The following is a 110,656-nucleotide window of genomic DNA, read 5'->3' as shown; positions in this document are numbered from 1 at the left end:
AAAGCTCTACTCCGTGGGCCGTATCCCCGGCAGCTTCAACCGCCGGGAGGGCCGCCCCGGGGAAAAGGGCGTCCTCACCAGCCGGGTCATTGACCGGCCCATCCGCCCCCTGTTCCCCCACGACTTCCGCAATGACGTTTCCATCATGGCCACGGTCATGAGCGTGGACCACGACTGCTCCCCGGAGATCTGCGGCCTCATCGGCGCTTCCGCCGCCCTGGCCATTTCCGACATCCCCTGGCACGGCCCCGTGGGCGCGGTGAAGGTGGGCCTGGTGGACGGCAAGCTCATCTTCAACCCCACCAGCGAGGAGCGGAAGGTCTCCGACCTGGACGTGACCGTGGTGTCCACCGGGAAAAAGGTGGTCATGATTGAAGCCGGGGCCAACGAGGTGGACAACGACACCATGTTCCGGGCCATCCAAATGGCCCACGAGGAAAACCAGAAGCAGGTGGAGCTCATCAACCGGATGGTTTCCGAGATCGGCAAGGAGAAGTTCGACTATCCCCACGCCGACTTCGACGAGGAGCTGTTTGAGAAAATTGTCTCCGCCACCATGGACGAGGCCAAGGCCGCCATGGACACCGACGACAAAAACGTCCGGGAGACCCGGTGGAACGCCCTCATTGAGAAGTGGCACGAGCGCTTCCTGGACGAGTACCCGGAGATGGACAAATACCTGGACGAGATCACCTACAAGTTCCAGAAGAAGATTGTCAAAGCCTGGCTCTTGGAGGGCCACCGGGTGGACGGACGGCAGAAAAACGAGATCCGGCCCCTGGCCTCCGAGGTGGGGATTCTGCCCCGGGCCCACGGCTCCGGCCTCTTCACCCGGGGACAGACCCAGGTCCTGTCGGTGGTCACCCTGGACACCCTTTCCGCCAACCAGAAGCTGGACACCATCTGGGAGGAGACGGAAAAGCGCTATATGCACCACTACAACTTCCCCGGCTACAGCGTCGGCGAGGCCAAGCCCGCCCGCTCTCCCGGGCGGCGTGAAATCGGCCACGGCGCTTTGGCCGAGCGGGCCCTGCTCCCCGTCATTCCCGACGTGGAGAAGTTCCCCTACGCCATCCGGGTGGTCAGCGAGGTGGTGAGCTCCAACGGCTCCACCTCCCAGGGCTCTATCTGCGGCTCCACCCTGGCGCTGATGGACGCGGGCGTGCCCATCAAGGCCCCCGTGGCGGGCATCTCCTGCGGCCTGATTCAAGACGACGAGGGCGGCTTCACCACCTTCATCGACATCCAGGGCGTGGAGGACTTCCACGGCGAAATGGACTTCAAGGTGGCGGGCACCAAGAAGGGCATCACGGCCATTCAGATGGACCTGAAAAACGACGGCCTCACCATGGAGATCATCAAAAACGCCCTGGACATCACCTATGACGGGCGCTGCCAGATTCTGGACCAGATCATGCTCCCCGCCATCGCCGAGCCCAGGTCCGACGTGAGCCGCTATGCCCCCAAGATGCTGACCATGCACATTGACCCCTCCAAGATCCGGGAGGTCATCGGCTCCGGCGGCAAGGTGATTCAGAAAATCGTGGCGGACACCGGGGCGAAAATCGACATCAACGACGACGGGTCCATCTTTATCGCGGGGGTGGACGCGGCCTCCTGCGACGCGGCGAAAAAATGCATTGACGACATCGTGTTTGTGCCGGAGATCGGCGCGCTGTACTATGGCCGGGTGGTGCGCCTCATGACCTTCGGCGCGTTTGTGGAGCTGGCCCCGGGCAAGGACGGGCTGGTCCACATCTCCAAGCTGGCGGAGCACCGGATTGAGAAGGTGGAGGACGCCTGCAAAATCGGGGACATGATGTGGGTCAAGGTGACGGACATCGACGAAAAGGGCCGGGTGAACCTCTCCCACAAGGACGCCGTCCGGGAGATCAAGGCCAAGGAGGCCAAGGGCGAGCGGGTGAAATAAGGCGGAAGCTGTCTATGGGACGGGCCGGGAGGCCCGTCCCGTTTTTTCCCGGGATTTTTTTGGGGGACCCATTGAAAGGGCGGCTATTTTGTGCTATGCTGTAAAAGTGAAATTGGCGCGTAAGGCGCGGGCATGACAGGAGGAGCGGAAGATGAGGCGTTGGGTTTGGAGAGTGCTTTTGATAGCGGCGGCGGTGCTGGCCCTGACGGGGACCGCTTTGGCGGCGGACCCGGCGGCGGACACGGTGACGCTGGACAACGGCGTCGTGCTGACGCAGGAGGGCGGCGGCTGGAAGATTACCGGCTATACCGGAAGCGGCGGACGGGTGGTGCTGCCGTCCGCCTATGATCAAAAGGCAATTACTGCTATCGGCGACGCGGCGTTTAAGAACACAAACGGCAGAAAAATCAGCGAGGTGGTCTTTCCAAGTACGATTACCTCGGTCGGAAACAACGCGTTTGAGAATTGCGTGGGGCTGAAAACCGTTCTGTTTCTGCCGGACAGCGCGGGTGATGTTACCATTGGCAAAAGCGCCTTTTCGGGCACAGGGGTGAGCACGCTGGTGCTGCCCGACAAGCTGGTAACCATCGGAGAGTCGGCCTTTGCCAACAATACATCCCTGACAAAGGTGACCATTCCGGACAGCGTGAAAACCATTGCGGCCAAAGCCTTTGCCAATGATATGAAGCTAAAGACGGTTTATATCCCTGCGGCGCTGAAGCCCGCGGCGTCAGGCGGCACGAAGCCGGTCTCCGCCGATGCCTTTGCCAACACCACGCTGGAGTCTATCCACTATGGCGGAATCAACAAGGCGGATATCCTGTATGAAATTTTTGCCGCGATGCCTCCCGGACTGTGGAGAGATCAGGTCCACCTGGCGACAGACAGCACACATGTCAACCCGCCGACCTGTGAAGATAACGGGCAGGTGATGGGCGGCGGATTCTGCCGGGAGGCCGGCGAGAATCAAACGGCGGCCTGTAAGGACCTCTCCGGGGGTGAGATTACGATCAGCGCCCTGGGCCATGACTATCAGGAGCCCGAAGTGGACAAAACGGGCCACCATGACTGCGAAACCTGGACCTGGAAGTACACCGTGACCTGCTCGAGGTGCGGCACCAAGGTGGACCGCCAAAAGGTAATCGCAGCGACGGCGGAGCACAATTGGCAGGATAACGGTACGCCAACCATCACAAAGCCCGCCACCTGCAAGGAGGAGGGCGAACAGACCACCCCCCAGAAATGCAGCGTGTGCGGCCAGGAGGGAGAGCCGAAAAAAGAGAGCATTCCCAAGCTCACCACCCACACGTACACGAAGGGCGCTACCGAAACGTATGTGATCCGGCCCGGAAGCTGCTCTGCGAGGCCGGAGAACCAGGGCTTTTCCGCGGTGTACAAGGTCTGTGACGTCTGCGGAAAGACCAACGCCTGCGAGCCGGACTGCGTAAGCTTGAAAACCGTGCTGGAGGAAGCGCGGAAAGGCGATGACCAGGCCGCGATTACAGCCGCCGAAGAAGCGTTGAAAACCCACCTGGAAACGAGCCATCCGGATGTGACGATTAAACTGGCGGACCAGCTGCCCCATACAAAGCCGGAGGAAACCGAGCCCGCCCCCGCTCTGTCCAAGCCCGCCACCTGTGAGGAGGACGGCAAAAACGTCTACAACTATACCTGTGCCGCCTGCGGCGAGGATATCACGGGTGAAGAAGAGGTTCTTACCAAACTTGGGCATGAAATGAGCAAGGGGGAGGACGTGATTATCCGCGAGGCGACCTGCACGACGCCGGGGGAAAAGAAGACCGGAATAACGGTCTGCAAGCGGCCCGGCTGCGGCCACACGGAAGGCGGGGAAATTGTGACCGACCCCGCCAAGGGCCACGATTGGGGCGAGTTCGAAACGGACCAGGACATGACGCCCAACGAAACCTGCGTGGAAAAAATGGTCACCGGAACCATTTCCTGCAAGAGATGCTCGGAGAAGGAGGAGCGCACGCTGACCATCGAGGGCCTGAGCAGCCACAACTACAAGGGCAGTGAGTGGAAGATCGTCAAGGAGCCCACCGCCACGGAAGAAGGCTTGCGGCAGCGGCCCTGCATGAACCCGGGCTGCACGCACATGGACGAGGAAATCCTTCCCGCCACCGGCGAACCGGAGGACCCTGACGATCCCGACGATCCCGAGGACCCCGACGATCCGGACGAGCCCGACGAACCCTCGAAGCCCGAGGAGCCCAAGTCCTATCAGGTTACCACCGTCCAGGGGGCGGGCGGAACCGCCTCCGCCAACCGGACCACCGCCCAGGCGGGGGATCGGATCACCATTACCGTCTCCCCCAGCTCCGGCTATGAGCTGGACATGGTCCGGGTCATCGCCTCCAACGGCAAGGTCCCCCAGCTGGAGAGCCTGGGCGGCGGGCAGTACCGCTTTACCATGCCCGAGGCCAATGTGGAAATCCGGGCCACCTTCCAGCGGAAAAACTCCGGCCCCAGCTGGGCCGCCGCTCCCGAAGACGGCTCCACCGGCAACCCCCGGCGGACCAAGGACGTGATGCCCACCCAGAACCCCACCCTGGACGCGCCCCAGACCGACGCGTCCCAGCAGCTCTTCCGGGACGTTCCCATGAGCCACTGGGCGGCGGGGGAGATCAACTGGGCCAACCAGATGGGCTACATGAACGGCACGGGAGGCCGCTTCAATCCCGACGGCGTTATCAGCCATCAGCAGATGTGGATCGTCCTGGCCCGGCTCACCGGCTCCAACCCCGCCAACATGGCGGAGGCCCGCCACTGGGCCGTGCAGGGCGGCTTTGCCGACGGCTCCGCCCCCACCGGGGCGGTGAAGCGCCACCAGCTGGTGACGGCCCTGTACCGCTGCGCCCGCCTCTCGGGCAGCCTGAACCAAAACACCACCAGCCTGGCGGGCTACACCGACAGCCGCACCGTGCCCGCCGTGGCCCGGGACGCCTTTTCCTGGGCCCTGGCCAACGGCATCGTCAGCGGCGGCGCCGACAAGACGCTGAATCCCAACGGAACCCTCACCCGGGCCCAGTTCGCGGTGATTTTGTACCGCTACAGCCAGCGAATCTGATACTTTCTTGAAAGAAAGTATCCAAAGAACTTTAGCGCGCTCTGGCTGCCCGGCGGTCAACCGGACCGGAGCGACGGCAACCGAGTGACAGCTTACAGGGGGCGGGCGGACAGCCCGCCCCTTGCTTTTGAAAGGAGATACTTCATGGACACCATCGCCGCCATCGCCGCCGGAGGAGGCGCGCCCTCCGCCATTGGGGTCGTCCGAATTTCCGGGCCGGACTGCTTTGCCGCCTGCGGGCGGGTCTTCCGCTCCGCCCGGCCCTTCGGGGAGCTGGAGGCCCGGCGGATGGTCCTGGGGGAGTTTTTGGACCGGGAGGGCCGTGTGCTGGACCGGGGGCTGGCGGTGCGCTTCCCCGGGCCCCGCAGCTACACCGGGGAGGACTCGGCGGAGTTCCACTGCCACGGGTCCCCGGTGGTCCTGCGGGAGGTGCTGGCGGCCCTGTTCGCCGCCGGGGCAAGGCAGGCGGGGCCGGGGGAGTTTACGAAGCGGGCCTTTTTGAACGGGCGGCTGGACCTGACCCAGGCGGAGGCCGTCATTGACCTCATCGACGCGGAGACCGCCGCCGCCGCCCGGAACGCCGCCGCCCAGCTGGACGGGGGCCTCCGCCGGGCGCTGGAGCCCATTCAGGAGGCCCTGCTGGATATCACCTCCCGGTTTTACGCCGTGGTGGACTACCCGGACGAGGACATCCAGGACGCGGGGCCGGAGGAGATCGCCGCCGCCCTCCGGCAGGCCGAGGGCGCGCTGACGGCGCTGCTTTCCACCTGCAAACGGGGTGAGGTCCTCAAGCGGGGGGTGCGGACGGCCATTGTGGGCCTGCCCAACGCGGGAAAATCCTCCCTTTTGAACGCCCTGGCGGGGTATGAGCGGGCCATCGTCACCGACATTCCGGGGACCACCCGGGACACGGTGGAGGAGTCCGTCCTCTGCGGCGGGGTGCTGCTGCGGCTCATCGACACGGCGGGCCTCCGGGAGACGGAGGACCAAGTGGAGAAATTGGGCGTGGAGCGATCCCGGCGGGCCATGGAGGAGGCGGAGCTGATTCTGCTGGTCCGGGACGGCGCGGCGGAGGCCTGCCCGGAGAACCGGGCGCACTGGGAGGCGGAGGCCCTCCTCTTGAACCAGGTGGCCCGGACCGGGAAGCCCTGGCTCTGCGTCGAGTCCAAGTGCGACCTCACCGGTCCCCACGCCTTTTCCGTGGGGCTTATCCAAAAGGACGCCAACAACCCCGCCGCCTGCCTTTGTGTCTCCTCCGTCACGGGGTACGGCCTGGACAAGCTGGAGAACGCCGTAGCGGCCCTCTTCCCCGCCGGGGACCCGGGGGAGGCCGGAAGCCTCCTGACGGACCAGCGGCAGGAGGACGCCGCCCGGCGGGCCCTGGACGCCGTTCGCCGGGGCCGGGCAGCCCTGGAGGGCGGACTGACCCCCGACGCGGTGCTCACCGACGCGGAGGAGGCCCTGGACGCCATCGGGGAGCTGACGGGGAGGACCGCCAAGGAGGAGATTGTGGGGCGGATCTTCTCCCGGTTCTGTGTGGGGAAGTAGGAGGCCTTGAAAAATGCGTTTTCCAATCCCCCAAAATATGGTTTACAAAACCGCGTCCTGGTGTTACAATAACCATTGCGAGCCGCCCGGCCCCGCCGGGCGGCTTTTTAACTGTGAAGAAAACGGAGCTTCAAGAAAGGACGACTCATGAACGATTTGACCGACCTTCTCTCCCGCCTCCGGGACCAGCGCCCTGTGGACTGGGACCAGCTGCCGGACTTCTCCTTGTACATGGACCAGGTCCTCTCCTACATGGACCGGCAGGTTATCCGCTTCGACGGAGACGACGGCCTCACCGCCGCCATGGTGAACAACTACACGAAAAGCGGGCTGGCCCCCCGGGCCGAGGGGAAGAAGTACGGCCGGGAGCACCTGGCCTACTTCACCGCCATCTGCGTCTTAAAGCGGGTCATGTCCACCCGGGACATGGATCTTCTGATCCGGGAGGAGCTTCAGGACCGGCCGGTGCGGGAGGGGTACGGCGCCTTTTGCCAAAGCCTGGACAAGGCGCTGAACATCACCGCCGGTGAGCTGGCCGCCCGGCTGGGGGACCAGGAGCTGGACGACGCCGCCCTGGCGGACGCCGCCATCCACTTCTCCCTTTTGAGCTACGCCGCCGGCGTGGCGGGGAGCCGCTGCGTGGCCCTCCTCCGGGAGCGGAAGGGCCCCCCCAAGGGCAAAAAAGAAAAGGAGCGTGAGTGAACATGTCCGACTACGTCATTATGACCGACAGCTGCTGCGACCTCTCCGCGGAGCTGGCGGCGGAGCTGGAGCTGGAGGTGCTGCCCCTGCGGCTGGAACTGGAGGGTAAGAGCTACCGGAACCTGCTGGACGGCAGCGAGATCGGTTTCCAGGAGTTTTACAGCAAGGTCCGCTCCGGGGCCATGCCGGTGACCTCCGCCGTCAACGTGGGGGAGTTCGACGCCGCCATGCGGCCCATTCTGGAGGCGGGGAAGGACATTTTGTGCCTGTGCTTCTCCTCCGCCCTCTCCACCACCTACCAGTCCGCCGTCATTGCGGGAAGGGAGCTGGAGGAGGCCTTCCCGGAGCGGAAGGTCCGGGTGGTGGACAGCCTCTGCGCCTCTATGGGACAGGGCCTTTTGGTCTGGCTCTGCGCTCAGGAGAAAAAGAAGGGGAGAACCCTGGAGGAGGTTTTGGACTTTGCCGAGGGGGCCAAGGGGAACATCTGCCACTGGTTCACCGTGGACGATTTGAACCACCTGAAGCGGGGCGGCCGGGTCAGCGCGGCGGCGGCGCTGTTCGGGACCATGCTCTCCGTCAAGCCCGTGCTCCATGTGGACAGCCAGGGGCGGCTGATCCCCATGGAGAAATGCCGGGGGCGGAAGGCCTCCCTGCTGGCCCTGGTGGACCACATGGAGAAAACCGCCGTGGAGCCGGAGCGCTACCCGGTGTTCATCAGCCACGGGGACTGCCGGGAGGACGCCGAGTTTGTGGCGGAGGAGGTCCGCCGCCGCTTGGGCGTGCGGGAGGTCTATATCCATTACGTGGGCCCCGTCATCGGCAGCCATACCGGGGCGGGGGTTATGACGCTGTTCTTCGTTGGAAGAGAACGGTGAGAACCGGTAGAAAGGCGGTTTGACATGCGCTGGCTGGAGGTACACATCGACACGAACCACGCCGGGCTGGACACAGTCCAGGCGATGCTGTCCGGACTGGACGTGGACGGCGTGATGATTGAGGACGAGGAGGAGTTCCAGGACTTCCTGGAAAACAACCACGACTACTGGGACTATGTGGACGAGGACCTGGAGCGCCATATGGCGGGCCGGTCCCGGATCACCTTCTACCTGGAGGCCCAGGAGGCGGGCTTTGCCAAGCTGGGGGAGGTCCGCGTTGCCTTGGAGGGCTTGAAGCAAGAGCGCCGGGACCTGGGGACGCTGCTGATGACCCTGGAGGACGTGGAGGACGCGGACTGGGAGAACAACTGGAAGCAGTACTACAAGCCCATGGAGATCGGGGAGCGGCTGCTGGTCATCCCCCAGTGGGAGGAGGCGGACCCGGGGGACCGGGTGCCCCTCTACCTGGACCCGGGGCTGACCTTTGGCACCGGGGCCCACGCCACGACGCGGCTGTGCCTGACGGCCCTGGAAACCCTGGTCCGGGGCGGGGAGCGGGTGTTGGACCTGGGCTGCGGCAGCGGCATTTTGTCCGTGGCGGCCCTGCGGCTGGGGGCCGGGTCCGCCCTGGCGGTGGACATCGACGACAAGTGCCGCACCGCCGCCCGTGAGAACGCCGGGCTCAACGGCATCGGCCCGGACCGGCTGGACATCCTGGTGGGAAACCTCCTGACGGACGGGGCCGCGGCGGAAAAAATCGGCGGGGGCTATGACCTGGTGCTGGCCAACATTGTGGCGGACGTGATCATCGCCCTGGCCCCCCGGGTCCGGGGACTGCTGAGCCCCGGCGGGACCTTCCTCTGCTCCGGCATCATCGAGGGCCGGGCGGACGAGGCGGCGGCCGCGCTGAACGCCGCCGGGCTGGAAATCCGGACGCGGCGGGAGGACAACGGCTGGTACGCCTTTACCTGTCAATAAGCAAGCCGAAGGGCGAACCCGGAAGGGTTCGCCCTTGTTCGCGCCTATTCGCCGGGCATCTGGTCCGTGACCATGACGAGGCCCAGCTTGTCCAGCTCCAGCGTCCGGGGCGTGCCCCGGTAGAGGTCGATGACGGAGTGGATTTCCGCCATCCGCTCCTCCGGGACGCAAAAGAGGGACCCGCCGCCGGAAGCCAGGAGGTAGCGCACCCGGGCCTCGCCGCTGTCCTGGTCCACGCCGCTGACCTGGTGGAAGGTATGGTCCCCCAGCTCCAGCGGCTCCCGGTCCTGGAGGACGTAGGTTCCCTCTCCCAGGTGCCGGTCCGCCAGGCCGCTCTGCTCCAAAATCCAGCGGCAGAGGGCGGGGCCCGCCTGGGCGTAGAGGGAGCGGGCCTCCTCCGTGTCAAAGCCCTCGTCCGACGGGGCCTCGTAGAAGGCCAGGCCCCTGTGGCACAGGAATACCGTGTACTTCACCGGCTCCCGGACCCGGTATTCCGCCTCGTCTTTCGGGTTGTTTGGGGGAACCTGATGCCAGTCCTGCCGGGACAGCTCTTCCAGCAAGGCCCCCAGGGCGGCTACGTCCTCCTCCGCCCCCAGAAGGGGCAGGTTGAAAAGATAGGCCCCCGGTGCGTCGCCGGTTTCACGGGAGTAGGCGGCAAGCTCCAAATCCAGCTCCCGCTCTTCGGCGAAGTTCTCCAGGGCCCGCTTCACCAGAATGCCGGGATAGTTGGTCTGGTAGCCGGGCCAATCCTCCGACCGCTCCCCATAGGGGGAGGCGCGGAAATACAGGTCCGGGTCCGCCGCCGGGGCGAAAATATCCTGGGACGCGGCGTGGATGAAGGGCTCTCCGAAGTCCTCCTCCAGCCACTGGGGGGCCGTCTGCGTCCAGCGTTCCGCCTCCCGCCGGGCGGCGCGCTCGGCCTGGGCGCTTCGCAGATTGACGCCGAGGCCGATGGAGAAAAACAGCGCCAGGATGGTGAAGCAGACCACAAGGACGGTCTTCCGCCAGAGGGGATAGCCCCGCCAGGCGTTCCGCCAGGAGCTCTTTGCCCTGGCCGCCCGGCGGGTGTCCGCCCGCTTCACCCCCAGGAGGCGGTAGAGGGGCCTGTAGGCCGGGTACTTGGAGGCGTTTTGAAGCTCGTAGGCGTCGAAGACGGCCCGGCGGATCTCCGGGGAGAGATCCGGGCGCTGGGACAAAAAGTCCTCCAGGAGAAAGACAAAATCCATGTCGGCCCGGACGCTCAAAAAGACGGGGCTGTCCAAAAACCGCCGCCATTGGGCCGGGGGCGCGTCGCAGCGCTCCAAAAGCTCCAGGGTCCGGACCGCCGCCAGGACGGCGGGCCAGGCGTCCTCCCCGTCCAGCTCCCGCCGCTGGCGGGCCTGGGGGGCGTAGCGGGCCCAATTTTTGTGGCGCAGGTCCTCCAGCCTCCGGCGGCGGGCTTCCTGGGCCTCCTCCTCCCCCTCGGCGAAGAGGCGCTCGAAGTCCCACTCCGGGGCCGCTTCCTCCTCCTGCGGGGGCGCGTCCTCCCCCTTCAAAAGCTCGTCATAGTTCCACTCCGGCTCCTGGGGCTCCGGCTTTTGCGGGGGGCGGTTCGGGGCCTCCCGGCCCTCAAGAAGCTCGTCATAGTTCCAGCCGGGGGCCTCCTGCCGCCGCTCTGGCGGAGCGGGGCGATCGGCGGGCGGGTCCTCCGGCCCGGCTTGGGCGTAGCGGGCCCGCCGGGCCCGGCGGCTGGCCTCCTGATAGGCGGCGTGAAGCCGCTGGAAGCCCTCCGGGTCCTCCTCGGGGTGGGCGGTTTTCAGCTTTTGGGCGTAAGCGCTCCGGATGTCCGGCAGCCCCGCCGGGCCGGGAAGGCCCAGCTCGTTCCAGGGCCAGCTCACAGGTCTTCCTCCTCATCGCCGTCGAAGGGCTCGTCGAAGGGCTCCGGCGGGGACAGGGCCGCGTCGCCCAGATAGGCCTCCGCCTGGTCGAAGAAGCGGTCCAGCCGCTTGGTGGCCTTGGCGATTTTCAGGGCCTCCTGGGTGGAGAGGACCCTTTGATACCAGTCCAGCAGATCCCCCACCTGCTCCCGGAGGCTCCCCACGGTGACGGCGTAGAGCCGCTCGCCCCGGGCCGCCATGGCCCGGTACTCCTCCTGCTCCCGGGGATGGAGCTTCAGCCGGGACAGCTCTTTCAGGCGGCGCTCCGCCTCCTGGGCCGTCATGTCCTTGTTCTGAAGGACCAGCCGCTCCGCCTGGCCCGCCTCGTTGACCACCTCCACCTCCAAAAGGCCGTTGATGTCATAGGTGAAGCGGATGCGCACAGACTGCCGGCCCCGCGGGGCCGGGGGCACCGGGACCTGGAGCTCTCCCAGCAGGGTGTTGTCCGCGCAATAGCGGTTTTCCCCTTGGTAGATCCGCACGTCCACCTTGTCCTGGCCGTCCCGGACCGTGTAGTAAATCCCCATTTTGCTGGTGGGGAGGACGCTGTTGCGCTCGATGATGGGGCTCATCAGGTCCCGTTCCCGCTCGCTTTCGTTGTACCGGGCCACCCCCAGGGTGAAGGGGCACACGTCGGTGAGGACCAGCTCTTTAAGGTCCCCCGCCCGGGCCTTCATCCCGGCGCAGACGCCCGCCCCCAGGGCGATGGCGGTGTCGGGGCGGCTGTCCCGGACGGGCTCTTTATGAAGGGCCCGGGCGATGTAGCGCCGGACGGCGGGCATGTGGCTGGAGCCCCCCACCATCACCAGGTCGTCCAGCTCCTGGAGGGAGACGCCGCCGTCCAGGAAGACCCGCTGGATGGGGGCGGTCATCCGCCGGAAGAGGGCCCCGCATTTGCGGATCAGCCACTCGTTGGAGAGGGTCAGGGCGGCGGAAATGCTCCCGTCGTCCACGGACATGATCACCATCTCCTGGCGGGTCAGGGCCATCTTGCAGGTCTCCCCCTGGCGGATCAGCAGCTCCTTCTGCCGGGGGGTGAGGCCGTCGAAGTCCAGCCCGCAGTCCTCGCAAAAGCCCCTGGCAATGGCCAGATCAAAATCGGAGCCCCCCAGGCGGTTGTCCCCGCTGACGGCGGTGACGCTGACCACGTTCCCGAACCGCTCCACCAGGGAAACGTCCAGGGTGCCGCCCCCCAGGTCGAAGACCAGGCAGACCTTGTCCGCCTCCCCCTGGCCGATGCGGCCCGCCACCGCGGCGGCGGAGGGCTCGTTTACCAGCCGCTCCGCCTTCAGCCCCGCAAGGGCCGCGGCCCGTTTCGTGGCGGAGCGCTGGGCCTCGGCAAAGTAGGCGGGGACGCTGACCACCGCCTCCTCCACCACTTCTCCCAGGTAGGCCTCCGCGTCCTCCCGCAAGGAGCGGAGCACCAGGGCGGAAAGCTCCTCCGGCGTGAAGGTCCGGCCGCCCAGGCGAAAGGTCTTTTCCGTGCCCATAAAGCGCTTGAACCGGGCGGCGGTCCGCTCCGGGTGGGAGATGAGCCGGTCCCGGGCCGCCCGGCCCACCAGGACGGAGCCGTCCTCGTCCACGCTGACCGCGCTGGGGGTCAGGAACTCCCCGGCGGCGTTGGGGATAAGCTCGCTGCGCCCGTTCCGCCACACGGCGGCCAGGGAGTTGGTGGTGCCCAAGTCGATGCCGATGATTGCCATGTTCTGTCACCGCTTTCGTTATTTGCTGAGCCTATCATAGCACCCGGAAAGGGGGTTTGCAAGGGCGAACGCCGCCGCCGGGGCCCTGAAAAGAATGGCGGGCCTGGAATTTATGGAAGGGGGGTATTGAAAAAACGGCGGGTTTTGATATAATGAAACGGACAAAGTCCATGGAAAAGGAGGCGGAGCGCATGGCGGAGAATCAATTGGCGGCGCCGGTGGTGAAGTGGGTCGGCGGAAAGCGCCAGCTGTTAAGCGAGATTATCCCCCTGTTTCCAAAGCAAATCTCCTCCTACTGCGAGCCCTTCCTGGGCGGAGGGGCCGTGCTCTTTTCCATTCAGCCCGCCAAGGCGGTTGTCAACGATTTGAACGGGGATTTGATCGCGGTTTACGAGGTGATCCGCGACGACGTGGAGGCCCTGATCGACGATCTCAAAAGACACGAAAACACCTCGGAGTACTTTTATAGAATCAGGGACCTGGACCGGGACCAGACGGTCTATCAGGCCATGTCCAAGGTGGAGCGGGCCTCCAGGCTGATCTACCTGAACAAGACCTGCTTCAACGGGCTGTTCCGGGTGAACTCCGCCGGGGCCTTCAACACGCCCTTTGGGCGCTATAAAAACCCCAATATTGTAAACGAGCCGGTTTTGCGGGCGGTGAACCGCTATTTCGCCGCCGGCGGCGTCACCTTTTTCCATGAGGATTTCGCCAGGACCCTGGCCCGCGTCGAACCGGGCGCGCTGGCGTACCTGGACCCCCCCTACGACCCCGTTTCCGATACGGCGAGCTTCACGGGCTACAGCAAGGGGGGCTTTGACAAAAACGAGCAGCGCAGGCTGAAGCGGTGCTGCGACGATCTGACGCGGCGGGGTGTAAAATTCGTCCTTTCCAACTCCGCCACGGACTTTATCAAGGACCTGTATCAGGACTATGAGATCCTCGTGGTGAAGGCGAAGCGGGCCATCAACGCCGACGCCAGCAGGCGCGGGGCGGTGGAGGAGGTGCTGATCCGAAACTATGGGAGTGAATGACGCCGCCTGGGAGAAGCTGTTTGACAAGTACCGCATCCTGGAGGAGATCGGGCAAAAGGGCTGCTTTCCCATATCGGCGGCCCAGATCAAGGAGTTCCGGGAGCCCAGGCTGATGACCAAGTTCGACCACAGGGTGAACCTCCCCGTCGTCTTCGCGGAAAACGGCCTGGCGATTCTGCCGGTCAGCCGGGGGGACTACGTGATCTCCTCCTTTTCGGCCTATCATGACTTTGAGGAGCCCGTCGGAAACGCGCAGCGGGTTTTCATTCCCCCGCTGTTTCAAAGCCTCATGCCCCAGTTTCTTGTCAGCGAGGCCATCGCCCTGAACTGCGCGTATGACTGCGGAATCCTGCACGATTTTCTGGAGGAGGACGGCGCCCTTGCCCCCACGGTCAGCGGGCGCATGAGCTCCGGCGGCTTTGCATTCCGCATCGACACGGCCCGGCGCCCCATGGCCGTGGAGGTGCGCAACTCCCAGATTGAGATTGACGCCGCATATGAGGGGGCCCGCTTTCTCTCCCTTTTTGAGGCGAAGCGGGACCTGGCCGGAGACTTTCTCATCCGGCAGCTCTATTATCCCTTCCGCGTTTGGAGCGGGCGGGTGACAAAGCCGGTGAAGACCGTGTTTCTGGTTTTCTCAAACGGCACGTTTTACCTGTACCAGTATCAATTCCGGGACCCTGGAAATTACAACTCCCTGGAGCTGGTCAAGCAGAAAAACTACGCCATCGCCACGGAGATCCGGCGGTCCGACATCGAGGATCTTTTGAGAACCGTGCCCCCGGCGGAGGAGCCCCGCATCCCCTTTCCCCAGGCGGACCGGATGCCCCGAATCGTAAACCTGATGGAGCTGCTGAGCGAGCGGCCCATGACAAAGCAGGACATCACGTCGGAATACGCGTTCGACGGGCGGCAGACGAACTACTACACGGACGCGGGGCGCTATCTGGGATTCATCGAAAAGGGGATAGACCCGGAGGGCAATATCCTGTTTTGGCTCTCCGGCTCCGGGCGGCGGGTCATGGGGCTGGGCTACAGGGAGCGCCAGCTGGCGATTGCGGGGGAGATCCTGAGGCACAGGGCATTCCGTGACACCCTGGAGCTTTGCCTGCACTGGGGGGAAATGCCGGATAAGCGGACCGTCGTCCGGATCATGGAGGGGGCGAACCTCTGCGGCATAGGGGCCAGGGAGACCTATCTGCGGCGGGCCTCCACCGTCACCAGCTGGGTAAACTGGATTCTGGGAACCATTCAAGAGCCAGCCATATAAGATCGCAAGAGGCGCTTATCGGAACGATAAGCGCCTCTTTTTCCTTGCGAAAGCTGCTCCCGCCGTCACCTCCAGCGGCGGAACACCGTGGTGAAGTCCCCGGCGTCCACCAGGCCGGAGAGAGGGCCCCACTGGTCCCAGTCCACCTTGCCGTTTTTCTCCAGCTCACAGGCGGTATAGGTCCCCTCCTCCCGGTCCACGCCGGTGAGGATCAGCACCCGCTCCACATTGTCAAAGCGGATGTAGACGACATCCCCCACGGCCAGGTCGGGAAGCCGGCGGTGCTGGGTGACGGGGGCCTCCTCGCCAAAGACGAAATCGCTGACCGCCAGGCCGAAGGCAAGGCAGCCGTGGGTGGGGCTGAACTGGGGGGCGAGGTAGTTAAAGCGCACGGTGTCGCTCCAGACCGTGCCGTCGGGACAGCCCTGCTTCACCAGCTCCAAAAGCCCGGCGATGTTCTCCTCGCTCCGGGTTTTGCCGTTGGGGAGGCGGCCCTCCTTACACAGGGGGGTCTCCCGGTTCACCCGGTTCATCATCTCCTGGACCGTCTCGTCCCCCTGGAGGCCGAAGGCGGGCATCTCCCGAACCTCCACGCCCGCGTCCGGGTCCTCCGGGGGCGCGTAGGGGCCGTTGAACAGCTCGTCCAGCCGGGACCAGAGGACCGCGGCCTGGGCCCGGTTCAGGGAATCCTCCCCGGCGAAGCGGCCGTCGGCCTGTCCCTTTAGAAGTCCCATGCCCCAGCAGGTGAAGACGGCGGTGTGACAGCCGTCGGGGATTTCCGTCCAGTCGGCGATGTCCGTGGTGGAAAGCTGGATGGTCTCCTGGAGGGCGTCCTTTTCCAGAACCAGGTTGTAAATGATCTGAGCCATGTCATAGCGGCTCAGGGGCTGGTCCACATAGCGGTCCCAGCGTTTCCCCAGGGACCGGTAGGTTTCTTTCAGCGACGTGCCCTCCAGAACCGGGAGGCACGCCTCCATGGCCTGGTACTTCCCCTCCTTCGCAGCGGCATACTCCTCGGCGAGGAAGGAGCGGGAGAGCATGGCGCAGAACTGGGCGGCGGTCACGTCCCGTGTGGGCTGGAAGGAGCCGTCACCGTAACCGTTCACCACTCCGGCGTCCACCGCCCGCCGGATCTCCTCCTGGGCCCAGTGGTCTGCCGGGAGGTCGTAAAAGCCCGCCGCCCGGGCCGGGAGAACCAGGCAGAGGAGGGCCAGCAGGGGCAGGAAAAATTTTTTCATGAGGGGGTGCTCCTTTTCAGATGAGTTGTTCCCATCTTACCACGCTCCGGGGAAAACCGCAAGGCTCGCCCCCCAGAGTTCAAAATATGGTTACAGTTTCAGCTGCCCCAGCAGATTCTCCGCGAACCGCTCCAGCCGCCCCTCAATGCCCGGCAGGCGCAGGGCCGCCCCGGCGTCGTTGGCGGTTTCCATGAGGATGGCCCCCGGAGGGAGGCGGAAGCCCTTGTTGACGCACAGGGCCGAGACCACCTGGCTGGCCACAAGGTCCCCGCCGGAGTAGCCGGAGACCACGATGGCGAAGACGGCCTTGTCCTCGAAGGAGGCGGCGCGGTAGAGGGCCGTCAGCCGGTTCACGGCGGCGGTGAGGTTGGCGGAAAGGGCGTCGTTGTAGTTGGGGCAGAGGAGGACCACCGCGTCCGCCTCCCGGAGGGCGGGAAACACCTCCTGGACCATGACGCCGCCATAGAAGCAGCCCCCCCGCTCCCCGAAATGGAGGCAGGTGGTGTAGGGACACCCGGCGCAGTCCTCCAGGGTCCCGTTCCGCAGGCCGATCTCCCGGACCTCACAGGCCCCCTCGATCCGCGCCCGCACCCGGCCCCAGAGGTCCAGGGTGTTGGAGGTGGAGCGGCTGGAGGCGTGGAGGGCCAGGACCTTGGGCCTTCTCCGCCGGAGGGGCGTGAAGCCCAGCACCCGGTCCGCCAGGTCCGAGACGGCCCGGCGGTAGGCCGTTTCCAGATCGCAGTTTCCGTTCCGGGCCTGGACGGCGAAGTTTTGAAGGCCCCCCGTGGCCTCCGCCAGGGGCCGCCCCGGAAAGGCGCAGCCCGCCAGGTGGGCGGCTAAAATGAGGTCCCGGCCCGCCGCCTTGGTGTACAGCTCCCCGGCCCCGTCGATGACCACGCCCCCCGCGCTGCCCCGGAGACAGCCGGGACAGTCTCGCAAATGGGACAAAAGGCCGCACAGGCCCATATCGACCCCATTTTCCGGCAGGGAGAAGGCGAAGAGGACCCGGCGGCCCGCCAGGGACTCCCCCGCCCCGGCGAGGCGGACCGCCCGCCCCGCCAGGGCGGCGCGCAGCGTCTCCCCCAGCCGCCCGGCCAAGGGGCCGGAGACGATGGTCAATTCCCGTTCCATAGCACCCTCCTGCCGTCATGAAATTTCATGAAGGGCCCGCTCCGTCTCCCTGAGGCGGTCAAACAGGGCGTCCGGCAGCTCCAGGGTTTCCAGCTCCAGGCCGTAAGGCGTGAAGCGGTTCCGGCACCCGAACCACACGCCCCCCAGGGGCACCGAGGAGCAATGCCACTCCCCCCGCAGAGCCAGGAGAAGCTGCATGGCCCCGGAGGACACGGCGGGGGCCACATAGGGCTTGAAGCCCAGGTCACGGACGCGGAGATTGGCCTCCAGCGTCAGCTGGGTCAGCTCCCGGGATAATGCGTCGTCGTAGCGCTCCACAGAATTGGCGACGACGAGGCCCTGCCCGTGGGGGCCGAAGGTCCGGCCCTGGGTGAGGAAGGAGGCGAAGCGGGGGTCCCGCCTGGCAAAGTACGCCGCCCGGGCGTTCATCACCCCCAGGCCGAAGCCCTGGATCTGCTCGGGAAGGAGGCCCAGGTGGTCCAATTCTCCGCCGGGGCCGGTGTTGGAGGCCCGCCACACCGCCCGGCACAGGGGGTCCACCGGGTCGCTGAGGACGATGAAGAGGCCCCGGAAGCCCGCCTCCCGGGCCTGCCGGGCGAAGGACTCCGCCAGGGGGCGGTTGGCCGCCAGCTGGGCCATGCGCACATCCTCCACGGCGCTGCCCACAGGGGGGATGGCCTTGGCCGCGGCAAAGAGGAACACGTCGCAGCCGAAGAGCCCCTCCGGCCCCACGGCTTCCACCTCCGGCAGGGCTTCATAGTCCCAGGGCCAGGAGATTTGCCCCATTTCCGTTACCCAGCGAGCCACGGTGTTTTCGTTCAGGTCGCAGATGCCAACGGCGGAAATCACGTCCCCGCCCAGCAGCTTCAGGGCCAGGAGCAGGGCGGACCCCACATCCCCCACGGCCAGGAGGTGGACCCGCTTCTTCCCGGGCCTGGGGGTCACGAAGTCCAGGGCCGCCTCGTGCCGGGGATGGAGCGCGTTGACGGCGGTGAGCCGCCCCGCCGCCAGGGCGGCGCGCTGCTTTTCCGTCAGGGCCGGGGCCTCCCCCAGCCGCCGGGGGTCCAGACGGGCGGTGCCCGCCGCTTCCCCGCTGAGCTGCCGGGGGTCCGTCACCCTCCAGGCGGCGGGCTCCAGGGCGGGATTACGTTCCGTTTTGTATAAAATACGTTCTGTTATACCCATAGTATCTCCCGTCATTTCAGAAGCTCCCGCATCCGGTCCAGTTGCCTCAGGTCGCTTTCCAGGCACACGGAGGCGGAGAGGTTGGGGTCATAGCGCAGGGCGGCCCCCTTGTCGGGGCTCAGGGGCAGGATCACCGCCTCGCTGAGCCGGGAGAGGGTCAGGTTCCGGGAGAAGCGCTCCCGATAGGCCCGTTCCAGGGCCAGCAGGATCTCCCGGCTGTTTTCGATGCAGGTCCGGGAGAAGCGGAATACCGCCTCCCGGCCGCAGCTGCGGTAGAACCGGGGGAAGGCGTAGGGCAGAATCAGGTTCACCGCCGGGGTCAGCCCGGGGACGGAAACCATGCCCTTGTCCACGGCGTCCCCGCCGATGAAGGGATACATGGTGGACTCCACAAACCAGGCCCGGAGGTCCGGGACGAAGTAGACGCTGTCCACCTTCCGCCCACGGGCGGCCATCAAATCCCGGCCCCGGCCGGAGAGGAGGCCCACCACGCACCGGTCAATGTCCAGCTCCTCCCGCCGGAAGAGGGGGTCCAGGACGTTCATGCGGTTGCCGGTGTGGAGCAGATCGTCCACCAGCATGACGGGGCGGCGGAAGGAATGGATGGTCCGAATCTGGCTTTCCAGGGGGGCGTAGCCCGGGAAGGGGGCAATGGAGAAGGAATGGAGATCCGGGGCGAAGACCTTGTCGGTGTGGATGGTTTTCGTCACGGTGTTTGGCACGGCGTTGCCCCGGAGAATCTTGCCGAAGGGCACGCACATCTTAGGCCCCAGCACCCGGGGGGTCTGGGGATCGGCGGGGACGCCGTTCTCCTCCGTCAGCTTTCGGACCAGGCGGTGGTAGATGACCTCGGCGTTGAGGGACAGCACCAGCGTTCCGGGGTAGAGGCCGCACACCGCCTCCTGGAGACGGAGGTGGGCCGCCCCCATGGCCGAGAGCACCTGCCGGTCCGAGGCGAAGGGCTCTTTCAGCGTCGTGGAGATGTTCTGCACCAGCACCGCCGGGGACCGCATGTCCACCAGCAGCAGCGGCTCCGGCGTTTCCAGGTCCGCCGGGACGAAGCCCTGGCGGCAAAGCATCTCCCGGCCCGCCGGGTCTAACCGGCCCCACCAGACGGCGTAGCCGCAGTCGTCCTCCGCCGCGCGGGTCAGCACCTCCGTCAAAAGGAGCTGGCCCGCGTCGTAGTTCCCCCCGGGGGCCTTGACGGTCCAAAGGCCCGTCAGAAGCTGAAGCCGCCCTGCCGTCCGGGTGCGGACAACGTTGGCCAGCTCCTCGCTGCCAAAGGCGTTGTACAGCTCCCCGGAGTTGAGGATGCGGGTGGTGAGAACGCCCAGAATCCGGGGCCGGGGCCCGGAGGCCCGGAGGAGGAAGACGCTGTCCCGGGGGTCCGGGGGCGGCAGGGGGCCCAGGGCCTCCTCCAGCTCCGCCCACAGCGCCGGGCCCGGGGAGGCGATGCGGTCGAAGTCCAGAAGGCTTGCCCGGACCAGCTGCTTGTACTGGGGCTCCCGGAGGTAGAGGCCGTTCCGGTAGATGAGGTCCTGCACCGTGGGGTCCACCAGGTTGGACACGTCCCGGCCCAGGTCGATGTTCTCCCGGATGCGGGTGGAGCTGATGTCCTCCAGGTGGGTGGGCAGCTGGAGCTGGACCACCCGGCCGCGGATAGCGGAGAGGTCCGCCTCGATCTCCCGGCCCTCCGCGTCGCTGGAGCGGCGGAAGACAATGTGGTTCAGGGAGTGGACGGAACCCTCGCTGGGGGGGGCCTTATAGGAAGAGGCGTTGGCCACCACGTCGGAGCCCACCACCAGATAGAGCTCCCGGCCCGCGAAGACCTGCCGCAGGCGGAGGAGGTCCTCCGGCGTGGCCAGATTCACGGGAATGTCGTGGGGGAAGAGGTACACATCGAACTCGTCCGCCACGGACATGCTGACAATCTGCCGCCGGATAAGGGAGGGCTGGGCCTTTTTGGACCAGGAAAACTCGTCCACGGCCAGGTAGACCTCCATCCCCAGGTCCCGGATGGCGGTGACGATGCCCTTGTGGGAGAGGGAGAAGGGGTCGAAGGTGCCGGGGAAGAAGGCGGCGGCCTTGTCCCGCCACTCGAAGCGGAAGGGCCCGCTCTCAATGCGGTGCCTCACGGCGAAGCGGTAAATGTGGGACAGGGCGGCGGCGGTGTGGAAGAAGGTCAGCTCGCCCCCCGGCTGCTCGCCGATGAGGAAGAGGAGCTTTTTCGCAACCAAGGTGAAAAGGCCGGTCTTGTCCTGATAGCACAGGAAGGGAGAGGCGAACAGCCCCTCGCCCAAAACCCGCAGGGCCTCCTGCCGCACCGGCTCCATGCAGGAGGCCAGGCCCTTGAGAAGCAGGCCCGCCAGCGTCCGGCGGCGGCGCTCCAGGGCCTCCTCCGGCTCGTGGAAGCGCTTTGCGTAAACCCGGTAGTGCTCCAGCAGGGACCCTACGGTCCCCAGGGCCCCGGCGGCCACGCTGGCGCTGGAGGAGGAGAGGAAGCGGAGAAGCTCGCCCAAAATCTCGTCCAGCTCCCGGGGGGTGAGCCACAGGAGGAACTGACCCAGGTACGGGGGAATGTACTGGGAGATCTCCGACTGGCCGGTTTCCAGGGCCTCGCACAGCTCCACGGCCACCTCGTTGCGCCGTGGGGGCGTCAGCATGGGGGCCACGTCCAGCAGGGCGCTGCCCGCAAGGCGCCGGACCACCACGTTTTCGCTGACCTTCATGAGGTTGGAGAAGTGGGCGGCGATATGGAGGGCGGCTTCCCCCTCCCCCCGCCGGGCCTGGTCCAGCAGGTACTCCACGCCCACGGCCTTCAAAACCCAGGGCGTGGCGGTTTTCAGGTTGTCCAGGAACACGCCGCCCGCGGCCTCCCCCTGGTCCAGCAGGGCCAGAAGGCCGGATACGTCCAGCCCCAGCAGCTTCCCCAGCCGGGACTGGAGGTAGAGCAGGGGGACGGAGGCGGAGCAGTCCGCCGCCTCCACCGCCCGGGCCACGGCCTTTCGCTGGGGGGAATCCTCCTCCAGCACCGGCAGAAGCCGGCGGCTCAGGCGCATGGCGGCGGCCTTCTGGGGGGCCTCCCCGGTTTCCAGCCACCAGGCGGCGTAGTCCGCCAAATGGGCGGCGTCCCGGGGGGAAATCCGCTCCATGGGAAGATTCAGCGCCGTGTTCATCAAGGCGAAGGCCCCTTCCGCGTCTTCGGCGGCGGGGTTTTGGTAGTGGCGGAAAAGAAGCTCGGAAAAGCGGGGGAAGTCCCGGTCCGAGCAGCCGCCCAGCAAGGCGTCCGCCGCCGTCTTGGCCTGGTAGCGGATCATGCTGATCTGCCGGGGGGTCAGGCGGCGGTCCGGGTGAATGAGCTTTTCCAGGTACTCCGCCCAAAGCTCAAAGGGCCGGTCCTCCTGGGGGCTGGGGGCCGCGCCCTGGGGCAGCTCCTTGCGGTAGCCGGAGAGGAACTTGGAGAGAATCCGCCCCATCAGCCCCGCCGCCTGGCGTCGGATGTCCCCGTCGGGCTGGAGCAGCAGCTCATAGAGGAATTCCAGGGTCTGCTCCTTCTGCTCCACGGTCCAGTAGGTGAAGTACTCCCGGAAGACGGACACATAGGCCCGGATGCGTCCCGGGTCCTTCTCGCCCCGCGCCGCCTCCAGGGTGCCCACGAACAGCCGCTCCCGGCTCAGCCGGTGCATGAGGCGGATGTTGTGGTCCACCGCCGTTTGCCGCAGGCCCAGGACCACCTCGTCCTCGTCCATCAGGGAGGGGTCCTTCCGGGGCAGGAGCGGGCCCCCGGCGGTTTCCAGGGTCACGTCCGCGCCGAAGCTTTGGAGATAGCTCTCGAAATCCCGGAGCTTCACGTATACATACTCATACCGCCGCCGTTTGGCGGCGTCCACGTTGTCCAGCTTGGAGAGGATCACGTCAAAGGCGTCCGCCAGGGAGAAGAGCTTTGCCGTCTCCCCGCCGCCGGGGAGGCGCTCCTGCTTCACCCGGAAGTCGGCGTAGACCAAAACCAGCGACTCGGAAGACAGATTTTCCAGCTCCAGGTCCCAGACGGAGTGGTTTGCGGCAATGCGCCCCAGGGCCCCCAGGCCCCGCCAGGAAAACCACTGGTCCGTGTAGTAGTAGTGGAGGTAGGGCACCCGCTCCCCGGGCCTGCAGCCAAACTTTCCGATGTCGTGGCCTGCGGCGGCGGCGGAGATGAGCCCCAGGTCGATTTTCCCGCCCCCGGCCTTGAAGGCCCGGGAGACCGTCATGGACACATGGTGGACCCCGGCGATGTGCTCGCAGGTGCGGAAGGGGGTCACCTCCCGGCCCAGGCGGAGGAGCTCGTAGACATACTCCTCCCGCCAGCGGCGGAGGAATTGGCGGTAGTCCGCCGCCACGGCACTGGATTTCAATTCCTCTTCTGTGCAGAAGGCGAAGTCCAGCCAGAAGTCAAAGGGCAGGGCCTCCCGCTCCGCGTCGAAGAGGGTCCGCAGGAATTGAAGGAAGCACAGGGCCCCGTCCCGCTGGGCGGGGGTTTGGTCCGGGTCCGCCTGGGGATAGAGAAGGGAGACCGCCGTCCGGTAGGCGCAAAGGGCCCAGCCCTCCCCCGGCCCCGGGGCCAGGCCGTCCAGAACGGGGCGGAAGGCCCCCAGGGCCTTTTCACAGGAAATCCGCTCCCGGATGGGCGCCAGGGGGGCCAGCAGGGCGGGCCAGTCCAGGTCCTCAAACAGGGCCTCCGCCCGGGGGCGGGCCAGCTTTTGCAAAAACGCCTCCTCTTGAAAGGCGCGGGTCAGGTTCAGGCAGAGCTGTTCCATGGGTTCCTCCGTTCCGCCCGGAGAGGGCCGGTGGTTTTTGATAGGGACAGTATACCGCAGTTGGCCGCCGGGGGGAAGGGGGAAAGCAAAAAAAGCCGCCTCCCGGCCAGGAGGCGGAACGGAAACTGCCGGAGGGACTATTGTTCCGGGGACCCGGCGTCCTCTCCCTGGGAGATATAGACTTCCTCCGCATGGTACAGGGCTTCTCTGAGACGCTCTTTTGCCGTGCCGGCGTTCAGCTTGTCCAGCTCATCCAGGGCGTCCGCTATAGCGCCGGCCGCGATGAGATACATTTTCTGAAAGTCGGGCATAATGACACCTCCTGATTTTCCAAATATCGGTTACCCTGATATAAGGATATACTTTAATAAGGGAAATGTCAAGGGCGGGTATCCCTGTTAAACTATATTCGAGGTGAGGGGCCATGGAAGATCTGAAGAGTATCATCCGCTATCAGACGCAGGAATATGGCCGGATCGTGGTGAAGCTGGACAAGGTGCTGGATGAGCGAAAAATCAGTCGAAATAAGCTTAAGACATTGACAGGCGTTAAATATGATGTGATTACCCGCTATTATCGGGGAGAGCAGATTGAATTGGTGGACTTAAATTTTCTGGCGAAGGTCTGCTACGCCTTGGATTGCAGGATTGAGGATTTGCTGGAATACCAGAAACCGGAATAAAAATCCCCGGAGTATCATACTCCGGGGATTTTCCTATAGGTTCGCGCCTTCCGCCCCCCTGACAGCCGTGGAAGAGAACCAGGGCTGCCCGCAGGCCGCGGGTCAGAAGCCTCTTTTTATTCGTAGCGGTTGCGAATCACGTCCCGGTGGCTCCCGTCCGCCAAATCCACGAACCGGACGAAGAGGGACACCTTATTCTCCGGGTTCAAAGCCTCCCACACCTGCTCCGCCAGGGCCTCCGGCGTCTTGGCGTCCAGAACGACCCGCTCCGGGTCCCCCTCGAAGGAGGGCAGGGGATTCCCGTCCCCCAGGTAGGTGTGGAGGAAGCGGCCCTCCCCGGCAAGGGGCGCGTCGTAGTGGTAGAAGTACCGGCAGCAGCAGTCCGGGTTCCCCTCAGCGCTTTTCAAAATGGAGAGCTGAAAGCTGCCGTCGGGGCTTAAAAGGCCGGAGATGCGGGGGGTGTAGTTGGGCGCGTCCGGCTCGAAGGCGCGGCTTTTCAGCGCCCCGGCAAAGGTGCGGCCCTCCAGGAGATAATCCCGCACCGTGTCCGTCTGGTCCCCGTTGGTGACAATCAGCTCGCCGCCTGCCTTTCGGACCGGGTGGTAGATGATGAGGCTGGGGTCCGTCATCTTGGACGGGTCGCGGGCCTCCGTGCGGATGCCGTCCTCCGTGGGGACAAACACCCGGTTCCGGGAGTTTTCGCTGCGGCCCATGATGAAGTACACGGCCACGGCCTGTTTTCCGTCCCCGCTCTTCCCCAGGACGATGCCCCGCCCGGGGTAGGGATTTCCTTTCAGCAGGTCCAAGAGATTTCGCTTTTCCATATCCATCCTCCATATCTCGAATTTCAGTTCATCGAGAGCAGCTTCTTCCGCTCCCGCCAGTCCGGGAGATACCGCTCCAGCAGGGCGTAAAACCCCGGCCCGTGGTTCTTCTCCCGGATGTGGCAGAGCTCGTGGACCACCACCAGCTCCACGGCCTCCTCCGGGCAGTTCATCAAAAAGCAGGAAAAGCACAGGCTGTTTTTCGCCGAGCAGCTTCCATAGCGCTTCCGGGCCGCGGTCACTTTAAAGCCGGTGGGGGCCACGCCCATTTTTTCGCTCCAACGGGCGATTTTTCCCGGCAGCTCCGCCCGGGCCCGGGCTTTCAAGACCTCGATTTCCGCCGCCGTGGGGGCGGGCGGGCGGTGGGCGGCTTTTTCCCGCTGGAGCTTTAGGTGCCGCTCAATCCAGGCGGCGTGGGCCGTTACAAAGGCGTCAATCCGTCCCTGGGCGCAGCGCAGGGGCGCCCGGACCAGCAGCCGCCCGTCCGCCGTGACCTCCAGGGCCAGGGTCTTGCGCCGGGAGCGGATCAGTTCATAGGCTTCCATGTTCTTCTCTCGCGCCCTCCGGTCAAACGCCCTTTTTCTTCCCCTTGGCGGTGTCGCAGTAGGCGCAGCGGTAGACGTGCCTCTCCGGGTCGCTGAGGAGGAAAATGGCGTCCAGCTGGGGCTCCGCCACGGTGATGCACCGGGGGTTCTTGCACCGGATGATGTTCACCAGCTTCTTGGGGGGCTGGAGGCGGCGCTTCTCCGTCCGGACGCCGTCCCGGATGATGTTGACGGTGATTTTGTCGTCGATATAGCCCAGCACGTCCACGTCCACGTCCATGGGGGAGTCGATTTTGATGATGTCCTTTTTCCCCATCCGGCCGCTGCGGACGTTTTTGATGATGGCCACGGAGCAGTCCAGCTGGTCCAGGTGGAGGTATTTGTAGATGTCCATGCTTTTGCCCGCCTGGATGTGGTCTAGGACCACGCCGTTTTGGATGCTGTCAATGTTCATAGAGTCCTCCCCTTTCCGTTAGACATGGATGTCCAGCAGCTTCAAAATCAGGGCCATGCGGATGAACTTCCCGTTTTTCACCTGCTTCCAGTAGGCGGCCCGGGGGTCCTTGTCCACCGCCACGGAAATCTCGTTCACCCGGGGCAGGGGGTGGAGGATGGAGAGGTCCGCCTTGGCGGTTTCCAGCTTTTCCGGGGTGAGGATATAGCTGTCCTTCAGACGGAGGTAGTCCTCCTCGTTGAAAAAGCGCTCCCGCTGGACCCGGGTCATGTAGAGAATGTCCAGGTCCGGCATGACGGCCTCCAGGCTTTCGGTCTGCTTATAGGGGATGCCCCGCTTTTTCAGGGCCTCCTCCTTCACATAGCGGGGCAGCTTCAGCTCCGCCGGGGAGATGAGGACGAATTTGACGTTCTCATAGCGGCTCAGGGCGTTCACCAGGGAGTGGACCGTCCGGCCGAATTTCAAGTCCCCGCAAAAGCCGATGGTAAAGCCGTCCAGCCGCCCCTTCTCCCGGTGGATGGTCAGAAGGTCCGTCAGGGTCTGGGTGGGGTGGTTGTGCCCGCCGTCCCCGGCGTTGATAATGGGGACCTCGCTGAACTGGGCGGCGGCGAAGGGCGCGCCCTCCTTCGGGTGGCGCATGGCGATGATATCGGCGTAGCAGCTCACCGTGTGGACGGTGTCCCCCACAGTCTCCCCCTTGGACGTGGAGCTGGAGGAGGCCTCGGAGAAGCCCAGCACGCCGCCCCCCAGGGCCAGCATGGCGGACTCAAAGGAGAGCCGGGTCCGGGTGGAGGGCTCGAAGAAGAGGGTGGCCAGCTGCTTGTGGGCGCAGGCGTCCTGGTACTTGGCGGGGTTTGCGAGGATGTCCTCCGCCGTGGAAATCAACTGGTCGATTTCCTCCACGGTGAGGTCGGTGACGTCAATGATGTTTCTGGGCATACAGGCTCCTTTCCCCGGTTCAGTCAGTCTCTCCAGCTCTCGTCGGAAGGGTTCGCCCGGAACTTTTTCAGACGCTTGATGTCCTCGGGCCGGATTTTCCCCTCCGCCGCGGCGATGTCGCACACCGCGTCGAAGTTGGAGAGGCTGTAGTTGGTCACGTTCGCCGCCGCCAGGCGGTCCAGGCCCTTCTGAAGGCCGTAGGTGAAGATGGACGCGACGCCCAGCACCTCGGCCCCGGCTTCCCGGAGGGCCTCCACCACGTCGATGCAGCTTCCGGCGGTGGAGATCAGGTCCTCCACCACGACTGCCCGCGCTCCGGGCTCCAGCTTCCCCTCAATGCGGTTCTGCCGCCCGTGGTCTTTGCCGCTGGAACGGACATAGCCCATGGGCAGGCCCATGAGATGGCCCACGATGGCGGCGTGGGCGATGCCCGCCGTAGAAGTGCCCATGAGAACCTCCACACCGGGATAGTGCTTGCAGATAAGGTCCACCAGCCCCTCCTCCACATGGGTGCGGACCTCGGGGGCGGTGAGGGTCAGGCGGTTGTCGCAGTAGATGGGGCTTTTGATGCCGCTGGCCCAGGTAAAGGGCTCGCCGGGGCGGAGGAACACCGCGCCGATGGATAAAAGGTCGTGGGCAATGGTCTGTTCACGGGTCATGTGCAGGACTCCTTTCTCATATTCCGGCGGGAACGCCGCGCCGGCGTTTGGCGAACTTTTCCCTTGCGTATTCATAGCTTTCTTGAATCAGCGGCTTCATGGCCTCAAAGGTCTCCGGCGACGGGTTCAGCACGGCGGCCCAGCCCATCCAGGCGTATACCGGGTGGGGGATAAGGCGGTCCGGGGCGGAGAAATCCGCGTCCACGGACGCCACGCCCCCCTTGGGAGGACGGGCGGGCAGGGCGCCGAAAAGACGGGCATACGTCCCCTTCCGGAGGCCCAGGTTTACCCGGTAGACCCCGGGGCGGTCCAGCCGGGAGGCGGCATCGTTGGCCCCGTCCTTCTCCTTGACGGTGAGCACATAGACGCCCCGCTTCAAAACGCCGCCGGGGTTGTAGAATATGCCGCTCTCGCCCCAGCTTTCTGTCCGGACCGTGCCCTCCAGATTTGCCAGGCAGTATTGAAGAATGTCCTCCGGCTTCATCCCAGGAACTCCTTTACCGCCCGGCGGTACGCCGCCACCGGGTCCGCCGCTTGGGTGATGGGGCGGCCCATGACGATATAGTCACAGCCGTTTTTCGCCGTCTGTTCCGGGGTCATCACCCGCTTCTGGTCCCCCGCGTCCCCTCCGGCGAAGCGCACGCCGGGGGTGACGGTGCAGAAGTTCTCCCCGCAGCGCTCCTTGACCAAAGCCGCCTCCAGGGGTGAGCAGACCACGCCGTCCAGGCCGCTGGCGGCGGCGTTTTTGGCGTAGGCCAGAACGGTTTCCGCCATGGGGGCTTCAATCAGCAGCTCCCCTTTCAAGGCGGCGGCGTCCGTAGAGGTGAGCTGGGTGACGGCGATGAGCAGGGGCCGTGTGCCGTCGGGCCGGGTCAGTCCCTCCAGGGCGGCCTTCATCATGGCGGAGGTCCCGGCGGCGTGGAGGTTCACCATGTCCGCGTCCAGCCCGGAGAGGACCGCCATGGCCCGCTTGACCGTGTTGGGGATGTCGTGGAGCTTCAGGTCCAGGAAAATTCTGTGTCCCCGGGCCTTGATTTCCCGCACGATGGACGGCCCCTCGGCGTAGTACAGCTCCATGCCGATTTTCACAAAGGGCTTGTCCTCCCCGGCGGGGAAGCGGTCTAAGAATGCCAGGGTCTCCTCCCGGGCGGGGAAGTCCAGGGCGATGATTACGTCTTTAGCCATGGTGCGCTCCTCCTGTTAAATCAGAAATATGGTTCACGCCCAGGCGCTGGCACACGCCGGGCAGGTTCTCGATGATTGTTTTGCAGGCCCAGGGGTCCCGCAGGTTCGCCGCCCCCACCTCCACGGCGGAGGCTCCCGCCAGCATCATCTCGGCGGCGTCCTCCGCGGAGCTTACGCCGCCGCAGCCGATGAGGGGGAGCTTCACCGCCTCGTACACATCCCACACCATCCGCAGGGCCACCGGGAATACGGCGGGGCCGGAGAGGCCCCCGGTGCGGTTTTGAAGCAGGGGGCGCTTGGTGTTCAAATCAATCCGCATCCCCAAAAGCGTGTTGATCAGGCACAGCCCGTCGGCCCCCTCCGCCTCACAGGCCCGGGCGATCTCCGCGATGTCCGTCACATTGGGGCTGAGCTTCATGAAAACGGGTTTCTTTGTGGCCGCCCGGACGGCCCTTGTCACGGCGGCGGCGCTGTGGGGGTCCGAGCCGAAGTTCCTCCCCCCGGCGTGGACGTTGGGGCAGGAGATGTTGACCTCCAGGATCTTCACCGGCTCCGCCTCCTCCAGCGCCCGGCAGTTCTCCGCGTACTCCTCCAGGGAGAAGCCGCAGACGTTGGCGATGACCGGGCCGTGGAAAATCCGGGCGATGTTGGGGACCTCCTCCCGGAGGACCGCCTCGAGCCCTGGGTTCTGGAGGCCCACGGCGTTCAGCATCCCGGCGGCGGTTTCCGCGATCCGGGGCTGGAGGTTGCCGGGCCGGGGGTCCCGGGTGGTGCCCTTCCAGGAGAAGGAGCCCAGGAGATCCAGGTCATAAGCATCCGCGAACTCCCGGCCATAGCCGAAGGTCCCCGAGGCGGGAATGATGGGATTTTTCAGGGTCACCCCCGCCAGGGTTACGGAGAGGTCTGCCATACAATGTCCTCCTTGTGGAATATGGGCCCGTCCTTGCACACCCGGCGCAGGCCCTTCTTTGTCTGAATGGTGCAGCCCACGCAGGCCCCGAAGCCGCAGGCCATCCGGGCCTCGAAGCTGAACTGCCCGCCGGTGATTTGGGGCAGGGCGTGGACGGCCTTTAACATGGCCGTGGGGCCGCAGGCGCAGACAAACCGGCAGTCCGGGAGTTCGTTCAGCATGTCCGTGACAAAGCCCCGGGCTCCCAGGCTCCCGTCCTCCGAGACGGCCAGCACCTCCGCGCCCAGGGCGGCGAACTCCTCTAAGTAAAAGGCGTCCTCCTTGGAGCGGAAGCCCAGGACCACCTGAACGCCCCGCCCCGCCGCCAGCATCCGCTTCGTCAGGCCATAGAGCGGGGCGGCGCCGATGCCCCCGCCCACCAGGACGGCGACCTCCGGCACGGCGGCGATGTCAAAGCCGTTCCCCAGGCCGGAGAGGGTGCTCAGCGCTGTCCCGGCGGGGAGGCGCACCAGCTCCTTCGTGCCCTCGCCCGCCTCCTTCACCAAAAGGGTCAGCCTCCCCTCCGCCCAGTCGCAGACGGAGATGGGGCGGCGGAGAAACTTCCCCGGCAGCTCCAGATTCACAAACTGCCCCGGCGCGGTGACGGCGGAGGTATCCCCTGCCAGGACCAGCTCCCACACGTCCCCGGCCAGCCGCCGGGCGCGCTCCAGGGTAAACACGGATTTCTTCATGGTTCCCCTCCTTCTTGGCGGTCATAGCCCCGGATGATGCCGATGGTCCCGCTGGGGCTGGGCTTCAAGCCCTCCGGGAAGACGATGTTCCCGCCCACAAAGGTCATGGAGACGGCGGCCTCCACCCGTCTTCCCGCGAAGGGCGTGGCCCGGCCCAGGGAGCGGAAGCCCGCCGGGTCCACCGTGCCCGCGTGGTCGAAGGACAGCACCGTCAAATCGGCGGGCTGGCCCTCCGCAATGGTCCCGCCCGGCAGGCCGAATATCCTCCGGGGGTTGACGCACAGGGCGTTTAGGATGGTTTCCAGGGGGACCTTCCCCGTTTTCACCAGCTTCGTGTAGAGAACCGGGAAGGCGCATTCCAGACCCACCACACCGTTGAGGCTCCCCCGGAGGCCCCGGGCCTTTTCCTCCGCCGAGTGGGGGGCGTGGTCCGTGGCGACGCAGTCCACAGTCCCGTCCAAAAGGCCCTCCACCAGCGCGTCCCGGTCCGCGGCGGAGCGGATGGGGGGATTCATTTTAAACCGCCCGTCGTCCTCCAGGTCCCCGTCGCAGAGACAGAGGTAGTGGGGCCCGGTCTCGCAGGTGACGGGGAGGCCCTGGGCCTTGGCGGCCCGGACGAGGGTCACGCTTTCTTTTGTGGAGATGTGGCAAACGTGGTAGCGGCATCCCGTTTCCCGGACCAGCTGGATATCCCGCTCCACCTGCCGCCACTCGCTGGCGGGGTCGTTGCCCGGGAGGCCGTGCCGTTTGGCAAACTCCCCGTCGTGGACGCACCAGCCTTTGTCCAGCAGGGACTCGTCCTCACAGTGGGCCACGATAGGCCGGTCCAGCTTTTTTGCCAGCAGCATGGCCCGCCGCATCATCTCCCGGGACTGGACGCCCCGGCCGTCGTCGGAGAAGCCGGGAACAGAAGGGGCCAGGGCCCCCATATCCGCCAGAGCCTCCCCCTTCTCCCCCTGGGTGATGGCCCCGTAGGGATAGACATGGACCCGGGCGTCCCGCCGGATGGCTTCCAGCTCCACTTGGAGGCGGTCCGGGCTGTCGGGCACGGGGTTCAGGTTTGGCATGGAGCAGAGGGCGGTATACCCTCCCGCCGCCGCCGCCGCCGTGCCGGAGGCGATGGTCTCCTTATAAGAAAATCCAGGCTCCCGAAGATGAACGTGAACATCTACGAAACCTGGAACGATGAAATGGTGATTCAATTCAATGACGGCAGCGCCGTCCCGGGAAAGACGGGGGGAAACGGAAACAATACGCCCTTCGGAAACGGCAATATCCAGGGGCTGGAAGCCCCCGCCGCAAAAGACGGACCCGCCGGTCAGCAGCAGACGCATAGACGCTCTCCTCTCCATTTATTCAAAAAGATATGATATCGGAAAACCGCCGCTTTGTCAACCGGGCGGGGCAAAAAAATCCCCCCCTAAATTGGGAATTAGGAAAACCGCCCGCCGGAGGACAAGAAAAAAGTCTGCAGCCATTGCGGCTGCAGACTTTTTCATGGTGGACTCGAAGGGGATTGCCCCCCGGCCTCTGCGATGCGAAAAGGTTCAGAAAACTTTTTCGGCTTGTTTCTGCTCTTTTTAGCCGTTTCCGTTGGAGTTCACTTCATCTGCAAGCCTCTTTAACGAGGTGTTTTCCATGTGTTCCGGTCACGTCTGTGGTAGGTTCTGTGGTTAAGAGGATATTATCATCCTCAAACCAACGGCAAAGTTAGGCCTTGTTTGAAAAATGGCAAAACGCCGTCTTTGGGCACCTTTTTCCGCCAGGACTGCGTTGATTTGACTTGAAATCCGTCAGGATTCCCGCGTCAAATCGCCTTGCCTGGCAAAAAAATCTGCCCCAATCCGGCATTCCGCCAATTTTCAAACAAGGCCTAATCATTGAAGCCATATCTTTGGCAAATCTCATGTACAGCTTCAGCATAAAGGGATCGTGAATGTTTATTATAATCGCTGTTCTTGTTCTTCTTGTCTAAGTACAGTTTTCTTAATTCATTGTGATGTCCATTATCTTTTATCCACTGTTCTTTTTCGCAAAGCATATAGTATCCACCAGGCTGTTCCTTCCAAGTGTAACTGTTCTGCCTTTTATTGAAACGAATATATTCTTGCCGTTTATGGCCCTCTTCATCTGTATAGTTATTTACAATGGCAAAATCGCAGCTGTGAAGAATACGTGAGTTTTTTCTGTCCTTGAATTTGATGGTGATAACACGGGTCGAGTCTTCAGCGTAATCGTATCCATACTTATGGGCTGCCTTATTTAACGCCTGTATAATTTTGAATTTGATTTTTTCCGGAGTATAATTGCAATCATCGTCGTTGACCTCCAAATTAATATCAAAATCATAGCCAATATTTGTTTGCGGGGCGTAAGTCACCATATTACGCCTATCACTTCCCACGAAATCAAAGCGAAAAGTCAAATCATCCCGAAGTAAATTTTGAGTCCTTTTTATAATAGCAATCAGGTCGTTTTTGACTGGGGCGCGTTCTTTTCTGGTAGCATATTTAAAGTCGTGCATATAATATCCCCCTATATTTTATTTTCCCGACCCGACCATTTAGCGTGAACTAAATCGTTACATTATACAACAAGGTTTTTGTTTGTCAAGGAGTACAGAATATAAATTGCACCCAAAAAAGAAAGGACCGTTAAAAGAGAGGGCCGCCCCAGGGCGGCCCTCTCTTTTAACGGTATGGTACCGATCAAACGCCTCTCCCCCGGTCACTCCAGCTTCCGCACAAAGTTCCCGAAGACCCGGACCCGCTCCTGGACGGTGACGAAGGCGTGGTCGTCCCGCTCGTGGACCGCGTGGAGCAGATCCTCAATCTCGAACTTGGACAGGCACACCACCAGCACATGGAGCCCCTTCCCGCTGTAAGCCCCGGTGCCCTCCCAATAGGTGACGCTGCGGCCCAGCTTTTCAATGATGAAGCGGCCCAGCTCCTTCTCGTCCTCCTTGGTGAAAATCATGGCCTGGACGTTCACGTTCTGCTGGTGCATCCGGTCCAGCACCATGGCGGAGAAGAAGTTGTAGATAACGGAGTAGATGGCCACCTCCGGCACAAAGAGAACCAGGCAGGCGGCGTAGAGGAAGAAGTTGACCGTCAGGGAGAATTTCCCCACGGTGAAGCGGCTGCCCCGCTTGCTCAGGCAGAGGCCCACGATGTCCAGCCCGCCGCCGCTGCCGCCGCAGGTCAGCACGATGCCGCTGGCGATGCCCACGATGATGCCCCCCAGCAGGCAGGAGGTGAGGTAGTCGTCCACAATGGGGAGCGACGGCGAGGGGATGATGCTGTAGAAGAAGGAAAAGGACACCGTGCAGGCGATGGTCTTGAAGGTCATCCGGGGCCCCAGGGTCTTCCAGCCCAGCAGCAGGATGGGGATGTTGCTGATAAAATAGAGGACGCCGGCGATGTCCGCCTCCAGGCCCAGGGTGTTGTGGAGCAGGGTGCGGATCAGCTGGCAAAAGCCCATCAGCCCGCCGGAGTACAGGCCCAGCGGCACGATGAATAAGCGGAGGGCCAGGGCTACCACGCCCTCCCCCAGCATGGCGGCCACCAGCCGCAGCCATCGGTTGTGCAGGGAATTGTACATCATGTCCTTCATGTCGTTCCTCCCGGCCCGGCGGCCTCGCCCGTCCCGCCGTTTCGGGGGAGGGCAGTTTAAGTTGTTTCCTTATGAGCACTGGCTTTGATTATATCCGCTTCAAGGCAAAACCGCAAGAGGAAAAGCGGGACAAAATGGACGAAACGGCAGGAAAATCCTGGGTTTTCCCGTGAAAAGTCTACAAAGAATAGCGCAGGCACCGGTAGAGCCGGGCCTTGGCCCGCCGGAGGGTCCGGGAGACGGTGGAGCGGTTCAGCCCCAGCTCCCGGGCGATTTGGGGGATGTTCATCCCCTGGTCGAAGTAGAGGTCCACCAGCTGGCGCTGGCGGGGGGTCAGCTCCCGCTCCCGGGCCTGGCGGAGATTCCGCCGGAGGCGCTCCAGGCGCTCGGAGTTGTCGGCGGCGTTCTGGCGGTTCCAGACCGTCAGATCCCCGATCCACTCGCTGGCCCTGGTGTCAAAGGGCCCTTCATAGCGTGCAGTTCTCATGGTTTTGATGGCTCCTGTCATAGTAATGGGCGGTCAGCGCCGCCAGCTCCCGGGCCTCCCGCCAGAGGGGGGTCAGCTCGTCGATGCGGCGGCGGAGGCGGAAGGCCGCCTCCGGGTCCGCCTGGGCCCGCTCCAGCCCCCGCAGCTCCACGATGCGCCCGTGGATGGCGGCGGCGCTGCTGCGGTAGGAGGCCGACATTTCCAAAAGGGTCATGGCCGCTCCTCCCTTCCCCGGACCTCCCGGCAGGGGGCCAGTTCCCGCCGGGCCAGGTCCGAAAAGCACTCCCCGCAGGAAAGGTGCCCGTTGCAGGCCCAATACTCCTCGCCCCGGAGAATTTCCCGGCCGCACAGGGTGCAGCGCAGGGCCCGCGTCCCGGGGCGGCGGCTGGTTTTTAACATGTAAATCCTCTCCTTCGAAAAAACCGTGAAAATAGGAAAAATTTTTGTTGACAAATGGGAAACGGTCTGCTAGAATAGGCAATGCTGTTGGAACTGCTGGTGTAGCTCAGTTGGTAGAGCAGCTGATTTGTAATCAGCAGGCCGGGGGTTCGAGTCCGTCCACCAGCTCCACAAGTTCATCATGATATCTGGGGGAATTCCAGAGCGGTCAAATGGGGCAGACTGTAAATCTGTTGTCACTGACTTCGGTGGTTCGAATCCACCTTCCCCCACCAACTCAGAAATTCCCGCCGCCGTTCCGTTTCCGGCTTCGCCGAAAACTGCACTGTGGCGGGAATTTCTTCGCCTTCAACCGCGGACCGCGCTGCTGGGTCCGCGGTTGAGGTTTTTTACGGGGGACGGGAGACGAGGGGATACGGGGCGGTGGAATTACAAGAAACTTGGCGGTGACTTTAAAATAGCACATATGTTCGATTATGTCAAGGGGGATTTTACAAGATTCTTGTAAAAAAGATTGACAGGGCTTTCACGCGCTGGTAAGATGAGAGAAGTAAAAGGGGAGGTGCGGGGATGTCGTTTGGCGAGAGGATGCGGGCCCGGCGGGGGGAATTGGATATGACCCGGGTGGAGCTGGCCGCTTTATTGGGGGTCTCTCCTTCCGCCGTAGGAAATTATGAAACGGGGGTCAGCTTTCCCAAGGAGGAGATTATGCTGCGGCTCTTTGACTCCCTGGAGGTGGACCCGAACACCTTGTTTCAAGACAGCTTTCAGTACAACAAGCGGGCCTTGGACCCGAAGGAACAGAGGCTGCTGGAAGGATACCGGGGGCTGTCCGCTTTGGGGCGGGAGACGGTGCGGACCATGGTGGAGGCGCTGTGCGCCTGCCGGGACGAGGCGGAGAAGGCCCCTGGAGCGGCGGAGCCCCGGATGATTCCCCTCTACCGGACCCCTGCCGCCGCCGGGTACGCCGCCCCGGCCTTTGGGGAGGATTTTGATTACATTCCTGTCACGGGGGACGTGCCCCCGGCGGCGGAGTTCGCCGTGCGGATTCAAGGAGACTCCATGGCCCCCTACATTGCCGACGGGTCTGTGGCCTATGTGAACCGGGACCCCTTGAAGGCGGGAGACGTGGGAATTTTCTGCGTGGATGGGGACGTGTTTTGCAAGCAGTACTACAAGGACCCGGCGGGAATTGTGTACCTCTTCTCCCTGAACCGGGCCAGGGCGGACGCGGATGTGGTCCTGCCCTCCTCCGGCGGGCGGAGCCTGGTGTGCTTTGGCCGGGTGATACTGCGGGCCTTCCCCCTGCCGGGGCGGTGAGGGCGGTTCCTGGCAAGAAAGCGCCCGGCGCTCCGCGATAAAATCTCCAGATGGACGCGCCCGCTCCCCGGAAACGGTTGACAATTCCGTCCTGGGCGGATAAAATAAACTCGTTATTTTAGGACCCTAAATAGGAAAGGAACGAAAACGCTATGGCTACGGATAAAAGACAAGTGGACGCCATCACCGCCCGGGACGCGGACTTTGCCCAGTGGTACACCGACGTCTGCAAAAAGGCGGAGCTCATCGACTACACCTCCGTCAAGGGCATGTTCATCTACCGGCCCTACGGCTACGCCATCTGGGAGAACATCCAGGGCGAGCTGGACCGCCGCTTCAAGGAGACGGGCCACGAGAACGTCTATCTCCCGGTGCTGATCCCCGAGTCCCTGCTCCAGAAGGAGAAGGACCATGTGGAGGGCTTCGCCCCGGAGTGCGCCTGGATTACCATGGGCGGCAGCGAGAAGCTGGAGGACCGCCTCTGCGTCCGCCCCACCTCCGAGACGCTCTTTTGCGAGCATTACGCCAATATCATCCACTCCTGGCGGGACCTTCCCAAGCTCTATAACCAGTGGTGCAGCGTCCTGCGGTGGGAGAAGACCTCCCGCCCCTTCCTCCGCCACCGGGAGTTCCTCTGGCAGGAGGGCCACACCATGCACGCGGACGAGGCGGAGGCCCGGGAGGAGACGATGCGGATGCTGAACGTCTACGCGGACTTCATGGAGAACTTCCTGGCCATGCCCGTCCTCCGGGGCCGGAAGACGGACAAGGAGAAATTCAAGGGGGCCGAGGAAACCTACACCGTGGAGTGCATGATGCACGACCACAAGGCCCTCCAGGCGGGCACCAGCCACTATTTCGGGGACGGCTTCGCCAAGGCCTTCGGCATTACCTACACCGGGAAGGACAACCAGCTCCACCACCCCCACCAGACCAGCTGGGGCGTCTCCACCCGGATGATCGGCGGCATCATCATGACCCACGGAGACGACAACGGCCTGGTGCTGCCCCCCCGGGTGGCCCCCATCCAGGCGGTGGTCATCCCCGTGGCGGCCCACAAGCCCGGCGTGCTGGACGCGGCGGCGGCCCTCCGGGACCGGCTGAAAACCGCCGGCATCCGCTCCAAGATGGACGATTCCGACAACTCCCCCGGCTGGAAGTTCGCGGAATACGAGATGAAGGGCGTGCCCCTCCGGGTGGAGATCGGCCCCAAGGACATGGAGAAGGAGCAGTGCGTGGTGGCCCGCCGGGACACCGGCGAGAAGGTGACGGTCCCCCTGGCGGAGCTGGAGGAGACGGTGAAAAAGCTCCTGGACGAGGTCCATGACAACATGTATGCGCAGGCGCTCCAAAACCGGGAGGACAACACCTTCGACATCGCCTCTCCCGAGGAGGCCAAGGCCATTGCCGAGGGGAAGGGCGGCTTCCTGCGGTCCAAGTGGTGCGGCTCCTTGGAATGCGAGCTGGCCATGAAGGAGCGGGCGGGGGTCAGCTCCCGCTGCATGCCCCTGAAGCAGAGCGGAACGGAGGGCGTGTGCCCCGTGTGCGGCAAGCCCTGCAAGACCGATATTTACTGGGGCGTGGCCTATTAAGGACCCAAAGGGGGAGCGGCGCTCCCCCTTTTTCCCACTCCAGAAAGGAGGCCGCTCCATGGAACGCCGCCGCTATCAAGTGTTAGACACCATCCGGGGCTGCGCCCTTGTCAGCATGATCCTCTACCACGCCTGCTGGGACCTTGTTTATCTATTCGGCATGGACTGGCCCTGGTACCACGGCTTCGCCGCCCACGTCTGGCAGCAGAGCATCTGCTGGACCTTCATCCTCCTCTCCGGCTACTGCTTCGCCCTGGGCCGCCATCAGCTCCGGCGGGGGCTGACGGTGTTTTTCTGCGGAGCTCTCATTACCGCCGCAACGTGGTTTTTTATGCCGGAAAACCTGGTGCTGTTCGGCGTGCTGACCCTGCTGGGATCTTCCATGCTGCTGGCAAACGGCTTCCAGGGCCTTCTCCGGCGGGTTCCGCCCCGGGCGGGGCTGGCGGGGAGCTTCCTTTTGTTTCTGGTGTTCCGGGACGTGAACGCCGGATATCTGGGCTTTGAGGGGGCCCGGTTTTTCCGCTTCTGGGATGGGGAACGGAATCTGTGCACGGCCTTCGCGGGCTTCCCTCCGGCGGATTTCTTTTCTACGGATTACTTTTCCATCCTGCCCTGGTTCTTCCTCTTTCTGACGGGGTACTTCCTCTTTCGCCTCCGGCCGGAGGAGGCCCGGGAGATCCGGCCGCTTCCCCTGGTCACCGCCATGGGCCGCCGCTCCCTTCTCATTTACATGCTCCACCAGCCGGTGATCTACGGATTGCTGGCGGTCCTGTTCCGCGCCGGATAGGGCCCCGGTCCGGCGCAAAACCTTTTGTCGGAGGTGCTTCCATGAACAAGCTGGTCCTGGGCGTCCTGGCTCATGTGGACGCCGGAAAAACCACCCTCTCCGAGGCTCTGCTGTACCGGAGCGGGGCCATCCGCCGCCTGGGCCGGGTGGACCACCGGGACGCCTTTCTGGACACCGACGAGATGGAGCGGGAGCGGGGCATCACCATCTTCTCCAAGCAGGCGGAGTTCTCCCTGGGGGACCTGGCCGTCACGCTGCTGGACACCCCGGGCCATGTGGATTTCTCCGCCGAGGCGGAGCGGGTCCTCCAGGTCCTGGACTGCGCGGTTTTGGTGGTCAGCGGTTCCGACGGGGTCCAGGCCCACACCCGGACCCTCTGGCGGCTGCTGGAGCGGTACGCCGTGCCCACATTCCTCTTTATCAACAAGATGGACCTGGCGGGCACGGACCGGGAAGCCCTTCTGGCGGAGCTGAAGGCCCGGCTGGACAGCGGCTGCGCGGATTTTTCCCTGCCGCCGGAGGCTTTGGCGGAGGAGGCCGCCGTCTGCGACGAGGCCCTGCTGGAGCGGTATCTGGAGACCGGGGAGCTGGCGGAGGAGGACCTGACGGACCTTGTCCGGCGGCGGAAGCTGTTCCCCTGCCTCTTCGGCTCGGCCCTGAAGCTGGAGGGGGTGGAGGCCCTGCTGGAGGCCCTCCGCCGCCACGCGCCCCTGCGGGCCTATCCGGCGGCCTTCGGGGCCCGGGTGTTCAAGGTCTCCCGGGACGCCCGGGGGGCGCGCCTCACCTGGATGAAGGTCACCGGCGGGGCGCTCCGGGCCAAGGACCTCCTCACCAACCGCCGCCCCGACACCCCGGAGGAAGAGGTCTGGGAGGAAAAGGCGGACCAGCTCCGCCTCTACTCCGGGGAGAAGTTCCAGCCCGTGGACAGCGCCCCCGCCGGAACGGTGGTGGCGGTTACGGGCCTGAGCCGGGCCCTCCCCGGCCAGGGGCTGGGCCATGAAACCGCCTGGACCGTCCCGGCCCTGGAGCCGGTGCTGGCCTATCAGATGCAGACGGAGGCGGACCCCTCCGCCGCCTTGAAAGCCCTGCGGCTCTTGGAGGAGGAGGACCCCCAGCTCCGGGTCTCCTGGGCCGCCGGAGCCGTCCGGGTCCAGCTGATGGGAGAGGTCCAGACGGAGATTTTGCAGCGCCGCCTCCGGGAGCGCTTCGGCATCGAGGCCCAATTCGGCGCGGGGCGGGTGGTGTACCGGGAGACCATCGCCGCCCCCGTGGAGGGCGTGGGCCACTTCGAGCCCCTGCGGCACTATGCCGAGGTCCATTTGCTCCTGGAGCCCCTGCCCCGGGGGACGGGCCTCCGCTTTGCCGCGGTCTGCCCGGAGGACCAGCTGGACGGCCACTGGCAGCGCCTTGTTTTGACCCACCTATGGGAAAAGCCCCACCTGGGGGTCCTAACCGGCTCACCCATCACGGATATGAAAATTACCCTCACGGCGGGCCGGGCCCACGAAAAGCACACCGAGGGAGGCGACTTCCGCCAGGCCACCTACCGGGCGGTGCGCCAGGGGCTCATGAGCGCGGAGAGTATCCTTTTGGAGCCCTGGTACGCCTTCCGCCTGGAGCTGCCCGCCGCCCAGCTGGGCCGGGCGCTGAACGACGTCCAGCAGCTGGGCGGCGAGGCGGAGCCGCCGGAGGCCCTGGGGGAGGAGGCTGTCCTCACCGGCCAGGCCCCGGTAGCCGCCATGGGGGACTATGCCAAGGAGCTGGCGGCCTACACCCGGGGACAGGGCCGCTTGAGCCTCCGCCCCGCCGGGTACCGGCCCTGCGGAGATCCGGAAACGGTCGTGGAGGCCCTGGGCTATGACCCGGAGCGGGACGTGGAGAACACGCCGGACTCCGTCTTTTGCGCCCACGGCGCGGGCTACACGGTGAAGTGGAGCGACGTGCCCGCCCAGGCCCACGTGGACAGCGGCGTCCGCCTCGGCGCTCCCCCGCCGGAGGAGGCCCGGGAGCCGGAAGCCCGGCGGAGCGCCGCCTACGCCGGGACCATCGAGCAGGACAAGGAGCTCCAGGCCATTTTCGAGCGGACCTACGGCGCGGTGAAGCGCCGGGACTTCCTGCCCCCCAAGGCCCCCCGCCGTCCCGTCTCATCCGACGCGCCGGAGCGCCGGAGCGTCTCCCGCCAGCCCGCGGGGCCGGAGTATCTGCTGGTGGACGGGTACAACATCATCTTCGCCTGGGACGAGCTGGAGGCCATGGCCCGGGAGAGCCTGGACGCGGCCCGGAAGGCCCTGTGCGACCTTCTTTGCAACTACCAGGGTTACCGGAAATGCGAGGTCATCGCCGTCTTTGACGCCTATAAGGTCCGGGGGGGCCAGGGGTCCGTGGAGAAGTACCACAGCATCCATGTGGTCTACACCAAGGAGGCGGAGACGGCGGACGCCTACATCGAGCGGGCCACCTATGAGCTGGGGAAGCGCCACCGGGTCCGGGTGGCCACCTCCGACGGGCCGGAGCAGCTGATCATCCTGGGCCACGGGGCCCTCCGGGTTTCCGCCGCCGCCTTCCGGGAGGAGGTGGAGGCGGTTCAGGGCCAGATCGCCCGAATCCTGGCCCAAAACAACCGCCGGGGCCACGGGGCCCTCCGGGCCGCCATGGAACAGGCGGAAAAGCGAAAGGAGGAATGACCATGCGGACGCTGCTGACCGCGCTGGCCGCGTATTCCGGCTGCGCCGCCGCCCGGCGGTACCTGGACCGTCCCGGCCGGCCCGAGAGGGACTATCTGGGGGGCCGGGTCCGGCGAAAGCCCCTGTGGAACGAGGGGGCGGCCTTTTCCCTGCCCATCCCGGCGGAGGCCCTGCCCCTGGCCTCGGCGGCAGCCCTGGGGCTGCTGTGGGGGTGGCGGAAGCGCTGTCCCCTGGGGACGGGGCTGATGCTGGGCGGGGGGCTCAGCAATCTCCAGGAACGCCTGACGGAGGGCCGGGTCTATGACTACCTCCATTTCCCCCGGGCCCCAAGGCCCCTGAACCGCTATGTTTTTAACCTGGCGGACCTGTGCGTCTTCGCCGGGGGGACGCTGTGCCTGCTGCGGGGCGGCAAAGGCGGCAAAGGTTCCCCTTCCTCTTGACTTTCCGGCGGTCCTATGCTAAACTGTCGGAGATAAAAGGCCGCTTTTTCCAAAAGCGGAGCGCTTCAAATTCAATCAGATGGGAGTAACGATCATGAAGAGAATCAAGACCCTGGAGACCCGCAGCCTCTGCGAGAGCGCCAAGAAGGGCGGCTGCGGCGAGTGCCAGACCTCCTGCCAGTCCGCCTGCAAGACCTCCTGCGGCGTCGCCAACCAGAAGTGCGAGCAGAAGTAAACAGCCGAAGCGCCGCCCGGTGAGGCGGCGCTTTTCCTGTCAACAAGACCGCCGCCCCCTCCGGGCGGCTTGGGAGGAACACATGGTACATCAATACAAGCTGAACGGCTATAACCTCGTCCTGGACACTTGCTCCGGCGGCGTCCACGTGGTGGACGAGGTGGCCTATGACCTGATCGCCCTCTACCCGGACCATACGCCGGAGGAGATTGTCCAAACCCTGCTGGAAACCTACCGGGACCGCCCCGATGCGACGGAGGCGGAGATCCGGGAGTGCCTGGCCGACGTGGAGTCCCTGGTAAAATCCGGGCAGCTCTACACCCCCGACACCTTTTCGGACATCGCCGGGACCTTCAAGGAGCGCTCCGGCGGCGTGGTGAAGGCCCTCTGCCTTCATGTGGCCCACACCTGCAATTTGAACTGCTCCTACTGCTTCGCAAGCCAGGGGAAGTACCACGGGGACCGGGCCCTCATGAGCTTCGAGGTGGGAAAGCAGGCCCTGGACTTCCTCATCGCCCACTCCGGAACCCGGACGAACCTGGAGGTGGACTTCTTCGGCGGCGAGCCGCTGATGAACTGGCAGGTGGTGAAGGACCTGGTGGCCTATGCCCGGACCCAGGAGGGACCCCATCACAAGCGCTTCCGCTTCACCCTCACCACCAACGGGATGCTCATTGACGAAGACGTCATCGACTTTGCCAACCGGGAGATGGACAACGTGGTCCTCTCCCTGGACGGGCGGAAGGAGATTCACGACGCCCTTCGGGTGGACTACGCCGGAAACGGCAGCTATGACCGCGTCGTCCCCAAGTTCCAGGAGCTGGTGAAGGCCCGGGGGGGAAGCCGGTACTACATGCGGGGCACCTTCACCCACCGGAATCCCGACTTCACGAAGGACCTCTTCCATATGGCGGATCTGGGCTTTACCGAGCTTTCCATGGAGCCGGTGGTCTGCGCCCCGGGGGACCCGGCGGCCCTGACGGCGGAGGACCTGGAGGTGGTCAAGGATCAGTACGAGCTGCTGGCCAGGGAAATGCTGAAACGGCACAAGGAGGGCCGCCCCATCACCTTCTACCACTACATGCTGGACCTCACCGGGGGCCCCTGCGTCTATAAGCGGGTCTCCGGCTGCGGCTCCGGCACGGAGTACATGGCCGTCACCCCCTGGGGGGACCTGTACCCCTGCCACCAGTTCGTGGGAGAGGAGGCGTACAAGCTGGGGGACGTGTGGAAGGGCGTGACGAATACCGCTTTGCGGGAGGAGTTCCGCTCCTGCAACGCCTACGCCCGCCCCGCGTGCGCGGACTGCTGGGCCAGGCTCTACTGCTCCGGCGGCTGCGCCGCCAACGCCTACCACGCCTCCGGCTCCATCCGGGGAATCTACGAGGCGGGCTGTGAGCTCTTCCGCAAGCGGATGGAGTGCGCCATCATGCTCCAGGCTGCCCTGGCGGAAGAGGCGGAGGCATGACCACCCCCCTGGCGGACTTCCTCCGGGCCTACGCCGCCTCCGGCACGGCCCGGCTCCACATGCCGGGGCACAAGGGCCGGGGCCCCTTGGGCTGCGAGGCCTGGGACCTGACGGAGATTTCCGGGGCGGACTCCCTCTACGAGGCGGCGGGCATCATCGCCGAAAGCGAGGCCAACGCCTCCGCCCTCTTCGGCTCCGGGGCCACGTTCTACTCCACGGAGGGCTCCAGCCAGTGCATCAAGGCCATGCTGCACCTGGCCCTCCAGAACCGACCGGCGGGGACCCCGCCGGTCATCGCCGCCGCCCGGAATGTCCACAAATCCTTCATCCACGCCGCCGCCCTGCTGGACTTCGAGCCCCTTTGGCTCTGGCCGGAGGAGGGGACAAGCTCCCTCTGCGCCTGTCCCGTCGCCGCGGAGGGGTTGGACCGGGCCCTCTCCGCCCTGGACGCGCCCCCCGCCGCCGTGTATATCACCAGCCCGGACTATCTGGGGAACATGGCGGACATTCCTGCCCTGGCGGAGGTCTGCCGCCGTTATAAAACCCCGCTTCTGGCGGACAACGCCCACGGGGCCTATCTGCGCTTCCTCTCCCCCTCCCGCCACCCCCTGGACCTGGGGGCGGACCTCGCCTGCGATTCCGCCCACAAGACCCTGCCGGTCCTCACTGGCGGGGCGTATCTGCATATCTCCAAAACCGCCCCGGCGGCGTTTCGGGAGAACGCCCGGGCGGCCCTGGCCCTCTTCGGGTCCACCAGCCCGTCCTACCTGACCCTGGCGTCCCTGGACCTGTGCAGCCGCTATCTATCAGAAAATTACCCCGCCCGGCTGGCGGAGGCCGTCCGCCGCCTGGCGGCCCTGGGGAAGACCCTTTCCGCCAACGGCTGGCAGGTTGAACCCTCCGACCCTCTCCGCCTGACCCTCCGGGCCCCTTCGGGCCTGACGGGGCTGGACCTGGCGGACCGCCTCCGCCGGGGCGGCGCGGAATGCGAGTACGCGGACCGGGACTTCCTGGTCCTCATGACCACGCCGGAAAACACCCCGGAGGACCTTGCCCGCGTTCCCGCCGCCCTGGGGGCAAACCGGGCCCCCGCCGCCCCGGCGGTTTCCCTGCCCCTGGCAAAGGGAGAGCGGGTCCTGTCCATCCGGGAGGCCCTGTTCGCCCCCCAAGAGTCCGTCCCGGCGGAGGAGAGCCTGGGCCGGGTCTGCGGCGCGCCCACGGTGAGCTGTCCCCCGGCGGTGCCCATCGCCGTGTCCGGGGAGCGGATTGGGCCGGAGGCCCTGGCACTGTTTCGCTATTACGGCGTAAAACGCGTGGATGTTTTGGGCCTTGTTTGAAACGTGGCAAAACGCCGTCTTTGGGCATCTTTTTCCGCCAGGACTGCGTTGATTTGACTTGAAATCCGTCAGGATTCCCGCGTCAAATCGCCTTGCCTGGCAAAAAAATCTGCCCCAGTCCGGCATTCCGCCAATTTTCAAACAAGGCCTAATCGTTTTCCCCCGTCCCCCGTAAAAAAATCACCCGCGAATCCAGCGGAGCGAATCGCGGGGGAAAGCGAAGGAATTCCCCGTCCGGCTGCGCTTTCCGCCCCGAAGGGGCGGGAAGCGAAGCGGTAAGGGGAATTCCTGAGCTGGTGCGCCTGAAGGGACTCGAACCCACACGCTGAAAGCACGAGAACCTAAATCTCGCATGTCTACCAATTCCATCACAGGCGCGCAGAAAACCGTGATTGATTATACCACACCCCCCCGCTCCCGTCCAGTCCCTTTTTTGCCCTTGCGCTTTTCCCCGTTCCGTTGTAAAATACCCCCATCACAACAACGAAAAGAGGGCCTCCCTATGCCGACACCCCGCGCCGCCGTCATTCACGACCTCTCCGGCTTTGGCCGCTGCTCCCTCACCGAGGTCATCCCCATCCTCTCCGTCATGGGCGTCCAGTGCTGCCCCCTGCCCACTGCCTTCCTCTCCACCCACACCGGGGGCTTCACCGGCTTCACCTTCCTGGACATGACGGAGGAGCTGCCCAAGGTGGCGGAGCACTGGAAGTCCCTAAACCTCCGGTTCGACGCCATCTACAGCGGCTTTTTGGGCAGCGAACGGCAGATTGGCATTGTGGCGGATTTCATCCAAACCTTCCGGGGGCCGGACACCCTGGTGGTGGTGGACCCGGTTATGGGGGACGACGGAAAGCCCTATCAGACCTACACCCCCGCCATGTGCGCCGGGATGGCCCATCTGGCGGAGCTGGCGGACGTGATTACCCCCAACCTCACGGAGGCCGCCTTTTTGCTGAACCGGGACTATGGGGACCTCCTGGACGGAGGCCGGGCCCTTCACGACGAGGGGGCCCTCCGGCGTCTTGCGGAGGAGCTGAGCCTGGGGGGAAGGCGCTCCGTGGCCCTCACCGGGGCGGCGCTGTCCCCGGGGCAGACCGGGGCCATGTGCTTCGACGCCCGGACCGGGAGGGCGGAGGCGGTTCAAACGGAGTTTGTGGCCCATCCCCTCCACGGCACCGGGGACGTGTTTGCCAGCGTCCTTACCGGTGCGCTGCTGCGGGGGGATTCCCTCCGGGACGCGGCGGCGCTGGCGGTGGAGTTCATCCACGATTGTGCCGTGCGGACGGTGGAGCAGGACCTTTCCCTTCGGGAAGGGGTGGATTTTGAGCCCCTGCTGGGGAAGCTGATTGGCAGATAAAAGGACGCTCAGAGCTTTTGCTCTGAGCGTCCTTTTTATCAGAGGCGGGAAATTGGGTTTCCAAAGGCTTACGCCGCGGGAATCACCAGGACCTGGCCGACCCGCAGGTCGTTGGGGTTCTTAATGGCGTCCTTGTTGGCGTTGTAGATGACCTGCCACTGGCGGCCGGTGCCGTAGGCTTCCTGGGCGATGCTCCACAGGCAGTCGCCGGACTTGACCACATAGTCGCCCTCTGCCACGGTGGGGGCGGGAGCGGGTTCCTCAACAGGAGCGGGCTCCGGCTCGGGGGCGGGCTCTTCCACAGGGGCAGGCTCCTCGGCGGGGGCTTCAGCGGCGGGCTCTTCCACGGGGGTGGCTACCGTGACCTCAAGAACGGTGATGCGACCGGCGGGCTCGCCATAGGCCTCGGCGGTGACGGCGCCGCCCAGCTCCTCCTTGATGTAGTCCATCAGGACCTCGTCCATGGGCAGGCCCAGATCATAGTTGGTCTTGGCGGAGGCGAAGGCGTAGTAGGTGTCGCCGCCGGCGGCCATGAAGTCGTTGGTGGCGATGGAGTAGGTGGCCTTTTCGTCAAAGTCCTTGCCGCCCACGGAGGCGATGGCGACCCGGTTGATGGAGGCGGGCTTGTGGTAGGTGGAGCCGGGATACAGGTCCCCCGCGTCAAACTCCTTGGCGGTGTCCACGGTGAACTCGATGCCGCTGACCTGGGGGAAGCCGCCGATGGCGGTGGGGGTGCAGTGGGTGGAGGCTTCCAGGGCCTCCAGCAGCTCCGCGCCGGTGACCTTGACGATGCTCAGGGTGTTGCCGAAGGGCAGGACGGTGTTGACATCTTTTTTCGTGATGTCGCCCGCCGCGATGGGGGCCCGGATGCCGCCGCCGTTGGTGACGGCCGCGTCCACTTCCTCGCCGTTTTTCTTGGCGCCCCAGACCAGGGCGTCGGTGATGAGGTCGCCCAGGTTGGTCTCTTCCGTGCGGTTGCCGGGGTCCTTGTCGCCGTTGAGCAGGACTTCGGTCTTGGCAAAGGCGGCGCCGTAGTCGTCGTCAATCTGCTTTTGGATGGCGGCGGCCCGGGCGGCGATGTCCTTGTCCTCCGCCAGTCCCTCGGCGGAGACGTTTTCCATGGCGATTTCGCCCTCGGCGGAGATGGTCACCACGCCCACGTTGGCCAGCTTCGTGCCGGTGGAGGTGATGGGCTTGTCCCCGGCGGCTTCCTTGACTTCCTCCAGGGTGGAGTGGGAATGGCCGTCGATGAAGAGGTCGATGCCCTCTACGGCGTCCATCAGGTCGATGGAGCGGTTGCCCTTGGACTCGTCGTCAATGCCCAGGTGGCCCAGGCACACGATGTAGTCGCAGCCCTCGTCCTCCAGGGCCTTGACCTCGGCCTGGGCGATGGCGAACATGTCCTTGCCCGCGGGGAAGGTCACGCCCTGAATCTTGGCGGGGTGGGCCTTGGTGGCGGTCTCGGGGGTGCTCAGGCCGAAGACGCCGATTTTCCTGCCGCCCTCCTCGCCGAAAATCACATGGGTGTTTTCGGCCTTTCCGTTGACCAGCACGTTGGCGGCCACCACGGGGAATTTGGCGTCCTTGGTGATTTCCTTGAAGTTGGCGTAGCCGTAGTCGAATTCGTGGTTTCCGATGGTGGCCGCGTCATAGCCCGCCAGGTTCATCAGCTCGATGGCGGTTTTGCCCTGGCTGACGCTGACGGTGGGGTCGCCCTGGATGTAGTCGCCCGCGTCCAGCAGCAGGGTGTAAGCGCCCTTGGCCTGGTATTCGGCCTTCAAGGCGGCCACCTTGGCGTATCCGGCGATGCCGCCGTGGACGTCGTTGGTGTGGAGGATGACGATGGAGCCTTCCAGGCTCTTGCCTTCCTCCTCCGCGGCGGAGGCGGTGACGCTCAAAGAGAACATCATGGCCAGGGCCAGCAGCAGGGACAGGAACTTCTTAGTCTGCATTCTGTTACCTCCTCTTCTTTCAGGGGCGGATTGGCCTCCGCCCTTCCTGGTGCCATTATACCACAGTTTTTCCAAATAGAAAGCGCAAAGTTTCCAGAAGCGGGAAATTTTTTTCATCCCCCCTCCTCCGCTGGAAATCCGGCGGGAACTGTGCTATACTGGTTCCATCAACAAAGAAAGAACGGAGGGACACCAAATGCGCACACTCTTCAAGGGCGGCAGCGTGGCTTCCGGCAAGGGCGTCCGGCGGGCGGATTTGCTGGTGGAGGGAGAAAAAGTGGCCTCCCTGGGCCGGGGGCTCAAGGCGGAGGCGGAGCGGATCATCGACGTGACGGGCTGCGTCCTCTTCCCCGGCTTCATCGACGCCCACACCCACTTCGACCTGGAGGTGGCGGGCACCGTCACCGCCGACGGCTTCGCCTCGGGAAGCCGGGCGGCCCTCCGGGGAGGCACCACCACCGTCATTGACTTCGCCTGCCCCAACAAGGGGGAGTCCCTGGCCTCGGGCTTAGAACGCTGGCGGGAGAAGGCCGTGGGGAAGACCTTCTGCGACTACGGCTTCCATATGACCATTGACGACTGGAACGAGGGCGTCCGGGCGGAGCTGCCGGAGATGTTCGCCCAGGGCATTTCCTCCTTCAAGCTGTACATGACCTACCCCGCCATGCTGCTGGGGGACCGGGACCTCTACTGGGCGCTGAAGGAGCTGAAAACGCTGGGGGGAATCTGCGGCGTCCACTGTGAAAACGCCGGGGTCATCGACGGCATGATCGCGGAGAAAAAGGCCCTGGGGGAGCTCTCCCCCGCCAGCCACCCCCAGACCCGCCCGCCCTATCTGGAGGCGGAGGCGGTGGGGCGGCTTCTGCGCATTGCCCAGGCGGCCCAGGCCCCGGTGATCATCGTCCACCTCACCAACGGCGAGGCGCTGGGCGAGGTCCTCCGGGCCCGGAAGCGGGGCCAGACGGTGTACGTGGAGACCTGCCCCCACTACCTGGCCCTGGACGAGAGCCTGTATTACCAGGAGAATTTCACCGACGCGGCCCGGTACGTCTGCGCCCCGCCCCTGCGGGAGAAGAAGGAGGCGGACGCGCTGTGGAAGGCCCTGCGCCGGGGGGAGATTCAGACCGTCTCCACGGACCACTGCTCCTTCACCCTGGAGCAGAAGGAGATGGGCCGGGAGGATTTCACCAAGATTCCCGGCGGCCTTCCCGGGGTGGAGACCCGGGGGGAGCTGATGTGGTCCCTGGGCGTTGCCAAGCGGAAGCTGAGCGTGGCCCAGATGTGCCGCGTCCTCAGCGAGAACCCGGCGAAGCTGTACGGCCTCTTCCCCCGGAAGGGGACCCTCCAGCCCGGGGCGGACGCGGATATCGTGGTCTACGACCCCAGCGGCGGGCACGTCATCCGGGGGTCGGACTGCGAGTCTGCCGCCGGGTACAGCCCCTATGAGGGCTTCGCCACCGACGGCGGCATCCGGCAGGTGTGGCTCCGGGGCCGGCTGGCGGTGGAGAGCGGGAATGTGCTCCCCTCCCAGCCGGAGGGGAAATATATGGCCCGGGGGAAGTGTATGCTGTAAATGTCCGCCGGGAAAAAGGCGGACACTGAGGGAATGGCCTGACCAGGGGGTCAGGCCCCACAGGGAAGCCTTGGTACCCGGTCAAAGCCTGTCCCACTTTGAGGAAAGTCCTCTAGAACCCATTTTCCATAGCCAACAAATAGCTGTACAGGGGTACCGCAAGACAGATGCCGCCTGAAAAGGAGCAAGCACTATCTTTGTGGGGCCTGACCCCCTGGTCAGGCCATTTCCCGGGAACATGGCGCTTTCCATAGAACACACAAAACCCCGGCGGACCATCCTCAAGGCCCGCCGGGGTTTCAATTTCTCAGGAAAGAGGTTCCTGGCTGAACATCACCGTCAAAGCATACACATGCTCATAGCCCAGCTTCTCATACTCCTCCGGCTGGAAAAAGTACTCCGGGTCGTAGGACAAGACCTGGTTCTTCGTCGTGTTGATCTGGATGGCGATGGGAATCTCTCTCTCGTAGACGATCTCCGTGCGGCCAGCCAGGAAGCTGGCCGTCCGGCCCATGCCCTCGGGGTCGTCGATCTCCTCCGAAGAGCCGTACTTCACCGCTGTGAAATCCTTCCCAAACTGCACGGCCTCCCGATACTCGCCCCGGAGGTCCTCAAAGCCGAAGGCCATGCGGCCCTTCTTCTCTCCCGCTTTCAGGGACATGCCCCCGCCGCCGGTGACGAGCTCCCATTTGCCGTCCTCCAGCACATAGGTGTTGACGCGGACGGTTTTCGCCGCCCCGTCCAGCACCACGTCAAAAAGGTGCTGGTCCGTGTCCGCCCCCAGGAGCTTGGCAACGGCCTCCTCCTCCTCGTTCAGCTCCGCGGGCTGAATGTACATAACCGGAGCCGCCCCGGCGGAGCACCCCGCCAGCAGGACCAGCAAAACCAGAAGCGCAAATACTTTCTTCATCGGATGTTCCCTCCCCGCAATTCTGCGTTGCCGTCGCTCCGGCCCGGTTTCCCACCAGACAGCCAGAGCGAGCGAAAGTTCTTTTTGCCTACTTTTTCTTACAAGAAAAAGTAGGTCAGCCCCAGGTCACATCGACGACCGTTCCGTTTTGGAACTCCACCGTCTCGCTTTTCATGATATAGTCCGTCTTTCCGATCCGGACCTCCTGCTCCCCGACCTTCGTGGTCATAACCTCCTCCTTGGGCACCGTGGCGGTGCAGGTAAAATAGAGGTTCACATGGTCCGGGTCCTCGTGCCACTCCCCGTCGGGCCCCAGCTCCAGCCAGGGGGTGGCCTCCACGGACTCGATGCGCCCGTTCAGCCGGGCCCCGGAGGCCATCAGCGGGGAGGGAAGATTTTCCTTGGAATTTTCGTACAGCTCCGCGGCCACGTTCTGCACCCGGACCACGTAGGTAATCTCCATGGTGGGCACCTCAATGGTCCCGCCCCGGTTCAGGACGCGCACAGCTCCGTAAAGGACTACCGCCAAAATCAAAGCCACGGCGATGATGTCGATGATGTTGAATTTCCCAATCTTGAATGATTTCTTTTGTTCCATGCCAGACCTCCGCGGCGGGCCCCGGGCCCGTCTTCTTTAGATTGATGGAGCCTTATGGACAAGGCCCGGAAAATATTATATAATACCTTTCACAAAATCACAAGGGGATATTTGCCATGAAGGTCATTCATCTCATCAGCGGCGGGGACTCCGGCGGGGCCAAGACCCATGTGCTGAGCCTCCTCCAGAACCTGAACAAGACCATCACCGCCCAGCTGGTCTGCTTCCGGGACGGCCCCTTCGCCGGGGAGGCCCGTTCCCTGGGCATCCCGACCATGATTTGCGGCGGCAACCACATTTTTAAAATCCGCCGCCAGCTGGCGGAGTATATCCGCCGGGAGGGCTTCCAGCTCATCCACTGCCACGGCTCCCGGGCCAATATGATCGGCGCCCTCCTCCGCCGGCTCACGGGCCTTCCGGTGGTCACCACCATCCACAGCGATTATAAAATCGACTACATGGGCCGCCCCCTGGCCCGGTGCACCTTCGGGGTCATCAACACCTGGGCCCTGCGGCGGCTGGACTACCGCGTGGGCGTCTCCGACGCCATGGTGGACCTGCTCATCTCCCGGGGCTTCCCGGCGGACCGCTTCTACGCCATCTATAACGGCATCGACTTTACCCCCGCGCCGGACCAGGGGGACCGGCTTCCCTACCTCCGCTCCCTGGGGGCCGAGGTGGAGGCGGATTCCGTGGTGGTGGGCATCGCCGCCCGGCTGAACCCGGTGAAGGACATGTCCACCCTCATCCGGGGCTTTGCCGAGGCGTATAAAACCTGCGGCAAACTACGTTTGGTAATCGCCGGAGACGGCGAGGAGCGGGAGAAGCTGGGGAATTTGGCCCGGGAACTGGGGGTGGAGCGGCAGGTCACCTTCGCCGGGTGGATCAGCGGCGGCATGGACCGCTTTTACAGCGCGCTGGATATCAATGTCCTGACCAGCCTGTCCGAGACCTTTTCCTACGCCCTGACGGAGGGGGCCCGGTTCCACCTCGCCACCATCTCCACCGCCGTGGGGGGCATCCCCTACCTCATTGACGACGGGGTCAACGGCTATCTGTTCACCCCCCGGGACTTCATGACCCTGGGCAAGCGCCTGGCGGCCCTGGGAACCGACGGGGCCTTGCGGCGGGAGATGGGGGAAAAGCTCTTTGAAAAGGCCTCCGCCCAGTTCTCCATTGAAAAGACCGTGGACACCCAGCTCCATATCTACGGGGAAATTCTCCGCCGCCACGCCCGGCCCAGGCGGGAGCGGGACGGCGTGGTGATCTGCGGGGCCTATGGCCGGGGCAACGCCGGGGACGACGCGATTTTGGAGGCCATCCTGGAAGAGATGCGGTCCATCGACCCGGACATGCCCGTGACGGTTATCTCCAAAAATCCCAAGGCCACCCGCCTTTCCTACCGGGTCCGCTCCGTCAGCCGGATGGACCTTTCCGGCTGGCTGGGGGCCATGAAACAGGCAAGGCTCTATATCAACGGCGGCGGAAGCCTCATCCAGGACGTGACCTCCCGCCGCTCCCTCTGGTTCTACCTCATGAACATCCGGGCCGCCAAATGGGCGGGCTGCAAGGTCCAGATGTACGGCTGCGGCATCGGCCCCGTCAAGCGGGAGAATCACCGGAAGCTGGCGGCCAAGGTGCTGAACCGGAACGTGGACGTGATTACCCTCCGGGAGCCGGACTCCCTGGAGGAACTGAAATCCATGGGGGTGGACAGGCCGGAAATCAAGCTGACGGCGGACCCGGCCCTGACCCTTGCCCCGGCGGCGGAGGAAAAGACGGACAGCGTGCTCCTCCGGGCGGGCATCCCGCCCCGGGGGGAGCGGCTGATCTGCTTCGCCCTCCGGCCCTGGCCGGGCTTTTCGGAGAAGGCCCCCCTCTTTGGGGCCGCCGCCCGGTACGCCTGGGAACGCTACGGCCTCACCCCCGTCTTTACGGCGGTGGAGAAGGGCCAGGACCCCGCCGCCGCCCGGGAGGCGGCGGAGTGCCTGGGGGACACGCCCCATTACTTCCTGGACGACGCCGGGGCCGCCGGGACCATCATCGGGGCCTTGTCCCGGATGGAGGCGGTGGTGTCCATGCGGCTCCACGCCCTGATTTTCGCCGCCGGGCAGGGCATCCCCCTGGCGGGGGTGGTGTACGACCCCAAGGTCTCCTCCTTCCTGCGGTATATCGGGCAGGAGAACTTCGCGGACCTAAAGGACCTGACCCAGGAAACCCTGAACGCCATGATTGACCATGCCGCCGCCCAGGCCGGGGACAAAGAGGCCCAGGCGGTGGCGGTCCGAAAGCTGCGGGAGCTGGAGCAGGGAAACGTGGAGATCGCGAAGCGCCTGCTGGAGCGTTAGGTCAGCGGGAACAAATTTCCCGCTGGGCCGCGATGGTCTCCAGAGTGTCCCCCAGCTGGGTCAGGATGGCCCCCGCCAGGCCCAGCTCCTGGTCGTTCAATTGACCCGCGATGGCCACCGCCAGGGAGTTCACCATGGTGGTGAGGGCCAGGGGGTCGCAGTTTGGGTTTGTCATAGGATCACCTCTGCATTCTATGAGGCGCGGCCCCGGACCGTTCCCCCCTTGCCTTTCTTCCCCGTTTCCTGTACAATCGGCTTATAAGCGAACCTGAAAATTTTGACATATTTGGAGGAAACCCGACATGACCTATCAGGAAGTCCTGGCAAACGCCCGTACCTGTATGGGCCCCCACTGCAAATCCTGCCCCACCTGCAACGGCCTGGGGTGCCGGAACGCCATCCCCGGCCCCGGGGCCAAGGGCGTTGGCACCGGTTTTATCCGCAACTACCAGAAGTGGCAGGAGCTCTGCGTCAACATGGACACCATCTGCGAGAACAAGCCCGTGGATACCTCCTTCGCCCTCTTCGGCCAGACGGTGGACCTGCCCGTCTTCGCCGCCCCCGTGGGGGCCATGCAGCTCCACTACGGGGACAAGTACGACGACCTTGCCTATAACGACATCTTAGTGGCCGCCTGCGCCCAGGCGGGCATCGCCGCCTTCACCGGCGACGGCACGAACCCCGCCGTCATGGAGGCCGCGGCGGAGGCCCTGAAAAAGCAGAACGGACAGGGCGTGCCCACCGTCAAGCCCTGGAATATCGAGACTATCCGGGAGAAGCTGGCCCTCATCAAGCCCGCGAAGCCCTTCGCCGTGGCCATGGACATCGACGCGGCGGGGCTGCCGTTTCTGAAAAACCTCCAGCCCCCGGCGGGCAGCAAGACCGTGGCGGAGCTGCGGGAGATTGTGGATATGCTGGAGGGGACCCCCTTCATCCTCAAGGGCATCATGACCGTCCGGGGGGCGGAGAAGGCCCTGGAGGCCGGGGCCTCCGGCATCGTAGTCTCCAACCACGGGGGCCGGGTGCTGGACCAGTGTCCCGCCACGGCGGAGGTCCTGCCCGCCATCGCGGACGCCGTGGGCGGGAAGATGACCGTCCTGGTGGACGGCGGCATCCGCTCCGGCCTGGACGTGTTCAAGGCCCTGGCCCTGGGGGCGGACGCGGTGCTGATTGGCCGTCCCTTCGTGAACATGGTCTACGGCGGCGGGGCTGAGGGGGTCCGGATCTACGTGGACAAGCTGAAGGCCGAGCTGGCCGACGCCATGGCCATGTGCGGGGCCCACTCCCTGGCGGAGATTCGCCGGGGCATGATTTTCGGATATTGAGAAGCGGACGCGCCGCCGGGGGGAAGCCTCCGGCGGCGCGTGTTTGACCGGCTTCCGGGGCCCGGCGGTTTGGGAGGGCGCACCCCGGTCAAATGCCTGGAACAGGCCCAAAAAGGGGCTTGCGCTTTGGGCAGAATATGGTATACTGTATTTGTTAGAGTTTCGCCGCAAGGCAATTTTCAATATGAGGTGATTCTATGGTCGGTGGAATATCAGGCGTCGGGAGCTTCGGAATGGGCTCTGTCGGGGCGTTTTACCAGTCCCGGCTGTCGGAAAATATTCGCAATTCCCGCGCGGCCCAGCAGGCCCGGCAGCCGGTCTGGACGGCGCGGAAAAACGCCTCCCCCGAGACGCCGGTGGAGCCGGTCAAGGCCGTGCGCCCCATCTCCCGGGACGAGGCGTCCTTGCCGGAGCTGACGGCCCGGCTGGAGAACGACCCGGCGGCCATGGCCGGGCGGATGCGGACCCGCTACGGCGAGATAGACCCCGAGGGCATGTTCGTGGAAACCGGAAAAGAGGGCCTCTCCCCTGTGGACGGCTCCCGGAAAAACGCCCTGGAGGGCCAGCTGTTCCAAGCCGAGGACGCCCTGGGCCGGAACGATTTAAAGGGCGCGGAGGACGCGCTTTTGAACGGCGCGCCCAAGGCGGAGGAAGCGAAGCTGCCCGGCCTCCCCGGACAGGAGGGAGACGCGGAGGACGAAAAGGCCCTGGACGGCAAGAGCGCCCAGGGGGCCGAGAGCGCCCAGGAGGCCCTGGAGGAGGGCGAGTGCGAGACCTGCGAGAGCCGGAAGTACCAGGACGGGTCCGACGACATGGGCGTGTCCTTCCAGACGCCCACCAACATCAAGCCGGAACAGGCGGCCTCCGCCGTCCGGGGCCATGAGATGGAGCATGTCTACCGGGAGCAGGCCAAGGCCGACCGGGAGGGCCGGAAGGTGGTCAGCCAGAACGTGACCATGCACACGGAAATCTGCCCGGAGTGCGGCAAGTCCTACGTCTCCGGGGGCACCACCCGCACCGTCACCAAGGCGGACACGGATAACGCCGCCCAGCAGCAGGACCTGGCCCGGCAGAACGAGGAAGAACAGAAAGCGCGCACCCCCTTCTCGGCGGTGGCGTGATACGAGGCGAACAGGGCTCCGAAGGGGGGGCCCTGTTTTCATAGGGGAAAATCCCCGGAACCTTTCCCCTGGAAAATCCGTCTATATAGGTAACAGCCCCGCTTGGAAGACGGGGCGGACAAGGAGGATGAACGGATGAAAAGAGGACTTGCCCTGTTCCTGGCGGCCCTGCTGACGGCCCTGACCCTCACCGCCTGCGGAGGAGGCGGGGGCTACAGCGGGGGAAGCGCTTCCAGCGCCCCCGCCGACAGCGAGAGCCAGACGGCCTATGACGACAGCGGGGACGAGTGGAAGGCCGAGGTAAGGGAGTTCGGCTTTGACGCCGCCTCCGGCTCGGCGGGGGGCTCCCCCGCCGAGCCGGAGGCGGCCACAGAGGAGCCCCGGGAGGACCGCCTGGCCAGCGCCAAGATGGTCTACACCGCCAGCATCCAGGCGGAGACTCAGGATTACGACGCCTGTACCGCCGCCCTGGAGGAGCTGGTGGACAGGCTGGGGGGCTATTTGGAGTACGCCTCCTCCGACAGCCGCGGCGACGGCAGCCGGAGCGCCAGCTATACCGTCCGGGTCCCCGCCAAGGAGTTTCGGGGCTTTTTGAAGACCGTGGGGGAAATCAGCCACGTCACCAGCCAGGACCAGAACGCCGAAAACATCAGCGAGCGGTACTACGACACGGAGAGCCGCCTGGAAACCCAGAAGACGAAGATGGAGCGGCTTCAGACGCTGCTTTCCAAGGCGGAAAATATGGAGGACATCATCGACCTGGAAAACGCCATCAGCGAGACGGAATACCAGATCGAGCAGCTTACCGGGTCCCTCCGGCATTATGACTCCCTGGTGGATTTCGCCACCATCGACGTCCGCTTGCGGGAGGTGCTGCGCCTCACCACGGTGGAGGAGGCCCCGCCCACCTTTGGAAGCCGCCTGGGGAACGCCTTCACGGACGGGCTCCGCGGCTTTGGGGACTTCCTCCAGGATGTGGCCGTGTACCTGGCCTATAACTGGACCTGGATGGTCCTCCTGGCCCTCGTTATCCTGCTGGTGGTGAAGGTCTCCAAGCGGCGCCAGGCCCAGCGGGGAGAGACCTTCCGCCAGGCCCGGGAGCGGACGGGGGGCAGCTTCTTCAAGCGGAAGAAGGACGAACCGAAAAACCCGGATGACAAACAGCCGTAAATCTGATATAGTAAGGGGGCGGACGGAGATCCGCCCCCGTTTTTTGAAATACGCACAAGGAGGATCATGATATGAAACTCACCTGGCTGGGCCACGCCTGCTTCCTTGCGGAGCAGGACGGATACCGGATTCTGCTGGACCCCTACACCGGCGTGGAGGGTTATCCGGCCCTGGCGGAGCAAAAGCTCCAGGTCCACAAGATTCTTTGCAGCCACGGCCACTTTGACCACAACGCCGTGGACCAGGCGGAGCTGGTCCCCTTCGACGGCCCCTGCCCCTTCACCATCCGCACCGTGGAGACCTTCCACGACGGCGAGGGCGGGGCCCTCCGGGGGCCCAACACCATCCATATCCTCTCGGCGGACGGCGCTGCCGTCGCCCACCTAGGGGACCTGGGGCACCCGCTTTCGCCGGAGCAGGTTGAGGCCATCGGCCCCCTGGACGCGGTTTTGATTCCCGTGGGAGGCACCTACACCGTGGACGCGGCGGGGGCCAAGGCCGTCTGCGAGGCCCTTCACCCCAAGTGCGCCGTTCCCATGCACTACCGCCACGCCCCCTACGGCCTGCCCAACGTGGCGGGGGTGGAGGACTTCCTGTCCCTGTGGCCCGTCGGGGCCGTCCGGCGGCTGGAGGGGCCCGTCTGCGAGGTGGACGGCGGGGCTTCCGGCGTGCTGGTCCCCCAATTTCTCCAGGAGGCTTGATATGTACCGTTATATTTTATTTGACCTGGACGGGACCCTGACGGACTCCCGGGAGGGCATTGTCCACTGTGTCCGGGAGACCATCCTGGGTTACGGCGGCCCGGTGCCGGAGGAGGAAACCCTGCTCCGCTTCATCGGCCCGCCCCTTCAGGATTCCTTTATGCGCTTTTGCGGCTACAGCCCGGAGAAGGCGGCGGAGGCGGTGGAGCGCTTCCGCCTGATTTACGAGCCCGTGGGCCAGTATGAGAACCGGGCGGCCCCGGGCATGGAAGCCGTCATGGGCCGCTTGAAGGAGCGGGGCTATGTGCTGGCCCTGGCCTCCTCCAAGCCGGAAAACCTGTGCGTTTCCATCTGCGCCCGGTTCGGCTTCACGCCCCACCTCTCCGCCCTGGTGGGAAGCCCGCCCCACGGGGACTGGGAAAAGGAGGACGTGGTCCGGGAGGCCATGCGGCAGCTGGGCCTGACGGAGCGGGATCTCCCCCAGGTGCTGATGGTGGGGGACCGGAAATTCGACGTGCTGGGGGCCCGGGCCTGCGGCGTGGACTGCGCCGGGGTGGAGTTCTTCGGCTATGCCCCGCCGGGGGAGCTGGAGGAGGCCGGAGCGGTGGCTGTGGTGAAAACACCGGAGGAGCTGGAGGAATTCATTCTGGCCCATTGAGGGTGGACAGGAGAACGGGCCGCCGAAGGCGGCGGCCCCTACGGGGGTTCTTCCGATAGGAGATGCCGTAGGGGCCGCCCCCCCTGGGCGGCCCGGCTCCCCGGTTCTCCCCAGGCGGCGGAGGTAGGTCCGCCCCTGCTTACGGCCGTGTCCCATCGCCCCCGCGGCCGGGCTCCATAGGAAACACCGTCAAATCCTCTCCCCCGCCCCAGAGGGCCAGGAAGACCTCCCCCTCGTTCCGGTAGCCCTGGCGGAGCAGGCAGCGGCGGACCCATTCGTCCTCCTTCCCCGCCTGGCGGAGGTTGCCGGAGAGCAGCTTCCCGTCCATGATAAGGGGAGTCTGGACCTGGGACTGGGAGGGATTCTTGTTCAAATCCGCCGGGGTGGCGGGGCGGTCCGCCTCCTTGGGCAGGAAGCTGACGGTGCCGTTGTGCTCGAAGACGGCGGTCTGGAGCTGGCTTAGGTCAAACCAGCCGCCGATGCGGCAGTAGGTGAGAAACTCGCTCAAGTCCAGCTTGGCCTTTTTCAGGTTCTCCCGGTAAATCACCCCGTCCTCCAGCAGCACCACGGGCCGTCCCGTGACAGCGGCGCGGATTTTCAGGGACTTGCAGCAAAGCACCGAGATGCTCACAGCCACCAGCCCGTAGACAATCAGGGCGGTGAGGGGCTTGTGGGGCTCTTCCAATTCGGTGGCCAGCTCGGCGGCGGCGGAACCGATGGTGATGCCCACCACATAGTCGAACATGGTCATTTGGGACACCTGCTTGGCCCCCATCAGCTTGGTGAGGAGGAACAGCGCCAGGATGGACAGCAGGGTGGTCAGCACCGTCATGCCGGTGTCTTGCAGAATTTGAGTCATGAAAAGAACGCCTCCCGTGGCAGATGTCGGTTGACGACAGTATGCCGCGGGAGGCGCGTTTTATGCGGGTATTCAAATCAGCCAGCGCCGGACTCCCGGGACCTGGGAGAACAGGGCGTAGGCCCCCCAGCCGCAGATTAGGACCAGGAGGGAGACCAGGGGCACGGTGAAAAGCGGCGGGCCCTCCGCCGCCCGGAGGCCGTGGCGGGCGAAGAACTGCAAGAAAAACACATGGGTTAAAAAGACGCAGAAGGAGGCGTTGGAAAGGCGCTCCGCCGCCCGCCCCGCCCATTCCGGCAAAGAGGCCCTCTGACACAGGCCCCAGAAGCCCAGGGCCTCCAGAAAAACCCCGGCCCCGGTGCCCTCCAGGAAATGCTCCTCCAGCCTCCCCGCCGCCGCCGAGGCGGCCCAGGTCCCCCCGAAGGTGAGGAGGAAGCCCGCCAGAAGAGCCGCGAGGCAGAGGGGCCGCCGGGGACGGGGACGGTAAACCGTCAGGTAATGCCCCAGCAGGGTGTAGCCAATAGAGGAGTAGGCCAGGTTCAGCCGCCACTGGACCGGGACGCCCCCCAGAAGCGTAAACGGCCAGAGGGTCCGAACCGTGGGGTACAGAATGCCCAGGAGGAACCACAGCCCCAGGGCATACTCCAAAGACTGCCGGTCCCCGTTTCGGACCAGGAGCCGGGTGACGGGCAGGAAGGCGTAAACCAGGAGCATGATGTGGAGATAATAGAGATGCTCCTCATGCCGGAAGAGGAGGAGGTTTTTCGCCGCCGCCTCCAGGTCCCAGGGGGTGAGGCTGTCCAGCAGCCACAGGTAAACCAGCTTATAGCAGGCCGCCCAGAAAAACAGCGCCGCCAGAAGCCGGGCCATGCTGCGGGTGTAGAGCCGTTTTATGGGCAGCTCCCGCTCCGGCGGCAGGAGCAGGGCCCCGCTGGCCATAAGGAACAGGGGTACCGCCGGACGGGCCAGGGCATTCCAGAACAGGCCGGACAGCCAGGGGGCGGAAACCGGGCCGGAGAGGCAGCCCGCGCTGGCGTGGATCAGCAGGACGCCAAAAATAGCGGAACTTTTTACCAGGTCAACCGGCCGGTCTCGCGGGGGGGGGGGGTAAATTTTGGAAATCATGAAAGCGCCTCCTTGGGTTCCGCCGGGACGTCGGTTTCCACGGGCCCATCGTTGGTGTGTACGTTGATGTACCGCCCCTTCAGCTTGGAGTGAAGAATCGTCTGGCTGGAGTACAGCCCCCCGTAGCCGGAGAGGACATAGCTGACGCAGCAGGCCAGCGCGTAGTACAAAAGCCCCCCGCTTCCAAAGAGCTCGATGGCCAGGGCAATGGAGGCCAGGGGGCAGTTGGTGGCCCCGCAGAACACGGACGCAAGGCCCAGCGCGGCGGCAAAGCCCGCCGGAAGCCCCAGCACGGGCCCCATGGCGCAGCCGAAGGCCGCCCCCACGAAGAAGGAGGGCACCACCTCCCCGCCCTTGAAGCCCGCTCCCAGGGTGACGGCGGTGAAAAGGATTTTGAGCAAGAACGCCTCCGGCCGGACGGCCCCCTGCTCCACGGCGGCGGCGATGACCTCCATTCCCGCGCCGTTGTAGTCCGTGGAGCCGCAGAGCCGGGTGAGAAGAATCACGGCGCAGCCCCCGGCGAAGGCCCGGAGCCAGGGATTGGGAATCCGCTTGTGGAGCTGCCGCTCCGTCAGGCGGATGGTCCCGCAGAACACCACGGACAGCAGCCCGCACAGGGCCGCCAGAATTCCCGCCCGGACCAGCAGGCCCGCCGCCGGCTCGGGAGCCGCCACAGCGAAGGCGGTGGGGGCCACACCCAGCGCCCGGGAGATGCCATAGGCCTCCAGGGCCCCGATAAGGGCGGGGAAAAAGGCGGCGTGGTAGAAGGAGTCCACGCTGACCACGGCGATGGAGAACACCGCCGCCGCCAGGGGCGTTCCGAAGAGGGCGGTGAAAAAGGCCGCCATGCCCGTGGTGGTGGCAATGCGCAGGTCCCGCTCGTCAAAGCCGAAGAGCCGCCCCACCCGATAGCCCAGGGAGCCCCCCATTTGAAGGGCCGCCCCCTCCCGCCCGGCGGAGCCGCCGCAGAGGTGGGTCAGCACCGTCCCCAGGAAGATGGCGGGGACCAGCAGGAGGGAGACGCTGCCCCCCTTGTGGACCTGGTCAAAGATGTCGTTGGTGCCCTGGCCCTCGGTGCCCAGCAGCTTGTAAAGCCCCACAATGGCAAGGCCCGCCAGGGGCAGGCCGTACAGCAGCCGGGGATACTCCCCCCGGAGCTCCGTCACATACTCCACGGCCATGTGGAACGCCGTGCCCACCAGGCCGCAGGAGATCCCCGCCGCTGCGGCCAGCAGCAGCCACTTTCCAAGGGCCCGGGCGTAGAGCGCCGTCAGATCCCACCGGGCCCGGAGGTCCCGCTTGATGCCATCCAATGTCATAGTTTCCCTCCGCTCATGCAAGGCGATGCTTATAGTATACAGGGCCCCCGGCCATAATGCAAGCAGAGGGACGGGAAGAAAGGTTCACCTTTTTCCAGAAAATTTGGGAAGACGGTTGATTCCGGTAAAAAAATCCTGTATACTATGGACAGGAAAGCGGCCCCGAAAGGGGCGGAATTTGTGGATTTTTGAATGGAGGAACGCGCTATGAAATACGGCCGCACCTACAATTTCTCCGCCGGCCCCGCCATGATGCCGGAGCCCGTGCTGGAGGAGATCGCCGCCGAGATGATGAACTACCGCGGGAGCGGCATGTGCGTCATGGAGATGAGCCACCGGAGCAAGGTGTTCCAGCAGATTCGGGACGAGGCGGAGGCGGACCTCCGCAAGCTCATGGGCATTCCCGACAACTACAAGGTCCTCTTCATCCAGGGAGGCGGCACGGTCCAGTTCGCCATGGTGGCCATGAACCTGATGAAAAACGGGGTCGGATGCTATGTGGAAACCGGCGCATGGTCCAAGAAGGCCATCGCCGAGGCAAAGAAATACGGCGAGGTCAAAATCGTGGCCTCCTCCGCCGACAAGAACTTCTCCTATATCCCGGACTGCTCCAATCTGGACATCCCGGACAACGCGGACTATGTGTATATCTGCGAAAACGAGACTATCAACGGCACCACCTATTTCAGCCTCCCCGACACCAAGGGGAAGGTACTGGTGTCCGACCAGTCCAGCATGTTCCTCTCCCGCCCCTGCGACGTGAGCCGGTACGGCCTCATCTGGGGCGGCGTGCAGAAGAACGTGGGCCCGGCGGGCATGGCGGTGGTCATCATCCGGGAGGATCTGCTGCGGGACGATCTTCCAAAATTTGTCCCCACCTATATGAGCTATAAGACCCACGCGGACAACGACTCCCTCTACAACACCCCCAACTGCTGGGCCATCTACTGCTGCGGAAAGGTCTTCAAGTATCTGCTGGATAACGGCGGCCTGGAGGCCATGCACCGGCGCAACGAGGAAAAGGCGAAGATTCTCTACGACTTCTTGGACCAGTCCAAGCTCTTCACCGGGGCCGTGCGGAAGGAGGACCGCTCCCTCATGAACGTGCCCTTCGTCACCCCCACGAAGGACCAGGACGCCGACGTGGTGGCGGCTTCCAAGGCGGCGGGCTTTGACAACCTCAAGGGCCACAAGAGCGTGGGCGGCCTCCGGGCCTCCATCTACAACGCCATGCCCAAGGAGGGCGTGGAGGCGCTGGTGGAGTTCCTGAAGAAGTACGAGCAGGAGCACAACTGAATTAAAGAGGGGACTTCGTCCCCCCTTTAGATTCCCCCCTCCAGTGACATCTGTCACTGGAGCCGCCGCCCAAGGCGGCTGGAGTCTTGGTATTTTCCTGACGCGCATGTCGTCAGGAAAATGATTCAAATTTATTTTCCGCCAAGAGCGGAAAACCAGGGGAGTGCCCCTGGACCCCCTTCCGGGCTGCCGGACGCGCCTGTCCCCCAATGGGCGTGAGGGTTTTCCGACATTGGCACCCCTGGGGTGTGCCGGATACGAAAGGGGTACAATTATGATGCTAAAGCGCGTATTGGTCACCGACGGAATGGACGCCTCCGCCATAGAAAAGCTCCGGGCGGACGGCTGCGAGGTGGTGGAGCAGTTCTATGAGCCCGACGCCCTGGGCCCCGCCCTGCGGGACTTTGACGCGGTGATTATCCGCTCCGCCACCAAAATCAAGGAGCCCCAGATTGACGCCGCCAAGGGCGGGCGGCTCCGGCTCATCGTCCGGGCGGGCGTGGGCATGGACAACATCGCCATTCCCTATGCCGAGGCGGCGGGCATCGCCGTGCGGAACACCCCCCGGGCCTCCTCCAACGCCGTGGCGGAGCTGGCCCTGGCCCTCCTCTTCTCCTGCGCCCGGAACATCTCCGTCGCCGGGCACACCATGCGGGAGAACAAGTGGGAGAAGAAGGCCTATTCCAAGGGCTTCGAGCTCTCCGGCAAAACCGCCGGAATCATCGGCTATGGACGCATCGGCCGGATGGTGGGCGATAAGTGCCAGGCCCTGGGGATGAAGGTCCTCTCCACCGTCCACCGTCACCGTCCGGAAGGCTGCGAGTGCGAGACTATGAAATTTGTCTCCATGGACGATCTGCTGGCGGGCTCCGACGTGCTCATCCTCTGCGCCCCCGGCGGGGACAAGGCCCTGGTGGACCGGGAGAGCCTGGGAAAGATGAAGGACGGCGTGGTGATTGTCAACGTCTCCCGGGGCAGCAACGTGGACGAGGGGGCCCTTCTGGAGGCCCTGGAGTCCGGCAAGGTCCGGGCGGCGGGGCTGGACGTGTGGATGAGCGAGAAGGACCCCAACTGGGCCCTGGCCCAGCACCCGGCGGTCTCCTGCACCCCCCACATCGGCGCGGGGACCCGGGAGGCGCAGAAGCGCATCGGCCAGGAGCTGGTGGACATTGTGGAGGGCTTTGCCCCTTGAGGGCGGAGCTCTGGGCACAGGAGTATGAAAAGCCATGCGATCGATTCGTGACATCTATAAGGCGGGCCGGGGGCCCTCCAGCTCCCACACCATGGGCCCCGCCCGGGCCGCCGCCCTCTTCCGGGAGGAGACGCCGGAGGCGGACGCCTACCGGGCGGTGCTGTACGGCTCCCTTTCCAAGACGGGGAAGGGCCACGGGACGGACCGCATCCTGACGGAGACCTTCGCCCCCCTTCCGGCGGAGATTGTCTTCTCCCAGGAGACGGTGGAACAGCACCCCAACACCCTGGACCTCACCGCCCTCCGGGGCGGGCGGGAGCTATGCACCCAGCGGGTCTACAGCGTGGGCGGCGGGGATTTGGAATGGGAGGGCCGCCCCGCCCCGGGGCAGGAGCAGGAGACCTATTTTGAAAACTCCTTCGCCGAAATCAAGGAGTTCTGCGAGTTCCGCTACATCAGCCTCACGGACTACGTGGAGCTGAACGAGGGGGCGGGCATCTGGGACGACCTCCTGGAAATCTGGTCCGTCATGCAGCGCTCCATTCAGGAGGGGCTGGCCGCCTCCGGGGAGCTGCCCGGGGGGCTGCGCATTGAGCGGAAGGCCAAGTCCATCCACGACCACATTCTGGTGAACAAGCACCCGGAGATCATCGAGTGCCAGCGGGTGTGCTCCTACGCCTACGCCGTGTCGGAGCAGAACGCCGGAAACGGCCTCATCGTCACCGCCCCCACCTGCGGGTCCTGCGGCGTGCTGCCGGCGGTGCTGTACTACTTCCAGGACAAGCGGGGCCTCAGCGATTTGGATGTGGCCCACGCCCTGGGGGTGGCGGGCCTCTTCGGCGCCCTGGCGAAGCGCAACGCCTCCGTCTCCGGGGCGGAGTGCGGATGTCAGGCGGAAATCGGCGTGGCCTGCGCCATGGCCGCCGCCGCCCTGGGCCAGATCTTCGGCTACTCCGTCAAGCGCATCGAGTACGCCGCCGAGGTGGCCCTGGAGCATCACCTGGGCCTTACCTGCGACCCCATCTGCGGCCTGGTTCAGATTCCCTGCATCGAGCGCAACGCCGTGGCGGCCATGCGGGCCATCAACTCCGCGAATCTGGCCTATTTCCTGGCGGAGACCCGGCGCATCAGCTATGACATGGTGCTCAAGACCATGTACGAAACCGGCATCCACCTGAACCGGGGCTACCGGGAGACCTCCGAAGGGGGCCTTGCCCGGCTGTATTCCCGGCGGGGGTGAAACCGGAAATAAGGAAACGAGAGCCCCGCCTGTCCCTTGGAACAGGCGGGGCATTTTGGGGATTTTGCCGAAACCCCCTTGCAATTTGAGGAAATCCGGGTTACAATAAGAACTGGAAACATGAATGCGGCAGGCTGCCGGGTGTAAGAGGCACCCGACAGCCCTGTACGAGTGTCCGTACCACTCAGCACAGCAGTTTGAACTGCGCCACGGGCTTATTATACCCATTCCTCCACGCTTTTGCAAGGGTGGATAGCAAGGTTGCGGGAAGGGGAACGATGGGCCGTGCGTTCGCATGCTCTTAGGCGGCGCTGAGTTCTTGGGACTCGGCGCCGCTTTTATGTTTCCGGCGGACGCCCAACCGGAGAGGGAGGTCCCACACACACGGCGGGTCCCCCCCGCCATCCCCTTTCCTCCCTCCCCGGCGGGCGCGCCCCGCCGGAAGACCCGTGAAAACCGGCTGACCCGCGAAAGCCCCCGCGCCGGAAGGCGCGGGGGCTTTTCACCGGAAAGCTTCGCTAAAAACGGCGGAGTTGTCGTAAAAGCACACAGCGCAAGCGTTTGTTTTTCTCCGGCAGGGAAGCTAAAAATGACAAATTCTGATGCCGGCCTCCCAAATTGAAGGAAGGCATGGCTGTGAAAAAGTTCCCGTTCTTTTTGCAGAATGTGACAAATCCTCTTGCATTTTCCGGCAGGATGGAGTAAAATACGTTTCATTCTGTCGGCTGCGGACGAGAGCGTTCCCGTCCGCCGGGTCAAAAAATTTTTGGAGGAACCAACATGAAGAAAAAGCTGTTATCCCTGGCTCTGGCCCTGGCGCTGAGCCTGAGCCTGGCTGTCCCCGCCTTCGCCGCCGAGGAAGACAAGACGGGCACCACCGCTCCCACGGAGTCTTCCGGCGAGGAGAAGAAGGACGAAACTCCCGCGGAAGGCGAGGAGAAGAAGGACGAAGCTCCCGCCGAAGATGGGGAGAAAAAAGACGAAACTCCCGCCGAGGACGGGGAGAAGAAGGACGAAGCTCCCGCCGAGGACGGAGAGAAAAAGGACGAAGCTCCCGCCGAGGACGGAGAGAAAAAGGACGAAGCTCCCGCCGAAGACGGAGAGAAGAAAGACGAGGCCGCTCCCAAGTTTACCGATGTAGCCGCCGATTCCCCCTTTGCCGCCGCCATTGACTGGGCCGTTGCCGAGGGCATCACCACCGGCAAGACCGAGACCACCTTCGGCCCCTCCGACACCTGCACCGTGTCCCACATCCTGACCTTCCTGTGGCGCGCCAACGGCAAGCCCGGCGCCAAGGAGGGCGTGAAGGACCGTGACGCCGCCCTGGAGTGGTTCGAGAAGGAGATCGTTGACAATCACGGAGAGCCCGACGCCGCCTGCACCCGGTCCATGGCCATGCTCTACATCTGGCAGGCCGCCGGCAACCCGGAGACCGAGGCCAAGGTGAGCTTCACCGACGTGACCGACGGCGGAGAGTACGGCCTCCAGCCCATCGCCTGGGCCGTGGAGAAGGGCATCACCTCCGGCACCGGCGACGGCACCACCTTCTCCCCCGACACCCCCTGCACCCGGGGCCAGATCGTGACCTTCCTCTATCGCGCCAACCAGGCTGAAGCCGCCGAGTAAGCACCGTCCAGATAAAAAGCCCCGCCGTGAGAACGGCGGGGCTTTTCCTGTCTCCAGCATCATTTTCTCCTGGCCGCCGAGGACCCCAGGCCCAGCTCCAGGCGGTACTTGGTCACCGTCCGCCGGGCCAGGAGAATCCCCCGGTCCGCCAGCAGGCGGGAGAGGTCCTGGTCGCTGTAGGGCCGTTGACCATCCTCCTCCCGGACGAGGGAGAGCAGGGCCTGCTTCGCCGCCTGGCGGGAGACGCCGCCGCTGACGGGGAGGCTGAAAAAGTAGCGGAGGGGGTATGTACCCTGGCGGCACTGGAGGTACTTCCCCCGGACGGCCCGGGAGACCGTGGAGGGGTGAAGGGCCAGACCCTCCGCCAGGGAGGAAAGCGTCATAGGGGCCAGGTCCCCCGTCTGCCCGGAGAAGAAGGGCCGCTGGGCTTCCAGCGCCGCCTCGGCGCAGCGGCGGAGGGTGCTCCCCCGGCGATCCAGGCTGTCCAGCAGCCATTTGGCCTGCCGGAGCTTCTGGCGGAGGTAGTCCTTAGTCTCCTTCTCGTCGGAGCTTTTCAAAAGCCGGAGATAGTAGTCGTTGACGGACACCCGGGGCAGGTAGTACTCGTTCAAAATGACCTTGAGCTCCCCGTCCAGCTCCGCGACGAACACGTCGGGCCGGACGTAGACCGTGGGCTCGGCGGGCTGGAAGGCCCGGCCGGGATGGGGCTCCAGGGAGGCGACAACCGCTTCCGCCCGCCGCACGGCCTCCACCGTAATCCCCAGCTTCTGGGCGATGGCGGCGTAGTGCTTCCGCCCCAGCTCCGGGAGGAAGCGGGCGGCAACGTCCATGGCCACAGGGTCCGCGCCGTCCCGGCGGCTGAGCTGGAGCAGCAGGCACTCGGACAGGGATCGGGCCCCCACCCCCGGGGGGTCCAGGCTCTGGAGGGTGTCCAGGGCCTGGTCCGTCAGGGCCTGGGGGATCTTCATGGCGGCGAGGCCGTCCAGATCCTCCTGGGCCAGGTAGCCGTCTTCGTCCACCAGCTCCGCCAGATACTCGCACAGGGCCGACAGGGGCTTGGGGAGCCGGAGGCGGTGAATCTGGTCCCGGAGGAAGGCGGCGAGGCTTTCCAGGGCGCTGTCCATGGCCCCGGCTTCCGGGGCCCCCTCCTCATGGGTGAAGGTGGCCCGGTCCCGGACGCCGCCGTCAATCCACCCGGCCTGGCGGCGCAGCTCCTCATAGGCCCGCTCCGGCGGGTCGGACTGGTCCAGCAGGGGGTTTTCCTCCGCCTGGCGGGAGAGGTATTCCAGCAGCTCCTGGGAGGTCATCTGAAGGACCTCCATGGACTGCATCAGCTGGGGAGTCAGCTTCAGCTCCTGCCGCAATTCGGTTTTCAGCTGAACAAGGCTCATGGGGCTCCTCCTGTGGGGCCTGACCCGGGGTCAGGCCGTTCCTCCGGGACCTTCCGGCCCCTATTTTACGTACTTGGCTACCTTCCGGGCCGCCGTGGCCTGGGAGATGCCCAGCTCCTTGGCCACGGCCACGGTGGTGCCCCAGCGGCGGTAGGACTCCCGGATGATCTGCCCCTCGTAGGCGTCCATCCGCTCCGTCAGGGTGCCCTCCCGGGCGGGGGCCGGGGCGGCGGACCCGGCGTCGTACTCCGGGGGCAGGTGCCCCAGGTCGATAATGGGGTCCTGGACGGTGATGACCAGGCGCTCCACCAGGTTTTCCAGCTGGCGGACGTTGCCGGGCCAGTCGCAGCGCTCCAGGAAGGTCAAAAGCCGGGGGCTGAAGGTGAGGGCCTTGCCGTACTCCCCGCAGAACCGGGCCAGGAACTGGTGGGCCAGGGGGAGGATGTCCTCCCGCCGCTGCCGCAGGGGGGGGATGTGGATGCGGATGACGTTGAGCCGGTAGAAGAGGTCGGAGCGGAAGAGGCCCCTTTGGACCGCCTCCTCCAGGTTGCGGTTGGTGGCAACCAAAAGGCGGAAGTCCAGCTCGATGCGCTTGTTGCCGGAAAGGCGCTCAATGGTTTTTTCCTGAATGAGCTGAAGGAGCTTGGACTGAATGTGGGGAGGCAGCTCGCCGATTTCGTCTAAGAAGAGGGTGCCGTTTTGCGCCAGCTCGATTTTGCCGATTTTGCCGCCGCTGGCGGCCCCGGTGAAGGCCCCCTTCTCATAGCCGAAGAGCTCGGACTCGATGAGGTTTTCGTGGAGCACGGCGCAGTTGACCTCAATGAAGGGCCCGTCGGCCCGGCTGCTCATGGCGTGGATGGCCTTGGCTACGGCGCTTTTTCCCACGCCGGTCTCCCCGGTGATGAGAATGTTGGCTTTTGTGTTGGCGGTGTTCTGCATCAGGGTCCACAGCCGCTGCATGGAGGCGCTTTTGAAGATGAGGCTGGTGGAGGTGGCCCGGGTGCGGAGCTCGGCAATCTCCTGGGAGTACTGCTGGAGGGAGTCCTGGAGGTGGCGGTAGTTCCGCTGGATGGCGTTGATCTGCTCCATGGAGACGGTGTTGAAGCAGACGGCGAATTTCAGATCGCCGGCGCGGTCGAAGAGGGGGATGCCCACGGTCATGACGTTTTTGTGGGCGTGGTTGATGGTCTGGGTGGCGGTGATTTTCCGCCTCTGGCGGATGACCTCGGCGGTGACGCAGGGGGAGAAGGTGCCGTCAGCCTCCAAATCGAAGGCGGAGCGGCCCACGATGGAGTTGTGGACGAAGCCGAAGTTCTTTTCATAGCTCTCGCTGACCCGGAGGATGACGCCCTTGGCGTCGGAGAGCATCATGTCGTCGGCGAGGACCAGGTTGTTCTCAGGGCTGAGGATGTCGAAGAGGCCCCGGAGGTTGATGTCGTCGTCAAAGAGGGTGGTGAAGTCGGGTGCCTGCGGCATGGCGGGGCCTCCTTACTTTTCCCCCTGAAAGGGGGGGATTTTACTCGCCCTGACGGGCGGGGCGGATTGGATACCAGCGATGGCTGGTCCATTGCACCCCCCATTTTCTCTTTTTCTTCCAGAAGAAAAAGAGAAAACGGGCCGTGCACGGTCCAAAAGAGAAAAAGAAGTATGGGCCCTTCGGGCCATTTTTTTGCCTTCGATTAGTCTGCCTTTTCCTCCGCGCCCCGCCATGTGGGGTCGTCGGTGATGCCCAGCAGATAGTCCGCGGAGACGTGAAAATACTTCGCCAGCAAAACCACCTTTTCAATCGTGGTCCCCCGGTGGCCTCGCTCCATCATGCCGACTCCGTTGCTTGACAGTCCAAGCTTTTCTCCCAATTCATTTTGTTGGAGCCCAGCTTTCAGCCGCAGCTCCCGGAGTCTTTCTCCAAAAACAGCTTTAACTTCCATAATACCTCTTGACAGCACACTATTTGCGTGTTATTATCAGTATAACGCACAAATAGTTTTTTGGAAAGGGGGAAACTCATGTCGAATTTTTTAAACGCCATATACCACGATGATCCGCTTTCTTATCAGACACTCTGTAACATTGATTCTCCTCAAACACCGGAGGAGCGGCATGTTGCCGCTCAACTCCGCGCGGTAGATGAAGAGACAGCGGAAAAGCTAAAGGCGGGCATCCGCATTCTTGCGGACCGTCAATCAGAGGAAGCCTTTTATGACGGCGTCCGTTTCGGCGCGCAATTAATGGCGGAGCTTCTAGCGCAATAACCGGCAGGAGCCTTGCGCAAGCGCCAGGTGAGCGGCAGCGGAAAGAGAAGCTGGTCCATTCGTCCATCTCCAAAACTCCCGCTTGCACCACGCCGCGGGCAGGAGACATGCGTACCCGGAGGAAGCACCTCTTGCGCGTCTCCCGTCCCACGTCCCCCGCAGGGCGCATACTTCTTTTTCTCTTTTGGACCGTGCACGGCCCGTTTTCTCTTTTTCTTCTAGAAGAAAAACCGGGGCCCCCGCGCGGCCTGCCGCGTGGGGAGAGGAGGAAGGAACGGAGCAGAGCGCAGTCCTCGCCGTTAGGCGGGGACGGAGTGGGCGGAGTTTCTTCCGACGACATGGGGGGTGCAATGAACCAGCCATCGCTGGTATCCAATCCGCCCCGCCCGCAAGGGCGAGCATCATCCCCACAATGCGGACAGCATTGGAATGACCTGCTTCTTCCGGGACATAATCTTGGGCAGGAAGGCGTAATTCTCCTCCCCCTTGATCCCGAACGCCTGGCGGATAGTATCCTCGTCGCCGACGAAAAGCAGCTGCGTCCCCTCCAGCAGCACGTCGGTAATCATCAGCACCACGCTCTGGAGCCCCCGCTTCTCCCGGGTTTCCGCCATGACGGCCAAAAACTCGCCCAGCCGCTTCAAAAGCCGGTCGGAGTCCATGGTGGTAATCTGGCTCACCGCCAGGTTGTGCCCGGCGATGTGGAACTCCTTGTAGTCCGTTTTCAGCATCGCCTCGGCGGTCTTGTCGTCCCCGCAGGCGGCGGAGAAAATCGCCTGCCCCAGGTCCTCCAGCCTGACGCTTGCGATGCGGGCCATGCGGTTGGCGATGTCGATGTCCCGCTGGGTGCAGGTGGGGGACTTGAACATCACCGTGTCCGACACAATGGCCGCCGCCATGAGCCCCGCCATTTTCGCCGTGGGCATCAGGCCCTTCTCCTGGTACATTTCCGCGATGATGGTGTTGGTGCTGCCCACCGCCTCGTTCCGGACGTGGATGGGGTTTTTCGTCTCGATGTCCGCCAGGCGGTGGTGGTCGATGATCTCCAGAATGTCCGCCTGGTCCAGCCCCGTGACGGACTGGGACTTTTCGTTGTGGTCCACCAGCACCACCCGCTTGCGCCGGGGGCGGAGGAGGTGATAGCGGGACAGCATCCCGACGACCTTCTCCTCCTCGTCCAAAATGGGATAGGCCCGGAAGCGGCTTTCCAGCACGGCGTCCTGCACGTCGTCGATATAATCGTCCAGGTGGAAGCAGACGAGATCCTTATTCTTGCACACCCGGGCGATGGGCAGGGCGTGGAAGATGAGCCGCAGGGCCTGGTAGGCGTCGATGGGGGTGGAGATGACGCAGGTCTTCCCCGCCCGCTCCAAAAGCTCCTGGGGCGCCTCGCCCTGGCAGATGATGACGCAGTTCACCTGAAGGTCCAGGGCCCGCTGGACCATGTCCGGCTGGTCGCCGCAGATGACCACGCTGTCCGGGCTGGAGAAGAGCAGGTTCTCCCGGCTGGCGGGCAGGGCGATGGTCACCTCCCCGGAAACCAGGTCCGGCGCGTCCTCGCTCTCGTGGAGGAGCTTCCCCTCCAGCACGGAGATGAGGTTGAAGACGGGGATGTCCTCCACCCGGGGGTTGCGGACGGTGGTGATGTCGTAGTTGGCCACGTCCCCGGCGGAGAGGGTGCCGTAAAGGGTCCCGTCTTCGTTGGCCACGGGGAGGATGGAGAGGTTCCCCCCCTGCATGGCCTGCCAGCCCCGGCTGACGGTGGCGGCGGCGGAGAGGGTGGGCGGCGTGTCGTAGTCCAGGTCCCGGACCTGGGTGCGGACGTTGTCGATGAGCCTGGGGGGCTGGAAGCCGAAGCGGTCCAGGACGATTTGCGTCTCGTCGCTGATTTGGCCCAGCCGGGCGGCCTGGTACTGCCGGTTGCCCAGGGCGTTTTGAAGGGCGGCGTAGGCCATGGCGGAGACGATGGAATCCGTATCCGGGTTCCGGTGCCCGGTGATATAGATGGTGTCCATTGGAAAAAGGCTCCTTTCACGGGACGCGGCGGCGTCCCCTCTCATATCATATCCCCATTATGCTTCCCCGGAGGGGAAATGTCAATCTTTAAGCGGGGACAGGGGAAGTTTTCCCGAAAAAATCCCGGAGATTTGTTAAAATCCCCTTGCATTGGAAAACCGGCTGTGATATGATATTTCAGCATTCCGCACGGCACGCCGACTTTCCGCCGGTGCCCGGTGCCTTAAGGCCCTGGGTTGGCGGGGGGGATGAAGCCGCCGGAGGTAAAAACTAAACTTGATTTGGAGGAACAAATACCATGGCAAATTCCAGCGTCGTATCCATGAAGGCCCTGCTTGAGGCGGGCGTCCACTTCGGCCACCAGACCCGCCGGTGGAACCCCAAGATGGCCCCCTATATCTACACGGAGCGCAACGGCATCTATATTGTCGACCTCCAGAAGACCGTCCGCAAGCTGGAAGAGGCGTACAACTTCGTCCGCCAGCTCTCTGAAAACGGCCAGTCCCTGCTGTTCGTGGGCACCAAGAAGCAGGCCCAGGACGCCATCCGGGAGGAGGCGGGCCGCTGCGGCCAGTACTACGTCAACGCCCGGTGGCTGGGCGGCATGATGACCAACTTCAAGACCATGCGCACCCGGGTGGACCGGCTGAACCAGCTCAAGGCCATGCAGGAGGACGGCACCTTCGACATGCTGCCCAAGAAGGAAGTCATGAAGCACCTGGGCGAAATCGCGAAGCTGGAGAAATACCTCGGCGGCGTGAAGGAAATGAAGAAGCTCCCCGGCGCCCTCTTCATTGTGGACACCCGGAAGGAGCGCAACGCCATTGCCGAGGCCCACAAGCTGGGCATTCCCGTGGTGGCCATCGCGGATACCAACTGCGACCCCGACGAAATCGACTATGTGATCCCCGGAAACGACGACGCCATCCGGGCCATCAAGCTGATCTCCTCCATCATGGCCAACGCCGTGCTGGAGGGCCGCCAGGGCGAGCAGACCGAGGAAGCCGCCCCTGCCGCCGCCGAGTGAGATACGGCGATACAATAAATTTGGAGGAACGCAATTATGGCTTTCAGCGCGACTGATGTAAAGAACCTGCGCGAGATGACCGGCGTAGGCATGATGGACTGCAAAAAGGCCCTGGTGGCCACCGACGGCGACATGGACAAGGCCGTGGAGTGGCTGCGGGAAAAGGGCATGGCCGCTTCCGTGAAGAAGGCGGGCCGCGTGGCCGCCGAGGGCATGGCCTATGCCGCCGTCATCGACGGCGTGGGCGTAGTGGTGGAGGTGAACGCCGAAACCGACTTCGTGGGCAAAAACGAGAAATTCGTGGACTTCGTCAAGGGTGTGGCCGCCACCGCGGCCAAGGAGAACCCCGCCGACCTGGACGCTTTGATGGAGTGCAAGTATAACGGAACGGACCTCACCGTCACCCAGCAGCAGCAGGAGATGGTGCTGGTCATCGGCGAGAACATCAAGGTCCGCCGCTTCGCCCGGTGCGCCGAGGGCGTGTCCGTGCCCTACGTCCATGCCGGCGGCAAGATCGGCGTGCTGGTGAACCTGGAGACCGGCCTTCCCGCCGAACAGGTGGCGGAGCTGGGCAAGAACATCGCCATGCAGATCGCCGCCTTGAACCCCCGCTTCTGGGACAAGTCCCAGGTGACCCAGGACGTGCTGGACGAGGAGAAGAAGGTCATGCTGGCCCAGATGGAGAACGACCCGAAAATGGCGGGCAAGCCCGAGCAGGTCCGGGAGAAGATCGTCATGGGCAAGCTGAACAAGTTCTATTCCGAAAACTGCCTGCTCCAGCAGGATTCCGTCCGCGCCGACGTGTTCGAGGGGTCTGTGGAGGCCTATATCGCCCACGCGGCCAAGGAGCTGGGCGGCGCCATCACCTTCAAGACCGCCGTGCGGTTCGAGAAGGGCGAGGGCATCGAGAAAAAGCAGGAGAACTTCGCCGACGAGATCGCCTCCCTGGTGAAGGGCTGATCCCCGGCTTTCAACCGTATCAAAAGGACCTCCGCCCCTGGGCGGAGGTCCTTTCCTGCTTCTTTGCGGGGCCTGTCCCCCCCCTGGTCAGGCCATTCCTCCGGGACCGCCCTTCTGCGGAAAGACCGCTCCATTGAACCTTTCGATTTTTTCAACAGAGAATTTCCGAATAGCTCTTGACCTTCCGGGAAAAATCCTTTAAAATAAGGGTTTGTGTACGGCCCCGGCCGTACCGTCATCACTATAAACGGAAAGGCGAGACGACGTTATGAAGCATCCCTACAAGACGCGGGAGGGCGGCGCGACGGTGACGGTATTCGTCCCTTACGACTGCAAGAACCACTGCCCCTTCTGCATCAATAAAGGCGAATACGCGGACCTGACCGGCTTTTCCGCCGAGAAAATCCGCGCCAGCATCCGCCGGATGGACGCCATTACGCCTTACTGCGATTTTGTCTTCACCGGCGGCGAGCCCTTCGCCGACCTCCAGGTCCTCCAGTCCATGCTGGACGAGATTCCCACCACCCACAAGGTCTATATCAACACCACGCTGCCTGTGTCCGAGTTCCAGACGGAGGAGGATATCCTGGCCTTCACGGAGCGGAACAAGCATAAAATCACCTGCATCAACGTCTCCCGGCACATGCAGAAATACGTGGTGGAGTCCAACGACGGTTTGCTTGCCCGGCTCCCCGTGCCCTTCCGGGTGAACTGCGTGCTGTATAAGGACTACCCCGCTGAGAACCTGATCCCCTATCTGGACCGCTTTAAGAAGGTTCCCGGGGCCTCCATCCAGTTCCGGTTCGATTACACCGCCACCACGCCGGAGAACCTCTATGAGGAAGAGGGGGACAAAATCCTCCAGGACCTGAAAAAAATCGCCCGGTACACCGGGCTGGACGGCTGCCGGATGCGCTGCGGATTCCACTTCGATTACCACGGGCTGGAGCTGACCTACCACAAGACCCTGCCCTATTCCACCATTGTGGAGACGGACCCGGCGGACGGCGTGACCTACGACATCCTCTACGACATCCTGATTAAGCAGAACGGGGACATCCACGGCGATTGGGACGGGACCCCGCTGGACGTGGAGGCTTATGAACAGGTGGTCTTCGAGCCCTATGACCTAAAGTGGCTGGCGAGGATTGCGTAACGGCATAAAAGAAACCAAACAAGCGGACGGCCTTAGCCGTCCGCTTTTCTCATGCCCCCAGAGCCTCCAGCAGGGCCGCCGGGTCCACCGCCTTCCCATAGGGATATTCCACCCCGTCCCTCCAAACGGAAACGGGCCGGGCGGTGGACCGGGCGGCGGCGAGGAATTCCTCGAACGTCACCTCGGGCTTCACCTGACAGGCCAGGGCGTAGAGCCCCGCCACATAAGGAACCGCCCAGCTCGTGCCGCCCCCGGCGAAATAGGCGTACTCCGCCCCGCCCGCCGGAGAGGCGGCGGTGCGGCCATCCATGGGAACCAGGAGAAGGGACCCGTCCGTCCCCCGGTATTCTCCGCTGTAAAGGCTCTCCTCCCAGAAGGCCCCGGGGAGGCAGTCCTCCAGGCGGTTGGGGTCCCCATAGGGCCGCCGCCCCATGCCCATCCAGGGCTCCAGCAGGGGGTCCCGGCTGTTGACGCAGACCACGGCGATGCCCGCCGCCCGGGCCCGGGCGATGGCGGCCTCCAGGGCTTCCGCCCCCGGGTCCCCCGGCATCCAGCCCACGGACATGGAAATCACCCGGATGCGCTCGCCCTCCGGCAGGGTTTCATTCAGGGCCGTGAGGCGGTCTACGTCCTCGGCGTACCAGCTCAGGTCCCGGGAAAACGCCGCGCCCTCCCCGGTTCCCAAATCGTCGGCCAGGAAGTACAGCAGGGCCTCCGGGGCCACGCCCACCGTCTTCCCCAGGGCGATGGAGGCCACGGCGGGGCCGTGGGCGGAGGCGGGGCCTTGGGCGGCGGTGTGATATTCCTGATAGAACCGGAGGCGGTCCCCGTACTCCTGATGGTTCGCCGGCAGGGCCTGGTCTATGATGGCAATCCCCACGCCCCTGCCGGTGATTCCCCGCCCATGGAGGGCCCGGAGGCCCAGGCCGGGGTCCTTCCCCAGATCCAAAAGCCGCGCCGGGTCAAAGCCCTCCGGCAGCTCCTCCGGCCACTGGGTCCGGGTGTCAAAATCCCAGCGGTACGCCGCCTCCTCCAGGCCCGTCAGATCCAGCTCCCGGAGGTCCGCCCCCCGGAGATCGCCGGAGGACAAAAGGGCCCGGCTTTCCGCCTCCGGCTCCATGGGTTCCTCCCGGGACGGCCCGCAGCCCGCCAGCAGGGCCAGCAAAAGGCAGAGGGCGGGGCGCAAAAGTTTGCGGTTTTTCATGATGCATCATCTCCTTGTTGAAATGCCTCCAGCATACCAGGCAAATCTTACGAACGGCTTGACAGCTTTCTTACAAATTTCTTACGGTTTGCGCCCTCCCCTTTTTCTTCCAACTTTCTTCAATTTTACTAAAACCCCTTGACGGGAGGCGGCGGGAGGCTTATTCTTATTTTATAAAGAATCCACCGGATAAGCCGCGCAATGCGGAGGAGGGCTTCCTATGAAAAAGATCATCGCAACATCCCTGGCGGCGCTGCTGTGCCTGAGCCTGAGCGCGCCCGCGGCCATGGCTTACGGGCCCTGGGACGGGCGGACCGCCGTCTCCTCGAACTTGTGGACCGGAATGGCCCTGGGCCTGAACAACTTCCGGCAGATCCGGGACTATTACCCCGGGGTCTTCCCCGACGTGCCCGCCGGGGCCTGGTATGAGGAGGGCGTCCGCACCCTCTACGAGCGGGGCCTGACGGAGGGCGGGCGGCGCTTCGCCCCCCGGAGCCAGGTCACCCTGGGCGAGGTGGTGTCCCTGGCGGTGCTGCTCCACCGGACCTATAACGGCTGGTCCATGCCGGAGGGGATGAGCGGGCTTCAGTACGCACTGAACACCGGCATCGTCGCCGCCGACCAATACGACGACTACACCGCCCCCGCCACCCGGCGGAGCTTTGCCGCCATCATGGCCAACGCCCTGCCCTCCGAGGCGCTGAAGGGCATCAACATCGTCATGGACGGCACCATCCCCGACGTGCCCATGACCGACCCCGGCGCCAAGGGCATCTACCGGCTCTACCGGGCGGGCGTCCTGGTGGGCGGAGACATTCACGGCACCTTCCATCCCAACGGCCTGGTTACCCGGAGCACGGCGGCGGTTATCGTCTCCCGGATGGTGGAGCCCGCCCTGCGCCGGGGGACCACGCTGATGGAGCAGGAGTCCTACCGGGTCTACCTGGACCGGACTTCCATGCTGCTGGCCCCGGGGCAGGCCGACCGGCTCACCGCCATGGTCTATCCCGTCAACAACATGATGGAGCAGCGGATCTCCTGGTCCTCCTCCGAGCCCCGGACCGCCGTGGTGGACCAGAACGGCGTGGTCACCGCCATTCAGCCGGGCACGGCCCTCATCATCGCCTCCACGCCCTCCGGCACCATGGCCACCTGCGCCGTGCGGGTGGTGGCCTGGCACTAGGCCTTGTTTGAAAAATAGCAAAACGCCGTCTTGGGGCATCTTTTTCCGCCAGGACTGCGTTGATTTGACTTGAAATCCGTCAGGATTCCTGCGTCAAATCGCCTTGCCTGGCAAAAAAATCTGCCTCAATCCGGAATTCCGCCAATTTTCAAACAAGGACTAAAAATTTTAAAGCGGCGAAACCTTTCTTCCTTATTTGCCGTCTATACAGGCAAAGGATGAAAAGGAGGACCGCCCGATGAAGACGCTAAAAAAGGTATTCGCCCTGCTGCTGGCCCTGCTGTGCCTCGCCGGATGCGGCGGGGGAACCAGGAGCCTGACGGGGCAGGTTTGGCCCGCCCCGGTGGGGGCGGAGTTGAAGGAAGAGGACGCCGCCGCCCTGTCGGAGTTCTCCCTGGAGCTGCTGAGGGAGACCTGGAAGGGGGAGAACGCCCTGACGTCCCCCCTGTCGGTGCTCTGCGCCCTGGGGATGACCGCCAATGGAGCACGGGGCGGGACGCTGGAGCAGATGGAGGCCGTCCTGGGCCTGCCCGTGGAGAAGCTGAACGGGCTCCTGGCCGCCTGGGCGGAGGACCTGCCCAGGGAAAAGGACTGCCGGGTGGAGCTGGCAAACTCCGTCTGGGTCCGGGACGACGGGAGCTTTGAGGCCGATCCGAACTTTTTGGATACCGCCGCGAAGTGGTACGGGGCGGAGGTCTTCGCCTCCCCATTCGACGCCGCCGCCGTCCGGGACATCAACAGCTGGGTGGAGAAGAACACCCGCGGCATGATTCCGGAAATCCTGGACGAGCTGGGGGACACGACCGTGCTGGTCCTGGTGAACGCCCTGGCCCTGGAGGCGGAGTGGGAGGAAATCTATGAGGATATCGATGTCCGGGAGGACGCGATTTTCACCAAGGAGGACGGCGCGGAGCAGCTCGCGGCGCTGATGTACTCCTCCGAGGGGTATTATCTGAAGGACGAGGGGGCCCAGGGCTTCCTGAAATTCTACAAGGGCGGGCGCTGGGCCTTCGCCGCCCTGCTGCCGGACGAGGGCACGGCCCTGGAGGACTACCTGAACTCCCTGACGGGGGCGCGGCTCCGCCAGGTGCTGGCGGGCGCGGAGGAGACCCTGGTCTACGCCGCCATCCCCAAATTCAAGAGCGCGTACGGGATGGAGCTGAACGACGCTTTGAAGTCCCTGGGCATGACGGACGCCTTTGACATGGGCCGGGCGGACCTGTCCGGTCTGGGAGTCTCCGAAATGGGGCCGCTGTTCATCAGCCGGGTGCTCCACAAGACCTATATCTCCGTGGATGAAAAAGGCACCCAGGCCGGGGCCGCCACGGCGGTGCTGGCAGATTCTGGAGGCACCGCGCCGGGAAACGTGCCGGAGGTGTATCTGGAGCGGCCCTTCCTGTACATGCTGGTGGATAGGGAGACGAACCTTCCCGCCTTTATCGGCGTGGTGACAGCGATGGAATAACAAAAAGCGGACGGCCCAGCCGTCCGCTTTTTTTATTTCAAGAAGATCCGCCGTCCGCCCTGATATTCCCGGACGGTCCCAATCCGCTGGGCGCTGGGGACGGCGGGCCTCAAGGCCTCATACAGGGCTTCCGCGTCCTCCGGGTCCACGGCCATGAGAAGCCCGCCGGAGGTCTGGGAGTCATAGAGCAGGTCCTGCTGCCAGAGCTCCGCCGTTCCGGGGTCCACGGAGTCCCCGGCGAAGGAGCGGTTGCGGTACATGCCCTCGGGGAGAATCCCCATCCTTGCCAGCTCCGCCGCCTCGGGGATGAAGTCCACGGCCCCCACGTCAATCTCCAGCTCCACGCCGCTGCCCTGGGCCATCTCCAGGCCGTGGCCCAGGAGGCCGAAGCCCGTCACGTCGGTGCAGGCGTGGACACGGTATTGGACCATGACGTCCCGGGCCGCCTTGTTCAGGGTGGTCATAAGCGCATAGGCCCGCTCCATGGCCTGGGGCGGGGCCAAATCTGCCTTGGCGGCGGTGGTCAGGACCCCGATGCCGATGGGCTTGGTGAAAAGGAGCGCGTCTCCCGGCTTTGCGCCGGAGTTGGTGAGCATCCGGTCCGGATGGACAAAGCCCGTGACGGCCAGGCCGTACTTGGGCTCGTCGTCCAGAATGCTATGACCTCCTGTAGTCAAAGCCCCGGCTTCATACACCTTGTCATAGCCTCCCCGGAGCAGGTCGTGGACCGCCTCGGGGGACATGTCCTTGGGCACCGCCATGATGTTCAGGCACAGCTTGGGCTCGCCGCCCATGGCGTACACGTCGGAAAGGGCGTTGGCGGCGGCGATCTGGCCGAAGAGATAGGGGTCGTCGGCGATGGGCGGGAAGAAGTCCACCGTCTGCACCAGGGCCAGGTCCTGGGAGAGCTTGTAGACGGACGCGTCGTCGCTCCGGTCGAAGCCCACCAGGAGGTTGGGGTCCTCATGGACCCGGATGCCCTCCAAAAGCCGGGCCAGGGTCCCGGCTCCCACCTTGGCCCCGCAGCCGGCGCATTTGGCCAGCTTGGTCAGCTTGACCTGGTTTTCAGCCATAAGAAGCCTCCTTATTTGATTACAATTTGTAATTATTAGATACTTTTCAACGCGCCGGACAGGGAGAGCACCGCTTCCAGCACCCCGCCGCCTACCGCCAGGGCCTTGTCGCTGGCGCAGTAGCAGTGTTCAATCTTACACCGGGGGTCCACGTCCCCGGACTTCATGCCCTTGTGGACCGGGGTCCCCTCCGGCAGGATGCCCCGGAGGACGCCGTCCAGGGTGCAGATCATGGGAACGCCGCCTACCTCCCCCGCGATATCCCCCAGCTTCACCTGGGCGCCGATGTCCAGAAGCTGGTGAAACACCCCGTCCGCCGGAGCCCGGAGGACCCGCTCCCCGGCAAAGCCGCCGATGAGGCCGGGAATACCGGTGTTGGGCAGGGCGGAGCCCTCATAGAGGGCCCGGCCCAGGGTGTGGCCCCGCATGGTCTCCACCACGGCGTGGCAGTCCGTTCCCGCCGTGAAGCCGGGACCCACGCCAATGACCACCGGCGCGTCGGTGATGTTTGTGCCCAGGTTCTTCTTTGCCAGAATGGCGTCCACCACGGCGGCGGGCTTCAGGACCGGGACGCAGGCCCCCTCCGGGTCCGCCAGGACGGGGATAACGCCGCTTTTCAGCAGCTCCAGGGCCTGGTCCGGGGACTCCGCCCGGCGGGCGGTCACGCCCTCCACCACAGTCTCCCCGTGGACGATGGCCTGGGAAAAGGCCACGGTGCGGCGGATGGCGGTGGGCTTTTCCAGGTCGGTCATGACCACCTGGATACCCGCCCGCCAAAGGCGGAGGGCAGCGCCGGTGGCGATGTCCCCGGCGCCTCGAATCACGACTAGCATGGGTAACGCTCCTTTCTCATAAGGGACCCGGCCAGGACGGGGCCGGACAGCCGCGCCGCCAGGGCGGCGGCCTGCCGCCGGGCTTCCGCCGTCTCGGCCTGGTTGATGAAGACCCGGGTGTGGAGGCCCTCTGCCAGCAGCACCGCCGCCTCCGTCTCCGGCGAGGCGGGGGCGCTCTGCTCCGCGCCCGCCAGGCGGGCGTAAAGACCCGGGCGGTGGGCCGCCTCCGCGATGGGACGGCCGAAGCCGGAGGCCCCGATTAACAGAACCGTCTGGTTTGCCTCCGGGGGAATCACCGGCTCATGAGGGGCGTGGGCCTTGAGGGGACGGCCCGCCGCACCGTCGGCCTCCGCCAGCACGTAGTCCGCCAGCTCCATCAAACGGGCCATGGGAATGGCCGGGGCGGCAAGCTTCCCGGTTCCCGGTACCGGAGTTCCGGCGCAGACCAGGCGGCGGGCTTCCAGAGCCTGCGCCAGGGAATCCTCCGTGGGGTCCGTCAGGTTTGGGAGGCCGTCGAAGGGGAAAATTTTTGTGGTGGTGCAGAGAAGAACCCGGGCCCCGTCTGCCGCCAGCTCCGTTCCCAGGGTCCGCAGGAGGGTGGTCTTCCCCCCTCCACCGATAACGGCGGTGACGCCGGGGCGGATGCCCAGCAGCCCGGCAAAGCACATGGCGGCGCCTCCTCCCTCGTTGTTCTTTACATAGAATAGCACCCCTCCGGGCCGGCGTCAAGGGGCCTTCTTGACAGCGGCGGCGGAAGGGGCTATGATGGAGCGGCACAAAAAAGGAGGGATGCGCCGTGTATGACGAGCTGACGGCGGTGGATATCAAAAAGATGAAAGAGGAGCTGGACCACCGGGTCCGGGTCCTGCGGCCCCAGCTGATCGAGGAGGTCCAGACCGCCCGGGCCTTCGGGGACCTGAGCGAGAACTTTGAGTACAAATGCGCCAAGCAGGCGAAGAACCGGAACGACAGCCGCATCCGGTATCTGGAGCGGATGATCCGCACGGCGAAGGTGATTGAGGTCCGGGGCGCGGAGGACGCGGTGGGGCTGTTCGACCGGGTGACCATCTACAATGAGATGGTGAAGAAGGAAATGGAGGTCCGGATTGTCACCACATTGCGCCAGGACGCGCTGAAAGGCCTGGTCAGCAAGGAGTCCCCGGTGGGGAAGGCGCTTTTGGGGAAGCGGATTGGAGACCGGGTCCAAGTGGAGGTCAACCCGAATCTAAAATACTTTGTGGAGATACGGGGGATTGAGAAAGGGGAAGACGACGAGAGCCTGGATATCAGCGCCTACTGATAGTCTCCCTCAGTGGATTCCTTTCGCGGATATGGCCGCGGGTCATCTGTCAGACCGGCCAAATAATCCATGCTGGTTTCCAAAGCGGCGGCGATACGGCGGCATTGTTCAAAGGTCATGCCCCGTTTCCCGGTCTCGATTTTAGAATAGTCGCTTTGATCAATGCCCGTCAGCATCTGCATTTTAATTTGTGTATAGCCCCGGCTTTTGCGGAGCGCCTTGATTGGAGTCATATATATCACCCATAAAATTATGGCATATTGACCTATTGATATTAGGGTGATTTTGACCTATAATGGGGGCGAGGTGATGCCCCAATGGATAGCGGCAACGCAAAAAAGCGGGTCTGCGTAATCATCCCGCAGAAGGAACACGAACGCCTCTCCCGCATGGCAGGCGAAACCGGGCGCACGGCGGCGGGATACCTGCGCTGGCTGTTAAACCGGCATTTCAGGGAACTGGATAAGGGAGAACAGGAAGAGTAGTCCAAAATAAGAGCCCTCCGGCATCGCCGGAGGGCTCCATACTTCCTTTTCTCTTTTGGACCGTGCACGGCCCGTTTGTCTCCGGCCTAAGAGCCGCCGCTTCGCGGCGGTTGGCCTCCGACACGCGCCTGCGGGCGCAGTCTCTTTTCCTTCTGGAAGGAAAAGAGAAAATGGGGGGTGCAATGCACCAGCCATCGCTGGTATCCAATCTCCCCCGCCCGTCAGGGCGAGTACAATCTCCCCCGCTTGGAAGAGTGGCATTACAGGGTATTATCCTCAATCACCTGCGCCTTGATGAGGTTCGTAGACCCGCTCTTGCCCAGAGGCACCCCGGCGGTGATAACCACCGTGTCCCCAGGCTGGACCAGCCCCTCCTTCACCGCCACCTCGGCGGAGAGGGAAAAAATCCGGTCCGTGGAGTTGACCTCCCCCGTCAGGAAGGGAATCACGCCCCAGCAGATGGAAAGCTGCCGCCGGGTCTTTTCCTGCATGGTCAGCGCCGCCACCGGGCAGGCGGGGCGGAAGCGGCAGATCATCCGGGCCGTCCGGCCGGAGCTGCTGGCCGCCAGGATGGCCGTGGCGTTCAGGTCCCGGGCCGTGAGACAGCAGGTGTGGGTGATGGCGTCGTTGATGTTGTTGGAGGTGGTAACCACCAGCTGCTTCTGGAAGCGCTTCCAGTAGTCGATGGACGCCTCCGCCTCCGTGACGATCTCCAGCATGGCCGCCAGGGCCTCCACGGGGTACTTGCCCCCGGCGGTCTCCCCGGAGAGCATGACGCAGCTGGTGCCGTCGTATACGGCGTTGGCCACGTCGGAGACTTCCGCCCGGGTGGGGCGGGGGTTGCGCATCATGGAGTCCAGCATCTGGGTGGCGGTGATGACAGGCTTGCCCGCCTGGAGGCCCTTGCGGATCATCTGCTTCTGGAGGGCGGGAACCTTGGCGGCGGGAATCTCCACCCCCAGATCGCCCCGGGCAACCATCACCCCGTCGGCGGCTTCCAGAATGCCGTCCAGGTTGTCGATGCCCTCCTGGTTCTCGATTTTCGCGATGATTTTCACATTGTCCCCGCCGCACTGGTGCAGCACCTCCCGGACGGCCTCCACGTCGGCGGCCCGGCGGACGAAGGAGGCGGCGATGAAGTCAAAGTCGTTCTCTACGCCGAAGCGGATGTCTGCCACGTCCTTCTCCGTCAGGGCGGGGAGCTGGATATGGGCCCCGGGGATGTTGATGGACTTGTTGGCGGAGAGGGTACCGCCGTTTTCCACATGGCACACGATGTCGCCGCCTCGAATTTCCTGGACCCGGATGGCGACCAGCCCGTCGTCAATCAGGATCTCCTGGCCGGGGGACACCTCCTCGTGGAGCTTGGGATAGGTGACGGAAACCCGCTGGGCGGTGCCGGGCACATCCTCCACCGTGAGGGTGAATTCCTCCCCGGCGGTGAGCTCCACGGTCTTGCTCTCAAAGCTCTTGATGCGGATTTCCGGGCCCTTGGTGTCCAGGATGGTGGCCACGGGGCTGCCCATCCGGTCCCGGATGGCCTTCAGGCGGTTCAGCCGCTCCAGGTGCTCCGGGTGGCTGCCGTGGGAAAAGTTGAACCGGGCGCCGTTCATGCCCCCCTTGATGAGGGCGACAATCAGGTCCTCGCTGTCTACGGCGGGGCCCAGGGTGCAGATAATTTTCGTTTTTCTCAGCATATGAAATTCCTCCTGTGGATTCCCCCCATGGGAATCCGAAAACCAAATATGGATGTGTCCGTGTGGTTTCCTATTATACAAGAGTCTTCCCCCGCTGGGTAGGTTAGAATTCCATAAATTTTACGTAATCGTTTAGCTTAGTCTCTGTGAAAGTGTTTCCCCAAACGCTTATTTGTAAGAAACAGGGAGGGCCCGCGGGCTCTCCCTGCTTGCTTATTCTTCCCAAAAGAGCTGGTCCAGGGTCTTGCCCAGCGCGCGGCAGATGGCGGCGCAGAGCTTGATGGTGGGATTGTAGTCCCCCTTTTCAATGGCGTTGATGGTCTGGCGGGAGACCCCCACCGCGTCCGCCAGCTGCTGCTGGCTCAGATCCAGGGCGGCCCGGGCGGCTTTCATACGGAGGTTTTTCATTCCGCCTCCTCGTCCCGGGGGCGGAGGAGATAGTTGACGATGTACACAATGAGAATCACCAGGACCGCCGCCCCTATGATGGGATTCACCGCCCGGAAGGTCAGCACGCCGTTTTCCGTCAGGCCGGGGGAAATGTGGTACATGACGCCAAGGCCCAGGTTGACGGCGGACAGCAATGCGAAAAAGGTCATGACGGTCCGGGGCTTCTCACGGAGGCTGAGGTAGGCGTCCTTCAAAATGCAGGTGACGGCGAAGACGCAGAGGGCCAGGGCGATGCAAAGGGTTACCCCCGTCAGCACGTCGCACCACCGGCCCAGGAGCACGTCGGAGACGCCGTAGGCATAGGCGGCAATGAGCAGGGTGAAAAAGCCGTATTGGAACGCCTTGCCCCGGGCCCGCTCCTGCCGCTCGTCGAAGTGCATATCCAGAACCTTCTTCTTAAATAGGAACATTATAAAAGCAATCCCGGCGAGGAGGCCCGCCATAAGGCCAACGAAAACTCCGGCATGGTGGAGATCCATAAAAGTCCGTCCTTTCTTCCTTTCGGGTTATTTGCTGGCAATAACCGGCTTGCCGTCGGGGCCCAGCAGAGGCGTGAAGCCCGCCGCGCTGCCGTTTCGGTGGAATACGTAGTGGACGCCGGTTTCCGTGTCTGTCCAGATTTCCATGACATCAACGGCTCCTTGGGTATATACTTTCTGAAAGCGATTCATAAAGCTCCTCCTTATTCCGTGTTGGTAAGGCCAGTATATAGCTAACCCGACTATTTGTCAAGTATATTTTACTAAAAGAACAATAAAATTTCCGCGCGGCTGGAAACCGGCGCGGAGCGGGGGAAGGGCGGACACGCAGGTCCGCCCCTGCGCGGTGTTCGATTGATAGAGGGGGAAACGGGCCGCCCAGGGGGGCGGCCCCTGCGGTTTCGTCCATCGGCAGAACGCCGCGCACGGGCCGCCGCCTTCGGCGGCCCGTGTTTCCGGGAATGCCATGCCTAGGGGGGGCAGGGGTTATTTCTTCTTCCGCTTTTTCTTTCCTTCGTCAATCTCCCCATAGAGCCATTGGAGCCCGTCGGAGAGGCCGCCGATTTCGTCGATAAGGCCCAGGCGCACCGCCTCCTCGCCGTAGACGACGCTTCCAACGTCCGCGGCCATGTCGTCCTTTTTCAGCATCAGGTCCTGGAAGTCCCCGGCGGAGATGTGGCTGTGTCCGGCGACGAAGGCCACGATCCGGTCCTGGAGCCGCTGGAAGTAGCTGTAGGTCTGGGGGGCGGCGATGACGGTGCCGCTCATGCGGACGGGGTGGATGGTCATGGCGGCGGAGGGCACGGCGAAGCTCCGCCTTGCGGCCACCGCCAGGGGCACGCCGATGGAGTGGCTGCCCCCCAGGACGATGGAGACGGTGGGCTTGGTCATGCCGGCGATGAGCTCCGCGATGGCAAGGCCCGCCTCCACGTCTCCGCCCACGGTGTTGAGGAGGAAGAGGACCCCCGCGATTTCGCTGGACTCCTCCAGCTTGGCGAGGAGGGGGAGGACGTGCTCGTACTTGGTGGTTTTGGCCCGGTCGTCGGCGGCCATGTGGCCCTCAATTTGGCCGATGATGGTGAGGCAGTAGAGATTGCCGTGGGGCGTGGCCGTCATGGCGGAACCGAAGTCCAGAATGGACTGGACGGCCTCCTTCTGTGTATCGTTCTCCGGTTCGGTGGGCTTGGTGGGTTTGGTCATAGTCAGCAACCTTCCTTTCGTAAGGGTAGCTTTTGCGGTTTTTCGGAAATTACCCGCGCCCGGCGGAATCTTACAGCATTGTAAGATACGGCGGGAAAATGTAAGGAAGATCGATGGCAGCGCCGGCGGCGGTTTGCTATACTGGCATCAGTTCCAAGAGAACAGAAACGGAGGAGAAAATGATGAAAAATACGATGAAGGATATGATGAAGGGAATCGCGCTTGGGATTTTGCTGGTGGCGGCGGTCATCGCGGGGCAGACGGCCCTGACCGGCGCGGTGGGCTTCCACACCGCGGAGCTGGCCGGGGGAACGGCTCTGGCTTTCCTGTTTTATTACACCATCTTCCGGATGTGCCGGAAGCGGCGGGAAGCAAGCGCGAAGAAGAACGGATAACAAAAACCGGCGGACCGTATGGCTCCGCCGGTTTCCTGCGTACTCCGGGCTTTCCTTTTTCGCTCTGGCGTGCTATACTGGGGGAAAATCAGGCCCGTGGGGCGGGAGGCGGTCTTTTATGAACGAGCAGAAATGGCGGGTGGTGGTCAAGGTGGGCACCTCCACCCTGACCCACAGCTCCGGCAGTCTGGACCTTCGGAGCATGGAGCGGCTGGTCCGGGTATTGGCGGATCTCAGCGGCGGGGGGCATGAGGTGATTCTGGTGACCTCCGGGGCCATCGCCGTGGGCACGGCCCGGATGGGCCTGGACGAGCGGCCCAGGGCCCTGCGGATGAAGCAGGCCGCCGCCGCCGTGGGCCAGTGCCGGATGATGCACATTTACGACAAGCTTTTCTCCGAGTACAACTGCACCGTGGCCCAGATTCTCCTCACCGGGGAGGACGTGGAGGACCCGGTGCGGGCGGAGCACCTGAAAAACACCTTTGCCAGCCTCCTGGAGCTGGGCATTATCCCGGTGGTGAACGAGAACGACTCCGTATCCTCCGCCGAGATTGAGACGGGGCACCACAAGGTGCTGGGGGACAACGACACCCTTTCCGCCATTGTGGCGGAGCTCTGCGGGGCGGAGCTGCTGGTGCTCCTCAGCGACATCGACGGGCTCTATGACGCCGACCCCAAGCGGGACCCGGGGGCGAGGCTCCTCCACCGTGTGGAGGCGCTGACGCCGGAAATTCTGGAGATGGCCGGCGGCGCGGGCACCTGGCGGGGCACCGGCGGCATGACCACCAAGCTCTCCGCCGCGAAAATCGCCATGGAGGCCGGGTGTGACATGGTGATTACCAACGGCCAAAGGCCGGAGGATTTGTACGGCATTGTGGAAGGGCAGGACATCGGGACGCGGTTTGCCGCGGGAAAGGGAGGCGCGCAATGACGGCATTGCAGGAACAGGGGCGGCGGGCCAAGGCCGCGTCCTATACGTTGGCCACCGCCGGGACGGCCAGGAAAAACGCCGCCCTGGAGGCCATCGCGGAGACGTTGGCAAAGCGGTCGGCGGAGTGGCTGGCGGCCAACGGGGAGGACATCGCCGCCGCCAGGGAGGCGGGGATGCGCCCGGCCATGCTGGACCGGCTGACCCTGACGGAGGAACGGATTTCCGGCATCGTGGAGGCCGTGCGGCAGGTCACCGCCCTGCCGGACCCCATCGGAAAAGTGGATAAGATGGAGACCCGGCCCAACGGCCTTATCATCGGGCGGCGGCGGGTGCCCCTGGGGGTGGTGGCCATCATCTTCGAGGCCCGGCCCAACGTCACCGTGGACGCGGCGGCGCTGTGCCTGAAATCCGGCAACGTCTGCATCCTCCGGGGCGGGAAGGAGGCCATCCGCTCCAACCGGAAGGCGGCGGAGCTGATGCGCGCGGCGCTGAAAAGCGCGGGACTGCCGGAGGACTGCGTGTCCCTGGTCCAGGACACCAGCCATGAGACGGCCAACGAGCTGATGCACCTGGACGGGTACGTGGACGTGCTGGTTCCCCGGGGCGGCGCGGGGCTTATCCGGGCGGTTGCCAAAGAGGCCGGCGTCCCGGTGATTCGGACGGGAGAAGGGGTCTGCCATATCTACGTGGACAGCGAGGCGGACCTGGACATGGGGGCGGAGATTCTCTATAACGCCAAGTGCTCCCGGCCCTCGGTCTGCAACGCGGTGGAATGCCTGCTGGTCCAGGCGGACGTTGCGGAGGCGTTTTTGAAAAAGGCTGTGCCCCTGCTGGACCGGAACCGGGTGGAGCTCCGCTGTGACGAAAGAGCCCTGGCGGTTCTGGGGGACCGGGCCGTCCCGGCGGCGGACAGCGACTGGGACGCGGAGTATGACGACTACATCCTGGCCGTGCGGACGGTGAAGGACATGGAGGAGGCCGTGGAGTTTATCAACGCCCACGGCACGGGGCACTCGGAGGCCATCATTACCACCAACTACTTCAAGGCCCAGCGCTTCCTGGACATGGTGGATGCGGCGGCGGTGTACGTCAACGCCTCCACCCGCTTCACCGACGGCGGGGAGTTCGGCCTGGGGGCGGAAATCGGCATCTCCACTCAGAAGATGCACGCCCGGGGCCCCATGGGGCTGGAGGAATTGACCAGCTGCAAGTACGTGATTTACGGCCAGGGGCAGGTCCGGTAAAGGAGGGGAAGGCTATGCGATTCGGATTCATCGGCACGGGAAACATGGGCGGGGCCCTGGCCCGGGCGGCCCGGCGGAAGCTGGCGGGGGAAGACCTCCTCCTGGCCAACCGGACGGAGGCCAAGGCGGCGGCCCTGGCAAAGGAGCTGGGGGCCCCGCTGTCCAACAATCGGACCATCGCGGGGAACGCGGATTACATCTTCCTGGGGGTCAAGCCCCAGGTGATGGGGGAGCTGCTGGCGGAAATCGGCCCGGAGCTGGGGGCCCGGAAGGACCGCTTTGTCCTGGTTACCATGGCGGCGGGTCTGACCATCGCCGGTATTCAGAGCATGGCGGGAGGGGATTACCCCGTCCTCCGCGTCATGCCCAACACCCCCTGCTCCATCGGGGAGGGGATGATTCTCTACACGCCCGGCCCCGGCGTGACGGCGGCGGAGACGGACTCCTTTCTGGAGGCCATGGCCGGGGCGGGGCGGTTCGCCCTCGTTCCGGAGGGGCTGATGGACGCGGGGTCCGCCGTGGCGGGCTGCGGCCCGGCCTTCGTGGATCTCTTTGTAGAGGCCCTGGCGGACGGCGGCGTGGCCTGCGGCCTGCCCCGGGCCCAGGCCCAGGCGTTCGCGGCCCAGATGGTCCTGGGCTCCGCCCGGCTGATTCTGGAGAGCGGGAAGCACCCGGGAGCGTTGAAGGACGCGGTCTGCTCCCCCGGCGGCACCACCATCCAGGGCGTGCGGAAGCTGGAGGAAGCGGGCTTCCGGGGGGCGGTGATGGACGCGGTCATTGCCGCCTTTGAGAAAAACGGGACGCTGAAATGCTGAAAATAAAGAAAGCCCCCCTTGAAGGGGGGCTTTCTTTATCTGCCTTGCGGCGTTTCTTTCCAAGGAAGCGCTTATTCCCGCTTCAAGACCTTTTTCACCCGCGCCTTCATCTCCGGCGAAAGAACCTTCCCCGCCGCCCGGACGGGCAGGGGAGGCAGAGCGCAGAATTTCCGGACCACCTGGTCGAAGGGCTCCAGGGCGTAGGCGGCAAAGAAGGCCGGGCGGTCCGCCGGCCGGGCGGTGGGGGAGGCCAGCCGGGGGTTTCCCGCGATGGCCCGCTCCACGGGGAAGGGGCGGCGGACCAGGGGGAGCTGGTCGAAGACATGGCTGGCGTGGGGGGTGTTCACCAGCAGGAGGCTGACCCCCTTTTGCTGCTGCTCGGGCAGCTCGTCGGGCCGGAGGCCCCACAGGTCCCCCAGGGTGAAGTCCCCGGGCCGGTTCAAACTGGCGTAGGGACAGCGGTAGCAGCAAGGCCGCAGGAACAGCGCCCGGCCAAAGGCCCGGCCGTATTCCGTCTCAAAGAGGGGGTGGGTGTCCACGGTGCCGTCGTCGTATACGGCGGTGAAGTGGCTGTTTTTCCAGCCCTCCACCTTGTTGCGAAAGCGCACCGTCTGAAGCTCCCGGCCCCGCTTGCGCTCGATATACCGGGCCATGTCCTCCCACACGCCGGGGGAGGGCACGCCGTGGCAGACCAAATCGCAGGTGGTCAGGTTCTCCGGGCGGGTCCCCAGATAGCGGTACAGCCCGTCCACCTGGCAGGGGGTGCCGGAGAAGAGGACCTGCCGGGATTCCAGGCACTTCTTCACCTCCCGGAAGACGCCCTCCAAATCACTCTGGACGTACTTGGCCCCCCGGAGGCGCCACAGGTCCTCCTTGCGGAAGCAGGCGATGTGCCGCAGGTGCTGCCTGGCGTCCAGGGCCGCGCCGAAGACCACGCCTCCGCCTTCCAGCACATAGTCCGCCAGGGCGGAGAAGGCCCCGCCGGAGGTGGAGTCCCGCCGGACGTCCGCCTCCTTGTTCCAGGCGGCGAAGGCGGCGGGCAGGGGCTTGGTCTCCCGCGGCCGGAGGGCGGGGCAGGTGCTTGTGCAGATTCCGCAATGGACGCACGTTTCCGGGTCCACCGCTGGAAAGGCGAAGCCCTCCCCGTCCCGGACCAGGGCAATCGCGTCCCTGGGGCAGACGGCGGCGCAGGCGGAGCAGCCCGTGCAGCAGGTCCGGTCCGCCAGCAGGGGACCGGCTTCCCTGGCGGGGGCCTCTTTGCCCTTCTCCCAGGGCTCGTCCGCCAGGGCGGCTTTCAAATAGGCCATGGCCCCCGCCCGGGCGGCGGAGAGCCGTTCCCCCGCGCCGGCCCAGTCGGGAACGTCCAAAAGCGTCGCGGCGTCCCCCTTGCCCACCACCCGGTCCGTAAGCCCCAGGCGGCTTAAGAGGCTGAAGGTCCGGGAACGCTCCGGGTCCTGAAGCTCCGCCGGGGCCACGGCGGTGAAGAAGGGCCGCTGGAACTGGACGGAGAACACCGTCCCGTGGAAGGAGTTGGTGCAGACGTAGGCGGCGTGTTGGAACAGGCTCAAAAACTCCGCCGGGCCCGCGTCAAAAATCAGCTTCGCCTTGGGGTGGAGCTTCCGCCGGGTGCCGCAGAGCTGGACCACCGGCAGTCCGGTCTCCTCCGCCAGGCGGCGGATATAGGGCTCCAGGGCCCCGGAGCGGGAAATGCAGTAGCAGAGGATATAGTCTCCCGCCACCGTCCGCTCCGCCGCCAGGGCGGACCACTCCGCCGCCGATGGCAGCAGCGTGGGGTCCAGCACCACCTCCGCCTCCCGGCCTGCGGCCTCCCGGACGATGTCCCGGCCGGAGCTCTCCCGGACGGAGAGGTGGGAAAAGCACGCGAGATACCCGTTCAGCTCCTCCTCCATGCCCTCGGGCAGGTGCCCGACGCCGAAGGAGGGGGCGTAGGCGATCTTCCGCAGGGGGGAGAAGGCGCCGAAGAAGACGGGGTCGAAGCGCCCGTCGGGGAAGATGGTGGGATTCCAGATTTGGTCGCTTCCGGCGATCAAAAGATCAAAGGGCAGCCTGGCCCTCTCCAGCTCCTCCCGGCTTTCATAGCGGCGGGCCGTCCGGTTCAGGTTCGCCCGGGAGAAATCCTCAAACCGCTGCCAGCGCCGCTTCAGGGCGGGGTAGTGCAGGGTGTTGTAGGCGTCGTTCGCCGCCCGGGCGGGCGTGGTGGGGGGCTTGAGGATGCGGATGTCCTGACCCACAAAATAGTCAATGGTCTCGCACTCCCAGCCCAGGGTGGCCAGGGCCCGCTGGGTGGCGGCGGCCTGAAGGATGGCCCCGTAGTGGTGCAGGTGATAGAAGGTGACAAGTCCCGCTTTCAAACGCAATCCTTCCTTTCCGGCGGCAGAAGTTCCATGCCGCCGCTCCGGCTTGGTCAAGGGTCGGTGGGAGCCGGGGGCTGTTTCTCTCCGAGAAACAGCAGGTCGTCCCCGGCAATCCAGTCCGCGACGGGGATGACCTCAAATTCCGTCTCCGTCCGGCGGATGACCACCCGCTCCAGCCCGGCGTTGATGATGAGGCGGCGGCACATGGAGCAGGAGGTGGCGTCCCCCAGCAGCTCCCCGGTCTGGGCGTCCCGTCCCGCCAGGTAGAGGGTGCCCCCCACGCAATCCTTCCGGGCGGCGGAGATGATGGCGTTGGCCTCGGCGTGGACGCTGCGGCAGAGCTCATAGCGCTCTCCCCGGGGGACCTGAAGGGCCTCCCGGGAGCAAAAGCCCAGGTCCACGCAGTTGGCCCGGCCCCGGGGGGCCCCGTTGTATCCGGTGGAAATGATCTCGTCGTTTTTCACGATGATGGCCCCGTAGACCCGCCGCAGGCAGGTGGCCCGCTCCAGGACCGTCTGGGCGATGTCCAGGTAGTAGTTTTCCTTGCTGATGCGGCTCATAGGCGCCCCCCTCTTTTGGATGTCCCATTGTACCATGAGGGAAGGGGATTTGCAAGACCTTGCGCCGGGAAGGAAAAAAGCGGGGCCGCCAAAGGACGGTCCCGCGGTGCTTACGGATTGGAAAACAGCTCCACCTGGTCCGGCAGCACATCCTCCCCCAGGTGCCGGAGCTGGCGGAGATTCTCCTCCCACAGCCGATCGGCGATGGCCATTTTGCGGATGATGTTTTGCGCCGTCTCCTCCAGGGCCCGGCCCTCCCGGTAGTCCGCCGGGAAGATGAAGTCCACCCGCTTTTTCGCCAGCAGCTCTTCCACGCCGGTGCGGTTGGCGTCCTGGTACACGGCGATGGCCTGGCCGCCGTAGGCCCGCATCATCTTCATGCAGGGCACGTCGGAAAGGCCGTCCCCCATGTAAATCATGTTGGGGAAGGGAATCCGCTTGCTGTCGTCGGGCATGGAGTCGTTGAGGGTCTTGTCGTCGGAGACGTCCAGGACCCCCTTGTTAATCCGGTAGACAAACTGGGTCTTGGCGGTGAAGTTCACCGCCAGCTTGGGCCAGACGGGCCGTCCCGTCTCGTCGTAATAAAACTCGCTGGCGTAAATCTCCTTGAATTCATGGCTGATGGAAGACCCCTCGATGATCTCCCGGAGGCCGGAGGAGATGACATAGTGCTCCACCCGGACGCCCTGGGCCTCGCCGAAGGCGTTGATGCGGGAAAACCAGCTCTCCACGCCGGGGAAAAGCTCGATTTGGCGGCCCTTCTCCACCAGGTCCTCCCTGGTGAAGGGCAGCTTCTTCCGCTCCGCCTCCCGGAGCATGATGTACATATAGGCGAGAATTCCGTCTATCCGGTTCCGCCGGCCAAACCCGTTGGCCTCCGCCCAGAACTCCGCCGGGGTCATCCCCAGGCTGGGGATAAAGGCGTAGTTCTGCATGTCCGTGGTGCACAGGGTCTTGTCGAAGTCGTACAAAAACGCGATGATAGGCCTGGTCATAGCCGCTCCTCCTTTCCTTAAGAGGGCGGTCAGTCCGACTCGCTGCGGTAATTGGGGCCGAATTTCAGCTCGTTGATGTTCACCCGCCGGGTGGCGCTCAGGTCCTCCGCCGGGGACTGGGCTTCCTCCGCCGCCGCCAGGGTGTCCAGCAGCTTCTCCGCCGTGGGCGCCTGCCCGGGGACCTTCGGCCCGGCCACCAGGGTGCGGAAGACCTCCTCCACAGGCTCGGACGCCGTCTTCGGCCTGCTCTCCGCCTGGGGGGCGGAGGGGGCCTTGGGGGCGGGCTCCGGCGCGGCGGGGGCGGGGGCGGGCTCCCCCGCGGAGAGGATCTTTTCCCCAATCTCCTCCGCGGCGGCGCTTACCGGCTCGCTCTCCTCCAGGGGCATGGCGGGGAATTCCTCCAGGAAGCGAAGCTCCTTCTCGCACAGCGCCCGGCTTTCCGCCACGAAGCGCTGAATCTCATCCTGCCCCTGCTGGAGGCGCTTGGCGCACTGCTCCGCCTCCCTGCGGTAGCCGTCCAGTTTCTCCCGGGCGGCGGCCTCCGCCTGCTGGAGGATGCCGTCCCGCTTCTCCTCCGCCTCCTTGATGATGGAGTCCGCCATCCGCTGGGCCGTGAGCAGCGTGGCCCGCATGGAGTCCTCCGTGGCCCGGTACTCCTCCACCTTTTCCACCAGGACCTTCATCTTGGCCTTGAGAGAGGCGTTTTCCTTGTAGAGGGACGTGTAGTCGTCGGTGAGCTCGTCCAGAAACTCGTCCACCATGGTCATGTTGTAGCCGCCCATCATCGTCTTGGTGAAAGAGCGGGCGGAAACCTCCTGCGGTGTCAGCATAGTCGCAAATCCTCCCCAGCGCGCAAGTCAATATGGTCTACAATATGGTCTATCAGAAATAAAGCCCGTTGTTTTCCAGCTCGTCGATCAGATCTCCCTCGATGTCCACATGGTAGGGGGTGATGATGTACGTGTTGGCGGCCACCTTTTTGATTTTGCCCTCTCCGGCGTAGGCCACGCCGGACAAAAAGTCGATGAGCCGCCGGGCCACGTCCTTGTTGGTGGATTCCAGGTTCAGAACCACCGTCCGCTTGTCCTTCAGCTGGTCGGCGATTTCCGAGGCGTTTTCAAAGCGCTCCGGCTTCACCAGCACCACCTTCAGCTGGGTGGTGGCGTGGATGTTCACCACCTTGTTCCGGCGGTCGTCGTAGCGGGAGGAGCGGCGCTCCTCGAACACGTCCCGCTCCTGGGCCTCGTCCTCAAATTCGGCGGAATCGTCGTCTTCATCCTCATAGGGGTGGGTCAGCTTTTTTATCTCGTCCAGGATACTCATGGATGTACCTCCCGTTCGTGCCGCTCTCGAATGTCCCATTCGGAAACAGCCTGTTTGATTTGAGCCGTTCTGCCCGCCGGGGGGCGGATGCAGAACATGGCATATATTACTTCCTCACGTTCCGTTCGGGCGTAATATTCCGCTTGTGTCATGTGTAATGGCGGCTCCCGAAAATGGCGGTGCCCACCCGGACCATGGTGGCCCCGGCGCGGACGGCGTCCTCATAGTCGCCGCTCATGCCCATAGACAGAACCTGAAGACTATTATGGTACAATTTCTCGTTCATGTCAAGGAAGAGCGCCCGAACTTTGTCAAAATATTGAAGATTTTCCTCCCGCTCCGCGTCCGCCGGGGGAATGGCCATCAGTCCCAGCACCCGCAGATGCTCCTTTTCCAGGGCCGCACCGGCCCCGGAGAGAAGCGCCGCCGGGACAAAGCCGCTCTTGGCCTCCTCCCCGGCGATGTTGACCTCCAGCAGGATGTCCTGGACGGTATCCAGCCGGGCGGCGGCCTTTTCAAGTTCCTCCAGCAGTTCCAGGGAGCCCACGGACTGGATCAGCGCCGCCTTTCCCACCACCTGCTTCACCTTGTTTCGCTGGAGGTGGCCGATGAAGTGCAGCGGCGCGCCGTCGTAGGCCCTTTCCGCCAGCTTGGCGGCCATCTCCTGGACCCGGTTCTCCCCCAGGGCGTCGATCCCGGCGGCAACGGCCGCCCGGCAGGCGGCGGCGTCGTTCATCTTGCTGGCCCCCACCAGGGTGATTTCCTCGGGCCTCCGGCCCGCCTCCGCGGCGGCGGCGGCGATGTTCGCCCGGACGCGGGCGATGTTTTCCGCAATTGACATGAATGCATCCCTCTTTCTTGATGATGCCGCGCCCGGCGCCGGACGGGGCTTTTTACTAGTTTGGGGCGCCTGTTCAGGTAAGCACCTTTCCGTCGAACAGGCCCCGGGCGGAGACGATCACCTGCTCCCCCGGGCGGATGATCCGCTTGGCGTCCTTTTCCACGCTCTGGTCCAGCTCCGGCGCGGGGGCCACCAGGATGAAGCTCTCCCCGCTGTGGACCACCTCCACCGGCTTAAACCGGGCTTCCCGGCCCACCAGGCAGTAGACGCCGGCGCGATCCTCCGTGACGGTTTTCCCGTTCTCGTCCAGATAGGCCCGCTCTGCCCGGAGGCTCTCCCGGGGAATCCGGATGCCGGAGACAACGCCGGTGATGATCTGGGCCCGCTGCTGGCGCAGCAGCGTCAGATCCCGGAGATAGGCCGTCCCCCGGAACACCGCCACCACCCGGCCGTCCTCCCGGGGGCCGATGGATTCCAGCACCGCCGGCAAATCCCGGTCCACGCCCTTGGAGAAGCGGAGGCACAGCGTTCCCCCGCTCTCCGCCTGCAAGCTCTGAAGGGCCGCGGCCTCCTCGAAGGGCAAAACGGCGGCATAGCGCCACTCGTCTCCCAGCACCAGCTTTCCCGTCCGGGAGACCGCCGCCGGGTCCGCCGGGTTCGCCGTCAGGGCCGCCAGGCCGGAGGGGGTCAGGCCGTCCAGCGCCTCCGGGGTCAGCACGGTTTCGTAGCCGTCCACCTCGGCGGAGTACAGCCCCGCCTCCGGGGCGGTGACGCGCCGGACGGTTCCCTCGGCCTGGGACCGGAGGGTCAAAAGCTGCGCCCCCAGCTCCTGGAGCTGGAGGGCCGCGTCCTCGCCGCCCGCGTCGCTGTAGTCCCGCTTGAGCACCAGGGCCCGGAGCTCCAGGACGACGCTCTCCGCGTCATAGAGCCTGTCCGCCGCCAGGAGGCGGCGGTATTCCAGCAGGTTCTGGGCAATCTGGGCGTCCAGCTTCCGGGTGGTCTCCGCCGCCAGGGCCAGGTTCTGGGCGTATTGGAGCTGCTCCACCCGGCTTTCCAGGCTGTCGATCTCCGCCTGGCGGTCCAGGGAGGCCTGGTCCGCGTAGACCGAGGCCACGGTTCCCCCGGCGGCCACACGCTCTCCCTCCGCCCGCTGAATCCGGAGGAGGCCGCCGCCCTCGTCAGGCAGCACCCGCTCCTCCCGGACCACGTAGCCCGTCATGTCCACGGCCTGCTCCACCTCATAGCGGTAGGCCAGGATTATCCCCAGGGGGTCGTCCAGGTATTGAAACGCCTGAATGCCGAAGTAGCCCGCCACTCCCAGGAAGAGGGCGGCCATCAGTAATTTGGTTCCAATGCCGCTTTTTTTCTTTTTCATAGCGCTTTTATGTAGCCTTCCTCATTTCGGTCCCGGGGGACGGGCGCTCATTCCTCCCCGGCCAGGGAGACCGTCCGGGTGGGGGCGATGGTGGAGATGGCGTGCTTGTAGATCACCTGCTGGCGGCCCTCGCTGTCCAGAATGACCACGAAGGAGTCAAAGCCGGTGATGGTTCCCCGCATCTGAAAGCCGTTCATCAAAAACATGGTGACCGGCACCCGGTCCCGCTTGGCCCGGAGAAGGAAGAGGTCCTGTAGGTTCTGTTTGCTTTGCATATCGTCCGCTCCTTTTTCTTTTGTCCGCGCGCCCCGGGGGGCGCTGTTGGTTGGTTCAGCGAAACGAAGGACCTCGGCTTCCCCGAGGGGGTCCGGGCGAATCGTTTTGCCAATTTCTAGGATACCCCCGCGGCGGTGAGAATTTCCGTCGAAACCTGTAGGGCCCGGGCAAAATCCCGGTCTTTTTCCCAGAAGATCCAGTGAATGGCCGGATTCCGCCGCAGCCAGGTCAGCTGCCGCTTGGCGTACTGCCGGGAGCGGAGCTTTACCTCCGCCAGGGCCTCCGCCTCCGTGGCCGTCCCCTCCAGGACTCCCAGGAACTCCTTGTATCCAATGGCTTGGAGGGCCGTGGCGTTTCGGGGAAGCCCCCGGCTTAAAAGGGCCCGGACCTCCTCCAGCAGCCCCGCCTCCGCCATGCGGTCCACCCGGCGGTCGATGAGGGCCTTCATGTCCGCCCGGTCGGCGAACTGGAGGCCGATCCACACCGCGCCGTACCGGGGGGGCAGGGCCTTCGTCTCCTCGTTGTGGGCGGTGATGGTTTTCCCGGTCTCCCGGTAGACCTCCAGGGCCCGCAGAATCCGTTTTTCGTCCGCCGGGTGGAGCCGCTCCGCCGATTCCGGGTCCGCCCGCCGCAGCTCTTCCAGCAGCGGCTCGATGCCCTCCGCCGCCAGCCGCTCTTCCAGCTCCCGCCGCACGGCCCCTCCGGCGCAGCCTGCCGCGAAGCCGTGGCCCTTTACCACCGCGTCAATCCAAAGGCCGGTGCCCCCCACTAAAATGGGCAGCTTCCCCCGGGCCAGGATGCCGTCGATGATGGGGACGGCCTCCTGGGCGTAGCGGGCGGCGGACCACTGCTCCGCCGGGTCGCTTACCGCGATCATGTGGTGGGGCACGCCGTCCATCTCTTCTTCCGTGGGGGCGGCGGTGCCGATGGTCATGCCCCGATAGATCTGCATGGAGTCGGCGGAGACCACCTCGCCGCCGAATTTCTTGGCCAGCAGGACGCCCAGGGTGGTTTTCCCGCAGGCGGTGGGGCCCACGACGCAGACGATCTTCGGCGCCATCTCAGAAGCTCCGGCCCAGGGCCCGGGCCTGTTCACAGGCGGCCTCCAAAAGCTCCGGGGCCTTGGCGGGGTCCACGTCCAGCCCTCCGGCGAAGACGTAGTCAAACCGGGGGACGCCGAACATTTTGGAAAGCTGCTTCCAGTAGAGGACCCCCAGGCTCTCGGGCCGCTCAAAGTCCCCGCTGGTGGTGAGATAAGCCAGCCGGTCCGCCCGGCAGTCCCCGTGGCAGCCGCCGGCTTCATAGTGATAGCAAAGGCCGTTGGCGGAAATATGCTCGATGTAGATCCGCATCACCGCCGGGAAGCTCATGTCCCAGAAGGGCGCGGCGGCGGCGATTTTGTCCGCCGCCTGGAACTGCCGGGCCAGGCCGAACACCGGCGCGCCGAAGGCCCCGGCGGAGGCCAGCTCGTCCCGCCGGTTCAGGGCGGCGGGAAGGAAGGGCTTGAAATCCAGCGCTTCCAGGGTCACGGTTTCCACCTCCGCCCCGGGGTGGGATTCCCGGAAGGCGGAGAGAAAGGCCTCCGCCAGGGCGCGGGTCCGGGACGCCGGCCCCCGCTGGCTGATACAGCCGTCAATGAATAAAAGCTTCATGTCATTCCTCGTCTGGTATCGTTGTAAGAATGGGCTTGCCCTCCCGGGGTCCAGGGGCACTCCCCTGGTTTTCCGCTCTTGGCGGAAAATAAATTTGAATCATTTTCCTGACGACATGCGCGTCAGGAAAATACCAAGACTCCAGCCGCCTTGGGCGGCGTCTCCAGCGACCGGCGTCACTGGAGACGGGGGATTCTCAAGGGGGAGCCCGCTCCCCCTTGAAGCGGGCTACGCCCGCCCAAACATTTTCTCCAGTTCATATTTCGTCAGCTTCACCGCCACAGGCCGCCCGTGGGGGCAGTAGCGGACCTCGCCGCTCTGGACTTTGTCAACCAGGGCCCGGAGCTCCTCCGGGCCGCTTTTCCAGCCGCCCTTGATAGCGGCCTTGCAGGCCATGGTGTGAAGGAGGCTTTCCCGCCGCTCCGCCGGGGAGCGCCCGGAGCGGAGCTTCCCGGCGATTTCCTCCAAAGTGGCGGTCACGTCCTCCGCGTCCAGGTCCGCCGGAATCTCCCGCACCAGCACGGCCCCGCCGCCGAAGTCCTCGCAGGAAAAGCCCAGCTCCTCCAAAAGGGGCAGGTGCTCCAGCAGCAGCGCCCCGTCCTCCCGGCCCAGCTCCACGGCGGCGGGGGTCAGCAGGGCTTGGCGCATGGGGGGCTCCAGGGCGGCTTTCAGGCGGTCGAAGTTCACCCGCTCGTGGGCGGCGTGCTTGTCCACCAGCCAGACCTCCCCCGCCTCGCTCTCGCAGACGATGTAGGTCCGCAGCAGCTCCCCGGCAATCCGCCAGGGGGCCTCGCCGGGGGGCTCCAGGGTTTCCTGCCCCGGCAGCTCCGCCTGGGGAATGGCGGGGACGAAGGGCCGCGGTTCCGGCGAAACCGGCTCCCTTGGAAGAGCGGGCTCCGCCAAAGCTTTCGGCTCCGCCGGGGGGGCGGGAGGCGCCGGCGCCCGCTCCGCCTTTAGCCCCAGGACCGAGGACGGCGCGTCCTGCCGCAGGGGCGGGAAGGCCCCGCTCCGCCCCAGGGCCGGGCGGGGAGAGGGCGTTTTGGGCAGCGGCGGCGCGCTGTCCGACAGCCGGGGGCCGGTCCGCTCCGTGTCCCAGGCGGGAAGGGGCGCGGCGGGCCTGGGGGCCGGGGCGGCGGGCTTCGCCCCCTGTTCCCGGTAGGCTTTCGCGTCCATGGACTGGAAGAAGTCCCCCCGGGGATTCACGGTTTTCTCCGGGTCCGCCGGGGCGGCGGGAACCGGCCCTCCCTGCGCCGCCAGGGCGTCCAGCACGGTGTGGTAGACCGCGTTGAAAACGGCCTGCTCCTGGGCGAATTTTATTTGGGTCTTGGCGGGGTGGACGTTCACGTCCACCGCCGTCACCGGCAGGGTCACCGCCAGCACGCAGCCGGGGAAGCGGCCCTTCATGATTTGGTTCCGGTAGCCCTCTTCCAAAGCGGCGGTCAGAAGCTGGGACTTGATGAACCGCCCGTTGACAAAAAAGACCTGCATCCCCCGGGAGCCCCGGCCCTGGAGGGGCCGGGTGATGAAGCCCGACACCGCCGCGCCGCCTCCGCCCCCCTTCACGGGGAGGAGGCTCCGGGCGAACTCCCGGCCCAGGGCGGCGTAAATAGCGGAGTCCAGCCGCCCGTCTCCGGGGGTGTGGAGGGCCTCCGTGCCGTCCTTAATGAATTTAAAGGACACGTCCGGATGGGACAGGGCCAGGTGCTGCATTAAACCGCCGGCCGCCGCCGTTTCGGCGCTGTCCTTTTTCATGAATTTCAGCCTGGCAGGGGTGTTGTAGAAGAGGTCCCGGACCAGGATGGTGGTGCCCTCCGGAGCTCCGGCCTCCTCCACCGCGCCGGGGACGCCCCCCTCCAGGCGCAGCGCAGCGCCGGTGGGGTCCTCCCGCCGCCGGGTTTGAATCTCCACCCGGCTGACGGCGGAGATGGCCGCCAGGGCCTCCCCCCGGAAGCCCAGGGTGCCGATTTTTCCCAGGTCCTCGGGGCCCCGCAGCTTGGACGTGGCGTGGCGCAAAAAGGCGGTGGGCAGCTCCGCCGGGGCGATGCCGCAGCCGTTGTCCGTCACCCGGATGAGGCCCATGCCGCCCCGGCGGAGCTCCACCACCACGGCGGAGCTATGGGCGTCCAGGGCGTTTTCCACCAGCTCCTTCACCACGCTGGCGGGGCGCTCCACCACCTCCCCGGCGGCGATGAGGTCCGCCACATGAGGGGGCAGCTGCTGAATGCTGGGCATAGGGTTTCCTCCTTTCCGGGGCCCGGCGGGCCGTTAAAACAAAAGCGCCGCGATGATGGGAATGGTGACGATGGAGGCCAGGGTGGAGACGAAGGTGATCTGGGCCATGCACTCCGCATCCCCGCCGTACTCCATGCAAAGAAGCGAGCCGTTCACCGCCGCGGGCATGGCCATTTGGATGACGGCCACCCCCAGGATGAGGGGGTCCGTCCCCATCCACCGGAGGAGGAAGCACAGCGCGCCGGGCAGGGCCAGCAGCCGCACCGCCGTCAAAATCCACAGCCGGGGGGAGGCCAGCATCCGCCCCAGGGGAATCCCCGCCAGCAAAGAGCCCACAAACAGCAGCGACAGCGGCACCGTCACATTCCCCACAAACTCCAAGGCTTCCCCAATCATGGCCGGGGGCCGCAGCCGCCCCAGGGCCAGAATCAGGGCCAGCAGGGCGGACACCACGCAGGGGGAGAACATCTGCCGGAGGCTGAACCGCTTGGCCCCGGTGAGCATCAGCGGCCCCAGGGTAAAGGTCATCAGGTTGAAGGGCAGGACCAGAATCACGGCGTAAAACAGGGCCTCCGCCCCAAAGAGGGCGGCTATCACCGGGTAGCCGATAAAGGCCACATTGGGAAAGGCCAGGGTGTACCGCCAGACCCCCTTCTGCCCCGGCGTGCCCCCCAGCAGGGGCGGAACCGCCAGGACAAAGGCAGATTCCAGCAGGTAGAACACCGCCGCCACCCCCAGGGTTCCCAGCACCACCGCGGGCTCCGGCAGGGCTTCCCCCGTGCACACGGAGCCCAGAATCATGCAGGGCAGGGTGATGTCCAGCAGCAGCTTGGAGATGTGCTTGTCCGTCTGGCCGCCCAGGATTCCCAGGCGGTTTGCCAGAAAGCCCGCGGCGATGGCGAACAGCAGCACCAGCATCTCCGCGAAGGTATCCAGAAAACTCATAGCAAAACTTCTTTCCCGGGCGCGCGTGCCCCGCGTTATAAGGACCCCGCCAGGGCCGACAAGGCGTTCACCCCGGCGTGGAGGCCGATGGAGGCCCAGAGGGTCCCGGAGTGCTCATAGGCCCAGGCCAGCACCAGGCCGGGGATGAGATACTGGACCATAGCCAGGAAGTAGGCCGGGTCCCGGTTCGCCAGGGCGAACTGCCACACATGGACCAGGGCGAAGAGGGCGCAGCTTGCGGCATAGGCCAAAAGGCGGCTCTTTTCCTTCAGCCCCCCGAAGACCAGGCCCCGGAACAGCGTCTCCTCCACAAAGGGGGCCAGGAAGACGACAATCAGCAGCGTCATGCGGGGGGCGCTTCCCGTCCGGGCGGAGATGACCGCGTCGTTCAAATTCCCGGAGCGGTCCACGAATACGCTCCCCAGCCGGGCCGCCAGCTCGCTGAGGCCGTAATAGGCCACAATGCCCACCCCCGCCGTCTTGAGGGCCCGGGCGGGCTCGTCCAAAAAGCGGCGGGTGGAGGTTCCCAGCAGGCGGTGGAAGAGGATGGCCGTCACGGCGAAGAGGCCGTAGTAATAGACCGCGCCGTACAGCTCCCCGGAAATCCGCCGCCCCAGAAGCTCCCCCGCCAAATGCCGGGCGGGCCCCGCCATAAGCGGGAGGAGGAGCAGGTAAAACACAAAGAAGATGCCGCCCCCGAACCGCTCCAGGTTCGTCAGCCCCGGGGAGGGTCGTTTCTTAGCCATAGCCGCCCCTTTACGTCAGTTTTTGTTTCAGCTCATACAAGAGGCTCATGGCCTCGATGGGGGTCAGCGTGTCCGGCTGGCAGCGGCGCAGGGCGTCCAGCACCTCCCCCTCCCCCAGGGAGCCCAGGGAGACCTGTTCCGCCTCCCGCCGGGGGGCGGGGGGCCTGCCCCCGGTTTCCAGCTCCTCCAGCACCTGCCGGGCCCGCTGAAGCACCTTCTCCGGCAGGCCCGCCAGCTTGGCCACCTCGATGCCGTAGCTCCGGTCCGCCCCGCCGGGGAGGATTTTGCGCAGGAAGATGATCTCCTCCCCCCGGGCCTTCACGGCGAGATGGAAGTTCGCCGCGCCGGGCAGGGAGTTTTCCAGCTCCGTCAGCTCGTGGTAGTGGGTGGCAAAGAGGGTCTTGGCCCCCAGGGTCTTGGGATTCGCGCAGTGCTCCAGCACCGCCCGGGCGATGCTCATGCCGTCGAAGGTGGAGGTGCCCCGGCCAATCTCGTCCAGAATCAGCAAAGAGCGCTTGGTGGCGCGGCGGAGGATGTCCGCCACCTCCGTCATCTCCACCATGAAGGTGGACTGCCCGGCGGAGAGGTCGTCGCTGGCCCCCACCCGGGTGAAGATCCGGTCCACCACGCCGATGCGGGCGTGGGACGCGGGGACGAAGCTGCCCATTTGGGCCATGAGCACAATCAGGGCCGTCTGGCGCATGTAGGTGGATTTGCCCGCCATGTTGGGGCCGGTGAGGATGGCCACCCGGTTCTCCTTCTCCCCCAGGAACGTGTCGTTTGGGACAAAGAGGCTGTCCTTCAGCATCCGCTCCACCACAGGGTGGCGGCCCTCCCGGATTTCAATCACCCCGGACTCGTCCACGTCCGGGCGGCAGTAGCTGTTCCGCACCGCCACGGCGGCGAGGGACGCCAGCGCGTCCGCCTCCGCCACGGCCCCGGCGGTTTTTAAAACCCGGCCGGAGGCGGCGGAAATCTCCTGGCGGAGCGCGGTAAACAGCTCGTACTCCAGGGCCACCACCCGGTCCGAGGCGGTGAGGATGGAGTTTTCCAGTTCCTTGAGCTCCTGGGTAATGTACCGCTCCGCCCCCGCCAGGGTCTGCTTGCGGATATAAGTCTCGGGCACCTCGCCCTTATAGCTGTTGGAGACTTCGATGGTGTAGCCGAAGACCTTGTTGTACTTGATTTTTAAGGTCCGGATGCCGGTGCGCTCCCGCTCCCGGGCCTCCATCTCGGGGATGACCCCCTTGCCGCTTTTTAAAATATGCCGCAGGCGGTCGACTTCCGGGTGGAAGCCGTCCCGGATCAAATCCCCCTCCCGGACGGAGAAGGGAGGCTCGTCGCAGATGGTCTCGGCGATGCGCCGCCCCAGGTCCTCCAGGGCGTCCAGCTCCTCTGAAAGCTGGCGGAGGCGGCGGTCGGAAAAGGCGGCGAGGCGGCTTTTAATCTCCGGCAGCTTCCCGATGGCGGAGCGGAGGGAGGCCAAATCCCGCCCTCCGGCGGAGCCGTAGACAATGCGGCCGATGAGCCGCTCCATGTCCCCCAGGCCCGAGAGGGCGGCGATCAGCTCCTCCCGGGCGATGGTGTCCCCCACCAGGGCCGCCACGGCCCCGCTGCGCCGGGTGATAGCGGTGACGTTCAAGAGGGGCCGCTCCAGCCAGCTGCGGAGGCACCGGCCCCCCATGGAGGTCTGGGTCCGGTCCAGCACCCAGAGAAGGCTCCCCTTCTTCTCCTTGCCCCGCATGGTGGCGGTCAGCTCCAGATTCCGCCGGGCAGTCAGGTCCAGCTCCATAAAGAGGCCCTGCTCATAGTAGTCTAAGTCGTTGATGTAGGAAAGGTCCGTCTTCTGCGTCTCGTATAAGTAGCTCAGCAAGCCCCCCAGGGCCATGGCGGCGGCGGGCACGGCGGCGGGAAGCCGGTTCCAGGCCTCCTCGCCGAACTGCCTGCGGATATTCCGCTCCGCCTCTGGCAATAGGAAGCGCCGCTCCCCGGCGCGCTCCACCCGGCAGCGGAATTTCTCCCGGAGGGCCGCCACCAGGGCCGTCTCGGCATAGGCCCCGTCGTTTACCACCGCCTCGGCGGGGGAGAAGCGGCCCAGCTCGTTGATAATATGCTCCGCCCGGTCCTTCCCGGTGAAGGAGGTGAGGTGGGCCCGGCCGGTGGTAATGTCGCAAAAGGCGATTCCGGCGGACCGGGCGTCGGCGTAGACGGCGCAGAGGAAGTTGCTGGCCTTCTCGTCCAGGCAGCCGGCGTCGGTAACCGTCCCCGGGGTGACCACCCGGATGATGTCCCGCTTCACCAGCCCCTTGGCGGCGGCGGGGTCCTCCATCTGCTCGCAGATGGCCACCTTGTAGCCCTTGGCGATGAGCCGGGCAATGTAGCTCTCGCTGGCGTGATAGGGGATGCCGCACATGGGCACCTGCTCTTCGGCGGGCTTTAAGTGCTTACCCTTGTCCCGGCTGGTAAGGGTCAGGTCCAGCTCTCGGGAGGCCAGCTTCGCGTCGTCGGCGAACATCTCATAGAAGTCGCCCAGGCGGAAGAACAAAATGGAATCCGGGTTCTGCTTTTTAATTTCCAGGTACTGCTTCATCATGGGGGTCAGCTCTGCCATGGGATTCCTCTCTTTTCTCTAAAAACTCCTGCTCACAGCTCCGCCGAGGCGCCGCAGTCCATGGGCCGCAGCCGGTCCCCCAGCGCTTCTTTGAGCCGCCCATAGGCCCAGTCCCCGGTGCAGTGGCCGGTGTAGTAAATCGTACTTCCCTGGCGCAGCTGCTCCGCCGTGGCGCGGAGCAGCGCCTCCGCCTCCGGCGCGCCGGGGGCCAGCTCGAAGAGGTGGAAGCCGCCGAAGACCACGTCGGGCAGGCGGCCCAGATGCCGCTTCGCCGCCCGGAGGATGTTCACGACGCCTGAATGCCCGCACCCGATCAGGAGGGCCGCCCTGCCGTTCTCCTCCGCCAGCAGATGCTGCTCGTGGGCGAAGCCGTCGGGCCGGAAGCCCTCCCCGATCTTCTCCTGGAGCTTGGGGGCCGCGGCCCGGAGGGATTTGTCGTCCTCCACGTCCGAGAACAGGGTCAGCCCGTCCCCCAGGTCCTCCCGGTCCCCGGTGAAGGAGAACCGCTCCGCAAGAGCCCCCGTCTCCGGCAGGCCGATGTAGTTCGGTTCCTGCCCCGGCAAAACGGCGTAATAGGCCCCCAGGGCCTCCCGGCGGAGGTAAATCTTTGCCCTCCGGTTGCACTCGCAAAATGCTGCCAGGCCCCCGCCGTGGTCGGAGTGCCCGTGGGACAGCACGGCGGTATCCACGGCGGCAGGATCGATTCCCAGGGCCCGGGCGTTGCCCAGGAAGGAGGCGTCGGGCCCCATGTCGAAGAGGACCTTGCGCCCCGCCGCTTCTACATAGAGGGAAAGGCCCCGGGCGGCGGCAAGGACGGGACGGCCGGACGTATTTTCCAGCAGGGTGACGATCTTCATGGGAGTACCTCCTGTTTTGTATTCAAGCCGCCCTTGACAGACCGGGCGGGGTCCGCTATAATAAAGGCAGGAGGGCGGTCAGCCGGTGGCAGCCGGTTGGCGGTCAATCGTCTTACAAGTTTATAGCTTGAGAAATTGCCGCTTCTTGCTGTTACTGGGGGGCGGTTATTTCTTTAGGTTATGACCTAATTGGATAGCCGCAATCACGAGCGTAAGTAATGCGATGACTTCCAGCGCGCTCATGGGCCTCACCTCTTTCCGCCTGAAAGAGGATTGACCCCGCCTCTCCTGCCGGTTTCTATTATAGCACATTTGTCAATAACTGCCTGAAAGACCCTGCGCGCGGCGCAGGGTCTTTTTTATTCCTCCGGCTCTTTGGGCCAGTCCCGGCAGACCAGCTCGTCCAGGGAGAGGTTGTAAAAATCCGCCAGGGCAATGAGGGTGGACATTTGTGGTTCCCGCTCCCCACGTTCGTAAGTCTGATAGGCCCGCCAGCTGATACCAATGAAAGGGGCAAGTTCCGTTTGCTTCAGCCCTCGCTCTTTGCGCAATTTTAAAAGATGCTGTGAAAATGTCATATTCTTCTCCTGTACGCCTTGACAGACACAGGTGTGTTTGCTATAATAGTCCTACAAGAACACATTCGCGTCTTTTAGGGGAGGTCACACCATGGACGGCTATCTCGACTGCCTGTATCGTTATATCTTAGATCATCTGCTTCTGGACGTGCGCCTGGACCTCATAGACTACAGCCGCTGGAACAATCGCCGGGATTTCGCCTGGGAGGCCCTGGAGAAAGCCCTGACCCCGGAGCAGCTCCGCCTGGTGGAGGACTACAAGGACGCCTGCTGCGGCCTCCGGGACCTGGAAGACCGGCTTTTGTTCCAGGAGGCCGTCTCCCTGGGCAAGTGGATGGCCCTTTCTTAGACCGGCTCCCCGTACAGCGCCCAGGTGTTGCTCCCGGTGATTTTCACCTCCAGAAACCGCCCGATCAGGGACTTGTCCCCCTTTAACCGCACCAGCCGGTTTCCCTCCGTCCGGGAGGAGAGGGGGTATTCCCCGTCCTCGCTCTCGCCGTCCACCAGGACCCGGACCGTCCTGCCCGCATATCTGGCGTGAATCTCCGCCGAGCGGGCGTTCTGGACCTCCAGCAGCTTGTCGAACCACTTTTGCTTCTCCTCTCGTGAGGCCGGGTCCGGCAGCGCCGCCGCCTTGGTGCCGGGACGGGGGGAGTAGAGAAATGTGAAGAGGGCGTCAAAGCCCACCTCCTCCACCAAAGACACGGTGTCCATGGCCTCCGCCTCCGTCTCCCCGGGGAAGCCGATGATCACGTCGCTGGTCAAAACCAGCCCCGGCATGACGGACCGGGCGCGGCGGATCAGCTCCAGGTACTTCTCCCGGGTGTAGCGCCGGTTCATCTCCCCCAGCACCCGGTCGTTTCCGGACTGGAAGGGCAGGTGGAGCTGCTTGGCAACGTGACGGCACTTCGCCATCACGTCGAAGAGCCGGGGGGTGGCGTCCTTGGGGTGGCTGGACATGAAGCGGACCCAGTAGTCCCCGGGGATTTGGTCGATGTCCTCCAGAAGGTCCGGGAAATGATACCCGGTATCCAGGTCATTGCCGTAGGAGTTCACGTTCTGGCCCAGCAGGGTGATGTCCTTATACCCGGCCTCCACCAGCTCCCGGACCTCCGCCAGCACGGCGGAGGGCTCCCGGCTCCGCTCCCGGCCCCGGACGTAGGGCACGATGCAGTAGGAACAGAAGTTGTTGCACCCGTACATGATGGAAACCCAGGCCTTCACCCCCCGTTCCCGGACCACCGGCAGGCCCTCGGCGATGCAGCCGTGCTCCTCGGCGGTGGAGAAGACCCGCTTCCGGGTTTCGTAAACCTGCCATAAAAGCTCCGGGAAGCGCCACAGGGCCTGGGGCCCGAAGACCAAATCCACATGGCGGTAGGATTCCTTTACCCGCTTCGCCACCCGCTCTTCCTGGGCCATGCAGCCGCAGAGGATGATCACCTGCTCCGGGTTCTCCTTCTTGGAGTGGGTCAGGATGCCAAGGTTCCCGAAGACCCGCTGCTCCGCGTGCTCCCGGACGGCGCAGGTGTTCAGCAGGGCCAGGTCCGCCTCTCCGGGGGCCTCCGTAAAGGCAAAGCCCATGGCTTCCAGCATGCCCATGATCCGCTGTCCGTCCGCCACGTTCTGCTGGCAGCCGAAGGTCTCCACACAGGCCCTGGGATGGGCCCCCCGGGCGGCGAACATGGCCTTTATCTTCTCCTGAAAGCCCCGCTGGCGGGCGATTTCCCCCTCCGGGACCACGATTTCCTCTCGCTTCAAAACGCTTCCTCCATCCGTACCGGTGATATTTAAAATTCAACAGCGTTATCATACCATGAAAGCCGGGAAAGCACAAGGCGGAATCCCGCTCCCGGCCCGGGGGTTTTGTGATTTTCGCCGGAGGTAATCGGTTTACCTTTGGCGAAAACGTAAAATCTCACAAAAGGCCTTGACAGCCGTTCAAAATTATTGTATATTTTAGCTACAGAAAGAGGTGAGTCCAGTGTACTAGTCCGACACGAAAACCCACGTCTTCCAAGCGCCGTTCGAAAAGCCCCAGCGCATACCCGGCGACAGCGTGATCTCAGGCAATTCCCAAAGACGAAACACCCCTCATTATGATGAGCCAGCGGGACCAACAGGTCGGCGCGAGAAACTGTTTTATGGATTGGAAACCCCACGGATCACCCAAACCCCAGCGAATCCCCCCGAACGGCAGCATTAAGAAAGCACGAGGTACGAAGACCAATGGATAGTCCGATCAATGGTTGAGCCCCCCATTCGCCGAAGGAGCGGATGGGGGGATGTTTTTGCCCGTCTGCCGCCCGTGGGGCGGCTTTTTTGCGCCCCGGGTATTGCCTTTCCGCCCCGAACAAGATATAATTGCTGCCAGGTCCCGCAGGAAGGATTTTCCGGCGGGACAAAACGCAAAGAAGGAGATATCACGAAACATGAAGAGAACACGCATTGCGGCATTCCTGCTGGCCCTGGTGCTGTGCCTGGGGCTTCTGCCCATGACGGCCCTGGCGGAGGAGGACAGCGGAAAATTCGATGTCATCTTTGACGCACACCCCGGAACATTCTCCCCCAACGGGACTACCCTCATGACCGTCCAGACAACCGGGCCCAAGGTGGAGGAGCCCGCCGTAAAGCCCGTATATCCGGGCCACACCTTTGACGGCTGGTTTACTCAAGACGGCAA

General features: G+C 64.7%; 103 protein-coding genes and 3 tRNA genes (1 of these 106 only partly in view). 45 read left to right on the top strand and 61 right to left on the bottom strand.

Features of this window, described 5'->3' with window-relative positions; translation table 11 throughout:
* From Q1M04_RS00825 to prmA, 6 genes are all read left to right on the top strand, one after another.
* A protein-coding gene (locus Q1M04_RS00825) for a polyribonucleotide nucleotidyltransferase (RefSeq protein WP_297996546.1) crosses the window boundary here: on the top strand, positions 1-1,930 show its 3' portion. 221 nt of this gene lie to the left of the window's left edge; the window shows 1,930 of its 2,151 coding nt (coding positions 222-2,151); the start codon falls outside the window, past its left edge; it ends in the stop codon at positions 1,928-1,930.
* 151 nt (positions 1,931-2,081) lie between these two features.
* Entirely contained in the window at positions 2,082-5,018 is a 2,937-nt protein-coding gene (locus Q1M04_RS00820) for a leucine-rich repeat protein (protein WP_297996548.1), read from the top strand.
* 144 nt (positions 5,019-5,162) lie between these two features.
* Positions 5,163-6,566, top strand: coding sequence for a tRNA uridine-5-carboxymethylaminomethyl(34) synthesis GTPase MnmE (gene mnmE / locus Q1M04_RS00815; protein ID WP_297996550.1), 1,404 nt, complete (start codon positions 5,163-5,165; stop codon positions 6,564-6,566).
* 147 nt (positions 6,567-6,713) lie between these two features.
* A complete protein-coding gene (locus Q1M04_RS00810) occupies positions 6,714-7,268 on the top strand; it encodes a DUF1836 domain-containing protein (protein WP_297996552.1) in 555 nt (184 codons plus the stop codon).
* 2 nt (positions 7,269-7,270) lie between these two features.
* Positions 7,271-8,143 carry a DegV family protein gene (locus Q1M04_RS00805; protein WP_297996554.1) on the top strand — a complete coding sequence of 291 codons (873 nt, stop codon included), beginning with the start codon at positions 7,271-7,273 and terminating at the stop codon, positions 8,141-8,143.
* Positions 8,144-8,167: 24 nt separating this feature from the next.
* Positions 8,168-9,121: a 50S ribosomal protein L11 methyltransferase gene (gene prmA / locus Q1M04_RS00800; protein ID WP_297996556.1), complete on the top strand. Its 954-nt coding sequence runs from the start codon at positions 8,168-8,170 to the stop codon at positions 9,119-9,121.
* Positions 9,122-9,165: 44 nt separating this feature from the next.
* Here prmA and Q1M04_RS00795 read toward each other — a convergent pair whose 3' ends face one another.
* Entirely contained in the window at positions 9,166-10,998 is a 1,833-nt protein-coding gene (locus Q1M04_RS00795) for a hypothetical protein (protein WP_297996558.1), read from the bottom strand.
* Positions 10,995-12,740, bottom strand: a complete 1,746-nt coding sequence (locus Q1M04_RS00790) for an Hsp70 family protein (RefSeq protein WP_297996560.1) — start codon at positions 12,738-12,740, stop codon at positions 10,995-10,997. The genes Q1M04_RS00795 and Q1M04_RS00790 overlap by 4 nt, the downstream gene beginning before the upstream one ends.
* A 191-nt stretch (positions 12,741-12,931) precedes the next feature.
* On the opposite strand from Q1M04_RS00790, the gene Q1M04_RS00785 reads away from it, so the two are divergent.
* Both Q1M04_RS00785 and Q1M04_RS00780 read left to right on the top strand, forming a co-directional pair.
* A complete protein-coding gene (locus tag Q1M04_RS00785; protein ID WP_297996810.1) occupies positions 12,932-13,774 on the top strand; it encodes a DNA adenine methylase in 843 nt (280 codons plus the stop codon).
* Entirely contained in the window at positions 13,761-15,044 is a 1,284-nt protein-coding gene (locus Q1M04_RS00780; RefSeq protein ID WP_297996562.1) for a type II restriction enzyme, read from the top strand. The genes Q1M04_RS00785 and Q1M04_RS00780 overlap by 14 nt, the downstream gene beginning before the upstream one ends.
* 65 nt (positions 15,045-15,109) lie before the next feature.
* Here Q1M04_RS00780 and Q1M04_RS00775 read toward each other — a convergent pair whose 3' ends face one another.
* From Q1M04_RS00775 to Q1M04_RS00755, 5 genes are all read right to left on the bottom strand, one after another.
* A complete protein-coding gene (locus Q1M04_RS00775; protein ID WP_297996564.1) occupies positions 15,110-16,282 on the bottom strand; it encodes an S-layer homology domain-containing protein in 1,173 nt (390 codons plus the stop codon).
* A 90-nt stretch (positions 16,283-16,372) separates the two neighbouring features.
* On the bottom strand, positions 16,373-17,413 hold the full coding sequence (locus Q1M04_RS00770) for an NAD(P)H-dependent oxidoreductase (protein ID WP_297996566.1): 1,041 nt from the start codon (positions 17,411-17,413) through the stop codon (positions 16,373-16,375).
* A gap of 15 nt (positions 17,414-17,428) precedes the next feature.
* Positions 17,429-18,613 (bottom strand): lactate dehydrogenase, encoded by a 1,185-nt coding sequence (locus Q1M04_RS00765; RefSeq protein ID WP_300346178.1) that lies wholly within the window; start codon positions 18,611-18,613, stop codon positions 17,429-17,431.
* Complete coding sequence (locus Q1M04_RS00760; protein ID WP_297996569.1) at positions 18,610-23,394, bottom strand: nicotinate-nicotinamide nucleotide adenylyltransferase; 4,785 nt, start codon at positions 23,392-23,394, stop codon at positions 18,610-18,612. The genes Q1M04_RS00765 and Q1M04_RS00760 overlap by 4 nt, the downstream gene beginning before the upstream one ends.
* A 137-nt stretch (positions 23,395-23,531) precedes the next feature.
* Positions 23,532-23,705: a hypothetical protein gene (locus tag Q1M04_RS00755; protein ID WP_295757204.1), complete on the bottom strand. Its 174-nt coding sequence runs from the start codon at positions 23,703-23,705 to the stop codon at positions 23,532-23,534.
* Positions 23,706-23,818: 113 nt separating this feature from the next.
* Here Q1M04_RS00755 and Q1M04_RS00750 point away from each other — a divergent pair, with 113 nt between their 5' ends.
* A complete protein-coding gene (locus Q1M04_RS00750) occupies positions 23,819-24,076 on the top strand; it encodes a helix-turn-helix transcriptional regulator (protein WP_297996571.1) in 258 nt (85 codons plus the stop codon).
* A 116-nt stretch (positions 24,077-24,192) separates the two neighbouring features.
* Here the strand turns inward: Q1M04_RS00750 and Q1M04_RS00745 are convergent, their stop codons facing one another.
* The 15 genes from Q1M04_RS00745 to Q1M04_RS00675 form a co-directional block, all read right to left on the bottom strand.
* Entirely contained in the window at positions 24,193-24,900 is a 708-nt protein-coding gene (locus tag Q1M04_RS00745; protein WP_297996572.1) for an IMP cyclohydrolase, read from the bottom strand.
* A 23-nt stretch (positions 24,901-24,923) separates the two neighbouring features.
* Positions 24,924-25,445, bottom strand: a complete 522-nt coding sequence (locus tag Q1M04_RS00740) for a M48 family metallopeptidase (protein ID WP_297996574.1) — start codon at positions 25,443-25,445, stop codon at positions 24,924-24,926.
* Between the two features lie 22 nt (positions 25,446-25,467).
* Positions 25,468-25,899: an aspartate carbamoyltransferase regulatory subunit gene (locus Q1M04_RS00735; protein WP_293280517.1), complete on the bottom strand. Its 432-nt coding sequence runs from the start codon at positions 25,897-25,899 to the stop codon at positions 25,468-25,470.
* Positions 25,900-25,917: 18 nt separating this feature from the next.
* On the bottom strand, positions 25,918-26,838 hold the full coding sequence (pyrB, locus tag Q1M04_RS00730) for an aspartate carbamoyltransferase (RefSeq protein ID WP_295757200.1): 921 nt from the start codon (positions 26,836-26,838) through the stop codon (positions 25,918-25,920).
* Between the two features lie 23 nt (positions 26,839-26,861).
* On the bottom strand, positions 26,862-27,497 hold the full coding sequence (gene pyrE, locus Q1M04_RS00725) for an orotate phosphoribosyltransferase (protein ID WP_297996577.1): 636 nt from the start codon (positions 27,495-27,497) through the stop codon (positions 26,862-26,864).
* 16 nt (positions 27,498-27,513) lie between these two features.
* Positions 27,514-27,981 (bottom strand): DUF6194 family protein, encoded by a 468-nt coding sequence (locus Q1M04_RS00720; protein ID WP_204789580.1) that lies wholly within the window; start codon positions 27,979-27,981, stop codon positions 27,514-27,516.
* Entirely contained in the window at positions 27,978-28,682 is a 705-nt protein-coding gene (pyrF, locus tag Q1M04_RS00715) for an orotidine-5'-phosphate decarboxylase (protein ID WP_297996579.1), read from the bottom strand. The genes Q1M04_RS00720 and pyrF overlap by 4 nt, the downstream gene beginning before the upstream one ends.
* The gene (locus Q1M04_RS00710) at positions 28,675-29,592 is read right to left on the bottom strand and encodes a dihydroorotate dehydrogenase (RefSeq protein ID WP_297996581.1); all 918 of its coding nucleotides are present in this window, start codon (positions 29,590-29,592) and stop codon (positions 28,675-28,677) included. The genes pyrF and Q1M04_RS00710 overlap by 8 nt, the downstream gene beginning before the upstream one ends.
* Positions 29,574-30,323, bottom strand: a complete 750-nt coding sequence (locus Q1M04_RS00705) for a dihydroorotate dehydrogenase electron transfer subunit (protein WP_297996583.1) — start codon at positions 30,321-30,323, stop codon at positions 29,574-29,576. The genes Q1M04_RS00710 and Q1M04_RS00705 overlap by 19 nt, the downstream gene beginning before the upstream one ends.
* The gene (locus Q1M04_RS00700) at positions 30,320-31,657 is read right to left on the bottom strand and encodes a dihydroorotase (RefSeq protein ID WP_297996585.1); all 1,338 of its coding nucleotides are present in this window, start codon (positions 31,655-31,657) and stop codon (positions 30,320-30,322) included. Before Q1M04_RS00700 ends, Q1M04_RS00705 begins: the two co-directional genes overlap by 4 nt.
* Before the next feature lie 539 nt (positions 31,658-32,196).
* Positions 32,197-32,847: a hypothetical protein gene (locus Q1M04_RS00695; RefSeq protein ID WP_297996587.1), complete on the bottom strand. Its 651-nt coding sequence runs from the start codon at positions 32,845-32,847 to the stop codon at positions 32,197-32,199.
* A gap of 203 nt (positions 32,848-33,050) precedes the next feature.
* Positions 33,051-33,935, bottom strand: coding sequence for a YitT family protein (locus Q1M04_RS00690; protein WP_297996589.1), 885 nt, complete (start codon positions 33,933-33,935; stop codon positions 33,051-33,053).
* Between the two features lie 178 nt (positions 33,936-34,113).
* Positions 34,114-34,422, bottom strand: a complete 309-nt coding sequence (locus Q1M04_RS00685) for a sigma-70 family RNA polymerase sigma factor (protein WP_295759182.1) — start codon at positions 34,420-34,422, stop codon at positions 34,114-34,116.
* Positions 34,403-34,636 carry a hypothetical protein gene (locus Q1M04_RS00680; protein WP_295759184.1) on the bottom strand — a complete coding sequence of 78 codons (234 nt, stop codon included), beginning with the start codon at positions 34,634-34,636 and terminating at the stop codon, positions 34,403-34,405. Before Q1M04_RS00680 ends, Q1M04_RS00685 begins: the two co-directional genes overlap by 20 nt.
* Complete coding sequence (locus tag Q1M04_RS00675; RefSeq protein WP_297996591.1) at positions 34,633-34,821, bottom strand: hypothetical protein; 189 nt, start codon at positions 34,819-34,821, stop codon at positions 34,633-34,635. The genes Q1M04_RS00680 and Q1M04_RS00675 overlap by 4 nt, the downstream gene beginning before the upstream one ends.
* 95 nt (positions 34,822-34,916) lie before the next feature.
* Between Q1M04_RS00675 and Q1M04_RS00670 the strand changes: the two genes are divergently transcribed.
* The 10 genes from Q1M04_RS00670 (at position 34,917) to Q1M04_RS00625 (ending at position 44,684) form a co-directional block, all read left to right on the top strand.
* Positions 34,917-34,992 (top strand) — tRNA-Thr (locus tag Q1M04_RS00670).
* A gap of 19 nt (positions 34,993-35,011) precedes the next feature.
* A tRNA-Tyr gene (locus Q1M04_RS00665) sits at positions 35,012-35,096 on the top strand.
* A gap of 295 nt (positions 35,097-35,391) precedes the next feature.
* Positions 35,392-36,141, top strand: coding sequence for a LexA family transcriptional regulator (locus Q1M04_RS00660; RefSeq protein ID WP_297996593.1), 750 nt, complete (start codon positions 35,392-35,394; stop codon positions 36,139-36,141).
* A gap of 152 nt (positions 36,142-36,293) precedes the next feature.
* Positions 36,294-37,733, top strand: coding sequence for a proline--tRNA ligase (proS, locus tag Q1M04_RS00655; RefSeq protein WP_297301297.1), 1,440 nt, complete (start codon positions 36,294-36,296; stop codon positions 37,731-37,733).
* 58 nt (positions 37,734-37,791) lie between these two features.
* Positions 37,792-38,520, top strand: coding sequence for a heparan-alpha-glucosaminide N-acetyltransferase (locus Q1M04_RS00650; RefSeq protein WP_297996595.1), 729 nt, complete (start codon positions 37,792-37,794; stop codon positions 38,518-38,520).
* Between the two features lie 41 nt (positions 38,521-38,561).
* Complete coding sequence (locus Q1M04_RS00645; RefSeq protein WP_297996597.1) at positions 38,562-41,204, top strand: translation factor GTPase family protein; 2,643 nt, start codon at positions 38,562-38,564, stop codon at positions 41,202-41,204.
* A gap of 2 nt (positions 41,205-41,206) precedes the next feature.
* Positions 41,207-41,644, top strand: a complete 438-nt coding sequence (locus tag Q1M04_RS00640; protein WP_297996598.1) for a signal peptidase II — start codon at positions 41,207-41,209, stop codon at positions 41,642-41,644.
* 94 nt (positions 41,645-41,738) lie between these two features.
* On the top strand, positions 41,739-41,879 hold the full coding sequence (scfA, locus tag Q1M04_RS00635) for a six-cysteine ranthipeptide SCIFF (protein WP_204791920.1): 141 nt from the start codon (positions 41,739-41,741) through the stop codon (positions 41,877-41,879).
* A gap of 82 nt (positions 41,880-41,961) precedes the next feature.
* On the top strand, positions 41,962-43,347 hold the full coding sequence (scfB, locus tag Q1M04_RS00630) for a thioether cross-link-forming SCIFF peptide maturase (RefSeq protein ID WP_297996600.1): 1,386 nt from the start codon (positions 41,962-41,964) through the stop codon (positions 43,345-43,347).
* Positions 43,344-44,684, top strand: coding sequence for an amino acid decarboxylase (locus Q1M04_RS00625; RefSeq protein ID WP_297996602.1), 1,341 nt, complete (start codon positions 43,344-43,346; stop codon positions 44,682-44,684). Before scfB ends, Q1M04_RS00625 begins: the two co-directional genes overlap by 4 nt.
* 294 nt (positions 44,685-44,978) lie before the next feature.
* Here Q1M04_RS00625 and Q1M04_RS00620 read toward each other — a convergent pair.
* Positions 44,979-45,062: transfer RNA gene (locus Q1M04_RS00620), tRNA-Leu, on the bottom strand.
* Between the two features lie 124 nt (positions 45,063-45,186).
* Between Q1M04_RS00620 and Q1M04_RS00615 the strand changes: the two genes are divergently transcribed.
* Entirely contained in the window at positions 45,187-46,041 is an 855-nt protein-coding gene (locus tag Q1M04_RS00615) for a pyridoxamine kinase (RefSeq protein ID WP_297996604.1), read from the top strand.
* Between the two features lie 68 nt (positions 46,042-46,109).
* Here Q1M04_RS00615 and Q1M04_RS00610 read toward each other — a convergent pair whose 3' ends face one another.
* Positions 46,110-47,993 (bottom strand): 5'-nucleotidase C-terminal domain-containing protein, encoded by a 1,884-nt coding sequence (locus Q1M04_RS00610; RefSeq protein ID WP_297996606.1) that lies wholly within the window; start codon positions 47,991-47,993, stop codon positions 46,110-46,112.
* A gap of 196 nt (positions 47,994-48,189) precedes the next feature.
* Between Q1M04_RS00610 and hydA the strand changes: the two genes are divergently transcribed.
* Positions 48,190-49,566, top strand: a complete 1,377-nt coding sequence (hydA, locus tag Q1M04_RS00605; RefSeq protein WP_297996608.1) for a dihydropyrimidinase — start codon at positions 48,190-48,192, stop codon at positions 49,564-49,566.
* Between the two features lie 307 nt (positions 49,567-49,873).
* Here the strand turns inward: hydA and Q1M04_RS00600 are convergent, their stop codons facing one another.
* Positions 49,874-50,476, bottom strand: coding sequence for a lipoprotein (locus Q1M04_RS00600; protein WP_297294786.1), 603 nt, complete (start codon positions 50,474-50,476; stop codon positions 49,874-49,876).
* A 115-nt stretch (positions 50,477-50,591) separates the two neighbouring features.
* The gene (locus Q1M04_RS00595; RefSeq protein WP_297996611.1) at positions 50,592-51,074 is read right to left on the bottom strand and encodes a DUF4330 domain-containing protein; all 483 of its coding nucleotides are present in this window, start codon (positions 51,072-51,074) and stop codon (positions 50,592-50,594) included.
* Between the two features lie 116 nt (positions 51,075-51,190).
* On the opposite strand from Q1M04_RS00595, the gene csaB reads away from it, so the two are divergent.
* Positions 51,191-53,422, top strand: a complete 2,232-nt coding sequence (csaB, locus tag Q1M04_RS00590; protein WP_297996613.1) for a polysaccharide pyruvyl transferase CsaB — start codon at positions 51,191-51,193, stop codon at positions 53,420-53,422.
* A 1-nt stretch (position 53,423) separates the two neighbouring features.
* On the opposite strand, the gene Q1M04_RS00585 is transcribed toward csaB, so the two are convergent.
* Positions 53,424-53,597: a DUF6774 domain-containing protein gene (locus Q1M04_RS00585; RefSeq protein ID WP_204790683.1), complete on the bottom strand. Its 174-nt coding sequence runs from the start codon at positions 53,595-53,597 to the stop codon at positions 53,424-53,426.
* Between the two features lie 127 nt (positions 53,598-53,724).
* On the opposite strand from Q1M04_RS00585, the gene Q1M04_RS00580 reads away from it, so the two are divergent.
* From Q1M04_RS00580 to Q1M04_RS00560, 5 genes are all read left to right on the top strand, one after another.
* Positions 53,725-54,747 (top strand): alpha-hydroxy-acid oxidizing protein, encoded by a 1,023-nt coding sequence (locus Q1M04_RS00580; protein WP_297996616.1) that lies wholly within the window; start codon positions 53,725-53,727, stop codon positions 54,745-54,747.
* 233 nt (positions 54,748-54,980) lie between these two features.
* Positions 54,981-55,868 carry a hypothetical protein gene (locus Q1M04_RS00575; RefSeq protein WP_297996619.1) on the top strand — a complete coding sequence of 296 codons (888 nt, stop codon included), beginning with the start codon at positions 54,981-54,983 and terminating at the stop codon, positions 55,866-55,868.
* A 135-nt stretch (positions 55,869-56,003) separates the two neighbouring features.
* Complete coding sequence (locus tag Q1M04_RS00570; RefSeq protein ID WP_297996621.1) at positions 56,004-57,038, top strand: DUF4349 domain-containing protein; 1,035 nt, start codon at positions 56,004-56,006, stop codon at positions 57,036-57,038.
* A 71-nt stretch (positions 57,039-57,109) separates the two neighbouring features.
* Positions 57,110-57,739: an MBL fold metallo-hydrolase gene (locus Q1M04_RS00565; protein WP_297996623.1), complete on the top strand. Its 630-nt coding sequence runs from the start codon at positions 57,110-57,112 to the stop codon at positions 57,737-57,739.
* A 1-nt stretch (position 57,740) separates the two neighbouring features.
* Positions 57,741-58,397 (top strand): HAD hydrolase-like protein, encoded by a 657-nt coding sequence (locus tag Q1M04_RS00560; RefSeq protein WP_297294780.1) that lies wholly within the window; start codon positions 57,741-57,743, stop codon positions 58,395-58,397.
* 139 nt (positions 58,398-58,536) lie between these two features.
* Here the strand turns inward: Q1M04_RS00560 and Q1M04_RS00555 are convergent, their stop codons facing one another.
* From Q1M04_RS00555 to Q1M04_RS00545, 3 genes are all read right to left on the bottom strand, one after another.
* On the bottom strand, positions 58,537-59,256 hold the full coding sequence (locus Q1M04_RS00555; protein ID WP_297996625.1) for a DUF421 domain-containing protein: 720 nt from the start codon (positions 59,254-59,256) through the stop codon (positions 58,537-58,539).
* Positions 59,257-59,328: 72 nt separating this feature from the next.
* Entirely contained in the window at positions 59,329-60,381 is a 1,053-nt protein-coding gene (locus tag Q1M04_RS00550) for an acyltransferase (RefSeq protein ID WP_300446156.1), read from the bottom strand.
* On the bottom strand, positions 60,378-61,700 hold the full coding sequence (locus Q1M04_RS00545; protein ID WP_297996628.1) for a chloride channel protein: 1,323 nt from the start codon (positions 61,698-61,700) through the stop codon (positions 60,378-60,380). Before Q1M04_RS00545 ends, Q1M04_RS00550 begins: the two co-directional genes overlap by 4 nt.
* Positions 61,701-61,907: 207 nt before the next feature.
* Between Q1M04_RS00545 and serC the strand changes: the two genes are divergently transcribed.
* From serC to Q1M04_RS00525, 4 genes are all read left to right on the top strand, one after another.
* Positions 61,908-62,996 (top strand): 3-phosphoserine/phosphohydroxythreonine transaminase, encoded by a 1,089-nt coding sequence (gene serC / locus Q1M04_RS00540; protein WP_297996630.1) that lies wholly within the window; start codon positions 61,908-61,910, stop codon positions 62,994-62,996.
* A 274-nt stretch (positions 62,997-63,270) separates the two neighbouring features.
* Positions 63,271-64,188, top strand: a complete 918-nt coding sequence (locus tag Q1M04_RS00535) for an NAD(P)-dependent oxidoreductase (RefSeq protein WP_297996633.1) — start codon at positions 63,271-63,273, stop codon at positions 64,186-64,188.
* A gap of 34 nt (positions 64,189-64,222) precedes the next feature.
* Complete coding sequence (locus Q1M04_RS00530; RefSeq protein ID WP_297996636.1) at positions 64,223-65,428, top strand: L-serine ammonia-lyase, iron-sulfur-dependent, subunit alpha; 1,206 nt, start codon at positions 64,223-64,225, stop codon at positions 65,426-65,428.
* 780 nt (positions 65,429-66,208) lie between these two features.
* Complete coding sequence (locus Q1M04_RS00525; protein ID WP_297996638.1) at positions 66,209-67,054, top strand: S-layer homology domain-containing protein; 846 nt, start codon at positions 66,209-66,211, stop codon at positions 67,052-67,054.
* A 59-nt stretch (positions 67,055-67,113) separates the two neighbouring features.
* On the opposite strand, the gene rpoN is transcribed toward Q1M04_RS00525, so the two are convergent.
* The 3 genes from rpoN to Q1M04_RS00510 all read right to left on the bottom strand — a co-directional run bounded on the left by rpoN (position 67,114) and on the right by Q1M04_RS00510 (position 70,373).
* Complete coding sequence (gene rpoN / locus Q1M04_RS00520; RefSeq protein ID WP_297996640.1) at positions 67,114-68,445, bottom strand: RNA polymerase factor sigma-54; 1,332 nt, start codon at positions 68,443-68,445, stop codon at positions 67,114-67,116.
* 60 nt (positions 68,446-68,505) lie between these two features.
* Positions 68,506-69,921, bottom strand: coding sequence for a sigma-54-dependent Fis family transcriptional regulator (locus Q1M04_RS00515; protein ID WP_297996642.1), 1,416 nt, complete (start codon positions 69,919-69,921; stop codon positions 68,506-68,508).
* A gap of 203 nt (positions 69,922-70,124) precedes the next feature.
* Entirely contained in the window at positions 70,125-70,373 is a 249-nt protein-coding gene (locus Q1M04_RS00510; RefSeq protein ID WP_297996644.1) for a helix-turn-helix domain-containing protein, read from the bottom strand.
* A gap of 78 nt (positions 70,374-70,451) precedes the next feature.
* Between Q1M04_RS00510 and Q1M04_RS00505 the strand changes: the two genes are divergently transcribed.
* Positions 70,452-70,697: a hypothetical protein gene (locus tag Q1M04_RS00505; protein ID WP_297996646.1), complete on the top strand. Its 246-nt coding sequence runs from the start codon at positions 70,452-70,454 to the stop codon at positions 70,695-70,697.
* Between the two features lie 401 nt (positions 70,698-71,098).
* On the opposite strand, the gene Q1M04_RS00500 is transcribed toward Q1M04_RS00505, so the two are convergent.
* Positions 71,099-72,712, bottom strand: coding sequence for a putative manganese-dependent inorganic diphosphatase (locus Q1M04_RS00500; protein ID WP_297294106.1), 1,614 nt, complete (start codon positions 72,710-72,712; stop codon positions 71,099-71,101).
* A 299-nt stretch (positions 72,713-73,011) separates the two neighbouring features.
* Between Q1M04_RS00500 and rpsB the strand changes: the two genes are divergently transcribed.
* From rpsB to Q1M04_RS00485, 3 genes are all read left to right on the top strand, one after another.
* The gene (rpsB, locus tag Q1M04_RS00495; protein ID WP_295755491.1) at positions 73,012-73,740 is read left to right on the top strand and encodes a 30S ribosomal protein S2; all 729 of its coding nucleotides are present in this window, start codon (positions 73,012-73,014) and stop codon (positions 73,738-73,740) included.
* Between the two features lie 36 nt (positions 73,741-73,776).
* Positions 73,777-74,700, top strand: coding sequence for a translation elongation factor Ts (gene tsf, locus Q1M04_RS00490; RefSeq protein ID WP_297996650.1), 924 nt, complete (start codon positions 73,777-73,779; stop codon positions 74,698-74,700).
* Between the two features lie 268 nt (positions 74,701-74,968).
* Entirely contained in the window at positions 74,969-75,856 is an 888-nt protein-coding gene (locus Q1M04_RS00485) for a 4Fe-4S cluster-binding domain-containing protein (protein ID WP_297294104.1), read from the top strand.
* 49 nt (positions 75,857-75,905) lie between these two features.
* Here Q1M04_RS00485 and Q1M04_RS00480 read toward each other — a convergent pair whose 3' ends face one another.
* Entirely contained in the window at positions 75,906-77,060 is a 1,155-nt protein-coding gene (locus Q1M04_RS00480; RefSeq protein ID WP_297996652.1) for a S8/S53 family peptidase, read from the bottom strand.
* 220 nt (positions 77,061-77,280) lie between these two features.
* Between Q1M04_RS00480 and Q1M04_RS00475 the strand changes: the two genes are divergently transcribed.
* Together Q1M04_RS00475 and Q1M04_RS00470 are read left to right on the top strand one after the other, a co-directional pair.
* Complete coding sequence (locus Q1M04_RS00475; protein WP_297996654.1) at positions 77,281-78,243, top strand: S-layer homology domain-containing protein; 963 nt, start codon at positions 77,281-77,283, stop codon at positions 78,241-78,243.
* 238 nt (positions 78,244-78,481) lie between these two features.
* Complete coding sequence (locus Q1M04_RS00470; protein WP_297996656.1) at positions 78,482-79,708, top strand: serpin family protein; 1,227 nt, start codon at positions 78,482-78,484, stop codon at positions 79,706-79,708.
* Between the two features lie 32 nt (positions 79,709-79,740).
* Here Q1M04_RS00470 and selD read toward each other — a convergent pair whose 3' ends face one another.
* The 3 genes from selD to yqeC are packed head-to-tail and all read right to left on the bottom strand — an operon-like array spanning position 79,741 to position 82,324.
* Entirely contained in the window at positions 79,741-80,781 is a 1,041-nt protein-coding gene (selD, locus tag Q1M04_RS00465) for a selenide, water dikinase SelD (RefSeq protein WP_297996658.1), read from the bottom strand.
* 35 nt (positions 80,782-80,816) lie between these two features.
* On the bottom strand, positions 80,817-81,614 hold the full coding sequence (gene yqeB, locus Q1M04_RS00460) for a selenium-dependent molybdenum cofactor biosynthesis protein YqeB (protein ID WP_297996660.1): 798 nt from the start codon (positions 81,612-81,614) through the stop codon (positions 80,817-80,819).
* Positions 81,608-82,324 (bottom strand): selenium cofactor biosynthesis protein YqeC, encoded by a 717-nt coding sequence (yqeC, locus tag Q1M04_RS00455; protein WP_297996662.1) that lies wholly within the window; start codon positions 82,322-82,324, stop codon positions 81,608-81,610. Before yqeC ends, yqeB begins: the two co-directional genes overlap by 7 nt.
* A gap of 86 nt (positions 82,325-82,410) precedes the next feature.
* Between yqeC and Q1M04_RS00450 the strand changes: the two genes are divergently transcribed.
* The gene (locus Q1M04_RS00450; RefSeq protein ID WP_295755513.1) at positions 82,411-82,914 is read left to right on the top strand and encodes a GreA/GreB family elongation factor; all 504 of its coding nucleotides are present in this window, start codon (positions 82,411-82,413) and stop codon (positions 82,912-82,914) included.
* Here Q1M04_RS00450 and Q1M04_RS00445 read toward each other — a convergent pair.
* Positions 82,908-83,147, bottom strand: coding sequence for a helix-turn-helix domain-containing protein (locus Q1M04_RS00445; RefSeq protein ID WP_297996664.1), 240 nt, complete (start codon positions 83,145-83,147; stop codon positions 82,908-82,910). The two genes, Q1M04_RS00450 and Q1M04_RS00445, sit on opposite strands and share 7 nt — an antisense overlap.
* 84 nt (positions 83,148-83,231) lie before the next feature.
* Between Q1M04_RS00445 and Q1M04_RS00440 the strand changes: the two genes are divergently transcribed.
* Positions 83,232-83,399, top strand: a complete 168-nt coding sequence (locus tag Q1M04_RS00440; RefSeq protein WP_297996666.1) for a hypothetical protein — start codon at positions 83,232-83,234, stop codon at positions 83,397-83,399.
* Positions 83,400-83,659: 260 nt separating this feature from the next.
* On the opposite strand, the gene pyk is transcribed toward Q1M04_RS00440, so the two are convergent.
* The 5 genes from pyk to Q1M04_RS00415 form a co-directional block, all read right to left on the bottom strand.
* Positions 83,660-85,096: a pyruvate kinase gene (gene pyk, locus Q1M04_RS00435; protein WP_297996668.1), complete on the bottom strand. Its 1,437-nt coding sequence runs from the start codon at positions 85,094-85,096 to the stop codon at positions 83,660-83,662.
* A 213-nt stretch (positions 85,097-85,309) separates the two neighbouring features.
* Positions 85,310-85,504 (bottom strand): helix-turn-helix transcriptional regulator, encoded by a 195-nt coding sequence (locus tag Q1M04_RS00430; protein WP_297996670.1) that lies wholly within the window; start codon positions 85,502-85,504, stop codon positions 85,310-85,312.
* Complete coding sequence (locus tag Q1M04_RS00425; RefSeq protein ID WP_297996672.1) at positions 85,501-85,956, bottom strand: hypothetical protein; 456 nt, start codon at positions 85,954-85,956, stop codon at positions 85,501-85,503. Before Q1M04_RS00425 ends, Q1M04_RS00430 begins: the two co-directional genes overlap by 4 nt.
* Before the next feature lie 96 nt (positions 85,957-86,052).
* Positions 86,053-86,217: a DUF6440 family protein gene (locus Q1M04_RS00420; protein ID WP_297996674.1), complete on the bottom strand. Its 165-nt coding sequence runs from the start codon at positions 86,215-86,217 to the stop codon at positions 86,053-86,055.
* A 294-nt stretch (positions 86,218-86,511) separates the two neighbouring features.
* Positions 86,512-87,225 carry a ClpP family protease gene (locus Q1M04_RS00415; RefSeq protein ID WP_295755528.1) on the bottom strand — a complete coding sequence of 238 codons (714 nt, stop codon included), beginning with the start codon at positions 87,223-87,225 and terminating at the stop codon, positions 86,512-86,514.
* 182 nt (positions 87,226-87,407) lie between these two features.
* On the opposite strand from Q1M04_RS00415, the gene Q1M04_RS00410 reads away from it, so the two are divergent.
* The 4 genes from Q1M04_RS00410 (at position 87,408) to proC (ending at position 90,610) form a co-directional block, all read left to right on the top strand.
* Positions 87,408-87,620 carry a hypothetical protein gene (locus tag Q1M04_RS00410; RefSeq protein ID WP_297294094.1) on the top strand — a complete coding sequence of 71 codons (213 nt, stop codon included), beginning with the start codon at positions 87,408-87,410 and terminating at the stop codon, positions 87,618-87,620.
* Between the two features lie 118 nt (positions 87,621-87,738).
* Positions 87,739-88,551, top strand: a complete 813-nt coding sequence (gene proB / locus Q1M04_RS00405; RefSeq protein WP_297996677.1) for a glutamate 5-kinase — start codon at positions 87,739-87,741, stop codon at positions 88,549-88,551.
* Positions 88,548-89,795, top strand: a complete 1,248-nt coding sequence (locus Q1M04_RS00400) for a glutamate-5-semialdehyde dehydrogenase (protein WP_297996679.1) — start codon at positions 88,548-88,550, stop codon at positions 89,793-89,795. The genes proB and Q1M04_RS00400 overlap by 4 nt, the downstream gene beginning before the upstream one ends.
* Before the next feature lie 14 nt (positions 89,796-89,809).
* Positions 89,810-90,610 (top strand): pyrroline-5-carboxylate reductase, encoded by an 801-nt coding sequence (gene proC, locus Q1M04_RS00395; protein WP_297996681.1) that lies wholly within the window; start codon positions 89,810-89,812, stop codon positions 90,608-90,610.
* A 71-nt stretch (positions 90,611-90,681) separates the two neighbouring features.
* On the opposite strand, the gene Q1M04_RS00390 is transcribed toward proC, so the two are convergent.
* The 16 genes from Q1M04_RS00390 to Q1M04_RS00315 all read right to left on the bottom strand — a co-directional run bounded on the left by Q1M04_RS00390 (position 90,682) and on the right by Q1M04_RS00315 (position 107,976).
* On the bottom strand, positions 90,682-92,982 hold the full coding sequence (locus Q1M04_RS00390; protein WP_297996682.1) for a polysaccharide pyruvyl transferase family protein: 2,301 nt from the start codon (positions 92,980-92,982) through the stop codon (positions 90,682-90,684).
* 53 nt (positions 92,983-93,035) lie between these two features.
* Positions 93,036-93,545 (bottom strand): deaminase, encoded by a 510-nt coding sequence (locus Q1M04_RS00385; RefSeq protein WP_293281265.1) that lies wholly within the window; start codon positions 93,543-93,545, stop codon positions 93,036-93,038.
* Positions 93,546-93,655: 110 nt separating this feature from the next.
* Positions 93,656-94,540 (bottom strand): HAD family hydrolase, encoded by an 885-nt coding sequence (locus tag Q1M04_RS00380; RefSeq protein WP_297996684.1) that lies wholly within the window; start codon positions 94,538-94,540, stop codon positions 93,656-93,658.
* Between the two features lie 29 nt (positions 94,541-94,569).
* Positions 94,570-95,370, bottom strand: a complete 801-nt coding sequence (locus Q1M04_RS00375) for a DivIVA domain-containing protein (RefSeq protein ID WP_295755545.1) — start codon at positions 95,368-95,370, stop codon at positions 94,570-94,572.
* A gap of 52 nt (positions 95,371-95,422) precedes the next feature.
* Complete coding sequence (locus Q1M04_RS00370) at positions 95,423-95,863, bottom strand: cell division protein SepF (protein ID WP_293280214.1); 441 nt, start codon at positions 95,861-95,863, stop codon at positions 95,423-95,425.
* Positions 95,864-96,011: 148 nt separating this feature from the next.
* Positions 96,012-96,704, bottom strand: a complete 693-nt coding sequence (locus tag Q1M04_RS00365) for a YggS family pyridoxal phosphate-dependent enzyme (protein WP_297996687.1) — start codon at positions 96,702-96,704, stop codon at positions 96,012-96,014.
* 73 nt (positions 96,705-96,777) lie between these two features.
* On the bottom strand, positions 96,778-98,079 hold the full coding sequence (locus Q1M04_RS00360) for an HlyD family efflux transporter periplasmic adaptor subunit (RefSeq protein WP_297996689.1): 1,302 nt from the start codon (positions 98,077-98,079) through the stop codon (positions 96,778-96,780).
* 47 nt (positions 98,080-98,126) lie between these two features.
* Positions 98,127-98,354, bottom strand: coding sequence for an RNA chaperone Hfq (gene hfq / locus Q1M04_RS00355; protein WP_293280208.1), 228 nt, complete (start codon positions 98,352-98,354; stop codon positions 98,127-98,129).
* 116 nt (positions 98,355-98,470) lie between these two features.
* Positions 98,471-99,415, bottom strand: a complete 945-nt coding sequence (gene miaA, locus Q1M04_RS00350) for a tRNA (adenosine(37)-N6)-dimethylallyltransferase MiaA (RefSeq protein WP_297996691.1) — start codon at positions 99,413-99,415, stop codon at positions 98,471-98,473.
* A gap of 1 nt (position 99,416) precedes the next feature.
* On the bottom strand, positions 99,417-100,007 hold the full coding sequence (locus Q1M04_RS00345; RefSeq protein ID WP_297996693.1) for an NAD(P)H-dependent oxidoreductase: 591 nt from the start codon (positions 100,005-100,007) through the stop codon (positions 99,417-99,419).
* 228 nt (positions 100,008-100,235) lie between these two features.
* Positions 100,236-102,239, bottom strand: a complete 2,004-nt coding sequence (mutL, locus tag Q1M04_RS00340) for a DNA mismatch repair endonuclease MutL (protein ID WP_297996695.1) — start codon at positions 102,237-102,239, stop codon at positions 100,236-100,238.
* A gap of 33 nt (positions 102,240-102,272) precedes the next feature.
* On the bottom strand, positions 102,273-103,184 hold the full coding sequence (locus Q1M04_RS00335; RefSeq protein ID WP_297996697.1) for an AEC family transporter: 912 nt from the start codon (positions 103,182-103,184) through the stop codon (positions 102,273-102,275).
* A 35-nt stretch (positions 103,185-103,219) separates the two neighbouring features.
* Entirely contained in the window at positions 103,220-103,930 is a 711-nt protein-coding gene (locus tag Q1M04_RS00330) for a CPBP family intramembrane glutamic endopeptidase (RefSeq protein WP_297996700.1), read from the bottom strand.
* Between the two features lie 10 nt (positions 103,931-103,940).
* Positions 103,941-106,541, bottom strand: a complete 2,601-nt coding sequence (gene mutS / locus Q1M04_RS00325; protein ID WP_297996702.1) for a DNA mismatch repair protein MutS — start codon at positions 106,539-106,541, stop codon at positions 103,941-103,943.
* A gap of 32 nt (positions 106,542-106,573) precedes the next feature.
* Positions 106,574-107,398: an MBL fold metallo-hydrolase gene (locus tag Q1M04_RS00320; protein ID WP_297996704.1), complete on the bottom strand. Its 825-nt coding sequence runs from the start codon at positions 107,396-107,398 to the stop codon at positions 106,574-106,576.
* Between the two features lie 359 nt (positions 107,399-107,757).
* Positions 107,758-107,976 carry a helix-turn-helix domain-containing protein gene (locus Q1M04_RS00315; RefSeq protein WP_293281070.1) on the bottom strand — a complete coding sequence of 73 codons (219 nt, stop codon included), beginning with the start codon at positions 107,974-107,976 and terminating at the stop codon, positions 107,758-107,760.
* 91 nt (positions 107,977-108,067) lie between these two features.
* Here Q1M04_RS00315 and Q1M04_RS00310 point away from each other — a divergent pair, with 91 nt between their 5' ends.
* Entirely contained in the window at positions 108,068-108,325 is a 258-nt protein-coding gene (locus Q1M04_RS00310) for a hypothetical protein (RefSeq protein ID WP_297996706.1), read from the top strand.
* Here the strand turns inward: Q1M04_RS00310 and miaB are convergent.
* Positions 108,322-109,734, bottom strand: a complete 1,413-nt coding sequence (gene miaB, locus Q1M04_RS00305) for a tRNA (N6-isopentenyl adenosine(37)-C2)-methylthiotransferase MiaB (RefSeq protein ID WP_297996708.1) — start codon at positions 109,732-109,734, stop codon at positions 108,322-108,324. The genes Q1M04_RS00310 and miaB overlap by 4 nt on opposite strands.
* Positions 109,735-110,405: 671 nt before the next feature.
* On the opposite strand from miaB, the gene Q1M04_RS00300 reads away from it, so the two are divergent.
* Positions 110,406-110,656 (top strand): hypothetical protein (locus tag Q1M04_RS00300; protein ID WP_300446106.1); only part of this gene is annotated, 251 nt, incomplete at its 3' end.

This window comes from uncultured Oscillibacter sp. (assembly GCF_950073225.1).
Lineage (GTDB): Bacteria > Bacillota > Clostridia > Oscillospirales > Oscillospiraceae > Oscillibacter.
The sequence above is the reverse complement of the archived record's forward strand: the minus strand, read 5'-3'. Positions and strand labels throughout refer to the sequence as shown.

What these genes read in the sequence shown, in the direction of transcription:
- yqeB (WP_297996660.1), bottom strand. Translation starts at nt 81,614, where the DNA reads ATGCTAGTCGTGATTCGAGGCGCCGGGGACATCGCCACCGGCGCTGCC.
- Q1M04_RS00780 (WP_297996562.1), top strand. Translation starts at nt 13,761, where the DNA reads ATGGGAGTGAATGACGCCGCCTGGGAGAAGCTGTTTGACAAGTACCGC.
- hydA (WP_297996608.1), top strand. Translation starts at nt 48,190, where the DNA reads ATGCGCACACTCTTCAAGGGCGGCAGCGTGGCTTCCGGCAAGGGCGTC.
- mutS (WP_297996702.1), bottom strand. Translation starts at nt 106,541, where the DNA reads ATGGCAGAGCTGACCCCCATGATGAAGCAGTACCTGGAAATTAAAAAG.
- hfq (WP_293280208.1), bottom strand. Translation starts at nt 98,354, where the DNA reads ATGCAAAGCAAACAGAACCTACAGGACCTCTTCCTTCTCCGGGCCAAG.
- Q1M04_RS00660 (WP_297996593.1), top strand. Translation starts at nt 35,392, where the DNA reads ATGTCGTTTGGCGAGAGGATGCGGGCCCGGCGGGGGGAATTGGATATG.
- Q1M04_RS00410 (WP_297294094.1), top strand. Translation starts at nt 87,408, where the DNA reads ATGAAAAATACGATGAAGGATATGATGAAGGGAATCGCGCTTGGGATT.
- Q1M04_RS00645 (WP_297996597.1), top strand. Translation starts at nt 38,562, where the DNA reads ATGAACAAGCTGGTCCTGGGCGTCCTGGCTCATGTGGACGCCGGAAAA.
- proC (WP_297996681.1), top strand. Translation starts at nt 89,810, where the DNA reads ATGCGATTCGGATTCATCGGCACGGGAAACATGGGCGGGGCCCTGGCC.
- prmA (WP_297996556.1), top strand. Translation starts at nt 8,168, where the DNA reads ATGCGCTGGCTGGAGGTACACATCGACACGAACCACGCCGGGCTGGAC.
- mnmE (WP_297996550.1), top strand. Translation starts at nt 5,163, where the DNA reads ATGGACACCATCGCCGCCATCGCCGCCGGAGGAGGCGCGCCCTCCGCC.
- pyrE (WP_297996577.1), bottom strand. Translation starts at nt 27,497, where the DNA reads ATGACCCGTGAACAGACCATTGCCCACGACCTTTTATCCATCGGCGCG.
- Q1M04_RS00445 (WP_297996664.1), bottom strand. Translation starts at nt 83,147, where the DNA reads ATGACTCCAATCAAGGCGCTCCGCAAAAGCCGGGGCTATACACAAATT.
- rpsB (WP_295755491.1), top strand. Translation starts at nt 73,012, where the DNA reads ATGGCAAATTCCAGCGTCGTATCCATGAAGGCCCTGCTTGAGGCGGGC.
- Q1M04_RS00690 (WP_297996589.1), bottom strand. Translation starts at nt 33,935, where the DNA reads ATGAAGGACATGATGTACAATTCCCTGCACAACCGATGGCTGCGGCTG.
- scfA (WP_204791920.1), top strand. Translation starts at nt 41,739, where the DNA reads ATGAAGAGAATCAAGACCCTGGAGACCCGCAGCCTCTGCGAGAGCGCC.
- Q1M04_RS00430 (WP_297996670.1), bottom strand. Translation starts at nt 85,504, where the DNA reads ATGAAAAACCTCCGTATGAAAGCCGCCCGGGCCGCCCTGGATCTGAGC.
- Q1M04_RS00555 (WP_297996625.1), bottom strand. Translation starts at nt 59,256, where the DNA reads ATGACTCAAATTCTGCAAGACACCGGCATGACGGTGCTGACCACCCTG.
- Q1M04_RS00745 (WP_297996572.1), bottom strand. Translation starts at nt 24,900, where the DNA reads ATGGAAAAGCGAAATCTCTTGGACCTGCTGAAAGGAAATCCCTACCCC.
- Q1M04_RS00740 (WP_297996574.1), bottom strand. Translation starts at nt 25,445, where the DNA reads ATGGAAGCCTATGAACTGATCCGCTCCCGGCGCAAGACCCTGGCCCTG.
- Q1M04_RS00580 (WP_297996616.1), top strand. Translation starts at nt 53,725, where the DNA reads ATGACCTATCAGGAAGTCCTGGCAAACGCCCGTACCTGTATGGGCCCC.
- proB (WP_297996677.1), top strand. Translation starts at nt 87,739, where the DNA reads ATGAACGAGCAGAAATGGCGGGTGGTGGTCAAGGTGGGCACCTCCACC.
- Q1M04_RS00370 (WP_293280214.1), bottom strand. Translation starts at nt 95,863, where the DNA reads ATGAGTATCCTGGACGAGATAAAAAAGCTGACCCACCCCTATGAGGAT.
- Q1M04_RS00320 (WP_297996704.1), bottom strand. Translation starts at nt 107,398, where the DNA reads ATGAAGATCGTCACCCTGCTGGAAAATACGTCCGGCCGTCCCGTCCTT.
- proS (WP_297301297.1), top strand. Translation starts at nt 36,294, where the DNA reads ATGGCTACGGATAAAAGACAAGTGGACGCCATCACCGCCCGGGACGCG.
- Q1M04_RS00760 (WP_297996569.1), bottom strand. Translation starts at nt 23,394, where the DNA reads ATGGAACAGCTCTGCCTGAACCTGACCCGCGCCTTTCAAGAGGAGGCG.
- Q1M04_RS00400 (WP_297996679.1), top strand. Translation starts at nt 88,548, where the DNA reads ATGACGGCATTGCAGGAACAGGGGCGGCGGGCCAAGGCCGCGTCCTAT.
- pyrF (WP_297996579.1), bottom strand. Translation starts at nt 28,682, where the DNA reads ATGGCTAAAGACGTAATCATCGCCCTGGACTTCCCCGCCCGGGAGGAG.
- Q1M04_RS00615 (WP_297996604.1), top strand. Translation starts at nt 45,187, where the DNA reads ATGCCGACACCCCGCGCCGCCGTCATTCACGACCTCTCCGGCTTTGGC.
- Q1M04_RS00600 (WP_297294786.1), bottom strand. Translation starts at nt 50,476, where the DNA reads ATGAAGAAAGTATTTGCGCTTCTGGTTTTGCTGGTCCTGCTGGCGGGG.
- Q1M04_RS00510 (WP_297996644.1), bottom strand. Translation starts at nt 70,373, where the DNA reads ATGGAAGTTAAAGCTGTTTTTGGAGAAAGACTCCGGGAGCTGCGGCTG.
- Q1M04_RS00415 (WP_295755528.1), bottom strand. Translation starts at nt 87,225, where the DNA reads ATGACCAAACCCACCAAGCCCACCGAACCGGAGAACGATACACAGAAG.
- Q1M04_RS00750 (WP_297996571.1), top strand. Translation starts at nt 23,819, where the DNA reads ATGGAAGATCTGAAGAGTATCATCCGCTATCAGACGCAGGAATATGGC.
- rpoN (WP_297996640.1), bottom strand. Translation starts at nt 68,445, where the DNA reads ATGAGCCTTGTTCAGCTGAAAACCGAATTGCGGCAGGAGCTGAAGCTG.
- Q1M04_RS00335 (WP_297996697.1), bottom strand. Translation starts at nt 103,184, where the DNA reads ATGAGTTTTCTGGATACCTTCGCGGAGATGCTGGTGCTGCTGTTCGCC.
- Q1M04_RS00820 (WP_297996548.1), top strand. Translation starts at nt 2,082, where the DNA reads ATGAGGCGTTGGGTTTGGAGAGTGCTTTTGATAGCGGCGGCGGTGCTG.
- Q1M04_RS00440 (WP_297996666.1), top strand. Translation starts at nt 83,232, where the DNA reads ATGGATAGCGGCAACGCAAAAAAGCGGGTCTGCGTAATCATCCCGCAG.
- Q1M04_RS00525 (WP_297996638.1), top strand. Translation starts at nt 66,209, where the DNA reads ATGAAGAAAAAGCTGTTATCCCTGGCTCTGGCCCTGGCGCTGAGCCTG.
- Q1M04_RS00610 (WP_297996606.1), bottom strand. Translation starts at nt 47,993, where the DNA reads ATGCAGACTAAGAAGTTCCTGTCCCTGCTGCTGGCCCTGGCCATGATG.
- serC (WP_297996630.1), top strand. Translation starts at nt 61,908, where the DNA reads ATGAAATACGGCCGCACCTACAATTTCTCCGCCGGCCCCGCCATGATG.
- Q1M04_RS00545 (WP_297996628.1), bottom strand. Translation starts at nt 61,700, where the DNA reads ATGACATTGGATGGCATCAAGCGGGACCTCCGGGCCCGGTGGGATCTG.
- Q1M04_RS00675 (WP_297996591.1), bottom strand. Translation starts at nt 34,821, where the DNA reads ATGTTAAAAACCAGCCGCCGCCCCGGGACGCGGGCCCTGCGCTGCACC.
- Q1M04_RS00700 (WP_297996585.1), bottom strand. Translation starts at nt 31,657, where the DNA reads ATGCGTCTGCTGCTGACCGGCGGGTCCGTCTTTTGCGGCGGGGGCTTC.
- Q1M04_RS00575 (WP_297996619.1), top strand. Translation starts at nt 54,981, where the DNA reads ATGGGCTCTGTCGGGGCGTTTTACCAGTCCCGGCTGTCGGAAAATATT.
- Q1M04_RS00710 (WP_297996581.1), bottom strand. Translation starts at nt 29,592, where the DNA reads ATGGCAGACCTCTCCGTAACCCTGGCGGGGGTGACCCTGAAAAATCCC.
- Q1M04_RS00360 (WP_297996689.1), bottom strand. Translation starts at nt 98,079, where the DNA reads ATGAAAAAGAAAAAAAGCGGCATTGGAACCAAATTACTGATGGCCGCC.
- Q1M04_RS00770 (WP_297996566.1), bottom strand. Translation starts at nt 17,413, where the DNA reads ATGGAACGGGAATTGACCATCGTCTCCGGCCCCTTGGCCGGGCGGCTG.
- Q1M04_RS00315 (WP_293281070.1), bottom strand. Translation starts at nt 107,976, where the DNA reads ATGACATTTTCACAGCATCTTTTAAAATTGCGCAAAGAGCGAGGGCTG.
- Q1M04_RS00755 (WP_295757204.1), bottom strand. Translation starts at nt 23,705, where the DNA reads ATGCCCGACTTTCAGAAAATGTATCTCATCGCGGCCGGCGCTATAGCG.
- csaB (WP_297996613.1), top strand. Translation starts at nt 51,191, where the DNA reads ATGAAGGTCATTCATCTCATCAGCGGCGGGGACTCCGGCGGGGCCAAG.
- Q1M04_RS00560 (WP_297294780.1), top strand. Translation starts at nt 57,741, where the DNA reads ATGTACCGTTATATTTTATTTGACCTGGACGGGACCCTGACGGACTCC.
- Q1M04_RS00765 (WP_300346178.1), bottom strand. Translation starts at nt 18,613, where the DNA reads ATGACGGGAGATACTATGGGTATAACAGAACGTATTTTATACAAAACG.
- Q1M04_RS00685 (WP_295759182.1), bottom strand. Translation starts at nt 34,422, where the DNA reads ATGAGAACTGCACGCTATGAAGGGCCCTTTGACACCAGGGCCAGCGAG.
- Q1M04_RS00775 (WP_297996564.1), bottom strand. Translation starts at nt 16,282, where the DNA reads ATGAAAAAATTTTTCCTGCCCCTGCTGGCCCTCCTCTGCCTGGTTCTC.
- Q1M04_RS00790 (WP_297996560.1), bottom strand. Translation starts at nt 12,740, where the DNA reads ATGGCAATCATCGGCATCGACTTGGGCACCACCAACTCCCTGGCCGCC.
- Q1M04_RS00585 (WP_204790683.1), bottom strand. Translation starts at nt 53,597, where the DNA reads ATGACAAACCCAAACTGCGACCCCCTGGCCCTCACCACCATGGTGAAC.
- Q1M04_RS00385 (WP_293281265.1), bottom strand. Translation starts at nt 93,545, where the DNA reads ATGAGCCGCATCAGCAAGGAAAACTACTACCTGGACATCGCCCAGACG.
- Q1M04_RS00330 (WP_297996700.1), bottom strand. Translation starts at nt 103,930, where the DNA reads ATGGCTAAGAAACGACCCTCCCCGGGGCTGACGAACCTGGAGCGGTTC.
- Q1M04_RS00595 (WP_297996611.1), bottom strand. Translation starts at nt 51,074, where the DNA reads ATGGAACAAAAGAAATCATTCAAGATTGGGAAATTCAACATCATCGAC.
- Q1M04_RS00500 (WP_297294106.1), bottom strand. Translation starts at nt 72,712, where the DNA reads ATGGACACCATCTATATCACCGGGCACCGGAACCCGGATACGGATTCC.
- Q1M04_RS00470 (WP_297996656.1), top strand. Translation starts at nt 78,482, where the DNA reads ATGAAGACGCTAAAAAAGGTATTCGCCCTGCTGCTGGCCCTGCTGTGC.
- Q1M04_RS00480 (WP_297996652.1), bottom strand. Translation starts at nt 77,060, where the DNA reads ATGAAAAACCGCAAACTTTTGCGCCCCGCCCTCTGCCTTTTGCTGGCC.
- Q1M04_RS00375 (WP_295755545.1), bottom strand. Translation starts at nt 95,370, where the DNA reads ATGCTGACACCGCAGGAGGTTTCCGCCCGCTCTTTCACCAAGACGATG.
- tsf (WP_297996650.1), top strand. Translation starts at nt 73,777, where the DNA reads ATGGCTTTCAGCGCGACTGATGTAAAGAACCTGCGCGAGATGACCGGC.
- Q1M04_RS00785 (WP_297996810.1), top strand. Translation starts at nt 12,932, where the DNA reads ATGGCGGAGAATCAATTGGCGGCGCCGGTGGTGAAGTGGGTCGGCGGA.
- Q1M04_RS00805 (WP_297996554.1), top strand. Translation starts at nt 7,271, where the DNA reads ATGTCCGACTACGTCATTATGACCGACAGCTGCTGCGACCTCTCCGCG.
- Q1M04_RS00530 (WP_297996636.1), top strand. Translation starts at nt 64,223, where the DNA reads ATGCGATCGATTCGTGACATCTATAAGGCGGGCCGGGGGCCCTCCAGC.
- Q1M04_RS00345 (WP_297996693.1), bottom strand. Translation starts at nt 100,007, where the DNA reads ATGAAGCTTTTATTCATTGACGGCTGTATCAGCCAGCGGGGGCCGGCG.
- Q1M04_RS00425 (WP_297996672.1), bottom strand. Translation starts at nt 85,956, where the DNA reads ATGTTCCTATTTAAGAAGAAGGTTCTGGATATGCACTTCGACGAGCGG.
- Q1M04_RS00515 (WP_297996642.1), bottom strand. Translation starts at nt 69,921, where the DNA reads ATGCCGCAGGCACCCGACTTCACCACCCTCTTTGACGACGACATCAAC.
- Q1M04_RS00550 (WP_300446156.1), bottom strand. Translation starts at nt 60,381, where the DNA reads ATGATTTCCAAAATTTACCCCCCCCCCCCGCGAGACCGGCCGGTTGAC.
- pyk (WP_297996668.1), bottom strand. Translation starts at nt 85,096, where the DNA reads ATGCTGAGAAAAACGAAAATTATCTGCACCCTGGGCCCCGCCGTAGAC.
- Q1M04_RS00310 (WP_297996706.1), top strand. Translation starts at nt 108,068, where the DNA reads ATGGACGGCTATCTCGACTGCCTGTATCGTTATATCTTAGATCATCTG.
- Q1M04_RS00535 (WP_297996633.1), top strand. Translation starts at nt 63,271, where the DNA reads ATGATGCTAAAGCGCGTATTGGTCACCGACGGAATGGACGCCTCCGCC.
- Q1M04_RS00365 (WP_297996687.1), bottom strand. Translation starts at nt 96,704, where the DNA reads ATGTCAATTGCGGAAAACATCGCCCGCGTCCGGGCGAACATCGCCGCC.
- Q1M04_RS00485 (WP_297294104.1), top strand. Translation starts at nt 74,969, where the DNA reads ATGAAGCATCCCTACAAGACGCGGGAGGGCGGCGCGACGGTGACGGTA.
- Q1M04_RS00380 (WP_297996684.1), bottom strand. Translation starts at nt 94,540, where the DNA reads ATGACCAGGCCTATCATCGCGTTTTTGTACGACTTCGACAAGACCCTG.
- selD (WP_297996658.1), bottom strand. Translation starts at nt 80,781, where the DNA reads ATGGCTGAAAACCAGGTCAAGCTGACCAAGCTGGCCAAATGCGCCGGC.
- scfB (WP_297996600.1), top strand. Translation starts at nt 41,962, where the DNA reads ATGGTACATCAATACAAGCTGAACGGCTATAACCTCGTCCTGGACACT.
- mutL (WP_297996695.1), bottom strand. Translation starts at nt 102,239, where the DNA reads ATGCCCAGCATTCAGCAGCTGCCCCCTCATGTGGCGGACCTCATCGCC.
- Q1M04_RS00810 (WP_297996552.1), top strand. Translation starts at nt 6,714, where the DNA reads ATGAACGATTTGACCGACCTTCTCTCCCGCCTCCGGGACCAGCGCCCT.
- Q1M04_RS00420 (WP_297996674.1), bottom strand. Translation starts at nt 86,217, where the DNA reads ATGAATCGCTTTCAGAAAGTATATACCCAAGGAGCCGTTGATGTCATG.
- Q1M04_RS00505 (WP_297996646.1), top strand. Translation starts at nt 70,452, where the DNA reads ATGTCGAATTTTTTAAACGCCATATACCACGATGATCCGCTTTCTTAT.
- Q1M04_RS00625 (WP_297996602.1), top strand. Translation starts at nt 43,344, where the DNA reads ATGACCACCCCCCTGGCGGACTTCCTCCGGGCCTACGCCGCCTCCGGC.
- Q1M04_RS00640 (WP_297996598.1), top strand. Translation starts at nt 41,207, where the DNA reads ATGCGGACGCTGCTGACCGCGCTGGCCGCGTATTCCGGCTGCGCCGCC.
- Q1M04_RS00570 (WP_297996621.1), top strand. Translation starts at nt 56,004, where the DNA reads ATGAAAAGAGGACTTGCCCTGTTCCTGGCGGCCCTGCTGACGGCCCTG.
- Q1M04_RS00695 (WP_297996587.1), bottom strand. Translation starts at nt 32,847, where the DNA reads ATGCACGACTTTAAATATGCTACCAGAAAAGAACGCGCCCCAGTCAAA.
- Q1M04_RS00650 (WP_297996595.1), top strand. Translation starts at nt 37,792, where the DNA reads ATGGAACGCCGCCGCTATCAAGTGTTAGACACCATCCGGGGCTGCGCC.
- Q1M04_RS00720 (WP_204789580.1), bottom strand. Translation starts at nt 27,981, where the DNA reads ATGAAGCCGGAGGACATTCTTCAATACTGCCTGGCAAATCTGGAGGGC.
- Q1M04_RS00565 (WP_297996623.1), top strand. Translation starts at nt 57,110, where the DNA reads ATGAAACTCACCTGGCTGGGCCACGCCTGCTTCCTTGCGGAGCAGGAC.
- Q1M04_RS00735 (WP_293280517.1), bottom strand. Translation starts at nt 25,899, where the DNA reads ATGAACATTGACAGCATCCAAAACGGCGTGGTCCTAGACCACATCCAG.
- Q1M04_RS00475 (WP_297996654.1), top strand. Translation starts at nt 77,281, where the DNA reads ATGAAAAAGATCATCGCAACATCCCTGGCGGCGCTGCTGTGCCTGAGC.
- pyrB (WP_295757200.1), bottom strand. Translation starts at nt 26,838, where the DNA reads ATGCCCAGAAACATCATTGACGTCACCGACCTCACCGTGGAGGAAATC.
- Q1M04_RS00705 (WP_297996583.1), bottom strand. Translation starts at nt 30,323, where the DNA reads ATGAAGAAATCCGTGTTTACCCTGGAGCGCGCCCGGCGGCTGGCCGGG.
- miaA (WP_297996691.1), bottom strand. Translation starts at nt 99,415, where the DNA reads ATGGCGCCGAAGATCGTCTGCGTCGTGGGCCCCACCGCCTGCGGGAAA.
- Q1M04_RS00680 (WP_295759184.1), bottom strand. Translation starts at nt 34,636, where the DNA reads ATGACCCTTTTGGAAATGTCGGCCTCCTACCGCAGCAGCGCCGCCGCC.